Consider the following 108,388-nt stretch of genomic DNA (forward strand, 5'->3'; position numbering starts at 1 on the left):
ATCGCAGGCGTGCTCGACCGCATCATCCCCGATCCCGCCACGCGGGACGCTGCGAAGCTCGAACTGCTGCGGCTCGAACGCACCCACGAACTCGGCACCCTGCGCACGCAGATGGCGGGGGTGCTGGCGGAGGCGAACAGCCCCGACCGCTGGACCGCCCGCGCGCGTCCGTCATTCCTCTACGTCATGTATGCGCTGCTGTTGTGGAGCATCCCGATGGGGCTGATCGCCGCGATCCGGCCGGCGGCGGCGCAGGCGATCGCCCGCGGCATGACCGCTTATCTGAACGCACTGCCAGAGCCGCTCTACGCGCTCTTCGGCACCGGTTACCTCGGCTACACCGTCGCCCGCGAATGGGGGAAGCGGCCGCGGTGACGCGTCAGGGAGCGGCGGTGTTGTCCTCACCCGTCGCCCCGTCGCCCTCGTCCGAATAGGCACGTTCGAGGTAAAGTTCGGCCATCTGGTAATGCGCCTTGCACGCCGCCGGGTTCTCGGTTGCGCTCGCGGCCTCGATCTCGGCCTCCGCGCGGCGGTTGTAATATTCGCGATCGTCGTCGTCGTCGGTACGCACGCACCATCTCCTTGGAGGAGGATGTCGCATGCGCGTGTTTCCCCCGTTTTGCTACAACATAGAAAATCGTACGGTGGATTTCGCCCTCCGGCAGTCACGCCCGGTCGCGGGGTTGGCACAAGCACGCCGCGCTACCTACATGCCGCGCCATGAGCGGGAACGATCCACATTCCGTGCCGGTCTGGCATGGCACCACCATTCTCTCGGTTCGGCGCGGCGGCAAGGTCGTCGTCGCTGGCGACGGCCAGGTCTCGATGGGCCCGACCGTGATGAAGCCTAATGCGCGCAAGGTCCGCACATTAGGCAAGGACGGAAAGGTCATCGGCGGCTTCGCGGGCGCGACCGCCGATGCCTTCACGTTGTTCGAACGGCTCGAGGCCAAGCTCGAGCGCCACAACGGCCAGCTGATGCGCGCCGCGGTTGAGCTCGCCAAGGACTGGCGCACCGACAAATATCTGCGCAACCTGGAGGCGATGATGATCGTCGCCGACCGCGACGTGACGCTGATCCTGACCGGCAACGGCGACGTACTGGAGCCCGAGGCAGGCGTCGCCGCGATCGGATCGGGCGGCAATTTCGCGCTCGCCGGCGCGCGTGCGCTGGTCGACTATGAACAGGATGCGGAAACGATTGCGCGCCGTGCAATGAAGATCGCCGCCGACCTCTGCGTCTACACCAACGATCGCCTCGTCGTCGAAACGCTCGACTCGGCCAACTGAGTTTTTCCATGCAAGACAATCTGACGCCCAAGGCGATCGTCGCCGCGCTCGACGCGCACATCATCGGTCAGCGCGACGCGAAGCGCGCGGTTGCGGTGGCGCTCCGCAACCGCTGGCGCCGACAGCGGCTCGGCGCCGATCTGCGCGACGAGGTGACGCCCAAGAACATCCTGATGATCGGCCCGACCGGGTGCGGCAAGACCGAGATCAGCCGCCGTCTGGCGAAACTCGCCGACGCGCCGTTCGTGAAGGTCGAGGCGACCAAGTTCACCGAGGTTGGCTATGTCGGTCGCGACGTAGAACAGATCGCGCGCGACCTGGTCGAGGAGGCGGTGCGGCTTGAAAAGGAACGCCGGCGTCTGGCGGTTAAGGACAAGGCCGAGGAAGCGGCGATGAACCGCCTGCTCGACGCGCTCGTCGGCAAGGATTCGAGCCAGGCGACGCGCGAGAGCTTTCGCCAGCGCTTCCGCGACGGCCACCTCGACCAGACCGAGATCGAGCTCGAACTCAGCCAGACGCCGCAGATGCCGTTCGACATTCCCGGCGGCGGGTCGGTCGGCATGATCAACTTGAGCGAGATGATGGGCAAGGCGTTCGGCAACAACGCACCCAAGCAGCGCCGCAAGCTGCTCGTCCCCGCCGCGTGGGAGAAGCTGGTCGAGGAGGAAGCCGACAAGCGGCTCGACCAGGACGAGGTCAGCCGCACCGCGCTTGCCGATGCGGAGGCGAACGGCATCGTCTTCCTTGACGAGATCGACAAGATCGCAGTCAGCGATGTGCGCGGCGGGTCGGTCAGCCGCGAAGGCGTGCAGCGCGACCTGCTGCCGCTGATCGAAGGGACCACCGTCTCGACCAAGTACGGGCCGATGAAGACCGATCACATCCTCTTCATCGCATCGGGCGCGTTCCACGTCGCCAAGCCGTCCGACCTGTTGCCCGAGCTTCAGGGCCGACTGCCGATCCGCGTCGAGTTGAAGGGGCTGACCGAGGACGATTTCGTCTCGATCCTGTCCGACACCAAGGCGTCGCTGCCCGCGCAATACAGCGCGCTGATCGCCACCGAAGGCATCGAGGTCAGCTTCACCGACAACGGCATCCGCGCAATTGCGCGCATCGCGGCGGAAGTGAATGGCGAGATCGAGAACATTGGCGCCCGCCGCTTGCAGACTGTGATGGAGAAGCTGCTGGAGGAAGTCAGCTTCGACGCCGAGGATCGCAAGGGGGAGAGCCTCGTCGTCGACGCCGCTTACGTCGAGCAGCAGCTCGCCAGCGTCGCACGCAACGCCGACCTCAGTCGCTTCGTCCTGTAAGGCTGCTGATTGGGCTGGCGGCTCGTCAGCCCGACAGCCCGATGATGGCGATCTGTCGTCCGTAATCGGGCTCGCCGCGGTGTGTCGCGCGGCGATAGCTGAAGAAACGGTCCTCGTCGGCATAGGTGTCGAGCCCCATCGCCTCGATTCGCCGTACGCCCGCTGCCGCCAGTCGGTGAGCGACATAGCCTTCGAGGTCGAACTGCGCGTGGTCGGCGCGACCGTCGGCGAAGAAGCGCTCGTTCGCCGGATCAGCCTCCTCGAATCGCTGCCGAAACGCGGCATCGACCTCGTAGCTGGCGCGCGCGATGCACGGTCCGATCGCCGCGGCGATCCGCTGCCGGACTGCGCCGAGCGCTTCCATCGCGTCGAGCGTCGCATCGGTGACGCCGTCCAGTGCACCCTTCCATCCGGCATGCGCCGCACCGACCACGCCCGCCGCCACATCCGCCAGCAGCACCGGCGCGCAATCCGCGGTGACGATGCCGAGTGCGAGCGCGGGATTGTCGGTCACCAGCGCATCGGCGTGTGGGCGCACGCCGTTCGCGAACGGCACCCGTACGGTGACGCAATCGGGCGAGTGGATCTGATACGGCGTCAGCAGCGTCGCGCCCGGCCTGACCGCTGCAAGTGCCGCCATGCGGTTCTCCGCCACCGCGTCCTGATCGTCGCTCGATCCCGCACCGACGTTCAGCCCCGCGAACACGCCACCCGACGCACCGCCGCGTCGGCCGAGGAATCCGTGCGGCACACCGCCCAGCACATCGGCGCGGATGACCTCGACCGCGCTCACAGCGCCAGCCGCATAATTAGGTCGCGATCGACCTGCGTTCCGGTCTGGAACGCGTAATCGCCGACGTGGACGAAGCCGTGCTTTTCGTAGAAGCGCCGCGCCCGCGCATTTTCCTCCCAGACGGTCAGCAGCAGGCTAGACGCACCGCGCGACTGCGCGATCCGGCGAGACCAGTCGAGCAGCGCGGGCGCGACCCCTTGTCCGTGGAAGTCGCGATCGACGTAGAGCTGCCGCAGCTGGTGTGCGCCGCTCGCATCGACCTCGTCAGTGAAGATCGGCGTGCTCATCTTCGCATAGCCGATTACGTGGCTGTCGCTCAAAGCGACACGGTAGTCGAACGCCGGGTCGGGTAGGTCGCGGATCAGCGCTCCCGCCTGACCGAACGCCTCCGCCAGGTAGCGCTCGATGTCAGCCGCTGATGCGGAATGCCTGAAGGTGTCGAGCCACACCCGACGCGCCATTGCGTCGATCGCCGGACCGTCGTCGGGCAGGGCGTCGCGGTAGACGATCACGCGAGGCTTGCTCGGCGACAATGGATCACGCGAACCCCGCCGGCTCGGGCCAGTCGCGGTGCCGAACCGCCATGACGCGGAACAGCTCGCCCATCTCCTCGACCAGCCGGCGGCGATCCTCCGCCACCCGCGGCCCCAGCGCCGCGGCCCGCGCATCGATGCCAAGCGCCGACAGGAACGCGCCTTGCCCGGTCGGCCCGGAGCGCCGGCATCCGGAAGCCTCCGCCGCGAGCGCGAGCGTCGCGAAATCGACGTGCGCGGTCAGGTCCTGCTCGCCCGGCGCCTCGAACGGATTGGCATAAGCGTGGCCGCGCACCGCCTGCAGCGTGTCGCCAACCGCCGGCCCCTCGTAGCCGTAATCGATCACCAGCATCGCACCGCCCTGCGCTTCGATCAGCGCGGAAAGCCCCGCCATGATCGCGACGCTGGCGGGCGAGGTCTCGACCACCGACCCGGGTCCCGCCGCGTCGAGCGCTTCGGGCATGATCCCCGCCGGCATCGCGCCGCCCGCGATCGGCAGGAACAACGTGTCCTGGCACGCGACCAGCCGCTCGCGCCAGCCATCGGCGCCGCGTACCAACTGCCGGATCGGCAACGCATCAAAGAATTCGTTGGCGACGACGAGCAGCGGCACGTCGGCGGGCAGCGTCGACACATCGTCGTGCCACGTCGCCCCGGGCACCGCGCGCGCCTGCACCTCGCGCAGCGCCGGACTGTTCTCGACGAAATGAACCGCTGGCATCAGCCCCGCTGCCCGCATTGCGCGCAGCGCGTCGGCAGTCAGCGTGCCTCGGCCCGGACCCAGCTCGACCCAGGCAATCTCAGGACGCCCCGCCCGGTCCCATAGGTCCGCCGCCCACAACCCGATCAGCTCGCCAAACATTTGGCTGATCTCCGGCGCGGTGGTGAAGTCGCCGCCCGCCCCCAGCGGATCGCGCGTCGCGTAATAATGCGCGTTGGCAGCCGCCATGAACTGGCTGACCGGGATCGGCCCCCCCAGCGTGATCGCGCGCGCCAGCCGCTCGGCGAGCAGCGGCTCGCGCCTCGACGTGCCCGGCGGCGGCACCAGCGGGTGATCGCTGCTCAGGCGACGCTCTCCAGCCCGCCGGTCGGTTCGATCCGCTGGCGACGTCCCGGCGCCGTCGCGATCAGGAACGCGCCCGCCAGCACCATCGGGATGCACAGCACCTGACCCATGTGGATCGTGTTGGCGAAGAACGTGCCCGCGAACTGCGCGTCGGGCTCGCGGAAGAACTCGACAATGAACCGCGCCACGCCGTAGCCGAGCAGGAACAGCCCGACGAGCTTGCCCGGCTGGTACCGCGCCTTGGTCCGCCAGAAGAAGAACCACAGCAGCATGAACAGGCAGATGCCCTCCAACCCCGCCTCGTACAGCTGGCTCGGATGCCTGGCGGGCTCGACAAACCCGGTCGGCACGGTACGCTCGAACACGATCGCCCAGGGCGCGTCGCTCGGCTTTCCCCATAGCTCACCGTTCACGAAGTTCGCCAGCCGGCCGAAGAACAGCCCGAACGGCACGACGCAGGCGACATAGTCGTGGATGCGCAACCAGTTGAGCTTGTGCTTCCTCGCGAACCAGATGATGCCCAGCGACGTGCCGATCACGCCGCCGTGGAACGACATGCCGCCGTCCCACAATCGCAGGATGCGCAAGGGACTGGACAGCATTTCCGGTGCGTAGAACAGCACGTAGCCGATCCGCCCGCCCAGAATAATGCCGAGCGTCGCGTAGAAAACCAGATCGTCGGCGTGCCGCCGTGCCATTGGTGCGCCGGGCTGCGCAAGCAGTTTCAGCAGGTACCACCAGCCGACGACGATGCCCGCGATATAGGCGAGACTGTACCAGCGCAGCGTGAAGAAGCCGAGCGTGAACACGTCGGGGTGGAGGCCGAGATCGGCGAAACGGAGGTGGCCGGTGCCCGCGTAGGCGGCATCGGCGAGTATCGGCAGGATCAAGGCTTTCCCCTCAACATCGTCGCCTCCATAAGGAGCCAAGGGCACAAGACCAAGCCGTCAACGGCGGCCAAGCGGAGAGAATGATGCGAACCGAGCTCGACCAGCGGATGGATGCGGTGATGGGCGCGATGACGGGCGCGGGCGGGCAGTTGCCGCTGGGCCAAGTCGAACGCTTCGGTCGCTCGCTGCCCTACATCGCCGCCGCGCCGCCGACGCTGCCGGCCTATTTCGCGCATTTCTGCACCCAGCACGCTGAGGCCGAGTTCCTGGTCGCGGGCGACGAGCGGCTGACCTTCGGACAGGTTCACGCCGCCGCGGCGAAGGTCGCCGATGCGCTCGTCGGGCATTATGGCATCGCCAAGGGCGACCGCGTCGGCATCGCCGCACGCAACTCGCCGTCGTGGATCGTGCTCTACATGGGCATCCTGATGGCGGGCGGCACCGCGACGCTGCTCAACGGCTGGTGGCAGGCCGAGGAGTTCGAAGCCGCGATCCGTGATGTGGGTGTCGGCCTGATCTTCGCCGACCTGCCGCGCGCCAAGCGGCTGGCGGCGATCGAGAATATGTCGGTACGGGTCGAGGCGATCGACGATCTGCGCCCGCTGGACGAGGCGATCGGCGCGGTCGTCAGCCACGCGTCCGGCGCGGCGCTGCCGATGCTGACCGGCGTTGATCGCGCGACGATCCTGTTCACCTCGGGCTCGACCGGCAAGTCGAAGGGCGCGCTGTCGACGCATTTCCAGGTCATGCAGGGCATCTTCAACTATCTCGCCTCCGCGCTGATGATGCTGGGCATCGCGACGCAGGACGGCACCGCCAGCACGCTTCAGCCCGCGACCTTGCTCAACGTGCCGCTGTTCCACGTCACCGCCGAGGTGCCCGTCTTCCTGCAAAGCATGGCGATCGGGCGCAAATTGGTGCTGATGCCCAAGTGGGACGCGGAGGAGGCGATGCGGCTGATCGAACGCGAGCAGGTGACCTATTTCGTCGGCGTGCCGCTGATGAGCTTCGAGATGCTGACGCACCCCAATCGCGGCAAGTACGACCTGTCGACGCTCGCCGACATCGCCGCCGGCGGTGCGCCGCGCCCTGTCGAGCATGTCCGCCGTATCGATGCCGAGATGGAGGGCGCGCCGCTGATCGGTTACGGACTGACCGAGACCAACGGGATCGGCACCGGCAACTGGCGCGGCAATTACGTCGCCAAGCCCAATTCGGCCGGCCGCGCCTCGCCGCCGCTGGTCGACCTCGCGATCCTCGACGACGCGGGCGTGCCGGTGCCGCAGGGCGCGCGGGGTGAGGTATGCATCCGCTCGGCCGCGTGCTTCGAGGAATATTGGAACAACCCGCAGGCGACTGCCGACGCGTTCACCGCCGACGGTTATTTCCGCACCGGCGACATCGGCTACCTCGATGAGGACGATTACCTGTTCATCGTCGACCGCAAAAAGGACATCATCATCCGCGGCGGCGAGAACATCAGTTGCCAGGAGGTCGAGGCCGCCCTGTACGAACATCCGGAGGTGGCCGAGGCGGCGGTGTTCGGGCTCACAGATGAACGATACGGCGAGGTGCCCGGGGCGGTCGTCCACCTGGCGCATCCCGGCATCGTCGAGGCGGAGGATCTGGTCGCCTTCCTCACGCCGCACATCGCCGCGTTCAAGGTTCCGCAGAAGATCTGGATCGCCGACGAACCGCTGCCGCGTCTCGGCACGGAGAAGATCGACAAGGTGTCGCTCCGCGGCAAATACCGCGCGCTTGCGGTGAGCGAGAGCGTCTGACCGTTCTCGCGGCTGCTTGTTCGTTTCGGCCGGGCGGGTAAGGAGCGAGCGATGCCAACGCTTTCGCGCCGCAATGTCCTCGTCGCTGGCGGAGCGGGCGTGGGGGTGCTGGTCGCCTGGGCCGCGTGGCCCAGGCGGTACGCACCGAACCTGCCGGTCGCGGCAGACGAGACGCTGTTCGGCGGTTTCCTGAAGATCGCGCGCGATGGGCGCGTCATCGTCGCGGTGCCGCAGGTCGAGCACGGGCAGGGCGTCTACACCACGCTGCCGCAGATCGTCGCCGACGAGCTCGGCGCCGACTGGCGCACGGTCGCGGTCGAGCCCGCGCCGATCAATCCGCTCTACGCCAACCCGCTCGCCGCCGACGTGTTGTTCGCAGGCGGGTTCGATCACGTACCCGCTGGCTTGCGCGAAGAGCATCTGACGCGTGACGCGGTGATGCTGACGGCTGGCTCGACTTCGGTCCGCCGCTTCGAGCAGAGCTTGCGCGAAGCCGGTGCCGCCGCGCGCGTGCTGATGTGCAAGGCAGCGGCGGCGCGCTGGGATGCCGACTGGCAGGCGTGCGACACCGCCGACGGCTTCGTCGTGCTCGACGGGCGCAGGTTGCGCTTCGGCGAACTGGCCGAGGCCGCGGCGGGCTATGCGCTTCCCGACGAGCTGCCACTGCGCTTCGGCGATGATGGTCGGTTGAGCGGCCGGTCGCTGCCGCGGCTCGATGCGCCTGCCAAGGTCGACGGCTCGGCCAATTACGCCGGCGATGTGCGGCTGCCCGACATGGTGTTCGCCAGCATCCGCCAGGGTCCGCTTGGCGACACCCGGCTGCGCTCGTTCAACCGCAACGCGGCGGAAGGGATACAGGGCGTGGTCGGCGTGGTTGCGCGCGATACCTGGGTCGCGGTTGCGGCGAACAATTGGTGGGCAGCGAACCGCGGCCTCGACGCGCTCGATCCCCGGTTCGAGACGCGCGGGCCGCCGATCGACACGGCGTCGATCGATCGCAGGCTCGACACAGCGCTGGCGGGCGATGGCTTCCGCGTCGCCGCCGCCGGCGACCTCGCGGCGGTGTTCGGCGGCGCGCGCATCTATACCGCCGATTATCAGGTCGGCCTGTCGCTTCACCCGTCGCTTGAGACGCCGACCGCGACCGCACACTGGCGCGACGACGCGCTCGAACTCTGGATCGCGACGCAGGCGCCGACCAGCGCGCGCAACGCCGCGGCGGCTGCGCTCGACATTGCTCCTAAGCGAGTCACGGTTCACGCGATGATTGTCGGCGGTTCGTTCGGCCAGGCGCTCGAAACCGAGATCGCGGCGCAGGCCGCCACCCTCGCGCGTGAGTTGAAGCGACCGGTCCAACTCACCTGGTCGCGCGGCGAGACGGCGCTGCACGACCGCTTCCGCGCTCCCGCGCGCGCCCGGATGAGCGCGCGGCTCGGTCCCGGCGGCGCGATCCTCGGCTGGCAGGCGAAGGTCGCCGCGCCTGAGACCGGCGCGCAATTGGCGGCGCGGCTTCTGCCCGATGATCCGCTACGCCGCGCGGCGGCAGCGCTGCCGATCGGCGCGGACGACTACGCCATATCGGGCGCGATCCCGCCCTACGCCATTCCCGCACTCGCGATCGATCACCACCCGGCCGACATCGGCGTGCGCGTCGGGCACCTGCGCGGGCTGGCGGATGGCTACAACGCCTTCTTCACCGAATGCTTCATTGACGAGCTCGCGCACGCGGGCGGGAACGAGCCGATGAGCTACCGGATCGGGATGCTCGGCGGCAACGCGCGGCTGGCACGCTGCCTGACCACGGCCGCCGCGCTCGGCGGATGGCAAGGCGGCGTTGCGGGCAGCGCTCAGGGGATCGCCTGCCACGCGGTCGCGGGCAGCTTCATCGCGGTATTGGCGGAGGCGCGCGTCGACGATGCTGGGCGCGTCCGGGTCGACCGGCTGGTTGCCGCGGTCGATTGCGGCCGCGCGATCAACCCCGACGTGGTGCGTCAGCAGATCGAGGGCGGGCTGATCCTGGGCGTCGCACTGGCGACCGGCTGCGCGACAGGGATCGAGCGCAATCTGCCGACCACGCGCTTGTTCGGCGACTTCGCGATGCCGACACTCGCCACCGCGCCCGAGGTGACGGTCGAGCTGATCCCCAGCAACATCGATCCGGGCGGCGTGTCGGACCTCGGGATACCCGCGGTCGCCCCGGCCGTTGCCAATGCGCTGCGCGCCGCGACCGGTGTGCGGCTCCGTTCGCTTCCCCTGCAACCCCGCGCCTGAGGCATTCGCCCATGATCCCCGCCGGCCACCCTGCCATTCCGCGCCCGCGCATCGGCGTGCTGCTGATCAACCTCGGCACGCCCGATGGGCCAGATCCCAAGTCGGTCAAGCGCTACCTGGCGGAGTTCCTGTCCGACCGCCGCGTCGTCGAGCTTCCGCGGATCGCATGGCAGCCGATCCTGCGCGGCGTGGTGCTGACCACCCGGCCGAGGAAATCCGCGCACGCCTACAGCCAGGTCTGGCGTGACGACGGCTCCCCGCTGGCGGCGATTACGCGCGCGCAGGCGCTGGCATTGAAGGACGCGTTCGGCGACGACGTGCTGGTCGACTGGGCGATGCGCTATGGCCGCCCCGCGATCGCAGAGCGATTGCAGACGATGAAAGACGCCGGCTGCGAGCGCATTCTGCTCGCCCCGCTCTACCCGCAATATTGCGCCGCGACCACTGCGACCGCCAACGACAAGGCGTTTGCGCATCTGGCGACGATGCGCTGGCAGCCCGCGATCCGCACGCTGCCGCCTTATTACGACGACCCGGCCTATATCGACGCACTGGCGCAGAGCGTGCGTACCGGCCTCGCCGCGCTCGACTTCACCCCCGATGCGGTAATGGCAAGCTTCCACGGCATGCCGCAGCGGACGTTGGAGCTGGGCGACCCTTACCATTGTCATTGCCGCAAGACCGGGCGGCTGCTCGGTGAGGCGCTGGGGATCGATCTGACCATCACCTTCCAGTCGCGCTTCGGAAAGGCGAAGTGGCTTGAGCCCGCCACCGACACGGTCCTCGCCGAGATGCCGGAACGTGGCGTGAAGAAGGTCGCGATCGTCGCGCCCGGCTTCTCCGCCGACTGCGTCGAGACGCTGGAGGAACTGACGATCCGCGGGCGCGAGACGTTCGAGGCGGCGGGCGGCACGCACTTCGGCTACCTGCCGTGCCTCAACGACACGCCCGTCGGCATCGAAATGTTACGCACGGTCATCGCGCGCGAGCTTGAAGGCTGGACGACCCGCCTCTAGCCTTTGATGCGGACAAGGAGAGGACGCATCGATGGCACGCGTAGCAATCGTGACGGGTGGAACACGCGGCATCGGCGAGGCGATCAGCGTCGCGCTACGCGACATGGAGCTGACCGTCGCCGCCAATTACGCCGGTAACGACGAACGCGCGCGCGCCTTCACCGACCGCACCGGCATCGCGGCTTTCAAGTGGGACGTGGCCGACTATGACGCCTGTCAGGCGGGGGTCGCGCGCGTCGTCGACGAACTCGGTCCCGTCGACGTGCTGGTCAACAATGCCGGCATCACGCGCGACGGCACGATCATGAAGCTGAGCTACGAGATGTGGCGCGAGGTGATCGACACCAACCTTGGTGGTTGCTTCAACATGGCGAAGGCGGTGTTCCCCGGCATGCGCGACCGCAAATGGGGCCGCATCGTCAACATCGGCTCGATCAACGGACAGGCCGGACAATACGGCCAAGTCAACTATGCCGCGGCGAAAAGCGGCATCCACGGCTTCACCAAGGCACTGTCGCAGGAAGGCGCGCGTACCGGCATCACGGTCAACGCGATCGCGCCCGGCTATATCGACACCGACATGGTCGCAGCGGTGCCGGGCGAGGTGCTGGAGAAAATCGTCGCGAAGATCCCGGTCGGGCGGCTCGGCCAGGCGCAGGAGATCGCGCGCGGCGTCGCCTTCCTGTGTTCCGACGACGCGGGGTTCGTGACGGGATCGACGCTAAGCATTAATGGTGGGCAGCACATGTACTGACGGGCGCCGGCGCGTCGGCGAAGCGACGGCGCCGATGCGCGCAGCGCAGCGCCCGGCACGGCCGGCGGGTCGCGCCAGCGATCCCGTCCGACGTCATGGCGGCGGCTTCGCCGTCGCCCGGCCTTCTAGATCGTCGGTACAGATAAGAGTCGCCACGGCAAAGCCGCGACGAACACGTCGGATGGAATCGGCGGACGCCGACCCGCCGGCCGATTTGATCGCTGCGCTTTGCGCATCGGCTCGCGGGCGAGCCTGCGATCAAACACAACGGGCCGGCCGCCTTTCGGCAACCGGCCCGCGCCCCCGGATACGCTACGCGGGGGAACTCGATACGCTACGCGAGTAGGGAAGGACGGCGCGGGGATGATCCGCCGCGCCGGCCAAGAGGGTTAGCGGCAGTAACGCGGGTTGTTCGACTTCTCGATCGCGTTGCCCGCAACCGCGCCGCCGACGCCGCCCAGCACGGTGCCGAGCGTACGGTCGCCACGCGTGTCGATCGTGCGGCCGAGCAGGCCACCCGCGATCGCGCCCACGATCGTGCCCGTCGTCCCGCCCGAGCAGCGACGATTATAGTTGTAGCGGCGGTTGTCGTAGCGACGGTCGTAATCACGGTACCCGTCGCGATAGCTGCGCTCGTACCGGTGACCATAGCGCTGCGCATCGGCGGCGACCGGCGCCATCGCGGCAGTGCCCATCGCGAGGGCGGAGACGGCGAGGGTCAGATTCTTGAACATGGTACGAACTCCCGTTCTTCTTTGATTCTTCGCGGCGGGATCATCCCGTCGTTGAGGTGCTTATGGGTGATTCGCATTGAGCCGAGCCTGAATGCGCTCGTTATCGTTCGTTCATGCTCGCGGGCGGTTGCCGCGGGTAGGCGCGACCGGCGCACACCCTTAAGGGAAGGCAGGTGAAATGGCCGTTCTCGATCGCGCTGGTGCTCGCCCTAGTTCCCGGCTGGAGCGGAACCGACCGGTTGCCGATCATCGCCTCAGACGCGGTCGTTCATGCCGCTGCTTACGTGCCGGATGGTGGCTGGCCTCGTGGTATCGGCGCGTTGACGCCGATCGGGGCAGTGCGTCTGTGGTCGCGCGATCCGGCGTTCGGCGGCCTCTCAGCGCTATCGATAGACAGAGGCGTGGCGACGTTGCTGAGCGACGGCGGCAATTACGTACGCATCTCGATCAGGCGTAACCGGATCGTCACGCACACGGCCGGCGCAGTGCCAGATGGTCCGGGCACCGGCTGGTCGAAGGAGACCCGCGATACCGAGTCGCTCGCGATCGGTCCCGCGGGCGGACATGCCTGGGTCGGCTATGAGCGCGCGAATGCGATCTGGCGCTATTCAGCCGACCTCGGGCGAGTAGAGGCACACGCGAAGCCCGCCGCGATGCGCGAATGGCCGATGAACGGGGGTGCCGAATCGATGGTTCGTCTGAACGATGGTCGCTTCGTGGTGATCAGCGAGCAGGCGCGTGTGCACGGAAAAGGGCGATTGCGGCAGGCGCTGCTCTTCGACGGTGATCCGACCGCGAAGGCGACGCGGGTGGCGAGGTTCCGCTACAGAGCACCGGACGGCTATAATCCCAGCGATGCGACGGTGCTGCCGAACGGCGACCTTCTGGTGCTCAACCGCCGCTTCCACCGGCTGCGCTTCGATGTGGTGTTGGTGCGCATACCGCCCGCGGAAATCCGCGCCGGCGCCACCGTCCGAGGGGTCGAGATCGCGCGCTGGGGACCGCCGCTACTCGGCGAGAATCCTGAGGGGCTGGCAGTTACGCAGGAGGCCGGTCACACGATCTTGTGGATCGTCACCGACAATGATCTTGCCTGGTACCGCCCGACGTTGCTGATGAAGTTCCGCCTGAACTAGATCAGCCCAACGCGAAGCGGCCTGCTACCTTGCGGTAGCAGGCCGTTCGACACCGTCACGCTGGCGCGATTAAGCCGCGACGGGCTCCGCAGCGCGCTTCTTAACGATCTCGCGCTTCAGGCGACGCGCCTTCAGCGACAGCTTCTCGTCGTTGGTCTTGACCAGCCAATTGTCGAGCCCGCCGTTGTGCTCGACCGAGCGCAGGCCGTTGGTCGACACGCGCAGCCGCACCGAGCGGTCAAGCGAATCGGAGATCAAAGTGACGTTCTGCAGATTCGGCAGGAACGTGCGCTTGGTCTTGTTGTTGGCGTGGGAAACGTTGTTACCCACCTGCCGGCCCTTGCCGGTCAGCTCGCAAATGCGCGACATGGTTGAAATCCTGAAATACGGTTGCCCGGAAAGCCGGTGCCGATAGTGGCGATCCGGCACGAGGTCAAGGCGGCAGCGCGTTGTGCTTCCCTGATAACGCTGCAACCCGCGCCGACAAAGCGCGTTGTTGCGGTAGCGAATCGATGGGGAGAAAGAATCATGCGCGCTTTTCTGGTCATGCTGGGCATCGTCGCGCTGGCGATCCTCGCCGCGATGCTGACGGGTTTCCTGCGCTTCGATCAAACCCAGCCCGCGCAGCTGCCGCGGCTTGAAGGCGGGCAGGCGCCGAAGTTCAACGCCGACGTCGGCCGCATCTCGGTCGGCACCGAAAACAAGACGGTCGCCGTGCCCGACGTGAAGGTGCAGAAGCCGGGCGAGCCCGCAACTCAGCAGTAAGCGCCGCTTCCATCGCGCCGCCGATTGCGCCACGGCGGCGCGCATGTTCCCGCTGCTCCCTTCAATGCGCGCCGCGCTGGATGCTGCCGCAGCGGCAGCGCGGGCGGGCGAGGTACCGGTCGGAGCGGTGGTGGTCCATGCCGGTGCGATCGTGGCAGTCGCTGCCAATGCGCCGCGCGCGCTGCTCGATCCGACGGCGCACGCCGAGATCCTGGCTATTCGCCAGGCGGCGCAGCAGCTCCAGCGTGATCGCCTGGGTGACTGCGACCTGTGGGTGACGCTGGAGCCTTGCGCGATGTGCGCGGGCGCGATCGCTCACGCGCGCATCGCGCGGCTCTACTACGGTGCGGACGACGAGAAGGGCGGGGCGGTAGCGCATGGCGCACGCTTCTTCGCGCAGCCGACCTGCCATCATCGCCCGGAGGTGTTCGCCGGGATCGGTGAGCGCGAGGCGTCTGCGCTGCTGCGCGACTTCTTTGCGGCACGCCGCTGAGAGATCGTAGCTGATGAGGTGCGGGGGCGAGGTCTGAATGGCACGCCGAGACGGTTGATGGAGCCAAAATCGTGCGCCGCCGGCGCATCTGCCCGGCAAACACCGCGGCTACGCTCATGCCGGATCAGTCGCTCGACGCAGTCTGAACCAAAAAAAGGAGCGGCGTGATCGTGACCACGCCGCTCCGATGTCGTCGATCGCCAACCCGCGTCAGCGCGGCGGCAGGTCGCTCTGCGAGATCGGAACGACCTTGATCTCGACGCGGCGGTTCGCCGCGCGGCCCTGCTCGGTCTCGTTCGATTCGATCGGCTGCGTCTTGCCGAAGCCGCGGGTCGCGATGCGCGCCGACTGGACGCCGTGGCTCGACAGGTAATCGGCGACCGACACCGCGCGGCGCTCCGACAGATCCTGGTTGTAGGCGTCGCTGCCGGTCGAATCGGTGTGGCCGTACACGTCGATATAGGTCTGCGGGTAATCGGCGAGCACCGAAGATACTTTGTCGAGCGTGCCGCGGAACTGCGGCTGCACGTTGGCCGAATTGTAGGCGAAGTTGATGCCCGACGGGATGTTGAGCAGCAGGTCGTCGCCCTGGCGCACTACTTCCACGTCGGTGCCCGCAGTGCGCGCGCGCATCTCGCGCTCCTGCTTGTCCATGTACGCGCCGATGCCCGCACCCGCGATGCCGCCCAGCCCTGCGCCGATGATCTTCTCGGTTCGGTCGCGACGCCCGCCGACCAGGTCACCCAGCAGATAGCCGCCCAGTGCGCCGCCGATGCCGCCGATCGCGGTCTTGCTGATCCGGCGCTCGCCCGTATCGGGGTCGGTGGTGCAGGCAGCGGTGGTGACCAGCGACAGCGTCGCCGCGGCGGCGAGGAACTTGGACGGCAGCTTCATTCTTCTCCCTTTCATGAAGTCTGTTGAAAACAGGCCATGCGACCGAAACGGGACGATGGCGGCGATTGTTCCGCCTATGAACCGAACGGGCACGCACTGAACAGGCGCGGCTGAACGTCCGATGACGGGCGGCGTACGGCGCAACGTGGGCGCGCGTACGATAAAGCGATTGTTCGTGGCTCCATTTGCCGCCAATGGTGACCGCAGCCATGTTACCGCCGTACCCCTGGTTCGACGTCCTGATCATTCTCGCGCTGGTCGCGTTGAATGGCATCTTTGCGATGAGTGAGCTCGCGATCGTGTCCGTGCGCAAGGCGCGGCTGGAGGCGATGGCGCGGAGCGGGCGACGCGGTGCCGCCGCCGCAATCAAGCTCGCGTCCGATCCCGGCAAGTTCCTGTCGACGGTCCAGATCGGCATCACGCTGATCGGCATCCTGGCCGGCGCATACTCGGGCGCGAGCCTCGGCACGCCGACCGCGGCGCGGCTGGAGGCGCTTGGGCTGTCGCACCAGACCGCGGAAACGGTCGGCTTCGCGCTCGTCATCGGGCTGACCACCTATGCTTCGCTGATCATCGGTGAACTGGTGCCGAAACAGATCGCGCTGCGTGCTCCTGAGGCGATCGCGAGCGTGGTGGCGCTGCCGATGACCTATATCGCCACCGCCACCAAGCCGCTCGGCTGGCTGCTCGACGGCAGCAGCGCGCTGATCTTCAAGCTGCTGCGGCTCAACCGCGAGAACGAGGATCAGGTTACCGCCGAGGAACTGCACCTGATCGTCGCGGAGGCGAGCAAGTCGGGCGTGATCGAGGAGCATGAACGCTCGATCATCTCGGGCGTGGTGCGGCTCGCCGATCGTCCGGTGCGCGAGGTGATGACGCCGCGCACCGATGTCGACTGGATCGACATGACGCTGGGCGAGGCGGAGCTGCGCGCAAAACTGCTTGCATCGCCGCACAGTCGCCTGCCGGTGGGCGATGGATCGATCGACGCGGTCGTCGGCGTGGTGCAGGCGCGCGACGTGGCGGCGGCGCTGTTCCGTGGCGAGCCGCTCGATCTTGCGACCTTGGTGCGAAAGGCACCCGTTGTAGTCGACCAGATCGACGCAATGGACGCGCTCGATGCGCTGCGCCGTGCCGACGTGCCGATGGCGCTGATCCACGACGAATACGGACATTTCGAGGGTGTGGTGACGCCCGCCAACCTGCTCGCCGCGATCGCGGGCGAGTTCGCGTCCGACGCCGATCCCGACGAAGCGCCCAACGTGGTCGAGCGCGACGACGGTTCGCTGCTGGTCGCGGGCACGATGGCGGCGGATGCGCTGGCGGAGCGGCTCGGGATCGATCTGCCCGACGACCGCGACTATGCGACGGTCGCCGGCCTCGCGCTAGCCGCCTTCCGCAAGCTGCCGGACGAGGGCGAGCATTTCGAGGAACAGGGCTGGCGCTTCGAGGTCGTCGACCTCGACGGTCGTCGCATCGACAAATTGCTGGTCAGCGCGGCCTGAACGCGCGCTGCCGAGACTGAGGGAACACGCATGAAGACCCGTCCCCGTGAAGACTAGGGCAGCCGTCGCGTTCGAGGCGAAGAAGCCGCTTGAGATCGTCGAGCTCGACCTCGAAGGGCCGAAGGCCGGCGAGGTGCTGGTCGAGATCATGGCGACGGGCATCTGCCACACCGACGCCTACACGCTCGACGGGTTGGACAGCGAGGGCCTGTTTCCCAGCGTGCTGGGGCACGAGGGTGCCGGGATCGTGCGCGAGGTCGGTGCAGGCGTGACCAGCGTCGCGCCCGGCGATCACGTCATCCCGCTTTACACCCCCGAATGTCGCCAGTGTAAGTCGTGTCTGAGCCAGAAGACCAACCTGTGCACCGCGATTCGCGCCACGCAAGGCAAGGGGCTGATGCCCGACGGCACGACGCGCTTCTCGTACAAGGGGCAGCCGATCTTCCATTACATGGGTTGTTCGACGTTCTCGAACTTCACGGTGCTGCCCGAGATCGCGGTGGCGAAGATCCGCACCGATGCGCCGTTCGACACCAGCTGCTACGTCGGCTGCGGCGTGACGACGGGTGTCGGCGCGGTGGTGAACACCGCCAAGGTAGAGCCGGGCGCGACCGTGATCGTGTTCGGGCTGGGCGGCATCGGGCTGAATGTAATCCAGGGCGCGAAGCTCGCCGGCGCACTCCACATCATCGGTGTCGACATTAATCCCGACCGTGAGGAGTGGGGCCGCCGCTTCGGCATGACCGCGTTCGTCAATCCCCGCGATGTCGGCGACGTCGTCCAGCACCTGATCGCGATGACCGATGGCGGCGGCGACTATACCTTTGACTGCACCGGCAACACGGTCGTGATGCGTCAGGCGCTCGAGTGCGCGCACCGCGGCTGGGGCGAGTCGATCGTCATCGGCGTGGCGGAAGCAGGCAAGGAGATCGCGACGCGTCCGTTCCAGCTCGTCACCGGACGCGTCTGGCGCGGCACCGCGTTCGGCGGCGCGCGCGGGCGCACCGACACGCCGAAGATCGTCGACTGGTACATGAACGGTCTGATCGAGATCGATCCGATGATCACGCACCGCCTCAGCCTCGACGAGATCAACAAGGGCTTCGACCTGATGCATGCGGGCGAGTCGATCCGCAGCGTGGTGATCTACTGACGCCGCCGATGTAGCTACAAAGAAGGAGAGTGACGATGTTCAGCCACATGATGATCGGATCGAACGATCTCGATCGATCCAAGAAGTTCTACGATGCGCTGTTCGCCTCGCTCGGCGGCAAGCCCGGCTTCCAGGATCCGAAGGGCCGGCTGATCTACCGCCATGACGGCGCGACGTTCATGGTCACAAAGCCGATCGATGGCGAAGCGGCGACGCACGGCAACGGCAGCACGATCGGTTTCCAGGTCACCGGCCCCGAGCAGGCGCACGCGTGGCACGAGGCGGGTGTCGCCGCGGGGGGCACCGCGATCGAGGACGCGCCGGGCGTGCGCAGCGGCGGCGGCATGAGCCTGTATCTCGCCTATCTGCGGGATCCCGACGGCAACAAGCTGTGCGCGCTGCACCGGATGCCGGCAGAAGCGTGAGCGAGGCGGGTGCAGCTTCGATGAGCTTGGCGGCCGGGCTGGAGACCGTCTCGACTACCCGGTCGCACGGCGGGGTGCAGGGCGTGTACCGCCATGCCTCCGCCGCGACCGGCACGACGATGACCTTCTCGGTCTTCGTGCCCGACCATGCGCCGGGCGAGCGGCTGCCCGTCATCTGGTATCTGTCGGGGCTGACCTGCACCCACGCCAACGTGACCGACAAGGGCGAGTTTCGCGCCGCCTGTGCCGAGCACCGCGTCATCTTCGTCGCGCCTGACACCAGTCCGCGTGGGCAAGACGTGCCCGACGAGGATGCGTGGGATTTCGGCCAAGGCGCGGGCTTCTACGTCGATGCGACGCAGGCGCCCTGGTCGGCCAACTTCGCGATGTGGAGCTACGTGACCGAGGAACTGCCGGCACTCGTCGCGGCGTCGTTCCCGGTCGACATGGCGCGGCAGGGGATCACCGGCCATTCGATGGGCGGGCACGGCGCACTGACGATCGCGTTGACCGATCCGGCGCGCTTCCGCTCGGTGTCCGCCTTCGCGCCGATCGTCGCACCGACGCAGGTCCCGTGGGGCAGCGCGCTAGACCGCTATCTGGGCGACGACGCGCATGCCAAGCGGCGCCACGATGCGGTGGCGTTGATCGAGGACGGCGCGCGTGTCGCCGAACTGCTGGTCGATCAAGGCGAGGCGGACAATTTCCTGGCAGAGCAGCTGCGCCCCGAGTTGCTGCAGCGCGCCTGCGCCGATGCGGGCATCGCGCTCGAGCTCAGGATGCAGCCGGGCTACGATCACAGCTATCTGTTCGTGTCGACGTTCATGGCCGATCATATCGCCTGGCACGCCGCGCGATTGCGATAGCGCAGAGCGTGTCCATGCGGCCACGACGCCGCCGAACCGTACCGGCACCCGCCCGCGCGACTTGACGCGGCGGCAACGCACAGGCCACACGCACGCATGGACGGCACCTCCCACGCAGACCCCCACAATTTCAAGCGACGCGGCGTGTTGTTCGTGCTGTCGTCACCCTCGGGCGCGGGCAAGTCGACGATCGCGCGCAAATTGCTGGCGAGCGAGCCCGAACTGTCGCTGTCGGTGTCGGCCACCACGCGCGCGATCCGGCCGGGCGAAGAGGATGGGCGCGACTATCACTTCGTCTCGCTCGATCGCTTCCGCGAGATGGTGTCGGCGCACGAGTTTCTCGAATGGGCGCATGTCTTCGACCAGCGTTACGGCACGCCGCGCGGCCCGGTCGAGGACATGCTCGCCGCGGGCAAGGACGTCCTGTTCGACATCGATTGGCAGGGCGCGCAGCAGTTGCACCAGATCGCAGGCGGCGACGTGGTCCGCGTCTTCATCCTGCCGCCGTCGATGGAAGAACTGCACAAGCGGCTGCTCAACCGCAACACCGACGCGATCGAGGTGATCGATCGCCGCATGGCGCGCGCGTCGAACGAGATCAGCCACTGGGATGGTTACGACTATGTGCTGGTCAACGACGACGTCGAGCAATGTTTCGCGCACGTCCGCACCATCCTCGCGGCGGAGCGATTGAAGCGCTCGCGCCAGACCGGTCTGATCGGCTTCATCCGCAAGCTGCGCACGCCCGCCTGAACGGCGAGCGCCCGGATCACAGTAGCGAGAGGAAGCACACGGCGGCGTCGAACTCGCGTCGCTTGTGCGCGCGCGCTTGCGTGGCGAGGCTGTCCTCGCCCCACAACTCCGCCTGCCAGTCCTCGTCGACATGCGCGGCGTTCCACAGCGTGTCGGCGTCGATGGCGCCTTCCGCCAGCGCGAGCGTGCCGACCAAAGTGCCGGTGATCGTCACCATCGGCGACAGTGGCACCAGTGCGAAGGCATCGCGCGCCTTCACCGCGTCGCTTAGCCGCTGGACCGTCGCAGCGGGCTGCGCATGGTGGACGATGCCGGCGACCGGCTCGAAATGCACGTCGTAGCGGTCGCGCGCCCACTCCAGCAGCGGATCCCACTTGGCCGATTGTCGCGCCACCAACTCGGGCGGCTGATCGGCACGGTAGTAGAGCAGGTCGCTGTCGGCATAGGCGGCGAGCCCTTGTGCGAATGCCTCTATGTCGGGCGCGACGCGATCGATCGCGGCATTGGCGAGACCCGTCAGCGGCATCGCGCGTGGATCGACCATCTCACCCACGCTGCGCCATTCACCGGCGACCGCGTCGGCAAGCTCTACGCTCGGCAGCGCCAGTGCCGCGCGTCCGGGCGTGCGAACAGGGCGATCGTCGAGCCGGATGACACCGTCACCATCGATCGCGACCTCGCGCCAGAACCGCTTCACTGCGGCGACCGCCAGCGTGCGGCGAGCGCCTTGGGCACCGTCGCCAGCATCCACAATGCGGCGAGCACGATCGCGACACCCAGCACTTTTGGTCCGGTGGTCTCCGCCCGCCCGGTCAGGATCACGCCGAGCACCGCGCCGAAGCTACCGGCGATGCGCACCCCGGTGATCGCCGCCCAGCGTGGGCCTGCGGGATCGCTCATGCCGTCACCTCTGCCTTCATCGCATCGCACAGGTCGGCGTAGCGATGCACGATCGCCTCGGCCCCGGCGGCGCGCAGCAGCGCCTCGTCATGGTAGCCCCAGGTGACGCCGATCGCGCGCACGCCCGCGGCGCACGCCATCTCCATGTCATAGCTCGTATCGCCGATCATCACGGTCCGATCGGGTGTCGAGCCGACCTGTTCCATGCACGCGCGGATCATCGACGGGTGCGGCTTCGACGGGTGCCGGTCGGCCGTCTGCAACGTGACGAATCGATCGGTGAGTCCGTGATGCGCCAGAACGTGCGCCAGACCGCGGTCGGACTTGCCGGTCGCGACGCCGAGCACCCAGTCGTCCGCGGCCAGCCGGTCGAGCGCCTCGACCAGCCCGTGGTACAGCGGCTCGGCCTCCAACGCTCCGTCCGCGCGCATCCGCTGGAACGCGGCCTTGTAGTCGTCCGCCACCGCATGGTGGAATGCGGCGTCGGCACCCGGCGCAAGCACCGCGACCGCCTCGACCAGGCTCAATCCGACGATGCCCCGGATCGCCTCAGGCGAGGGTGCTGTGATACCATTTCCCGCGAACGCCTGCTCCATCGCGCGACAGATGTTGGCATGACTGTCGACAAGGGTGCCATCGCAGTCGAAGAGCGCGAGGCGGACGGGCGTATCGGGCATGGTCAGGGCTCTAGCAGCGGTCGGCGCAGCCCGCCATTGCTTCGTCGGCGCGGCACAATGCTGATGGGCAAGGAACGATCCGGCTCGATCGGCAAGGCGTTGTTCTGGCACGACGAGTGTTGCTTCACCCGCTAGGTTCGTTAACTTGGATATGTTTAACACCGGCATGACCGCGGGGAGAATAAGCGGTCGCAGCGGGTGAGATCGATGTTCGGTGCGGTTGCCTTTACCTACGGCTTGTTGTTGACCTTCGTCATGTCGGGCGCCTCGCGCAATGCGAAGCTGAGCCGTCCCAACCCGGCGATGCTCTCCGCCATCGGCTATGTGCTGGTCGGCATCACCAGCGGCGCATCGCTGCTCCTGTTCGGCTACGCTGGCTGGAGCTACCTGAGCGGCATCGCGGTATAGGCGCCAGGACGCGGGCCGCGCCGCGACGGCCGCGTCTCCCATCGTCCAGATGCGGCACCTTCGTCTCTCGTCACGCCGCGACACCTGACGTTCGTCGTCACTCGTCGCGGCTGCCGCGCCCGCGCCGCTCGCCGCGCCGCGCCTTTCGCACCCCCTTGGCATGGGCGCGCGCCTTGGCCTTTTTCTCCTCGCGCGTCGGGGGTACGAAGTCGTTGATCGGCATAGAATTGCCCGCCATCTCCTCGAATCCCAGGCTCGCCAGGCTCTCGGCGAAATGCTGCGGCAGCTCCGCGGTCACGTCGATCTCACCGCCATCGGGGTGATCGACGCGGATGCGGCGCGCGTGCAGGTGCATCTTGCGGCTGATCCCGCCGGTCAGGAACGCCGCCGGACCGCCGTACTTGCCGTCGCCGACGATCGGATGGCCGATCGCCGCCATGTGGACGCGCAACTGGTGCGTGCGCCCGGTCAGCGGTTGCAGCTCAACCCAGCAGGTGCGGTTGCCCGCACGCTCGATCACGCGGTAGCGGCTGCGCGCTGCCTGCCCCTCCGCCTCATCCACGTGCATCTTCTCGCCGCCGGTGCCGGGCTGCTTGGCGATCGGTAGCTCGACCATGCCATCGTCGATCGAAGGGACCCCGACGACCAGCGCCCAATAGACCTTCTTGGCCGTGCGGCTTGAGAAGGTCTTGGCGAAGAACGCCGCCGCACGCGACGTGCGCGCGACCAGCAACGCGCCCGACGTATCCTTGTCGAGCCGGTGGACCAGCTTGGGCCGTCCCTCCAGATCGTCCTGCAACGCGTCGAGCAACCCGTCGACATGCGCGGTCGTCTTGGTGCCGCCCTGCGTCGCCAGACCCGGCGGCTTGTTGAGCACCAGCGCCTGCGCGTCGCGGTGGATCACCATCTCGCGCGCGAACGTCTGCTCGTCGGTCGTCAGCGGCGTGCGCTCCCGCTGCGGGCGCGCGGTAGTGCGCACCGCTTCGACCGGCGGGATACGCAGCGTCTGACCCGCCTGCACGCGGTCGCCGGGGCCTACGCGTGCGCCGTCAAGGCGAAGCTGCCCCGTCCGCGCCCATTTGGCGACGGTCGTGAAGCTCGTCGCATCAAGGTGCCGCTTGAACCAGCGATCGACGCGGATGCCATCGTCATCGGGCGCGATGACGAACTGGCGGACGTTCTCGACGACCTTGTTCACGCAACACCCCGCACGATCGACACGCCCGCGAACAGCGCGACGATCGATCCGATTACCGACGCCGCGACATAGCCGAGTGCGGGCACGATCGCACCGCGCTCGATCATGTTGACCGTGTCGAGCGAGAAGGACGAAAAGGTCGTGAACCCGCCCAGCACGCCGATCGCGAGAAACAGTCGCCACCCTTCAGGCGCGGAGACGCGCGCCAGCACGCCGGTCAACAACCCCATCAGCAATCCACCGACGAGGTTGACGGTCATCGTGCCCCACGGCCAGTCGGGGCCGAGCAGCGATAGCGTGAAGCGTCCGGTCAGGTAGCGCCCGGCCGAGCCGAGCGCGCCGCCTGCCATGACGGGAAGAAGCGCATTCATCCACGCGCCCTACCGCCAAACCGCTGCGAAAGGAATGCGTGGTCGCGGGTCGACAGACCTGCGGGGGCGTCGGCGCGCGAACCGTCCGCTCAGCCGCCGTCCGCCATCAGGTCGACGTCGGTGCCGCCGTCCTGCCGCGCGCGCATCAATGCCAGGAATGAGCCCCCGCCGCGGCGGTTGCCCGCCAGCACGTGCTCGGCCCCGTCGGCCTGGTGCTGGGCCGTGTAACCCGCGTCACCCGACTTGGTGTAATACCAGTCGAGCAGTCGCTGCATCGGTGCGGCGCTGGAGAAGCTGACGACGCGAAGCGCGCAACCCTGCCCATCGGCGCCTGCGGCCTCGGTCACGCGCGCGTCGGGGTAGAGCGGTACCTCGCGCGGCAGCCGGTTGGCCCAGCCGGCGGAATAGTCGACGTTTGCGGCGCATTGCCCGGTACGGCCGCCCTGCGCCTCCGCCAGCGCGCCGAGCGTCAGCGAGCGGCGTGCGATTGCGCACTGACGGCACTCGCCGGTGGCAGCGGGAGCGCTGCGCAACGCCTCGCCCGGTGATGCGGCGAGCGCGGCTGGCTGAGCGTGCGCGGCGGCGGCGATGTCGACCGGGGGCAGTGCTCCGCTCTGCGGCTGCGTCGGCGGGCGCACCGTGTCGGCGTTGGCCTGCTGCACCAATGACGGATCGACCATGATCTGGTCGCGCAGCGCCGCGGTGAGCGCCGGATCGGCCGCGGCGGAGGAAGCCGCGGTGCTGGTTACGGCGGCTGCCGGACCGGGAGCGGCAGATTGTTCGGGCGTCTGGTCGCCGCAACCGGCAAGCGCGAGCACGAGGAGGGCGGAGAGAAGAAAGCGGGTCATCAGGTCCATCGCAGCTCGAACGATGCGCCCGCTATGCCGCCGACGCCGTTAAGGAAGCGTGTGACAAAATGTGTGTCATCCTTGCAAGACACCGAGGGTGAGGCCACATGGATGTCATGTTCAACATCCTTTCGATCCTGATCGGCCTCGTCGCGCTGGTGCTCGGCATCGTGCCGTTCCTGCCGTTCTTTGCCTGGGGTTACTGGTTCGTCATCCCGATCGCCATCGTCGGCGCCGCGATCGGCGCGCTGTCGTCGTCGAACTCGGGGCGCAACCTGAACCTCGTCCTGATCGTCATCTTTGCGGCGCGTCTGATGCTGGGCGGCGGCATCCTCTGATGTGAAAAGGGCTCGGTATCGTACCGAGCCCTTCTACCTTAGCCCTCTCGGCGGTCAGCGGCAGCGCACGTTGCCGCGATCGACCGACTGGCCGAGCAGTGCACCGCCGCCCGCGCCGATCAGCGTGCCAAGCAACCGCGAACCGCCGCCCGCGATCACATTGCCGAGCGCACCGCCCGCCAGCCCGCCGACCACAAGCCCGGTCGTCCCGTCGTTGCGGCGGCAATAATAACGATTGTCGCTGCCGCGATAGATGCGGTCGTTACGTCCGAGCGATCGCGTCTGGTAGTAGCGGCCGTCACGATAGTAACGATCGGCGTAATAACCACGCTGACCCGGCTCGAACCGGTTGTAGTCGTAGCGGTTCGACTGACGCCAGTCGCGCACGTCCTTGCGGTAATCCTTGCGCGCATCGCGGATGTCGTCGCGATATTCGCGGTGCGCATCGCGCACGTCGCGGCGATTGTCGGCATCGCGAATGTTGTCGCGGTAATCGCGCCGTGCATCACGCACGTCACGATTATAGTCGCGATTGGCCTGATAAGGGTTCTGCGCCAAGGCGGGCACCCCGCCCAGCGTCGTAGCGGCCAGCGCCGCGGCAAGAACAATACGCATCAAACAACTCCAACTTGCAGGATAAGGTGAAAACCTAGCCAAACCCGGCCGGTTGCATGAACAAGAAACTACGCGACGTTCACGCGGTCTTCAGCGTTTTCTCAAGCGTGATTTCCGCGTTCAACAATTTGGAGATCGGGCAATTCGCCTTTGCGTCGTCGGCGATCCGATCGAAGTCCGCCTGCTCGATGCCGGGTACGCTGGCGACCAGTTCAAGCGCGGACTTGCTGACCTTGAAACCTGCGCCATCCTTGTCGAGCGTGACCTTCGCCGTCGTCTCCAGCGTGCCGTCGCTGTGTCCCGCCTCGGCCAGTGCAAAGCTCAACGCCATCGTGAAGCAGCTCGCATGCGCGGCGGCGATCAGTTCCTCAGGGTTGGTGCCCGGTTCATTCTCGAACCGCGTGTTGAAGCCATAGGCATTGTCGGACAGCACGCCCGACTGCGTCGACACGTGCCCCTTGCCGTCCTTGCCCAGACCTTCGTACCGGGCGGATGCGCTTCTGACCGACATGGATGCTCCTTGATATGGAAACGGGTGTGGTTCCGCGAGGAGAACCACACCCGTACGCTTCGGTTGCATTCAGCCGTGCGTCAGCCACGCATCATCGGCACTGGCGATCCCCGTTGCGCTCGATCGCACGTCCTGCCAGCGCGCCACCGACCCCGCCCAATACGGTACCGAGTGTGCGATCACCGCGCGTATCGATCGTGCGCCCGACCAACGCACCCGCCACGCCGCCGACGACCAGCCCGGTGGTGCCGTTCGGCTTGCGGCAGCGCAGCCGCCCGTCATTGCCGCGCCACTCGCGATACGAATAACGCTTGCGCGCATCGGCATCGTGGGTCGTCGCGATCAACGTCGGCAGGACCATCGTGGTCGCGCCAAGCGCCAGCATCAGATTACGCATGAACATTCTCCCGGTTTGTTTCGCGTTGAAGATGAAACGGACGCTGGATGCCACCTGTTGCATGAACCTGAAACAACGTCGCGTTCATCGCAGACGCGAAGCGAGTGGCAGCTGGATCGGACCTGTGTCAGGCTCGCAAGATGAGCGAAATCCGCAACATCGTGATCCTCACCGGGGCTGGCATCTCCGCGGAAAGCGGGATCGCGACCTTTCGCCGGCCAGGCGGCCTGTGGGAAGGGCACCGCGTCGAGGATGTGTGCACGCCTGAAGCGCTGGCGGCCGACGCGACGCTCGTCCATCGCTTCTACGATGCGCGCCGCGCGGCGCTGAACCATGTCGCACCCAATGCGGCGCACGTCGCGCTGGCGCGTCTCGATGCGGCATGGACAGGGGAGTTGCTGATCATAACGCAGAATGTCGACGATCTGCACGAGCGCGCGGGCACGAAGCGGTTGCTCCACATGCACGGCGAACTGCGCTCGGCATTATGTGGGTTGTGCGGCATACGCACCGCTTGGGAAGGCCCGCTGCCACCCGGTGCGCCGTGCCCGGACTGCGGTGAAAATGCCTTGCGCCCAGACATCGTCTTCTTCGGAGAAATGCCGTACCAGATGGATCGGATCGAGCAGGCGCTGGAACACGCCGACCTGTTCGTCTCGATCGGCACCTCGGGCGCGGTCTACCCCGCCGCCGGCTTCGTTCGACTCGCCGCGCATGACGGCGCGGAGACGCTCGAGCTGAATCTCGAACGCTCGGCAGGCAGCGACTGGTTCAACGAAACGCGGCTTGGCCCCGCAAGCGTGCTGGTGCCGGCGTGGGTCGAGGAGGTGATCGGCGCGCAGGCACGCTGACCGCTCAATCGACCCAGTCGAGCCCCAGGTCACGGTAGACGCTGCGGTCCTCATCCCAGTCGGGCTTGACCTTGACGTGCAGGTACAGGTGCACCGGCCGATCGAGCAGTACCGCCAGCTCCGCCCGCGCGCGCGCGCCGATCTCACGAATGCGCGCACCCCCCTTGCCGAGCACGATCGCGCGCTGCGTCACGCGCTCGACGAGGATTTGCTGGTGGATTTCGGCCGAGCCGTCCGCGCGTTCCTCGAACTTCTCGGTTTCCACCACGCTCGCGTAGGGCAGCTCGGCGTGAAGCTGGAGGTAGATCTGCTCGCGTGTTACCTCGGCGGCGAGCGCGCGCTCGCTCGCGTCCGACACCTGGTCCTCGGGGTAGTGCCACGGCCCCGCGGGCATCGCGGCGGCGAACGCGTCCTTCAACTCCTTCACCCCATCGCCGGTCTGCGCGGAGATGAAGAAGGTTTCGGCGAACGGCAGCATCGCGTTCAACCGCTCGGCGTGGAGCAGCAGCTTGGGCTTGTCGGCCAAGTCGACCTTGTTGAGCACGAGGTAAATCGGCTCCGATCGGCCTTTCAGCGCTTCGGCGATTTCCGTGACCTTGGGGCCGAGCCCGCCCTTGGCATCGACCACCAGCGCGATCACGTCCGCACCCTCGGCCCCGCCCCAGGCGGCGGCGACCATCGCGCGGTCGAAGCGGCGCTTCGGCTCGAAGATGCCGGGTGTGTCGACCAGCAGCAATTGCGTCTCGTCACGGATCGCAACGCCCATCAGCTTGGTCCGCGTCGTCTGCGCCTTGGGGCTGACGATCGCGACCTTCTGCCCGACCAAAGCGTTAACGAGCGTCGATTTGCCCGCGTTGGGCGCGCCGACGATTGCGACAAGGCCGCAGTGCTGCGCGGCCGTGTTAGCTTCCGAAATCTCGCTCACTCCCCGGCGAACGCGTTCTTGAGGCGCGAGAAGAAGCCCTGACTCTGCGGGCATTCGTCACCCGTCTCGGTTTCGCGGAACAGTTCCAGCAACTCGCGCTGGCGGGTCGACAGCTTGGTCGGCGTCTCGACGTCGATCTGGATCACAAGGTCACCGTGGCCGCGGCCCTGCAGCACCGGCATGCCCGCGCCGCGCTGGCGCAATTGCTTGCCCGACTGGATGCCGGCGGGGATGCGGATCTCGTGCGCGCGGCCGTCGAGGCCGGGGATCGACATCGTGCCGCCCAGCGACGCGGTGGTGAAGCTGATCGGCGCGCGCGCGAACAGCGTCGTGCCCTCGCGCTCGAACAGGTTGTGCCGCTTTACATGCAGGAAGATGTAGAGGTCGCCGGGAGGCGCACCGCGCGCGCCAGCCTCGCCCTCGCCCGACAGGCGTACGCGCGTGCCCTCGTCGACGCCGGGCGGTACGTTGACGTTCAGCGTCTTGGTCTGCTCGACCCGGCCCTCACCGCGGCAATCGCTGCACGGCGTGTCGATCACCTCGCCCGAGCCGTGGCAGGCCGGGCAAGCGCGCTCGACCACGAAGAAGCCCTGTTGCGCGCGCACCTTGCCGTGGCCTGCGCAGGTCTTGCACTGGTGCGCGTGGGTGCCGGGCTTCGCACCCGAGCCGTGGCAGGTGTCGCACGCGACCGAGATGTCGACGGTGATGTCGCTCTGCTTGCCGTGATACGCTTCTTCGAGCGTGATCTCCATGTCGTAGCGTAGGTCGGCGCCGCGCCGCTGCTGCGCGCGTCCGCCCTGCTGGCGACCGCCCATGAACTCGCCGAACACGCTCTCGAAAATGTCGGAGAAGCCGCCGAAATCCTGCGGACCCGCACCACCGCCGCCGTTCTGAAACGCCGCGTGGCCGAAGCGATCGTAGGCCGCCCGCTTCTGCGGGTCCTTGAGGCAATCATACGCTTCGCTGACGGCCTTGAACTTGGCCTCTGAATCCTTGCAGCCGGCATTCTTGTCGGGATGGTACTTCATTGCGAGCTTGCGGTACGACGACTTGATCGTGCCGGCGTCTGCGGTGCGCTCGCATTCGAGCAGTTCGTAATAGTCGATCGTGGTGCTCATGCCGGCCTCGTTTTGCCCTCTCCACGGGAGGGAAGGGAAGTGAGCCGACGCATCGCTCTGCGAGACGCCGGCCCCTCACCCCGGCCCTCTCCCCGGCGGGGAGAGGGGGAACGCAATTTACTTGTCGTCGACTTCCGAGAATTCGGCGTCGACCACGTCGTCGCCGTCCTTCTTGGCGCCGGCGGCCGCGTCGGTATCGCCGCCCGGGCTCGCCTCGCCTTGCGCCTGCTTCTCGTAGATCGCCTGACCGAGCTTCATTGCGACCTGCGCGAGCGCCTGCGCCTTCTCGTTCATCTGGTCGGGATCGTTGCCTTCGACCGCCGTCTTCGCCTCGGCGATCGCTGCCTCGATCTCGCCCTTCAGCGACGCGTCGACCTTGTCGCCGTTGTCGGCCAGCTGGCGCTCGGTGGTGTGGATCAGGCTCTCGGCGTTGTTCTTCGCCTCGGCCGCGGCACGGCGCTTCTTGTCCTCTTCGGCGAAGCTTTCCGCGTCGCGCACCATCTGGTCGATGTCGGCGTCGGACAACCCGCCCGATGCCTGGATGCGGATCTGCTGCTCCTTGCCGGTGCCCTTGTCCTTCGCGGACACGTTGACGATGCCATTGGCGTCGATGTCGAAGGTGACCTCGATCTGCGGCACGCCGCGCGGCGCCGACGGGATGCCGACCAAGTCGAACTGACCCAGCAGCTTGTTGTCCGCCGCCATCTCGCGCTCGCCCTGGAACACGCGGATCGTCACCGCCTGCTGGTTGTCGTCCGCGGTCGAGTAGGTCTGCGACTTCTTGGTCGGGATCGTCGTGTTGCGGTCGATCATGCGCGTGAACACGCCGCCCAGCGTCTCGATGCCGAGCGACAAGGGCGTCACGTCGAGCAGCAGCACGTCCTTGACGTCACCCTGAAGCACGCCAGCCTGGATCGCGGCGCCCATCGCGACGACCTCGTCCGGGTTGACGCCGGTGTGCGGGTCCTTGCCGAAGAAGTTCTTCACCACTTCGCGCACGCGCGGCATGCGGGTCATGCCGCCGACCAGCACCACTTCGCTGATGTCGTCCGCCTTGACGCCCGCGTCCGCCAGCGCCTTCTTGCACGGCTCCAGCGTGCGCTTGATCAGATCTTCGACCAGACGCTCCAGGTCGGCGCGCGTGATCGTCTTGACCAGGTGCTTCGGGCCGTTCTGGTCGGCGGTGATGAAGGGCAGGTTGACCTCGGTCGACGCGGCCGAGCTGAGCTCGATCTTCGCCTTCTCCGCGGCTTCCTTCAGGCGCTGCAGCGCGAGCTTGTCCTTGGTGAGGTCGATGCCCTCATCCTTCTGGAACCCCTGCGCCAGATAATCGACGATCTTGTTGTCGAAATCCTCGCCGCCCAGGAAGGTGTCGCCGTTGGTCGCCTTCACCTCGAACACGCCATCGCCGATCTCGAGGATCGAGACGTCGAACGTGCCGCCACCCAGATCGTACACCGCGATCGTCTTGCCGTCCTGCTTCTCCAGCCCGTACGCCAGCGCCGCCGCGGTCGGCTCGTTGATGATGCGCAGCACCTCTAGGCCGGCGATCTGCCCGGCGTCCTTGGTCGCCTGCCGCTGCGCGTCGTTGAAGTAGGCCGGCACGGTGATGACCGCCTGGGTTACCGTTTCGCCGAGGTAGCTCTCGGCGGTTTCCTTCATCTTCTGCAGCGTAAAGGCGCTGATCTGCGAGGGGCTATAATCCTTGCCGCCTGCATTGACCCACGCGTCGCCGTTCTGGCCGCGCACGATCTTGTACGGGACCAGCTCGGTGTCCTTCTTGGTGACCGGATCGTCGAACCGGCGACCGATCAGGCGCTTCACCGCGAAGATGGTGTTGTCGCCGTTGGTGACCGCCTGACGCTTCGCCGGCTGGCCGACCAGCCGCTCGCCGTCCTTGGCGAAGGCGACGATCGACGGCGTGGTGCGCGCGCCCTCGGCGTTCTCGATCACCTTGGGCTTGCCGCCCTCCATCACCGAAACGCACGAGTTGGTCGTGCCGAGATCGATACCGATAACTTTTGCCATGAGTGCTTTGCCTAGCCCCTACAACGATGAAAAACATACGGTCACGCCCCGTTACGGCAGCGCAACCCTCCTTGTCTGGGGGGCGATATAGGTGGCGCGCTTCTTGCCGCAAGATTTTGCCGCGACTAGGCCGTCGGGGTTGTTCCATGCTGGGAGAAATATCGTGGCCAAGGGCTTGCTGGCAGTTCTGACGCTCGCGACGCTGACCGCGTCCTGCGCGAAGATCGAGGCGCCGGCGGCGAGCGACGCCTGGGTGCGGCTGGCGGCGGTGCCGGGGCGTCCGGCGGCGGGTTACTTCACGCTCCACGGCGGCAAGGCGGACATGAAGCTGGTCGGCGTCACGGTCGCCGGCGTGCCGCGTGTCGAGCTCCACCTGTCGCGCATGACCGCGGGCGACATGATGACGATGGACGCGACTCCCTCGGTCGACCTGCTCGCGCGCGCGACGCTGCCGTTCGAACCCGGCGGGCGCCACGCGATGCTGTTCGACGTGCCCGCAGGCCTCACGCCCGGCAAGACCGCAACGATGACGTTCCGCTTCTCCGATGGCGAGACCGCGGTCGCCGAGGCCAAGGTGGTAAGCGCGGGGGCGAGCGGGCCGGAGTAATGACCGTCGACGTGACCGCGCGCGGATTGACCGAGGGCGAGATCAACCTAGCGCACTCGGTCTACGGCGACGCGATCGATTACACGCAGGTGCGGGTGTCGAACCGCAAATGGGCCTTCTTCCAGCCGCGGGATACGGTGATGGCGCCCGCGGGCACGATCCACTTCCACCCCAAGGGCGACCTCTGGCGCGACGATTTCGCGCACGCCTCGCTCGGCGAACAGGGGCTGTTCGTCCACGAGCTGTGTCACATCTGGCAGCACCAGCGCGGCGTCTACCTGCCGCTCGCGCGGCATCCATTCTGCCGCTACCATTATACGGTGAAGCCCGGCTGGCCACTCGCACGCTACGGGCTGGAGCAGCAGGCGGAGATCGTACGCCACGCCTTTCTGCTGCGTCGCGGCGCGCGGGTGGCCGGCGCCCCGCCGCTGGTGCAATATGAGACGATCCTGCCGTTCGGCACCGGGGAGAAAACGCGATGATCTGGCACAACGGACTTCCCGACCTCGCGCAGCTGACCGCGCTGGGTGAGGGCAGCATGCCGGGGTTCCTCGGCATCGAATTCGTCGAGGTTGGCGACGACTGGATTCGCGCGCGGATGCCGGTGAACGAGCGGACCAAGCAGCCGTACGGGCGCCTCCACGGCGGTGCCTCGGTCGTGCTCGCCGAGACGATCGGATCGGTCGCCGGCGCGATGACGGTCGACCCGTCGCAGTTCGCGGCGGTTGGGCTGGAGATCAACGCCAACCACGTCCGGCCGGCCGGCGACGGGTTCGTCTATGCGACGGCGCGTCCCGAGGCGCGCGGGCGGACGACGCAGATCTGGTCGATCCGGATCGAGGACGAGGCGGGCAAACTGGTGTGCATCTCGCGCTTCACGTTGGCGATCATCGCGCGCGACCGGGGTGCGGTCGCGGCGTCATCGCCCCGCGATAAATGAGCGGGCAAGGCAGATCGTCCGCCCGGCCCGCTCGATCTGCGTCAGGGCATCAGCACCGTGTCGATGACATGGACGACGCCGTTCGACTGCATCACGTCCTTGGTCGTGACGAGCGAGGTGCCGCCCTTCGCGTCGGTCAGCACCAGCCGCCCGCCCGTCATCTTCGCGGTCAGCGGTTCGCCCTGCACCGTGGTCAGCGTCGCGGTGCCGCCGCCCGCCTTGATCGCCGCGGCGATGTCCTTGGCGGTCATCGTGCCCGACACGACGTGGTAGGTCAGGATGTTGGTGAGCTGCGACTTGTTCTCGGGCCGCGTCAACGTGTCGAGCGTGTCGGCGGGCAGCTTGGCGAACGCCGCGTTGGTCGGTGCGAACACCGTGAACGGACCAGGGCCGCTCAGCGTGTCGACCAGCCCGGCCGCCTTCACCGCGGTGACCAGCGTCGTCAGGTTGCTGGCGGTCGAGGCGTTCTGCACGATCGTCTTGGTCGGGTACATCGCCGCGCCGCCGACGCGCGGGTTGGTCTTGGCGATCGCGGGCGCGCCGACGATCAGGGTGGCGGCGGCCATCGCGCCGAGCATCTTGTTATGTAGCATGATCCATCTCCGGCTCAATCATCGAGCTGACCCAGATACGTTCGGAGCGGCCGGATTGATGCAGATCAACGTATCTTTTGATCCTGGCTGAGACTGTACGTTCCGCCACGCCGTCAGACGGGCGAGCTGCGCTCGACCGCTGCCCGACGCAGCGTGAGTGCGGATTGCTAACGCAATCCCGAGCCTGCCGCTACTTCATCAGCACCAGTTCCTCCGCCATCGTAGGGTGGAGCGCGACACAGGCGTCGAACTGCGCCTTGGTCAGCCCCGCCTTCACCGCCACCGCTGCCGCCTGGATGATCTCGGGGCAGTCGGGACCGATCATGTGGATACCGACCACGCGGTCGGTCTCGCCGTCGCACACCATCTTGTAGAGCGCGCGCTCGTCGCGGTTGGCGAGCACGTTCTTCATCGGGCGGAAGTCGGACGAATAGACGCGTACCGAGCCGAGCTTCTGCCGCGCTTCCGCCTCGGTCATGCCGACCGCGCCGATCGGCGGGTGGCTGAACACTGCAGAGGGTACGCAGTCGTAATCGACACGCGTCGGCTTGCCGCCGAACTGCGTATCGGCGAACGCCTGCCCCTCGCGGATCGCGATCGGGGTCAGCTGGATGCGATTGGTGACGTCGCCGACCGCGAAGATCGACGGACAGGTCGAGCGATTGTCGTCGTCCACTTTGATCGCGCCGAGCTCGTCGACCTCGACGCCGGCGCTCTCCAGCCCGAGCCCACGCGTGTTGGGCAGCCGCCCGGTCGCGAACATCACCGCGTCGACCGTGACGGGCTCGTGGTTCGACATGCTCACCGTCAGGCAGCCGTCCGCCCCGCGCTCGATCCCCTGGAACGTCGCGTCGAAGCGGAACTCGAGCCCCTTCATCATGCTGATCTGCAACAGTCGATCGCGGATCTGCAGGTCGTAGCCGCGCAGGATCTCCTTGCTGCGGTTCATCAGGATGACATGGCTGCCAAGCTGGTGGAAGATGCCCGCGAATTCGTTGGCGATATAACCCGCACCCGCGATCAGGATGCGCTTGGGCACCGCATCGAGGTGGAACGCCTCGTTTGAGGTGATGCCATATTCGTGACCCGGACATTCGGGCACCATCGGATGCGCGCCGACCGCGATCAGGATCTTGCTTGCGGTCTTCCTCGTCCCGTCGGCGAGCGTCACCTCGTTTGGACCCGAGACGGTCGCGCGCTGGTGGATGATCTCGCCGCCGCTGCTCTCGATCGTTGTCGTATAGGCGCGGTTGATCCGGTCGACCTCGGCAAAGACGTTGGTGGTCAGGCACTTCCAGTCGAATTCGGGCGCGTCGGGCACCTTCCAGCCGAACCGCTGCGCGTCCTTCAAATCCTCGGCGAAATGCGCGCCGTAGACGAGCAGCTTCTTGGGTACGCAGCCGCGGATGACGCAGGTGCCGCCGACACGGTATTCTTCCGCCACCGCGACGCGCGCGCCATGCGCCGCCGACACGCGCGCCGCGCGCGTCCCGCCCGAGCCCGCACCGATGACGAACAGGTCATAGTCGAAATCGGGCATGTCGCTGGTCCTGCTATCTGATGCGCTGAATGTGGCCGCTCGTACCGGGGCCACGCAGATCGCGCTAGCGCTGCCCTGCGCGCCGCATTGGCATCGCGTCGATCCGCCGCTGCAACGTGTCGGCCGCGACCGGCTGATTGGAGCGGAATGCAACGGTGCCATCCTTGCCGACCAGCACGACCGCGAAGTGGTCGGCGGGCAGGCGCAACCGCGCGTGCAGCGCCGCTGCAGTGTCGCGCGCACCGGTGACGCGCTCGCCGATCACCTCCACCACCTGCACGTCGCGATCCTCCGCGCCGCGACGCCAGCCCCGAAGTGCCTCACGCTGTGCGGCGAGCGCCGCGTCGCTCGCACCAGGCGCGGCTACAACGAGCACGCGGCGCTGCCACTTCATCTCGGCAAGGCTCGGCACACTCGCAGCCGCCACGGCGAGCGCGAGGATCATTCGCCGTCCGTGTCGCCGCCGAACGCGCGCGCGATCAGGTCGTCGGTTGAAGGATCGAAATCGCCGCCGCCCTTCGCCGCGACCTTCGCCATCTCCTTGCCCAACTCAACGCCGAACTGGTCGAACGAGTTGATGCCGAGCAGCACGCCGTTCACGAACACGCGGTGCTCGTAGAAGGCGATCAACGCGCCGAGCGTCCGCGCGTCCAACCGTTCGAGCAGCAGCGTCGACGACGGCCGGTCGCCCGGATAGGCGCGCGCCGGATCGTCGGGGTTTGCGCGCCCCTTCATCAGCGCCGCACCCTGAGCGAAGGCGTTCAGCAGCAGGTTCTTGTGGTGATCCTCCGACAGCGTGTCGCCGGCCTCGATCACCGCCAGGAACTCGACCGGGACGAGGTGCGTACCCTGGTGGAGCAACTGGAACACCGCATGCTGCGCGTCGGTGCCGACCCCGCCCCAGGTGATCGGCGCGGTCGGCCGCCCGACCGGCTTGCCGTCGACCGTCACGCCCTTGCCGTTCGACTCCATCTCCAGCTGTTGCAGATAGCTCGGCAGCAGTCGCAGCCGCTCGTCGTAAGCAAACGGCGCGCGCGTCTCGGCGTGGCGCACCTGCGTGTAATAGAGGTCGGCAAAGGCGGCGAGCGCGGGGGCATTCTCGTGCAGCGCCGACAGGCGGAAGTGCCGGTCCATCTCCGCCGCGCCTTCAAGCAATTCCTCGAACTGGTCCCAGCCGAGCTTGATCGCGGCCGGGAAGCCGATCGACGACCACAAGGAGTAGCGCCCGCCGACACCCTCGCTGAACGGCACCACGCGCGTCTCGTCGACGCCCCACTCGATCGCCTTGTCGGGCGAGGCGGTAACCGCGACGACGCGGCCGTAGGGATCGGACACGCCCGCGCCCTGCATCCAGTCGATGACGCTCTCCGCGTTCATCATCGTCTCGGTCGTGGTGAAGGTCTTGGACGCGACCACCAGCAACGTCGTCGCGGGATCGAAGCGGTCGAACACGTCTTCCAGCGCCATGCCGTCGACGTTGGAGACGATCGCGACATCGTAGCGGTCGCTGTCACGCCCCAGCGCATCGACCAGCAGGTGCGGGCCAAGTGCCGAGCCGCCGATGCCGACGTGCAGGATGTGATTGACCGGCCCGAACGCCTCCGCCTCGATCGCATCGATCAGCGCGCGCATCCGCGCATGGTAGGCGCCAGCGCGTGCAACCGAGTCCGGGTTGCCCTCGCCACGCTCGGCCGTGTGCTCGACCGGGCGGTCTTCGGTCACGTTGACGTGCGCGCCTGAGAACATCGCTTCGCGCTTGCCCGCCAGATCGCATTCCTTAGCCAGCTGTTCGAACGCCGCGATCATATCGGCGGTCAGGTGCGTCTTCGCCCAGTCGAAGTGGATGCCCGCAACGTCGAGCGTCAGCCGCTTCAGCCGCTCCGGATCGGCCGCGAACAGCGCCTCCAGCCGTTCGGTCGGCAGCGCCTCGATGGGTGACCAGTCAGCCATGATAATCTCGTCCTGCTAGCAAATCCGTCAGCCGCCCGAACGGGCGAGGCGCATCAAGGGTCCGATCCCTGCGAAAGCTCCGCCCGAAACCCACGCTTGACGCGCACCGCCGCTTGCGCGACCGGGCAGTCATGGCCACCAGCACCAATGCGGGCAAGACCGCCGCGTCCGAGACCAGGGAAACGCTTCGCTTCCTGCTCAAGCTCGCGTTGTTCGTCTTCATCCTGCGCAGCTTCATCTTCGCGCCGTTCTCGATCCCGTCGGAATCGATGTTGCCCCGGCTGCTGATCGGCGACTATCTGTTCGTGTCGAAGTGGAATTACGGCTATTCGCGATGGTCGCTGCCGTTCGGCGTGCCGCTGATCCCGGGGCGCATCTTCGCCTCCGATCCGACCCGCGGCGACACGGTCGTCTTCCGCAGCATGGAGCCCGACGACCACGACGTGATCAAGCGCGTGATCGGGCTTCCGGGCGACACGGTGCAGATGCGCCGCGGGCAGCTGTTCCTCAACGGCCGCGCAATCCCCAAGCAGCGCGTCGCCGACTTCATCGTGCCGATCTCGCCCAACTTCCCCGAGGACAAGTGCGGCACGCAGTTCCAGGACGTGGGCGCCGACAATCAGCCGATCTGCCGCTACCCGCAGTTCCGCGAGACGCTGCCGAACGGGCGCAGCTACATGGTGATTGACCAGGAATATATTCCGATCGCCGACGACACGCCGGTCTACCGCGTCCCCGCAGGCGACGTGTTCCTGATGGGCGACAACCGTGACGACAGCGCCGACAGCCGCTTTGCCCCGCCCGAGGGCATGGGCTATATCCCGATGGAGCGGATCGAGGGCAAGGCGATCGTCAACTTCTGGTCGACCGACGGATCGGCCTCGTGGGTGAAGCCGTGGACCTGGCTGTCGGCGGCGCGGCTGCGGCGCATCGGGGAGGGCTTTTGAGCGAGCTCGCCGACTGGATCGAGACGCGGCTCGGCTATCGACCGCTTGAGATTGCCCCGTTCGAGCGTGCGCTGACGCATTCGAGCCATACGGGCGACAGTTACGAACGACAGGAGTTCCTCGGCGACCGCGTGCTCGGGCTGATCATGGCCGAGTGGCTGTTTGAGACGTTCCCGAACGAGCCCGAGGGCAACCTTTCCAAGCGGTTCAACGCGCTGGTCACCGGCTCGGTCTGCGCCGCGGTGGTACGCGATCTGGGCGTTGCGCCGTACCTTCGCCTCGGCAAGCAGGCCCGCGACGATGGCGCTGCTGCCAGCGACAACGTGCTGGGCGATGTGATGGAGGCGTTGCTCGGCGCGCTCTACCGCGAGCGCGGGCTCGATGCGGCGCGCGACGTGGTGCGCCGGTTATGGGCCGATCGCATCCACGCCGATGGCGTCGCGCCGCAGCACCCCAAATCCGCGCTGCAGGAATGGGCCGCCGCCAACCGCCGCGCGACCCCGGCCTATGAAGTCACCGACCGCTCCGGTCCCGGCCATGCACCGCGCTTCACCGTCCGCGTCGCCGTCGGCAAGGATGAGACCAGCGCGACCGGCACCAGCAAGCAGGAAGCCGAAACCGCCGCCGCCGCCGCCCTGCTCGACATCCTGCGCCAGCAAACCCCACCACCCAAACGCCGCCGTCGCGGCTGAGCGAACCGCCACCGGACTGGCGTTGCGCCGGACAAAGCTACAGTTATGCTGATCGTATCAAGGCGTCGCGTGTAGCGGCGTTCACGAGAGGAGCGTGCGTGTGGTGACCATGACCGTCGTCTACCCCTATGACGCCGACAAGCCGTTCGATGAGGCTTATTACGCCGACCACCACATGCCGCTGGTCAAGGAGATCTGGGGCGAGGCGGTGACCGGCACCACGGTCTACCACGCGCTTGCCGGACTGTCGGGCGACCTGGCCTTCTCCACGATCGCGCAGGTCGAGTTCGTGTCGATGGAGGCGTTTCAGAAGGCGATGGCGAACCCGCGCTCCGCTGAGGTGAACGCCGACATACCGAACTTCTGCGGTGTGACGCCGACGTTCCAGCTCAGCCGGCGGGCGTGACGCACGCCTGGACCCCAGCCGCCGACAGCGCGATCACGCTGCGGCAGGTTGCCGCAAACGGACTGACGTTCGAGGTGGCGGAGGCGGGTGAGGGCGATCACCTGGCGCTGTGCCTGCATGGCTTTCCCGAGCTCAACTTCTCGTGGCGCTATCAGATACCGCTGCTGGCGGAAATGGGCTACCGCGTGTGGGCGCCCAACCAGCGCGGCTATGGCGCGTCGTCGCGGCCCGAGGGCGTCACCGCGTATAGCGCCGATCGGATCGTCGCCGATGCCGCCGCGCTGTTCGATGCCAGCGGTGCTGCCAGGCTGACGCTGGTGGCGCATGACTGGGGCGGGGCGATTGCGTGGATGTTCGCGATCAACCGCGTCCGCCCGATCGAGCGGCTGGTGGTGATGAACCTGCCGCATCCGATCTGCTTCGCCGAGACGTTGAGGCATTGGCCGCAGCGGCGGCGAAGCTGGTACATGGCGGCGTTCCAGCTGCCGTGGCTGCCCGAGAAGGCGATGATCGCGAACGATGCCGCGGCGGTGCGCCACGCCTTTCGCGGCATGGCAGTCGACAAAACGCGCTTCCCCGACGACGTGCTCGACGTCTACGCCGCAGCGGCGCAAGCGCCGAGCGCAGCGACCGCGATGATCAACTGGTACCGTGCTGCGGCACGCCACCGCGATGCGATGAAGCTGCGCAACGGCGGGCGGGTCGAGGTGCCGACGCTGATCGTCTGGGGCGAGGAGGACACAGCACTCGGGCTCGAGACGCTGGATGGCACCGAGCGGTTCGTGTCCGACCTGACGATCCGGCGGCTGCCCGGCGTGTCGCACTGGGTGCAGCAGGAAGCGCCCGAGGCGGTCAACGCGATCCTCAGCGACTGGCTGCCGCGCGCCTGACATGAGAAGGGGAGCGGAACCCTGCGGCCCCACTCCCCTCAAACTCCGCGCGCTACGCAACCGGCGCGGAATTCTTCGATCAACGGATCAGAAGTGGGTCACGATACCCAGCGTCGGGCGGAAGCTGTGCACCCAGCCGAACGACGACACTTCGCCGCGCAGACGGAAGCCCGCGTTGCCGGTCACGCCGCCCAGGCCGATGTCCTTCGGGCCGACCTCGAAGCCAACGCCGTAGGTGACATCGTCATAGTCGCGGTTGGTGTTCACGCGCTTGTCGAAGTTGACCCACTGGTAGCCGACCTTGCCGTAGAACAGGCCGCTCTCGCCGGCGCGGAAGCCAAAACGGCCCGCGGCGCCATATTCCCAGTCGATGTCGCCCGAGATGCCCTTGGCGACGTTACCCTCGGCGCCGACGAAGAACATACTGAGCGGCACGTTGAAGCCAGCGATACCCTCGACCAGCGAGCCGTTCAGCTTGTCACGACGGTTGACGGGGGGGATGCCGGCCTTGTTCGGCTCGCTGTCGAACTGCTCCCAGCCGCCGCGGATCGCGAAATACGGATCGATGCCGAACGCCTTGGTGCCGTCGGGCGCGGTCGCCGTGTCGGTGGTGGTCGTCTGACCATAAGCGGTGTCGGTGGTCGACGGATAGGACGCGTCCTGCGCGAAGGCAGGGGCGGCGGCGAGAGCGGACACGGCAACGGCCGTCGCAAGAACGAGCTTACGCATGATGAACCTCGGTATAGTTTTATCTGTTTATCGGGGGTGGCAGTGTCACACCGCGTACCCGAGGCCCACCTAACCGGCAGAAGTGGACAGGGTTGCGCAAATCGACCCGAGCACCCGCACAAAATCACAACTGTGACCGGAACGACACGCTTCCTTTCGGACGTATGAACGAACCTGCCACAAAGTTGCCGCAGCGCAACATACCGGCCACAAAGCCGCCGCACCCCGCCATGTTCGGCCTTGGTCGCACATGCGGCCTCGGACGACCGAATCGCTGACAGCGCTCAGCGCGGCCGCCTGGTCGGCGCGTGAAAGTCGGGCGGCTTGTCCGCGATCCAGCGCAGGAAACGCGCCATCACCGGCAGTTCGCGTATCGCTTCCAGAGTGCCTGCGACCGCCAGCGCGCGGTTGTCGGCGGCGGCGTGGATCGCGCGGTGGCAGATCGGATGCACCGGCTCGGTGTGCGTGCCGCCCTCGCTCTTGGGCACGACATGGTGCCACTCGACCTTCACCCCCAGCGGCCGACCGCACAGCGCGCAGACCGGCGGCGGCGCGGCACGCGCGGCGAGCGCTTCGGCTTCCGCCAGCCCCGCCTTGCGCTTCACCCGTCCGGCCACCGATCCTCCTGCGTGCGGGAGAGCAGACGCGCGGTGCCGCGCCCAGGTTGCATCGTACGGCTCGCGAAGGGGCGGGGACGCGGAAGGTCACGAAAGTCACACCCCTACGCATGTGTGCGCGCGAGGGCCCCTGGGACGTTTGGGCACGGTCGAGCCGATCGCGCGACGATCGCACCGCGCGACCTCACGTCGCGTCACGGCAATCCTTCGGTTCGTCGGGGAAGTAATCCTGCACCAGGGTCGGCACCATCTCGCACGCGTGATCGCCGAGCGTGCCGAGCGAACGCTGGAAGGTGCCGCGTGCGGCATCGGTCATCGCCTCGAACCCGTCCCAGCGATCGCCGGGCCTTCCGCGGGCAGCAGATGCTGGAGCAGGAAGACGAGCAGCCGGTCGCTCGGCTCGCGCGTCGTTTGGACGAGCGTGCCGTCCTTCCACACCTCGCGCACGGTTCCGCGGGTCGCGCGCTCGAACGCGAGCGTGGTGAGGCGCACCGTGGCGATCTTGAGCGCCTGATCCCAGGTGCGCGCGAAGCCCTCGGCATCCGGCCGCGCGCGCAGGCGATAGGCGGAGCGCGACGACACTCCCGACTCCTGACACGCCGCGCTGACCGATCCCGTCTCCGCCAAGACGGTCAGAAAGGTCCGCTGCCGCTCGGCAGTCCAGCCATCCGCGCGCACGCGCACCGGCACGGGCGGGGGCAGCGGCAGGTCGGTGACGTTGTCATGTGCGAGGTCATGCCCGGTTGATCGAGCGGCGGCGGTACGGCGAGCGGCCATGTGTGTGCTCCGTGTGAGAGGAGCAGGTGAGGTATGCGGGATCGGGGTGTGTAGGACAGGTTTGTCTAGAACGGCACTTCGTCAGAATCGATCTTTGGAGCTCCTAAAGCGTCAAGGATCGAGTCAAGGACCCGATCGGCGCCAGTAGCGTTTCGACGGGCAATTTCGTATAAATTTGACATGAGGATAAAGTAATTTGAAGCCGTCACGTGCTGCGGGGCTATCTTGCGACTGAAATACTCATCGGTAAACGTGTCAATCCTAGTGCCGTTCTTATCAAAAACGTTTATTATAAACAGGTCCTCGCCTTCATCATTCACTGATGAGGCAATCTCGATCTTTGCGTCATTGACGATCGTGATGTATGAGTTAGTCTCTGGAAAAGGGGACCATTTAAGTCTTCCTGTCGTCGATCCAATATAAAGGCCCTCGGCGAGTGAGCGGAATTTATCCTCAACGTTCGCCATTCTATTGTTCCTTATGAATGGTAAAGCGTGTCTTCATCAAGATAGTATGAAAAGACCTCGCGGTCTCAAGCTGTTTAGATATAGAGATCTCAGACGCTGAAGCTTTGTCTATTCCATTTGAGAGAAGGGCTATTCTACTAGCGCTGTCTTTCAGCGAGGCTGCAAGGTCCTGTGGCATAGAGCTGCTTTCTGAAAGAGAGAGCAGGCAAATGGCTAATCTGTCGTAATTAGCCAGTATAGAAGGTTTGTCTAGCGATTGTACGGCGTCGCGTAATGCATCAAGGTAGATTTGCGCTTGAGCGCACTCCTGTATCGCATCGAAACCTGCAAACCTCAACTTAAGGTTTGTTATGGCTTCTTCTTGAGCGTGAGAAACAGACTTGACTTGTGATAATTGGTGTAAAGTAAATCCGAACCCTGCCACTCCAAGCGCCAAGCCTAGCAGACCTACGATGAGGTTGATTGCATCCGCAGCGCTTGAAGTGGCGAAAGCTAACACGGGCTCTATTATTCAGCCGCCACACCACCGAACATATCCGCTTCCGCGACCACGTCCTCGTTCGCCGGCTTGGCTGCGTTCGCCTTCTTGCGCTTGTCGAACGCGTCCCAGACGTCGTTCCACTGGCCCTTGGTCGCGGCCTTCGAATATTCGGTCGCGCGGGTTTCGAAGAAGTTGGCGTGCTCGACGCCGTTGAGCAGCGGGGTGAGCCATGGGATCGGGTGCTCGTCGATCATATAGATCGGCTTGAGGCCCAGTTGCCCCATGCGCCAGTCGGCGATGTAGCGGATGTACTTCTTGATATCCTTGGGCTTCATCCCCTCGACCGGGCCCATCTCGAAGGCGAGGTCGATGAAATTATCCTCCAGCCGGATCGTCGTCTGGCACACGTCGGCGATGTCGTCCTTGACCGCCTTGGTCAGGCACTGCCGTTCTGCGCAGAAGGCGTGGAACATGCGTATGATGCCCTCGCAGTGTAGGCTCTCGTCGCGCACCGACCAGCTGACGATCTGCCCCATGCCCTTCATCTTGTTGAAGCGCGGGAAGTTCATCAGCATCGCGAAGCTGGCGAACAGCTGCACGCCCTCGGTGAAGCCGCCGAACATGGCGAGCGTGCGCGCGATATCCTCGTCACTGTCGACGCCGAAGTTCTGCATGTAATCATGCTTGTCCTTCATCTCGCCATATTCGAGGAAGGCGCCATATTCGCTCTCGGGCATGCCGATCGTGTCGAGCAGGTGGCTGTAGGCGGCGATGTGGACCGTTTCCATGTTGCTGAACGCGGTCAGCATCATCTTGATCTCGGTCGGCTTGAACACGCGGCCGTATTTCTCGTGGTAGCAGTCCTGCACCTCGACGTCGGCCTGGGTGAAGAAGCGGAAGATCTGGGTGAGCAAATTGCGCTCATGATCGGTCAGCTTCTGCGCCCAGTCGCGGCAATCCTCGCCCAAGGGCACTTCCTCGGGGAGCCAGTGGAGCTGCTGCTGGCGCTTCCAGAACTCGAACGCCCAGGGGTATTCGAACGGCTTGTACTGCTTCGACGCGTGGAGGAGGGACATGGGGGTTACTCCGACAGGATGGTGTTGAGGTGGTGGCCGGCGACGCCAAGCGTCAGCGCGCCGAGGAAACAATCGCGCGCGCCGATAAGCGCGGCGCGGGTGGGTGCGCGAAACGGCAGATGGCGGCGGCGCAGTTGCACGAGCCCGAGCGCGAACAGCAACGCGCCCGCGATCAGCAGCGCCGCCGTCGCGAGGAGCGCGAGCGGATGCCTCACAACACGTCGCTCTCGACGCTATGGGTTAACGTCGCGTCTTCGCTGCTCCACCGCTGCATCGCCGCCGCGCTCATCGCCAGCACCGCGCCGCCCGACAGCAGCATGATGCCGACCATGCGGAACACATAGACCTTGGCCGGCCCACTCGGCCGGGTGAGCGCGAGGAGCAACCCTGCGCCGGTCAGCGCCAGGATAGCGGCGACCGCGTACATGATGATGATCTGCCAGCTCATGCCTCGTGCGCCGATGCGTGCGCCTGAGATGCGACCAATGGCTGGGTTGTGCGTTCGGCCCCCGACCCCATCAAGCAAGGAGTGACACGATGGTCGACGCCAGCCAGATCCAGGAACATGCCGAAGTCATCGGTGCCGACGGCACGCACGTCGGCACCGTCGACCACGTCGAGGGCGACCGCATCAAGCTGACCAAGAACGACTCGCCGCAGACCGAGGACGGGCAGGGCGCCAAGCACCATTACATCTCGCTCGGCCTCGTCGCCGATGTCGAGGACGGCAAGGTGCGACTGTCGGCGAACGGCGCCGAGGCGGTGCAGTTCGAGGAATCGGAGTAACGCACGACTGCCCACACGGGCGTGTGCAGCCCCGGTTCGCGTGTCCCTAACGGGCAGGCGGGCCGGGGTTTCTGCTATGTGGCGTGCGCGTCGGCGAGACATGACCGAGCCCGCACGCGACACCGCGACGCGCGTGGATCGCGCTGCGGCGTGCATCGTGTCTCGGCTCGGTTCGATCAACATCTGCTCCCGGTGCATGGCGGCGAGACGCTTGCCGACCTGCCTGCGGATGATACGGGAAAGCGGGTCGCATCACCACCCCGCTCCGGCGATCGCCACGACGTTTTTCTGTGCACAAATCGGCTATGTAGGTGTGAATGCCGGCGCCGCCCGCTAGATATAGTGCGTATGCCGATCGCCTGCGCACGTGTCGGGCGAGGGATCGGCGCAGGGACGTACCCGCTATGTTCGCGCGTGTCATCGAGTCGGATCGACGACGCGCGCCCAATTATCGCCTTACGTGCGATACGTGCCGCAGAGCGTTGAACACGGCGGCGACGGGAAGTGCAGTTTTTTCAGTGGCACCGGACACCGGCCTCTGCGCTGGCGAGAGTCATGATGGCGCCCCAGCCGGCAAGGTCACAGTGCCCTTACCTTTGATCGCCCGACGCGGTGAATCTTGTGAGGCTCGAAGAGCGGCTCCATCGTGCGCATCGACATGGTGGCCGCTTGGATCAGCGCGCCCTGTTTCAATTCGCTAGAAGTCGCGGCACAAACACAACGTCTCGATCGCCCGGCAAGCGGCCCGCCGCGATCATGCGGCAGGTCCCGCGTATCGGATCAGCGCGCGGCGTAGGTGACCGGCACCAGCGGGTCGCCGCACTTCTTGACGTTATAATCGCTGCCCTTCCAGCACATCTTCTCGAACCGCGGCAGCGTCGCGGGAAGCGGTCGGCCGGTTCGCACGATCGCCTGGTCGCCCCACGGTGTCAGGCTGTTGCGCAGCTCACGCATGCGGTCGAGCGACAATTGCGTGAACTGCCCGCGCGAACTGAACAGCGCCTCGCGCCCGATATCACCCGCCACACGGCAGAAATTGAACTGCGAATTGACCGTCGCGAAGCTGGAATAGGTGCGGGTGCCGAACTGGTCGAGCGCCTGCTGGCCTTCCTTCTTTGTCTTGGCGACGCGCAGGAAATATTTGGTCAGCGTGTCGTACGACGTCTTCAGCTCCGCCTCATGGTCGGTCAGCAGGGCATTGTATTTGTCGACCGTCAGCAGCGTCGGTTCGAACTGGCATTGCAGCGCGGCGACGTTGAGCGCGGCGCGCATCTTCCACGCCACCCCGGCGTGCTGCTCCGCCTCGGTCGCGCCGGGCAGGACCTGTCCGACATCGGGCTCGCTGCCGGTGATGGCGGGCGCGCTCAGGTCCTTGTGCTGCAGGTAGAATTGCGCCGAAGCCGATACGCTGGACAACGCGCAGGCGGTTGCGGCGCACATGCCGACGAACCGAACCAACCCCATGTTCCGAAACTCCTCACCCGCGCGACCCCGTTTCGCGCCCTGATGGGCTCGGCTTTTACCAACGTTGGTTAACGCGCCCAAGCGAATTCTGCCACGATTTGCTTGCGTTCCGTCGCAAAACGGAGACGCGATCGAAACGATCTCGCACGTCAGGCCGATGCGCTGGACGGGTAGGACCGGTCGCTCGCGGTCGGCAGCCGGCTTTGGTCTCGCGCGCTCCCGAGTTCGAGGGCGCCAAAGAAAAAGACCGCCCGGTTTCCCGGACGGCCTTTTACGCTTCGTAAATGCCCGTGGGGCAGATTACATTGCGTTGGTGGTGGTCGTCGTGGTGCTGTTCGACATCATCATGTCGTTGCCGCCCATGCCGGCGCCCATCGTGTCGTTCGCCATCATGCCGCCGTTCATGCTGCCGTCCACGGCAGTCATGTTGTCCGACATGGTGTCCATGCCCTCGGTGGCGTTCATGTCGGTGATCATGGTGTTGTCGGTGGTGGTGTCGGTCTTCGAACCGCACGCCGAAACCGCGAGTGCGGCCGCTGCGAGTGCCGAGCCGGTCAGAACCTTGGTGATAATGGCACGCATGAAATTTGCTCCCTAGACTGTAAGATTTGGAGACCGTTGGGGTCGTGAAATTACCCAAATCAGGTTCGATGGTAATCGGTACGCGACCACCCCTCAAGCCTCGATTTCACCGTGACAAGAAAGGCTTTGGAGAAAAGGTCTGGCGGTGAACGCCAGCGCGGCGTCGAAGGTTGCATGGGAAGTCGGTTTTTCAAGTGCTTGCGCGCTCGTCACCGGGTAATCGGCGATCCCGCACGGCACGATCCCACCGAAATGCGTGAGGTCGGGCGATAAATTGACCGCAAAACCGTGCAGCGTCACCCAGCGGCGGACGCGAATGCCGATCGCGCCGATCTTCGCTTCCTGTCCCGATCGGTCGTGCGTCCAGATGCCGATACGGCCGGGCGCGCGGAAGCTCTCGATGCCGACGCGCGCCAACGCCGCGATCACCCAGCCCTCGACCGCGTGGACGAAGCAGCGCACATCGCGGCCGCGCTTGTTCAGGTCGAGCACCAGATAGCCAACCCGCTGGCCGGGACCATGATAGGTATAGCGCCCCCCACGCCCCGCCGGCACCACCGGAAAACGCGCGTCGACCAGCTCGGCCGGATCGGCGCTGGTGCCTGCGGTATAGACCGGCGGATGTTCGAGCAGCCAGATCAGCTCGCGTGCCTCGCCTGCCGCGACCGCGGCGGCACGCGCCTCCATCTCGGCCAGCGATTGGTCGTAGGGGGTCAGCCCCGGCGTCACGCGCCATTCGATGTCGTCGATCTCGTTCACGCCGTCCCAGATGCGATGCGGCAGGCGTGATGGCAACGTTGCGCCTGAAGCCAGTGCCTACTCCACGACCTACCCCGAAGCCTTGCTCCTGACTGACTGGCAAGCGCGCGGTGGATCGGCTACGCCCCGGCGGCGACAAAAGGGGGGTGACGATGGCAGGGGCACGCATGGGGATCCGCACGGGATTGGTGTGGGACCGCACCGTCGATGTGCTGCAAGGGCGCAGCGGCATCCTGGCGCGACTGGCGATCCTGTTCCTGTTCGTGCCCGGCGTGATCAGCGCAGGCGTCAGCAGCGCCGCGACGCCGGGAACACCGCTGGCGTTTGTCGCCTCGCTTGTCGCGATTGTCGCCAGCATTCTGCTGATCGCGGGCGTGCTCGCGATCACCGCGGTGGCGAGCGACCCCGACATGGATGCGAGCGGTGCCACGCGGATCGGCTTGGCGCGGCTGCTGCCGGCGCTCGGCGCGATCGCGATCATCGTCGTTGTGCTGTTCGTGGTGCTGATCCCGATCACTCTGCTGATCATGCACGCGGGCGCGACGTTCAATCCCGCCACCGGGCGCTTCGACCTGGCGCGTGCGAGCGGCAGTGCGCTTCAACTGGCGGGCGTGATCGGGTTGCTCGCGCTGATCGTCGGCCTGTGGCTGACCGCCAAGATCGCGCCGTTGTTCGCGGTGATCGTCAACGAGCGTCGCGGGCTGGGCGCGTTCGCGCGCAGTTTCCGCCTGACGCGCGGCTCGACGCTGCGGCTGATCGGCGTCATCATCCTCTACGGTATCGTCGTGATCGTCGCGGTGATGGCAGCGACGCTGGTCGCGGGGATCGCCGCGCGGCTGCTGCTCGGCCCCGACGCGCCCGGCGGCGTCACGTTCGTCACCGGCGTCGTCTCATCCGCAGTCACCGCGCTCCTGACCGTCGTGCAGACGGTGTTCTACGCGCGCTTCTACGTCGCCGCGCGTGAGCATGACGAGCCCGTGACGGACGCGCCGCTCGAGCCATGACGCTTACCTTTTCGCGGCTGCTTGCCGATGCCTGGTCGCTGTTCCGGCGGCAGGCCGACCTGATCCTGCGCATCGCGCTGCCGCTCGTGGTGTTTCCCGCCTTTGCGGTGCAATTGCTGTGCGATCCCCTGCCGCCGCTGCCGCCGCCCCCGCGCGATCAGCCGATGCTGGAGGCGTGGATCGCGCAGGTCGGCGTCTGGGGGCAGACGAACGCGATCTGGTACCTGCTCGCGGATGCGGTCAGCGTGTTCGGCCTCGCCGCGATCGCGATCCTGCTGCTCGATCCCGACCGTCCGGTGGTCGGGGGTGCGATGCGCAGCGCCGGCACGCGGCTGGTGCCGTTCGTCCTTGCCAGCCTGTTGATCGCGGTGCCGGTCGGCATGGGCATGTGGCTGTTCGTGCTGCCCGGATTGTGGGTGCAGGGACGTTTGTCGGCGGTGATCCCGCTGCTGGCGCGCGCGCCGGGTCAGCGCGTGATGCCCGCGATCCGCACCTCGTGGCGCGCGACCCGCGGGGCGGGGTTCGCGTTGGCTGGCGCAGTGGTATCGGTGTTCCTGCTGCAATGGCTCGCGATCGTGCCGCTGCTGTCCGCCGACGAATGGCTTCGCGCGCCGGGTAACGACAATCCGCTCGTGCTGAGCCTCGTCAACGCGCTGATCGCGCTGCTGGGCGGCGCGTACCACCTGGCGGTGCTGATGATCGGCGTTGCGGCCTATATCCGGCTGGCGAGAAAGGGCAGCTGAGGCGCTGCGTCCACGGGCAGCAGCCCGACCTCGCGCGGATCGGGAAAGGTCTCGATCGTGCGCCTGATCGCGACGAAGCCCTGTGCGCGGTAGAAGTTGAGCGCCGACGGATGATCGAGCGTGCAGGTATTGAGCGCGACACGCTGCACGCCCGGCACCCAGGCGCGGGCCATCGTCTCGGCCATCAACCAGCGTCCCAGCTGCTGCCCGGCGAGATCCGGCACCAGCGCGAAATAGGCGATCTCGCACGTTCCCGCGTGGCGGAAATCGAGCTCGACCATGCCGACCTCTACGCCGCGCGCGTCGACCGCGGCGAACACCTGCACCCGCGGATCATGGATGATCGCGGTGAGCGCGGCATCGTCCATCACCAGCCGCGAATACCACAGCCAGCGCTGCCCGACGCGGCGGAACAGTTCGCGGTACTTGGGCGGCGTGGGTTCCGCCCAGCGCACCAGTCGCAGCCGCGATGGCGGGGTAGGACGCAGCGGCGGTCGGCGCGTCATCTCCAGCGTGGTGACGATCGTCGCCAGATCGCCCTCTGGCACCGGGATCAGCGCCACGCCGCTCAGTCCCAGTTCGCGACCGGCGGCAGGCTCATCAGGATCGCGTCGATGTTGCCGCCGGTCTTCAACCCGAACAAGGTACCGCGATCGTAGACCAAGTTGAACTCGGCGTAGCGCCCGCGCCAGCGCCGCTGCTCGGCCACGTCATCGGCGGTGAAGGCGTCGTTCATGCGCCGCCGCACGATCCGCGGGTAAGTGTCGAGGAACGCACGACCGACGTCCTTCGTGAACGCCAGATCGCGCGTGAAGTCGTTCTCGAGGTGATCGTAGAAGATGCCGCCGACGCCGCGGTGCACCTTGCGATGGGGAATGTAGAAATACTCGTCCGCCCATTTCTTAAAGCGCGGATAATAGCCCGCGTCGTGTGCGTCGCACGCGGCCTTCAGCATCGCGTGAAAGTCGTCGTTGTCGGCGGCGACCGGCAGCGGCGGGTTCAGGTCGGCGCCGCCCCCGAACCACTGCTTCGTCGTGCGCAGGAAGCGCGTGTTCATGTGCACCGCCGGCACGTGCGGGTTCGCCATGTGCGCGACCAGGCTGATCCCGGTGGCGAAGAAACGCGGATCCTCGCCCGCGCCGTGGATCGTGCGTCCGAACTCACCCTCGAACGTACCGCCGACCGTGGAGACGTTGACGCCGACCTTCTCGAACACGCGCCCCTTCATTACGCCGCGCACGCCACCGCCGCCCGGTTCGCCCGACGGGTCGGCGCGGTCCCAGGCCAGATAGTCGAACGTCGCGTCCGACCCCGCCTCGCGCTCGATTCTCTCGAACTCGGCGCAGATCAGGTCGCGTAGATGCTCGAACCAGGTGCGGGCTTGGGTCTGTTGGTCGTCGAGTGGGAACATGGGCGAGCGCCTTAGCGGGCGAGGGGAGGCGGCGTCGAGGCGGCAGAATGTCTCATGCGGGCCATCCGTCGGTCTGCCGCATCGCCTCGCCCAGGATCATCGCGCACGACACCGCGACGTTCAGCGAGCGCATGCCGCTACGCATCGGCACCCGCACACGCAGGTCGGCGCGCGCGTGGACGTCGGCGGGCACACCCGCACTCTCCGACCCGAACAGCAGCACGTCGTCGGCGGCGTAGCGCGCCTTGGTGTACGGCATCGCGCCGCTGGTGGTCGCCAGCACCAGCCGCCCCGCGCATTGCGTGAGGAACGCGTCCCAGTCGACGTGGCGCGTCACCTGCGCGGCGGCGGCATAGTCCATTCCCGCCCGCGCCAGCGCGCGGTCGCTCCACGGGAATCCCATCGGCTCGATCAGGTCGACGCCCGTCCCCATGCAGGCGGCCAGGCGCAGGATCGTGCCCACATTGCCGGCGATATCGGGTTGAAACAGCGCGATCCGCATGACGGGATCATTACCCCGGTCTTTCCGCAACCGCAAAATGGGATTGGCAAAGCGCGGAGGGCTTGGCTATCAGGCGATGAGAGGACCGGCCAAGGGGATGGCTGGCCGTGAAGGGGGGTACGCGGGCGTCCATTGCTCGCCACGTGCCCCGCAGGGCAATGCAAGGGCTCGTGTGAATGGCGACTGTCGACGATCGGCTTCCTCCGGGTGAGGACCCCGCGCTGCTCGCGGACGATACCTTCCACGATCCCCGTCGTCGCGACTTCATCAACATCGCCGCCGTGTCGTTCGCGGGCGTCGGCGCGCTGGCGATCGTGCTGCCGCTGATCAATCAGATGAACCCCTCGGCCGACGTGCTCGCGCTGTCGACGACCGAGATCGACATCTCCAAGATCGAGCCGGGGCAGGCGATCAAGGCGTCGTTCCGCAAGCAGCCGCTGTTCGTGCGCAACCTGACGCCGAAGGAGATCGCCGAGGCCGACGCGGTGCCGGTGTCGAGCTTGCGCGATCCGCAGACGCTCGAACAGCGCACCAAGGCGGGCAAGAAGAACTGGCTGATCACGCTGGGCGTCTGCACCCACCTGGGCTGCGTGCCGCTGGGGGCGGGCGAGGGTGAGAACCGCGGACCGTTCGGCGGTTACTTCTGCCCGTGCCACGGCTCGGCCTATGATACCGCGGCGCGCATTCGTCAGGGGCCGGCGCCGAAGAACCTGGTCGTTCCCGAATATACGTTCAATTCCGACACCGTCGTGACGGTGGGTTGAGGTAGCAGCGATGAGCTTTCCCTGGGCCAAACATTATGAGCCGAAGCAGCCGCTGATGCGGTGGGTGGACGAGAAGCTGCCGCTGCCGCGCCTCGTCTACAACGCGATCGGCGCGGGTTATCCCGTGCCGCGCAACCTCAACTATTTCTGGAACTTCGGCGTGCTCGCGGGCGCGGCGCTGGTATGCCAGATCGTGACGGGCGTCGTGCTCGCGATGCATTATGCCGCCAACGGCGGGGTCGCGTTCGGCTCGGTCGAGAGCATCATGCGCGACGTCAACGCGGGCTGGTTCCTGCGCTACGCGCACGCCAATGGCGCGTCGATGTTCCTGGCGGTGGTCTACATCCACATCGGCCGCGGGCTCTACTACGGCTCGTACAAGGCACCGCGCGAAATGGTGTGGTTGCTCGGCGTCGTCATCTTCCTCCTGATGATGGCCACCGCGTTCATGGGCTACGTGCTGCCATGGGGGCAGATGAGCTTCTGGGGGGCGCAGGTCATCACCGGCTTCTTCTCGGCGATACCGCTGGTGGGCGAGACGATCCGCATCTGGTTGCTCGGCGGGTTCGCGCCCGACAATGCGGCGCTCAACCGCTTCTTCTCGCTCCACTATCTGCTGCCGTTCGTCACCGCGGGCGTCATCATCCTCCACATCTGGGCGCTGCATATTCCGGGGTCGAACAACCCGACCGGCGTCGACGTGAAGGGCGAGCAGGACACGGTGCCGTTCCACCCCTATTACACGGCGAAGGACGGCGTCGGCGTCGCGGTGTTCTTCCTGATCTTCGCCGCGCTCATCTTCTTCTCGCCCAATTTGCTCGGCCATCCGGACAATTACATCGAGGCGAACCCGCTCTCGACCCCGGCGCACATCGTGCCCGAATGGTACTTCCTGCCGTTCTACGCGATCCTGAAGAGCTTCACCGCCGACTTCATCCTGCCGGCGAAGCTGTGGGGCGTGCTCGCGATGTTCGGCTCGATCCTGCTCTTGTTCTTCCTGCCGTGGATCGACTCGTCGCCGGTACGCTCGGCCAACTACCGCCCGACCTATCGCTGGTTCCTCGTCGTGCTGCTCGTCGACATCCTGGTGCTCGGCTACGTTGGCGGTGCAGAGGCGACCGCGCGCAACGTCATCATGGGGCAGATCGCGGCGGGTTATTATTTCGCGCACTTCCTCATCATCCTGCCGCTGATCTCGGCGTCCGAGCGTCCGCGCCCGCTGCCCAATTCGATCACCGAGGCGGTGCTGGCGAAGCACGCAGGCACCTCGCCCGCCAAGACCGCGATGGCCGGCTGAGCCGAGCAGCGACGAAAAGGGATACAGAACACAATGGCTCGTCTCATCTCGATCGTGATCGGCGCGGCGTTCGTCTTCGTGCTGGCGATCGCGCTGTTCGGCACCGCGAAGACCGCGATCACCGAACCGGCGGCGGAAAGCGCGGAACACGTCTTCCACCTGCACCCCGAGAGCATCGGGTTGCCGTCGGCGGGGCTGTTCGGCAAGTTCGACCGCCAGCAGGTCCAGCGCGGCTTCGCGGTCTACAAGGAAGTGTGCGCCGCCTGCCACTCGCTCAAGTATGTGGCGTTCCGCGACCTGACCAAGATCGGCTACACCGACGCCGAGGTGAAGGCGATCGCCAACCAGTGGGTGATCGAGCAGCCGAGCGTGAACCCCGATACGGGTGAGGCGACGACGCGCAAGAACCTGCCGTCCGACCACTTCCCGTCGCCGTTCGCGAACGAGGTCGCCGCGCGCGCCGCCAACAACAACGCGCTGCCGCCCGACCTGTCGCTGATCACCAAGGCGCGTGAGGACGGCCCGAACTACGTCCACGCGCTGATCACCGGCTATCGCAACCAGCCCGCTGAGCTGCTGAAGGAGTTCCCGGGCGCCAAGACTCCGCCGGGGCTGCACTACAACCCGTATTTCGCCAACCTCAACATCGCGATGCCGCCACCGCTGACCGCGGATGGTCAGGTGACCTATTCGGACGGAACGAAGGCGACCAAGGATCAGATGGCGCGCGACGTGTCGGCATTCCTGACCTGGACCGCCGAGCCCAACCTTGAGGCGCGCCACGCTGCCGGTCTGGCCGCGGTGATCTTCCTCGTGATCTTCGTGTTCCTGACCTGGGGTGCGTACCAGAACGTGTGGCGGGGGATTGAGCACTGATCGAGCGCGGCACGCAGGCAGCATAGCTGCTGCGCGCATTTCGCGCTCGATCGGCCGGCGGCGCCAAAGCGCCGACCGACGACGCGGGCTTTGCCCGCGACGCTGCCCCGATCGGACATGACAAGACTTGGCCAAGGCAAACGCCTCGGCCGTTTTCGTTTGCCGGTACTGCAAAGCGCACCGATCTGCTCCATGAAGATAGTAACCCCACTGTCCTCTCCGTCATCCCGAACCCGATCAGGAGGTTCGCTGCTCCTGCTACGGCGCAAGGAAAGCTGGACCCCGGATCAAGTCCGGGATGACGAATGCTGGCGATCTTTGCCCGCCCGACACCCACACCCTTGCGCTCCCCCGCCGCACCGCCGACAAGCCCGCGCATGGCAAATGATGACCTCAAGGCGCTGATCCGCACCATCCCCGACTTCCCCAAGCCCGGCATCCAGTTCCGCGACATCACCACGCTGCTGCTGTCACCCACCGGCCTCGCCACCGCGGTCGAGCGGATGGTCGCCGCGGTCGACGGACCCATCGATCTGGTGGCGGGGATCGAGGCGCGCGGCTTCCTGTTCGCCGCTGCGCTCGCGGTGCCGCTGAAGGCGGGCGTGCTGCTGATCCGCAAGGACGGCAAGCTGCCCGGCGCGACGATCGCGGAGGATTACGCGCTCGAATATGGGCAGGACCGGATCGCGATCCACGCCGACGCCTGCGCGCCTTTCGCGCGCGTGCTGCTGATCGACGACCTGATCGCGACTGGCGGCACCGCGCGCGCCGCGGTGCGGCTGCTGCGTAAGGCCGGCGCCATCGTCCCACAAGCGCAGTTCCTCGTCGACCTGCCCGATCTCGGCGGCGCCGATGCGCTCCGCGCCGACGACATCCGCGTCGATGCGCTGGTTTCGTTCCCGAGGCATTGAGGAACATCGACGTACCGCCTTCGTTCTGGGATCAATGGCGGCGCGTATCGGCCGCATTCCTGTGTGCGGGAGAGTCAAGATGAACCTGAAACGGATCGGCATCGTCGCTTTCCTCGGCGGCTTGGGGCTCGGCCTTGGTGCGTGCACCGACGGCTACGGTTATAGCGGCGTCAACGTCGGCGTCGGCAGCGGCTATTACGACGATGGCGGCTATTATGGCGGCGGGTACGGCGGCGCGGGCTATTACGGCGATCCGTATTATGGCGGCGGTTACGGCTACGCGCCGAGCTATTTCGGCTGGTACAACAATTTCTATTATCCGGGCACCGGCGTCTACGTCTACGACCGCGATCGCCGGCCATATCGCTGGAATGACGGACAGCGCCGCTATTGGCAGGGCCGTCGCGGCAACGCGCAGGTGCGCCAGAACTGGGGCGATTTCGGCCGAGACGTGCGGAACGAACGCCGTGACTATCGCGGCGACATCCGGGACAACCGGCAAGCTTATCGCAACGGCCAAATCACGCGCGACCAATTTCAGCAGGGACGTCGCGACGCGCGTCGGGAATATCGCGGCGACGTGCGGCAGGACTATCGCGAGCTACGTCAGCAGAACCGCGCCGAGGGCGTGCGCACGCCGCGACCACAGGGCGCGTTTCAGCCACGTCCCGGCGGGCGCGGTGACGGCTTTCGCGGACGCGGCGGCGGTGGCTTCCGCGGCGGCCGTGGACCGAACCAGCCATGATGTAAACGCAAGCGAGGCGGTCCAGAGATCGTCTCGCTGGCCGCGTGACAGTCGGCGTCGCTTCCAACGTGATCGGTCTATCAGCTGCGGTCGGGATCGCCGGCTGATACCGTCCGCAAGGCCGCTCGCGCGTCACGTTTGACTGACGCCCAGTGACGTTCCCGCAGCGACACGGCAGCCTTGGATCGCGCTGCCTCGTTCTTACGTCCTAACGCCGCAGCACTCCGCGAAATGGCCGATCGTCGCCGTCCAACCCGACACCTGCGGGCAAGCGCAACAGGTCGCGCAGCAACGGTGCGACATCGACATTGTCGAAATCACCGATCCGCTTGCCGTGCTGAAAGGCGGGTCCGTTGGCAATGAACAATGCGCGCATGTCGGCGGCCTCATTGTCATAGCCGTGATTGCCGCCTTCGCGTGGCTTTGTCGGCGCGGTCTTTTCGATCGCCCACGCGCCGCCCGGACCATCGTTTGCAAGGCACAGGTAAGGCGGGATGCGCACGTTCGCGCCGTAATGGAAGCGGGCCGGAATATTCGCCTTGGCCCAGCACGTCATGTGCGCGTGGCGCGTAAGCAGCGCGGCGCGAACCGCCGCATCGCGGCCAGGCGCCGGATAGAAGCTCGCATACGGCCCGGTCTCGAACACGCGTGCGTCGGCGGGCGGCAGGATGCGGTCGAGCGCGATCACGCGCGTGCTGCTCGTCCCCGCCATGCCATGGTCGGCGACGATCACGAGGTTGGCGGACTGGTTCAAACCGGCGAGTCCCTGCACCAGCTCGCCGATGCGCGCGTCGACATCGGCGACCGCCTGTGTCGTGCGTGCGTCCGCCGGACCATAGCTGTGCCCCGCGCTATCGACGGTGTCGAAATACAGCGTGACGAGTTGCGGACGTGTCGCCGCCGGCCGGCGTAGCCAGTCGATCACCGCGGAAACGCGTTGATGACCGGTCACCGCCTGGTTGAATTGCTGCCAGTCGGACGGGCGCGTGCCGCCCTCGACCACGGGGTGCGCACCGCTGCCGAGCGTGCCGCCCCAGGCAACATTGGCGCCCGGCCAGAACATCGTTGCGGTGCTGATACCCGCCTTCTCCGCGGTAACCCAGATCGGCTCGGCCGCGTTCCACCAGAACGGGTCGTCGCTATCCATCGTGAAGGTCTGGTCGGGGCGGGCAGGGTCGATGAACGAATTGGCGACGATGCCGTGGCGATCGGGACGGACGCCGGTCACGAGCGTCCAATGGTTGGGAAAGGTCTTCGACGGAAAGCTCGGGCGCATGTCCGCCGACACGCCATCCGCCGCCAGCCGTGACAGATTGGGCGTCACGCCGCGTTGCAGATAGTCGGGGCGGAAGCCGTCGATCGAGACCAGAATCGTGACCGGCGCACGCGCCTCTTGCACAGCAGGGGCGCTCGCCGGGACCGTGTAGGGCGCGTTCGTCGCGGGAGGCGCCGGCTGCGTCACCGGCGACAGCGCGGGCGGGGTATAAGGATAAGCGCAGCCGCCAACGGCAGCGAGCGCGGCGAGCGGGAGGAGCGGGCGCAGCATTGCGGCGGCTAATACGCCGCGCCCGCGGCTTTGTCGCGCACGATGCTGCTGCGGCGATGGAGAATGCCGCGGGCGTGTAGATGCTCGCGGCACGTGTTCTTGCCCCCCGGAGGTGCGATCAGAGACGGCTCACAAGCCGACCGCCAGCTTCGCGAACAACGTCCAACTGACCGGCGTCTTGCCGTAAGCTGCGTCTAGCGCCGCGGGCTTGGCATAGGCTGCGACCGTGCCGCCGAGCGCGAGGCCGAGCGCGCCGGTGATCGGCAGGCGATAGGCATAACCGCCCTCCGCCTTGGTCACGCGGAAGCGTCGGTCGTGGAGCGGATCGGCATGGTCGGGGAAGAGCTCGTCATTGGCGACGTTCTCGACCCGGCCAAACACGGCGTGGCGCGGTGCGATCTCCCACGTCGCCTCCGCCAGCCATGCGTCGAGCACGTCGCCCGGTTGGCGATCCTTGCGCGACCAGGCGAAGGTGGTCGACACGCCGCCGCGCGCCCATTGCACGCTGGCGGTGGTGCGGTTCTCGTCCTCACCGGGATGCTGCACCTCGGGGTCTTTCAGGTGGCCGTGGCTGACCTGCACCGCGAGGAAGGGCGACGGCGTCCAGGTGCCGCGCAGGCTCCACGAATCGAACCGGATGGGATCCACGTCCCAGCGCCGTTCATCGGGCTCGCGCCCCTTGAACCACGACCCCTCCAGCTGGAACCGGGGTGCGGAGACGCCCGCCGTCACCACGCCATAGGTGATGTGGGTCGAATCGAACCAGTGATGCGTGATCGGCGACATCGGCTGATAGCGGGCCGAGCCGCGGTGCATGAACGCCGAGGGACCGAGCGCGGGCTCTCCGACCGGGCCGCCGTAGAGGAACAGGCTGGTGTCGCCGCCCAGCCGATAATCGACCCGAGCGGTGAGTTCCATGAACAGGTCATGCGGATGCTGGCGGTCGACCAGCGGCACGCCGTTGGCGGTCTCGCCGGTCGCGAACAGGTTGGGGTAACCGCGCCGACCCATTGCGGGCTCCAGGCTGCCCATGCCGCGCAGTTGCAGGTGGACGCGATCCGACAGGTCGCGGTCGGCCATCAGCATCGCCATCGACTCGACGAAGCCCATGTCGCCCCCTCGCGGACCGCCCTGGCCGGTCGCCACGCCCCAGGCATAGCCGTGCGCCATCACCATCCAGTCGCCCGCCGCGATCATCGCGCCGCGCATCGGCCCTTCGGCGGCGGGCAGCCGCGCGGTGCCGCTGCCGGGTGAATACCAGCCGCTAGCGGTGCCCATCGTCATCCCCGACATCGCTGCCCCGACCGGTGCATGCGCCAGCGCGGCATCGCTCGCCTGCCGCCACGCAGGCGGCGCGGTGAAGGACATGGTGTGCGACATGCCGGCATGGTCCATCACGCCGTGGTTCATGGCAGCGTGATCCATCATCATCGTGCCTGCGTCGTCACTGCCCTTGGTTGGCGCAGGAGTCTGGCTGGCTTGGTTCATTTCGTGGACGCCCATCTGCCCGGAGGTGTCCGCCTTGGTATCGGTCGAGGTCGTTCGGCTCGTGTTTGAGGATGGCGCAGCGTTCGGCAGGTCATGTTCGCGGTGAGCGTGCGGCGTGAGCTCGGAAGCGCGCGACTGGTCCGGCGCAGTGGCGTCTGGCGACGCCATCGGCATCGCATGGAGGTGCTGCGCAGCGGCGGTCGACGGCAGCAGCGCACCCGCCGCGCAGGCGGCGAGCAGGAGGTGGCGGGACATGGAAAACTCCGTGAAGAACAGGCGAGACACGGGCGCACGGGGCGCCGGCGATCACGCGTTCTTCGGCGGGGGCGGGGTCGGTCGGGTCGCCGTGCCCGGTGCGAATGCGACAACGGGCGCGGGTGTCGCCGGTCCACGCGGCAGCACGCCTCGCACCACGCGCGCGCCGACCATCATGTCGGGCGGGATGCAGCCGAGGCAGTCGTGCGCAGTCGCGTGCGCGGTGCGTGGCGCGTGGTCCGCCGTCGCGTGTGCGCTCGCATGATCCATGTGCACCGACTGCCCCTGCGGCGCGCCGCTGTCATGGCACGCCGGCCGCGCGGTCGCGGGCAGCGCCATCAGCAGCGCAAGGAGGAGCATGACGCGGCGGAGCACGCCGGCTTCATAGCGGCCACCTGCGCATCATGCCATCGGCATCGTGGACGGGGCGCGGGGAACGCGCGGCATGTCTCGCGCTTTGTAGCGCGCATGCGACTGATCCTCCTCGCGCTGCTGCTCCCGATCGCCGCCTGCGGAAAAGGCGGCGACGGCAAGTCGGGTGACGCGGGCGCGAAGGGTAGCGAAGGCGCCGCCGCTACCGCCGCACCGATGGCCACGCCGACCGGGCCGCCACCCAAGACGCCGGTGATGCAGGTCACCCTCGCACCCGGCAAGCAGCCGGGGTGGCTCCAGCCTCGCTCCGATAAGGGCGACCCGAAAAGCGCGCCTTACGGCAACCTGCTCGACCAACCGGTGGTAAACGCCTCGGCTCGCTGACGCGCGTGCGTCAACGAAATTGTTCTGGCTTGGCGTTCTCGAACCATAACAGCGGAACCGCACCAACCACGTAGCCGAGAAACGCCGCCTGGATCGGCACCGCTCCCTCGAACGCCGTCACGCCCAACATCCGCCACGCGTAGCTGTTCGCCGCGACGTCAGCGACCATCACCACAATCGCCAGCATCAATCCCGCGCGTAAGTCGCGCCGCAGGAGGAGCACGACCGTCATCGCATCCAGCAGCACCAGCGCGTTCCAGAACGCGTTCAGCATCGGCGGACCGAAGCGATATGGCCACCAGCCATAGCGCCACCAATCCGCCGCGTGGGTCAGCGTGCCCCACACGAACCCCGCGACGATCACGCCACGCGCGATGGCCGCGGCGGTGCGCGTCACACGTTGAAGCGGAACAGCATCACGTCGCCGTCGTGAACGACATACTCCTTGCCTTCCTGCCGCAGCTTGCCCGCCTCGCGCGCGCCCGCCTCTCCGCCGAGGCCGACGTAATCGTCGAACGCGGTCGTCTCGGCGCGGATGAAGCCGCGTTCGAAGTCGGAGTGGATCGCACCCGCCGCCTGCGGAGCCTTGGCACCTGCCTCGACCGTCCAGGCGCGCGCCTCCTTCGGGCCCACCGTGAAGAAGGTCAGCAGATTGAGCAGCTTGTACCCGGCGCGGATCACGCGCGCGAGGCCGCTTTCCTCCAGCCCCAATTCGGACAGGAAGTCGGCGCGATCCTCGTGCGGCATCGTCGCGATCTCGGCCTCGATCGCCGCCGAGACGACCACCGCCTGCGCGCCTTCCGCCGCGGCCTTGTCGAACACGCGCTGCGAATATTCGTTACCGTTCGCGGCATCCTCTTCGTTGACGTTGCAGACGTAGAGCACGGGCTTGGCGGTCAGCAGCTGCGCCTGTTCCAGCACACGCGCTTCCTCCGCATCCGCCACCTGCGTCAACCGCGCCGGCTGCCCGTCACGCAACAGGTCGAGCGCGCGGCCGAGCACCACGGCGGCGAGCTTCGCGTCCTTGTCGCCCTGCTGCCCCTTTTTGGCGAGGTTCGGCACGCGCTTTTCCAGGCTGTCGAGGTCGGACAGCATCAGCTCGGTCTCGACCGTCTCGGCGTCGGCGATCGGATCGACGCGGTTGTCGACGTGCTGAATGTCGTCATTCTCGAAGCAGCGCAGCACATGGACGATCGCGTCGACCTCGCGGATGTTGCCGAGGAACTGGTTGCCCAGACCCTCGCCCTTCGACGCGCCGCGGACCAGTCCGGCGATGTCGACGAAGCCCAGCTGCGTTTCGATGATCTTGGCCGATTTTGCGATGTCGGCCAGCTTGTTGAGCCTGGGATCGGGCACGCCGACGTTCCCGACGTTGGGCTCGATCGTGCAGAACGGATAGTTCGCGGCCTGCGCGGCGGCCGTCTCGGTCAGCGCGTTGAAGAGGGTGGACTTGCCGACGTTGGGCAGGCCCACAATGCCGCAGCGGAAACCCATGCGTTGTTCCTGTTCGTGGGATTAGGGATAGGAGATTGTGCGCGCACCTAGTCGCTCGGACACGTTTCCGCCAGTGGCGCGACCCTTGCCGGCGTTACCAGCGATAGTTGAAGCTGACGCTGATCCGCTCCGCCTTGGCCTGGCTCGGCATCACCTCGTGCCTGAGCCAGCTTTCCCACAGGAACAGGCTGCCCGCCTTCGGCTCGGCATAGACGAAGGTGTCAGGCCGGGTCGGCGCGGCCATCATCATGGCGAGCCGCGGGTCCTCCAGCTTCAACGCGCCCGACCCTTCGGGCACCGCGACATAGAAGGTGCCCGACACGACGCTGTGGGGGTGGAGGTGCCCCGAATGCGTACCGCCCGGCTTCATGACATTGACCCACAGGCTGTCAAGCTTGAGCCGACGTCCGGCGAGGTCGAGCCGCAGGTCACGCGCGAACGCGGCGACATGCCGGTCCAGCACGCGCTTCAGGTCGGCGAACGCCGGATCGCGCTGCGGCAAGTCGGCGAGGGAGGCGTAGCTGGTATAACCCCGATAGCCATGCGCCTTTGACCAGGCGCGCCCGGCGCGATCGTCCTGCGCCAATGCGTGCGACGAAGCGTCGAGGTCGGCGAGCAGGCCGGCATCGTCGACCGCGGCTTCGTAGAACAGGGTCGGGAACAGGGAACGGCTGGTCATGCCGGGTGCCGAAGCACGCCGCCCGCGTCCAAGTCAAACCTGCGCTACCGCAGCGGCGGACCGAACACCGACCAGCCGGTGCGCGCCGCCAGCATCTCCAGCGCGTGGACGCCCTGGATCGAGTTGCCGTTCTGGTCGAGGTTGCGCGACCAAACCGCAATGCTCGCGACCTCGGGCGCAATCGCCAGGATGCCCCCACCGACGCCGCTCTTCGCCGGCAGGCCGACACGCAGCGCGAAATCGCCCGAGGCATCATAATGCCCGCACGTCATCATCAGCGCGAGCAGGTGGCGCATCCGCGTCGCGCGCGCCTCGTCTTCGCGCTCGCGCAGCCGCGTGCGCGACAGGAACAGCCCGGCACGCGCCAGTTCGGTGCAATCAAGCGACACCGCACATTGCTCGACATAGCGGCGCAGCACCAGATCGGGGTCGCCGTTCAGGTTGCCATGATGCTTCATGAAGCTGAGCATCGCGCGGTTGAGGTCGCCGCCGCTGGTCTCGCTTTCCAGCACCTCGTCATCGAGCGGCACGCTTGCCTGTTCCAGCTGTCGCGCGATCAGGTCGACCACGGCACCATGCTCGCCCGCCGCGGCGACATGCTCGGCCACCATGTCGACCGTTACCAGCGCGCCCGCGTTGACGAACGGGTTGCGCGGAATGCCATCCTTGCGCTCCAGTTCGACGATCGAGTTGAACGGATCGCCCGACGGCTCGCGCCCGACGCGCTCGAACACCTGGTCGCCGATCGCGCATAACGCGCATTCGAGCGCGAAGACCTTTGAGATGCTCTGGATCGGAAAGCGTGACGCCGTGTCGCCGCCGCGCAGGATCTCGCCGTCCGGCAGCACTACCGCGATGCCGATCGGCCCTGGTGACGTGTCCGGTTCCTTTGCATCCGCCTCATCCTCGATCCTGGCCGCATTGGCCGCGATCTCCTCCGCTACCTCGGCGACGATGCCGGCCAGTTCCTTCACCATGCAATTTCCTCCCGCGTCGACGAGTGAACGAGGTGGGGCAGGCGCGGTGTCCGCCGCCGATACCGGAACAGTGTAAGAAAGTGTGAGCAGCCGTTAACGCCTTGTTCGCCGCCCGCGCATATAGTCCCGATCCGACCATGATCGATCTCTCCACCCTCTACGCGCTCATCATCGGCACCCTGCTGGTAAGTGCGGCGCTGACGCTGTGGGAGAGTTTTGGGCGCTGGCGGCGCGGGCCGCTGCTGATCTGGTCGACCGGGTGGGCGACGCTGGCGATCGGGTGCGGCATCGCGGCCGCGCGTACGCAGGTGCCGGGCGTGTACGGCTGGGCGGCGAGCAACCTGCTGATCGTGAGCGGCTATCTGCTGGTCCTGAACGGCGTCGCCGCGCTCGATGACCGACGCTATTGGCGCACCTCCGCGCTGCTCGTCATGGGGCTCGCGCTCGGCTGGATGGTCGAGGGTGCGACTGCCCATCTCAGCTTCTGGCAATATGGTGCCGGCTTTCCGATCCTCGTCGCGAGCGCGCTGACGGTGTTTGAGCTGATCCGCAACCGCGCGCTTCGGCGATTGCGGACGCGACCGCTCGCGATCCTGCTGCCGACGATGCATACCGCCATCTACGTCGGGCGGGTGTTCGTCCTGCCGCTGCTGGCGCACGCCGATGGCGCCGGCGTGGTCGCACTCGCGTCGAAGATCACGATGTACGAAGGCGTGCTCTATTCGGTTGCGATGCCGATGACTTTGGTCAGCCTCGTGCGCGAGGAAGCGCAGCGCCACCTGCTTGCCGCGTCACGCACCGATTACCTGACCGGGTTGACCAATCGGCAGGGATTGTTCGAGGCGGCGGCGCGGCTGATGCGCGGCGACCGCGCTGCCACGTTGCTGGCGTTCGATCTCGACCATTTCAAGGCGATCAACGACGCCCACGGCCACGCCGCCGGTGACACGGTGCTGCAATCCTTCGCGCGCGTACTGCGCGAGGCAGCGCCGGACGCCACGCTGGCGCGGCTGGGCGGTGAGGAGTTCGCGGCGCTGCTGCCGGACACCAACGTCGCCGCCGCCAGGATGCTGGGGGAGGCGATCGCGGCGCGCTTCGCCGCACTCGACGATCACGGCGCGGACGTGCTGGTGTCGGCGACGGTCAGCACCGGCCTGGCGCAGCGCGGCCCGGACGGCGACGACCTCGACGCGCTGCTGCGCGCCGCCGACCGCGCGCTCTACGTCGCCAAGTCGCTCGGGCGTAACCGGCTGGTCAGCGCGTCGCCGCTGTTCAACGGTGCGGGCGTGGCGCCTGCGCGGGCCGCACCGCGCCGGCTGGTCGCCTGACCAGCGCGGTCAATCCGCGGTCCGTAGCGCGACATCGTTCATGAACCGCACGTCGTCGCGCTTCGCCAGCCAGTCGGCCTCGCCTGCAACCCCGCCCAGCATGTCGGACAGCGCGTCGATCTCCGCCTTGGCGTAGTTACCCAGCACGTAGCCGCTGACGCGGTCCTTGTGTCCCGGATGCCCGATGCCCAGCCGCACGCGGCGGAACTCCGGCCCTAGATGCTGGTCGATCGAGCGCAGCCCGTTGTGCCCCGCCAGACCGCCGCCCGTGCGCACCTTGACCTTCATCGGTGCCAGATCGAGCTCGTCGTGGAACACGGTCAGCGCATCAACATCGAGCTTGTAGAAGCGCATCGCCTCGCCGACGCTGCGCCCGCTATCGTTCATGAAGGTCGCGGGCTTGAGCAGCAGGACCTTGTCGCCGCCGACGCGGCCCTCCTGCAACCAGCCCTGGAACTTCTTCGCCGGCGTGGCGAAGCCGTGGACTTCCGCGATCGCGTCCAATGCCATGAAGCCGACATTGTGCCGGTGCATCGCATATTGCGCGCCCGGATTGCCGAGCCCTACCCACAATTGCATCGCTGCGCCTCCTTCAACGCGAACGGGGCAGGGGAGCGTTTCCGCTCGCCTGCCCCGCCTGGATCGTCGCGCCCGTTCGTGACGGGCGTAACCGGATCAGCCCTCCGACGGCGTCTCGCCGGCAGCCTCGGCCACTTCGGCCTCGATCGCCTCGTCGGTCGTGTCCGCGCCTTCCGAACGCAGTGCCGACGGTGCGACAATCGTCGCAACCGTGAAGTCGCGGTCGTCGATCGCGCTGGTCGCGCCCTTGGGCAGCGTCACGTCGCTGATGTGGATCGTGTCGCCCACGTCCTTGCCCGCGACCGAGATCGCGATCTCGGTGGGGATGTCGGCCGCGTCGACCACCAGCTCCAGCTCGTGGCGCACGATGTTCAGCACCGCGCCCTTCTTCATGCCCGGCGACTTTTCCTCGTCGGTGAAGACGACCGGCACCGCAACCGTCACGCTGGTGTGCTCGCCGACGCGCAGGAAGTCGACGTGGACCGGACGGTCGGTGACCGGGTGGAACGCCACGTCCTTCGCCAGCGTGCGCTGGCCGTCGACCATGATCACCGAGTTCATGAAGTGACCCGTCATCAATGCCTTGACGAGCGCCTTCTCCTCCAGGTGGATCGAGGTCGGTTCGCGGTTCTGGCCGTAGATCACGGCGGGGACGCGGCCTTCGCGACGCAGCGAACGGGAGGCTCCCTTGCCAACCCGGTCACGCGTCTCGGCTGCGAGCGTAATGGTGTCGCTCATATATATGCTCCGAAATTCGTGTGTGTTTCCCGCCACGCCTCCAGGGATGACCATGGCTGGAAGCGGCCGCGCATAGCGGCGCAGGCGCGAAAAGACAAGGCGGTCAGTATTTCACCCGCACCGCGTCGAGCTTGTACGCCTTCAGCTGCTGCTGCACGCTGTTCGCGCCCGCCAGATGCCCCGCACCCACCGCGATGAAGACCGTGCCCGGCGTTCGCATCCGCTCCGCGATCCACGCCGCCCATTGCTTGTTGCGGTCGGTCAGCAGCGCCTTGGCGACCTCGGGCGAGTCCTTCAGCCCCTTGTTCATCTCCCGCGCCAGCGCATCTGGGTCGCCGCGCGACCAATCGTCGACCATCTTGTCCATCGTCGCGTTCGCGGTCGGCAGCTCGTCGATCGTGCTTTCCAGCAGCTTGACCTGCGCGGGCTTCGACAGCCGGTCGAAGATGCCGAGCTGCCCTTCGAACGTCTCCAGCCCCACGACCGGCTTGTTCGCCGCCTTCGCCGCCGCCGACAGGATTCCCTCCGGTCCGTTCGAGGCGCCATAGCCCGATTTCTGCACCGGCAGCAGCGACAGCGTGACCGCCGCGAACCACGGCCGCATCTTCTCATAGGTGGCGGGCGGCACCTTGCTCGCCGCCATCGTCGTCACCAGCGTTTTCCGGTATTTTTCCGACAACTGCGTGCTGAGCGCCGGCTGGTCGGGCGCGAACGCCTTGGCCAGCACGATCTTCTGCTCGGTCGCCTGGTCTGGCTCGACCATCTCCAGCACCAGCGTGTTCGACTTGTCGAACGCGGTCTTCACCGCCTCGTCGAACCAGCTGAGCCCCGGTTTCAGCACGTGGATCGTGCCGAACAGGTAGATCGTCGTGTCGGCGTCCTTCACCACCCAGAGTGCGGGGTCGGCGTCCTTCGTCGCGACCGCAGGCGCGGGTGCCTGTTGCGCGCAGGCGGGCAGCGCCAGCATCAGGGCGAGGGCGGACGTCACGGACTTCATCACCACGTTCATGAAACAGGGCCTTTGCCGAAGATAGAGGGCGTGTCAGCGGTATTTGCGCCAAATCCAGACAATACCAGCGGCACTTAGCGGCGCGATGAACATCGCCACTGGATCGACCGGCGGCGCCATCCCGCCGCGCCACAGGAACCACCACACCGGCGCGCCGATCGTCAGCACGTAGAAGCCCAGCAGCGCGCCGTCGCGATACGCCTCGCGCTCATGCTCGTCGACGACGCGGTGCCAGCGCCACGAGATGACCGGCAGCACCACACCCCAGGCGACCACGATCAGCAGCGCGACCCAAGCCGGCAACGGCGCGCTGAGCAGCGACGGGTGCGCATCGCCGGGCGCATGGTCGCGCAGCGCGGCCAAAGCGGTGCCCAGCCCGATCAACCCGCCCAGCGCCCCCGACCACAACAGCAGCCGGTGGTTGGCGCGCTCGCTCGGCCCCTTTGTCGGTGCCTCGTTCCTTGAGTCCGTCACCGCGCTCACCCCGTCACCCGTTGCCAGATCAGTACCGCCGCCCCCGCGGCGAGCGATCCCCACCATAATTGCTCGGTCATCGGCGCCAGATGCAGCGCGCGCTCGATCATCTGCAGGATCGTGTGCCCGACGAAGCCGACCACGCCCACTGCCGCCCAGGCATTCACCGCCTGCCGCCGCTGCACCTCGTCGCTCTCGCGCCAGCCCCAGATTGCGGCGCCGACGATCACCGCCAGCAGCGCGATCGCGATGCCGATCACCTCGCCCGCAGGCGCCCCGTCGCGCGACGGATTGCGCATGAACCCGTCAATGAACCCCGATACGAACGGTGGCAGCACCATGACCGCGGCTGCCAGCACCGCGACGATCGCCGCGCGGCGTACCCGCCGCCGCCCGCGCATACGCACCCGCGCCTCACCCCAACGCTCTTCCATCATCGCTCCCCCGCCGCTCACGGCCGTACCTCCACCACCACGCGAACCGACACGTGCGGAGAGGGCAGCGCCGCCATCATCCGCCCGGCATCGGGCCACTCGACCGACAGCCAGGCGGGCGCGTGCCACGCCGCCGCCAGCCGCTCGATCCCCGCCGCCGGCGACACGCCCAAGAGCGCCAGCCCGCACACGCATCCCAGCACCAGTTGCGCCACCCATACGGGCACCCGCCTACGCTTCGCCGTCATCGAAGATCTCCTCGATCCTGAGGTCGAACAGCCGCCCGATGCGGAAGGCGAGCGGGAGCGAGGGGTCGTATTTGCCCGTCTCAATCGCGTTCACCGCCTGTCTGGACACGTCCAGCCGGCCGGCAAGCTCGGCCTGGCTCCAGTCGCGCTCCGCACGCAGCACCTTGAGACGATTCTTCATCATGTACTCATGCATCATCAGGTGCCTCCTGTCAGCATCCCCTGACCTGATGTCAGGTGACCATGACTAAATGTCAGCGAGTCGTGGCTGTGTCAAGCAGCCCTGACAAAAAGTCGTGCAGAGATGACGACGAGGCATTGTAGAGCCTTCCGCCGCTTGTTGATTCTGCGGAACCGCTGGGCCAAGGCTCCGCGCGTCATGACCGACGCCCACACCACCAGCACCGGCGGCGCGCGCCCGCTCTCGTTCCAGTCGATGATCCTGCGGCTCCACCAATATTGGTCGGACCGCGGCTGCCTCATCCTGCAACCCTATGACATGGAGATGGGAGCGGGGACGTTTCACCCTGCGACGACGCTGCGCGCGCTCGGGCCCGAGCCGTGGAACGCGGCGTTCGTGCAACCCTGCCGCCGCCCGACCGACGGCCGCTACGGCGAGAACCCGAACCGGCTGCAGCATTATTACCAGTATCAGGTGATTCTCAAACCCAGCCCGTCCGACCTGCAGGAGCTCTACCTCGGCAGCCTGCTCGCGATCGGCGTCGATGTGACGACGCACGACATCCGCTTCGTCGAGGACGACTGGGAATCGCCCACACTCGGCGCCTGGGGGCTGGGCTGGGAGGTGTGGTGCGACGGCATGGAGGTGACGCAGTTCACCTATTTCCAGCAGATGGGCGGGTTCGACTGCAAGCCGGTGGCGGGTGAGCTGACCTACGGGCTCGAGCGCCTCGCCATGTACATCCAGGACGTCGACAACGTGTACGACCTCGCGTTCAACGACGCGGGCGTCAGCTACGGCGAGGTGTTCCTCGAGAACGAGCGCCAGATGTCGACCTGGAACTTCGAGGTCGCCGACACCGACGCCCTGTTCGACGCCTTCCGCAAGCACACCGCCGAGTGCGAGAATTCGCTCAATGCCAAGCTGCCGATCGCGGCCTACGAGCAGGCGATCAAGGCGAGCCACGTCTTCAACCTGTTGCAGGCGCGCGGTGTCATCTCGGTCGCCGAGCGGCAGGCCTACATGGGCCGCGTCCGCGACCTCGCGAAGGGCGCGTGCGCCGCGCAGATCGAGAAGATGACGCCCGCCTGGCAGGCACGTTACCCGGAGTGGAGCCTGTGAATCCCGCCGACCAGAATGCGACTGATTTCCTGCTCGAACTCCGCTCGGAGGAAATCCCGGCGCGGATGCAGGCGAAGGCACGCGAGGACCTGTCACGTCTGTTCGAGGCCGAACTCGCCCGCGCCGGGCTCGCCGCGTCCGAGATCGTCACTTACGCCACCCCGCGTCGCCTCGCGCTGATCGCGCGTGACCTGCCGCTCGCAACTGAGGCTGTCAGCGAGGAAGTGAAGGGCCCCAAGACCAGCGCTCCGCCGCAGGCGCTCGACGGCTTCCTGCGCAAAACCGGCCTGAACCGCGAGCAGTTGACCGAGCGGGACGGCGTGTTCTTTGCGGTGACCGAGAAGCCCGGCCGCGCCACCGCCGACGTGCTTGCGGACGCCATCCCCGCGATCGTCCGCGCCTTTCCCTGGCCCAAGTCGATGCGCTGGGGCGACGCCTCCGCCTCGACCGAGTCCCTGCGCTGGGTTCGCCCGCTCCACGGCGTCGTCGCGCTGCTGGGTGAGGATGTCGTGCCCGTCACCGTTGCGGGGATCGAGAGCGGCGCGGTCACTTACGGCCACCGCTTCCATCATCCAGGCCCCATCACGATCGGCTCGGCCGCCGACTATGCCGACAAGCTGCGCTTGTGCCACGTCATCGTCGATCAGGACGAGCGCGCCGCGATCATCCGCGACCGCGCCGGCGCACTGGCAGCCGAGGCCGGTCTCGAACTCGTCCCCGACGAGGGGCTGGTCGCGGAGAACGCTGGCCTCACTGAATGGCCGGTGCCGCTGCTCGGCCGCTTCGACGCCGCCTTCCTCGACGTGCCGCCGGAGGTGATCCAGCTCACCGCGCGCGTGAACCAGAAGTATTTTGTCTGCCGCTCGGGCGACGGAAAACTGGCGAACGCCTTCGTCTGCACCGCCAACATCAATGCCGCCGACGGCGGCGCGAAGATCGTCGAGGGCAACCGCAAGGTCCTAGCCGCCCGCCTCTCCGACGCGCGCTTCTTCTACGACAAAGACCTGAAGGTGCCGCTTGAGGAACAGGCCAAGAAGCTCGAGAAGATCGTGTTCCACGAGAAGCTCGGCACCGTCGCCGACAAGGTCGACCGCGTCGCCAAGCTCGCGCGCTGGCTGGCAAAGGAAGGCATCGTGCCCGCGTGTGACCCCGCGCTCGCCGAACGTGCGGCGCGGCTCGCCAAGGCCGACCTCGTCACCGGCATGGTCGGCGAGTTCCCCGAGCTACAGGGCCTGATGGGCGGCTATTACGCCGCCGCGCAAGGCGAGGACCCCCAGGTCGCCGAAGCGATCCGCGACCATTACAAGCCGGTCGGGCAGGGCGATGAGGTCCCGACCGCGCCAGTCACGGTGGCGGTGAGCCTGGCCGACAAGCTGGACACGATCGCCAGCTTCTTCGCGATCAACGAAAAGCCGACCGGATCGAAGGACCCGTTCGCGTTGCGTCGCGCGGCACTTGGCGTCAGCGCGACGCTGATCGCGGGCAAGGTCCGGCTGCCGCTCGCGCGCGCGCTGGAGCAGCAGGGCGCCGCGGTGGCACGCACGCTGGCAGGACAGGCGATCGCCAAATATCCCGATGCGTTTCGCCAGTGGGAGGCGCGCTTTTGGGAAGCTCGTGATGCGGGCACGCCGTTCGTACGCAACGCCGACATGAGCTACGCGTCGTCCAAGCACGACGTGCAGTTTTCAGGCGGCATTTCTGCGGTGATCGACGAATATGTCGCGGTGTTGGACGGGCCTCGGCTCGACCGCAGCGCGGTGCTCGACTTCTTCGCCGACCGCCTCAAGGTCCAGCAACGCGAAGCCGGCGTCCGCCACGACCTGATCGACGCGGTTTTCGCATTAGGTGGCGAGGACGACCTCGTCCGCCTGCTTGCCCGCGTCCGCGCGCTGCAATCGTTCGTCACGACCGACGACGGCGCCAATCTGCTTGCCGGCTACAAGCGCGCCGCCAACATCTTGAAAAAGGAAGGCGTCGACGCGTCCGCACCGGTTGCTCACGAATCGCTGTCCTACACGCCCGAAAAGGACGAGGCCGCGCTGATCGCCGCGCTCGACGCCGCCGAACCCGCCGCCGCCCGCGCGGTCGAGGCGGAGGATTTCGAGGCGGCGATGGCGGCGCTCGCAACGCTTCGTGCACCGATCGACGCGTTCTTTGACACCGTCACCGTCAACGACCCCGATCCGGCGAAGCGCGCCGCGCGGCTGGCCCTCCTCGCCCGCGTCCGCGCCTCCGTCCACACCGTCGCCGACTTCTCGAAGATCGAAGGGTAGCCGCAATGCCCCTCTCCACATGGGGAGAGGGACGGTGAGGGGCTGAGGCAGCCGCACGTACCCGCGCGTGACTGTCAACTTTCTCAACTTCGCAACAATCTTGCGCGAGTTTTCCGGTCCCTTCGACACCCGCCACCCACTGGCCATCGCACCTTTCCGCGACTATGCCGCGTTGCAACAACAAAGCAGCAGGAGACGAGCAGGGTGGCAAGCGTAGCGGGCGATCAGGTGCAATACGTCTACCGCTTCGGCGGCGGCACGGCGGAAGGAAAAGTCGACCAGAAGAACCTGCTCGGCGGCAAGGGCGCGAACCTTGCCGAGATGGCCTCGATCGGTCTGCCCGTCCCCCCCGGTTTCACCATCTCGACCGAAATGTGCACGCGCTACTACGAGGAGGGTGAGCGCTTCCCGCAGTCGCTGCGTGACGAGGTCGCCGCCGGCATCGCGCATATCGAGCAGGTGACGGGCAAGAAGTTCGGGGACGCTGCCGATCCGCTGCTCGTCTCGGTCCGCTCGGGCGCGCGCGTCTCGATGCCCGGGATGATGGACACCGTCCTCAACCTCGGCCTCAATGACCGGACCGTCGAGGGACTGGCTGCTGCGTCGGGCGACGCCCGCTTTGCCTGGGACAGCTACCGCCGCTTCATCCAGATGTACGCCGACGTGGTGCTCGAACTCGACCACGGGGCCTTCGAGGAAGCGCTGGAGATCGCCAAGGAAGATCGCGGCTACACACTCGACACCGAACTCTCCGCCGACGACCTGCGGGCGCTGGTCGACGAGTATAAGGGCCTCGTTGAGCAGCAATGGGGCAAGCCTTTCCCGCAAGACGAGCACGATCAGCTCTGGGGTGCGGTTGGTGCGGTGTTCGGCTCGTGGCAGTCGGACCGTGCCAAGGTCTATCGCCGGCTGAACGACATCCCCGCAAACTGGGGCACCGCGGTCAACGTTCAGGCGATGGTGTTCGGCAACATGGGCGACACGTCGGCGACCGGCGTCGCCTTCACCCGCGATCCGTCGAAGGGCGACCGGGCTTATTACGGCGAATTCCTGATCAATGCGCAGGGCGAGGACGTCGTTGCCGGCATCCGCACCCCGCAATACCTCACCAAGGCCGCACGCGAGGAAGCCGGCGCGAAACCCGCCTCGATGGAAGAGGCGCTGCCGGAGGTTTATACCGAACTCGCCGCCGTGTTCGACCGGCTTGAGACGCATTACCGCGACATGCAGGACATCGAGTTCACCGTGCAGCAGGGCAAGCTCTGGATGCTCCAGACCCGCTCGGGCAAGCGCACCGCCAAGGCTGCACTCAAGATCGCGGTCGACATGGCGAACGAGGGTTTGATCACCCGCGACGAGGCGGTCGCCCGCGTCGACCCGCAGGCGCTCGACCAGTTGCTCCACCCGACGCTCGACCCCGAGGCCAAGCGCGACGTGCTGACCAAGGGTCTGCCCGCCTCGCCGGGCGCCGCGAGCGGAGAGGCCGTGTTCGACGCCGACACCGCCGAGCGTCACGCGGGCGAGGGCAAGTCGGTGATCCTGATCCGCACTGAAACCAGCCCCGAGGACATTCACGGCATGCACGCGGCCAAGGGCATCCTGACCGCACGTGGCGGGATGACCAGCCACGCCGCGGTGGTCGCGCGCGGCATGGGGCGCCCGTGCGTCTCGGGCGCGGGCTCGATCGCGATCGACGCAAAGGCCAAGGTGATGCGCGTGGCCGGGCGCGAGGTGCGCGAGGGTGACACGGTCACGATCGACGGTTCGACCGGCGAGGTGATGGCGGGCGCGGTCGCGACGATCCAGCCCGAGCTCGCCGGCGATTTCGGCACGCTGATGGACTGGGCCGACGAAGTACGCCGTTTGAAGGTGCGTGCCAATGCCGAGACGCCCGCCGACTGCCAGGTCGCACGCGACTTCGGTGCCGAAGGGGTGGGCCTGTGCCGCACCGAGCACATGTTCTTCGAGGCCACGCGCATCACCGCAGTGCGCCAGATGATCCTCGCCGAGGACGAGGCCGGCCGCCGCGCCGCGCTAGACCGGCTGCTGCCGGAACAGCGCAGCGATTTTGCCGCGATCTTCGAGGTGATGGCGGGGTTACCCGTCACCGTCCGGCTGCTCGACCCGCCGCTCCACGAGTTCCTGCCGCACGAGGAGGCCGAGTTCGCCGAGGTCGCGTCGGCAGCGGGCATCGCGGTCGACCAGCTCAAGCGCCGCGCGGCCGAGCTGCACGAGTTCAACCCGATGCTTGGCCATCGCGGCTGTCGGTTGGGCGTGACCTATCCTGAAATTTACGAGATGCAGGCACGTGCGATCTTCGAGGCTGCGATCGACGTGGCCGAGAAATCAGGCGAGGCGCCGATCCCCGAAGTGATGATTCCGCTCGTCGCGACCAAGCGCGAGCTCGATCTGATGAAGGCGGTGGTCGATCAGGCAGCCAAGGTGGTCTTCGCCGAGCGCGGGCGCGAGATCGATTATCTCGTCGGCACGATGATCGAGCTGCCGCGCGCGGCGCTCAAGGCCGGCGAGATCGCCGAGACGGGCGAGTTCTTCTCGTTCGGCACCAACGACCTGACGCAGACGACGCTGGGCGTCAGCCGCGACGACGCGGCACGTTTCCTGGACGCCTATGTCGAGAAGGGCATCTACGCCAAGGATCCGTTCGTCAGCCTCGATGTCGAGGGCGTGGGCGAACTCGTGCGGCTGGCGGCGGAGCGGGGGCGCGCGACGCGACCCGCGATCAAGCTCGGCATCTGCGGCGAGCATGGCGGCGATCCGGCGTCGATCGCTTTCTGCGAAGAGGTCGGACTCGATTACGTCAGCGCCTCGCCGTACCGCGTGCCGATCGCGCGACTGGCGGCGGCGCAGGCGGCGCTCAAGTCGCGCTAATACAAAAGGCCGCCGGAGCATGGTGCTCCGGCGGCCTCTTGATTGACTTGTATACCGGCACGATCAGAGCGGACGGCGATCCTCGTCCCGGATCACGCTGCCATCGCGGACCACCGTCTCGTCGCGGTAAGCGGGCTCGGCGCGTGAGGCGGCGTGCGGCGCGATCGTCGCGGCGGTCACCGGCGCGGCATTGGCGAGACGGCTGTTCTCACGCTCCAGCTCGTTGATGCGCGCTTCCTGCGCCTTGCGCGTTTCTGCATGGCTGTTGCGCTCGTCGGCGTAACGCTGCTTCCACTTCTTGCCGCCGGGATGGCTCGCAAGCCCGAATAGCCATCCAGCAATCAAAGCGACGGCCAGCGCGATATATTGCGTAGTGGTGGTGAACAGCATCTCATGCCTCCTGTTACGCAAGCATAACGAGGACGGTCTGTCGCTGTTCCCGCCGGTGTGTCAGCCGGTCGGCCGGTTCACGAACGAGTCGGTGATCGAGCAGGCGGCAGGTCCGAGGATGACGATGAACAGGACGGGCAGGATGAAGAGGATCAGCGGGATCGTCATGATGGCGGGCAGACGCGCAGCCTTTTCCTCGGCGCGCATCATGCGTTCGTTACGGAATTCCGCCGACAGGACGCGTAGCGCGCTGGCCAGCGGCGTGCCGTATTTCTCGGTCTGGATCATGGTGGTGACCACGCCCTTGACCGCATCGAGCGCAACCCGTTTTGACAGATTGTCGAACGCCTGACGCCGGTCGGTGAGGAAGCCGAGCTCGATCGCGGTCAGCGCATATTCCTCGCCGAGTTCCGGATACGCCTTGCCGAGTTCCTTCGCCACGCGGTGAAACGCAGCGTCAACCGTCAGACCTGCCTCGGCGCAGATCACGAGCAGATCGAGCGCGTCGGGCAATCCCTTGCGGATCGCGTGGGAGCGTTTGGTGATCAGGTTCTTGAGGTAGATGTCGGGCGCCTTGTAGCTGAGTACCAGCGTCCCTGCGACCAAGGCATAGCGCTTGAGCGGACCCCATGTGGGCAACGCATCAAGGCCGTAGACCCACAGCGCCATCAACCCGCCCACGACGATCGGTAGCGCGACGCGCCCGAAGATCACAATGAACGCCAGATCCTTTTTGCGGATACCGGCCTGGAGCAGCTTCTGTTGCGCGGCGCGCACCTGCTCGTCCTGCAACATCTTGAAGCTCGACAGCAGGTCGCGCAGCCTGTCGGCGGTTTCGTTCTTCTGCACCAGCTTTGCGCGACGCTTGGACGTGCTGGCGGTGATGCCGGCCTTCAATTGCTCGCGGCGTTCGTTGAGCGCCTTGACGCGTTTCGCCATCGGATCGCGGACGCTAATCGCGGCGTAGATCGCGAACACGACCGCGGCGGCGGCGACGCCCGACAGGAGTGTCGCCACCCACAGGACGTCGATGCCGAACAAAGTGGGGCCGGATGCGGGTGCCATCAGATTTCGAAGCTCACCATCTTGGACATCATGAAGGCACCGAGGCCGAGCCAGATCAATCCGCCGCCACCGATGACCATCAGCCGGGTGTCGGCGAAGAACCCGCTCATATATTCCTTGTTGATCATGTAGATCAGGATGAAGACGATGAACGGAAGCGAGCCGACGATATAGGCCGATGCTTTCGATTCCGACGACATCGCGCGAATCTTGAGCTTCATCTGCGAGCGCGAGCGCAGCACCGAGGCCAGGTTCTGCAGCGTCTCGGCGAGATTGCCGCCGGTCTCGCGCTGGATGGCAATCGTAATGACGAAGAACTGGAACTCGGGAGTCCCGAGCCGGTCGGCCGTTTCCTGCAGCGCGACCTCCATCGAGCGACCGATCTTCATCTTGTCGCTAACCGAGCGGAACTCCTCGCCGACCGGACCCTCAATTTCGGCGCCGACGACGGACATCGTCTCGGTGATTGGCAGGCCGGAGCGGAGACCACGCACGAGCAACTCGATCGCGTCCGGGAACTTCGCGGTGAACTTGGCGACGCGCTTCTTGATCGTCTTGCCCACGATCATGTGCGGGATGCCCGCGCCGACCGCGAGCCCGACGAACAGGGCGAGCAGCAGCGGAAGCCCACGCAGCGCGAGCAGCAGCGTCAGGCCGATCGCGAGTCCGGCGGTCACCATGCCGTACTGGCCGACCGTCCACGACTTGCCTGTCATGCTCAGGCGCTTCTGCAGCTGGGCCACGTTGGGCAGCAGCCGCATCGCAGCCTTATCAGCCTTGGTCTGGTTGCGCCCGGTGATGCGGCGCATCTGCGCCTCCATCGCCCGCTCGGTCGAGGTCGAGTGACGCTCGCGCAGCGCAGTCAGGCGGCGGTTGCTTGCCTTTTGCGCCGATGGACCCGCGAACGCGAACAGGATCATGCCGAGCGTGACGAGTCCGCCGATCGCGATCATCATCACTGGCAGCATGGTTCAACCTCTACCAACACCCGCGCATCCATCCGGTCACCGCGCCGCCGGCTTGGACGCGGTCGACTTTTTCGTCCCGGGCTGCGCCGACTTTTTGCTCACGTCCTTCTTGGCGACGAGGCCCTTCAGATTGGTGAACTTGCCCAGCAGCGACCCGCCCTTCGCCTTCGCGTCGACCGAGGCGCCTTCATCATCGGCGACGGCGAGCAGCGCGGCGAGCTCGATCAACGGCTGGACGGTCTTCGAGGCCTTACCCGCTTCGGCGAGCGGCTTGCCGAGCTTGGCCGCCTGCGCGGCGAGTTTCTGGTCAAAGGGCACGATCACGTCGATCTTACGTTCGATCGAGCCCTCGAAATCCTTGCGCGTGATCTCGAGCGCGGTGCCCGGATGGACGCGGTTGCCCACCACGGTGATCTGCATCTGCGGCGCGTTGCTGCGCAGCCACGACAGCAGCCGGATCGTGTCGCGCGCGGCGGCAAGTGTCAGCTCGGTCACGAGCACCGCGCTGTTGACGTCGGCGACGAGATGCGGGTGCTGCACCAGCATCATGCGCGGCAGGTCGACCACGGTGCACTCGAACGCGCCACGCATCTCCTCCTGCAACTGGTAGAAGGCGGCGCCGTCGGTCATCACTGGCTGGCTGATCGGCGCCTCGGCCGAGAGGACGGACAGGTTTTCCGACGCCTTCACCATCGCGCGCTCGATGAACAGCCCGTCGATGCGGCTGGGGTTCTCGATCGCATCGGTCAGGCCGCGACCGGGTTCGAGGTCGAGCGCCAGCGCGCCAGTGCCGAAATGCACATCGAGGTCAAGCAGCGCGGTGGAGCGATGCTCCTTGTCGCTCAACAGCCAGGCGAGCGAGGTCGCGATCGTCGACGCGCCTGCGCCGCCGCGCGTGCCGATCACTGCGATCGCGCAATGCGGACGCGCGCTGCCGGCCTCGGACACCTTGGGCGCATTGATGATCGCCTGCGCCTGCGCGAACGAATCGCGCAGCATATCGGCCGAAAACGGCTTCAGCAGGTAATCGTGGATTCCGGAGGCGAGCAGGTCGCGGTACAGACGCACGTCGTTCACCTGTCCCGCCGCGATCACGACGGTGCCGGGCTCGCACACCTCCGCCAGGCCGTTGATGTCGCTCAATGGATCGCCCGAGCCGGTCAGGTCGACGAACAGGACGTGCGGGCTGTTCGATACCGACAGGGTCTGCACCGCGTTACGCAGGCCGCCCTGGTGGACGTTATCCGACGACCAGCCCATTTCCGACGCGATCGGGCGAAGCGCGTCGGCCGACGCTTCGTCGCTGGCAAAGGCGAGGAAGGGCAGTCGATTGGCGACGCCGCCCGGTTTCCAGGGTGCGTTCACTTCTTGCCTCCCACGCTCTCGCCCTTGACCCATGTGCCACCTTCGCCGGTCGGCTTCGCATCGCGCAGCGAGTTGATCGCGCGCGTGCCGGTCGCGGCATCATAGTCGCCGTTGCCAGGTGCGCCGCGGACGAGGTCGGTCGGGTTCGCCACCATCGCCGCCAGGTTGGTGTTGGTCGCGCAACCGTAGTTCGAGCCGGTGTGCGCGTTGTAATTGGGGCTGTTCATCCGCGACCAGTCGGCGCAGCCGGGCACCGCGGCGCGCGAGCGGCTGACGACGATGCGGACGGTGCCGGGCGTCACCGGCGATCCGTTGATCGGTGCTTCGTCGGACAGGAGCAGGCCGTAGCGCGCCGCGATCTGCGCCACGTCGCCGCGTGTCGCACGCGTGGCGCCGTAGGGATCGTCGAGCGCGATCGTGTCGCCGTAGCCGATCCGCAGCGTATCCATCCAGCCGACGACACGGCGTGCCTCGTCAGCGCCGATCCCGTCGGGTCCGCTTTGAACGTCGAGCGCGTAATCGGCGCGGCTGACGACCGGCTGGTGAACCGATTCGAGGCCGCGATTGGCGGTGCCGCAGCCTGCGAGCATCGTTGCGGCGGCCACGGCGGCGAGAAGAAGAGGGCGCTTGGTCATGGGCATGATCCCTGTGCGTTACGGTGGCGCGCGTCAGTTGATGGAGAAGCCGGGCGCGGGCGCGGGGCCCTTCTTCGCGGCGGGTCTGGCGGCCTTGCGGTCGGCCGCATCGCGCGCCGGAGCGGCGGCGAGCGGCTGCTGCACCGGGTGTCCGGTACGCGGCGCAGCGGCGGCACCGATCGCCGGCGCGGCGGGTGGAGCGACCTGCATGGTGGGCTTGGGCCGGCTCGCACCGCTCTGCCCATCGGTCAGCTGACCCATCAGCACGCGTTGCAGGTCGGTCGGCGCCTTGTAGCCATCGGTCGGCAGCGCGATGTCGTTGCCGTTGACCGGCTTGACCAGATACGGCGTGATGATGATGACCAGCTCGGTCTCGTTGCGCTGAAACGCGTTGGAGCGGAACAGCGCACCCAGCACCGGCACGTCACCGATACCCGGCGTCTTGTCGAACGAGTTCGCGTGAGTGTTGGACATCAGCCCGGCGATCATGAAGCTCTGGCCTGAGCCGAGCTCCACCGTCGTCTCGGCGCGCCGCGTGGTGAGCGCGGGAACGCGCGAGCCGCCGATCGGGATCGCATTGGCATAATCGAGGTTCGACACCTCGGGCCGGACCCGCAGCGAGATGCGGCCGTCCGACAGCACGGTCGGCGTATAGGCGAGGCTGACGCCGAACTCCTTGTACTCGATCGAGACCGCTCCCAGCCCCTGCGAGATCGGGATCGGGATCTCGCCGCCCGCCAGGAAGGTGCCGGTCTCGCCCGACAAGGCAGTCAGGTTCGGATTGGCCAGCGACGTGACCTGCCCGTTCTGCTCGCCCAGATCGATCGCGGAAAGCAGGTTCAGGCCGAACAGCTTGGTAAGTCCGCCCACCGTGGAATAGATGTTGTTGTTGGTGGTGACGCTCGTTCCCGGGGTTGCAACGATGGCGCCAGTGGTTGGGTCTATCGCATAGCCGGTGACGTTGCCGGCGTTCACGCCGAACGGCAGTCCCCGTGTCGGGTTGATCGTTGTTGCGGGATTGCGCCCAGCGCCGATGCCGAAGCGGAAACCGCCCGTGCCGTCGATGGTCGAAATGTTGCTGTTAATGTTCTTCAGAAAGTTGCGGTTCACTTCGGCGAACTTGACCTGCAGGTTGACCTGCAACGGCGTCGCGGTGCGCAGCCGGCTGAGCACCTTGGTGTTTTCACCCACGAACGCCGCGACCAGCTTCTCCGCCTCGGCGCCGTCCTCCGGACCGCGCACTGTCCCGGTCAGCAGCACGATACCATTCATCGGCGTCGCGGTGATCTGCGCGTCGGGCATGGCGAGATTGAGCATCGACTGGATCGAGTCGAAATTGTTGCCGACGCGGATCGTCGCGGCATAAACGACCGCGCCGCCCTTCGCGGTCGCCGAAACGGTCGTCTCGCCCGGCTTCTTGCCGAAGACGTAGAGCTGGGTGGGCGAGCGGACCTGCACATCGGCGATGTCGGACGAGGCGACGAACAGGTCACTCATCGGACGCGACAGCGTTATCAGCCGGCCGCGACCGGTGGACAGTTGCACGGTCCCGCCGTTGGTGGTCGCGTTGCCCGATTGCGCCGGCGCGGCGGCAGGGGTGGCGGCGATGGCCGCACTCGCCAGGGCGAGCGCCAGCGGCCAGCCGAGCGGCATGGACGAGTAACGCATGATCACTTTCCCCCGACCGGAACTTCGGTCACGTTGTTGCCGCGGGCGATCCGGACGACCGGCCCGCTGGGTGCTGCGGGTGCGCCCGATGGCCCCGCCATTGCAGCCGGCGATGCGGGCGCTGCGCCTCCCTGGTACGGGGGCACCGCCATCGACGGGGCTCCACCGGCGCCGTTGCCGGTCTTGCCGGGCACGGTGCGGCGCTGGAACCGCGAGATGTCTGCGCCCGTCATGAAGCTGCCCGCACCCGATTGCGGCATGCTGGCCGCCTGCGCCAGGATCGCCTTTTCGTTCTTGCCGTCGCCGACGCTGATCTGGCCGGAGGCGATCGCCTCTTCGAGCTGGCCCGCATTGTCGGCGATCGAGCGCAAGGACAGCGACAGGTTGCCGAGTGTCTGCGCCAGTTCGATCTGCTCGGCGATCTTGGGCGTCGCCTCGACCGTGACGGTCGAGAAGGTCTTCACGATCGTGTTGCCCTGATCGTCCTTGTCGTCGCTGGTGCGCTGGTCGGTGGCGAGCACGCGCAGGTTGCGGATCACCGTCTCGCTGGTTTTCAGCGGCGGACCATCGCCGCCGCCCTCGACCGACTGTGTCAGGATCAGGTCGATGTGATCGCCCGGGAAGACGAACCCCGCGACCGAGGTCTGCGCCGACACCGGCACCGTCACCGCCCGCATCCCGGCGCCGAGTGCGGCGGCGAGGAAGCCACGGTCGCCTGGCTTGACCAGCGCGCCCTGCGTCACCGGCTGGCCTGCCGTGATCGGCAGGCGGACCACCGTCCCGAGCAGCTTGGTCATGTCGGTATCCGCTTTCTTGTAGTAAGCGTTCTCGACCAGTTCTTTGGGCCACGGCTGGAACTTCAGCGCAGTCGCATCAAGGATGGTGCCGACCGGCAGCGCGCGGGTCGCGACCAGGACCTCGGGCCCGTCAACGACGACAGGCGCGGGCATCGCGACCGCAGCGGCAGTCGGCGCTGCACTTCCCGCCATCAACGTCCGCGCCATAAAGGCGGTGATCGCCGCCACGAACAGCGCGCCGACCAGCAAAACCACCTTGCGACTATCCATCTTGCCTCTTGCCCCCTGTTCCTGGCGTGATGCCGGAACGGCCGATTCGATCGGCCTGCATGATTACGTAAATTGGTTAACGAGCGGTTCGCGCAGTGCGAGCAGCCCGGCGAGCGCGATCGCGACGCCGTACGGGATCTCGATCGCGCCCTCGCGACGCCGCAGTTTGTGGTCGACCAGGAATGCGACAGTCAGCGCGCCGCCTGTGATCGACATGACGATTAACATGTTCATGACGTTCATCGGCGTCAGCCACAGCGCGAGCGCGCCGATCAGCTTCACGTCGCCGCCACCCATCTGCCCGAGCGCGAACGCACCGCAAAACAGCGCGAACGCGATCAACGCAACGCCGAGCTGGATCGCCATCATCGGCCACGGATCTAGCCCGATCGCGAACCACCAGACCGGCGCCAGAAGCGCGATCGTCGCGTTCTTCCAATTGGCGATCTCGCGGGTGCGCGCATCCTCGATGCCGGCCGAAACCAGCAGGATGCCCAGACACGCGGGCAACGCCCAGGAAAGAAAGCCCAACCCCATGCAATCGGTGGCTAGACGATATGCCTTAGGAAACCGTAACCACGCGGGCAGATGAGCCGCCATGCCGCCTTTCGCCGCGCCATCCCCGCCGACGCGTGTGTGTCGACATGGTACGCGGCCGACCGTTGGCCGATCCGCCGCTTCGAGTGGCCGGCCGCCAAGCCGCGAGGGGCGATCCTGTTCCAGACCGGTCGCGGTGACGTGTTCGAGAAATACCTGGAGGCGTTCGCGCACTGGCACGACGCGGGCTGGTCGGTCAGTGCGTTCGACTGGCGCGGTCAGGGCGGATCGGGGCGGCTAAGCGCGAACCGCAACGTCGGACACGCCGACGATTTCGCAGCCTGGACCGCTGACCTGTCCGACTTCTGGCGCAGCTGGGTCGCGGAGCAGCACGGCCCGCACGTCGTCATCGGCCACTCGATGGGCGGATACCTAGTGCTGCGCGCGCTGGTCGATCGCGTGATCGACGCGGATGCAGCAGTGCTGGTCGCTCCGATGCTCGGCTTGCGCTCACCGGTGGGCGCGCGGGCTGGCGGATGGCTCGCCTCCTTGATGCGGCGTGCCGGCGATCCCGCGCGTGCGGCGTGGAAGGGGGGTGAGAAGCCGGGCGCCAGGGTCGACCGGCAATCGATCCTGACGGCGGATGCCGAGCGCTATTCCGACGAGGATTGGTGGTACGCGCAGTCACCCGAGCTCCGGCTCGGACCGCCGTCATGGGCGTGGCTGGCGGAAGCGTTTGCGGGCACGCAGGCGCTGCAACGCGATCTGGCGTTGGCGCGCATGACGACGCCGACGCTGATGCTGCTCGCCGAACGCGACGCACTGGTCGACCCGCGCGCGGCGGCGGCGATCGGCGGGCGATTGCCCGACGCGGAGGTGATCCGCTTCGGTGCGGAGGCGGCGCACGAGTTGCTGCGTGAAGCCGATCCGGTGCGCGACCGTGCGCTCGCCGCCATCGACACGTTCCTTGCGCAGCGGGCTCACGCGTGAACTACGACATCGCGATCGTCGGCGCGGGGATTGCGGGCGCGAGCCTTGCCGCCGCGATCGGCGCGCGCGCGCGCGTGCTGTTGCTGGAGGCGGAGGACCAGCCGGGCTACCACGCGACCGGGCGATCGGCGGCATTCTGGTCCGAGACCTACGGTGGACCGGCGATCCAGCCACTGACCACCGCATCGGGTCCGGCATTGCGCGATGGCGGGTTCCTGGACCCACTCGGATCGCTTCACATCGGGCGGACCGGCGACGCAGCGGCGCTTGACGCGTTCCTGGCCGAGTTCGCCGACACGCCCGTCGCGCTCGACCGCGTCGATCCGGCAACGCTGGTGCCGGGGCTCAGGCGCGAGTGGCGGCACGGCGTGATGGAAGCGTCATGTGCCTATATCGATGTCGCGGCCTACTACGCCGATCGGTTGCGCGCTGCGCGATGCGGCGGGGCGGTAGTGGAAACAGGCGCGGCGCTGGCAGCGGCCGAGCGGCAGAACGAACGCTGGCGGATGGTGACCCATGACGGGCGGGTCTTCTTTGCCGAGGTGTTGGTGAACGCAAGCGGCGCCTGGGCCGATGCCGTGGCGAGCGCCGCCAGCGTGCGGCCGATCGGCGTGCAAGCTTATCGCCGAACGATGGTGCAATTGCTGACCGACACCGCGCCGCCATCGACCTTGCCGCACGTCGCCGACATCTCGGGCGGCTTCTACTTCAAGCCGGAGGCGGGTGGCCGTCTGTGGCTCAGCCCGCACGACGAGACGCCGGTCAACGCGCACGATGTCCAGCCGGAGGAGATCGACGTTGCCACGGCGATTGACCGGTTTGAGCAGGTGGTCGACTGGCGCGTCGCCAAGGTGGAGCGCAGCTGGGCGGGATTGCGATCGTTCGCGCCCGATCGTGCGCCAGTCTACGGCTTCGACGCGCATGTCCCCGGCTTCTTCTGGTTCGCAGGCCAGGGCGGGTTCGGCATCCAGACCGCGCCCGCCGCAGCGCAGATCGGCGCGGCGCTGCTGGTCGGTGGTGAGATGCCGACGGGCGTCGACGTCGATCGTTATGCCGCGACGCGTTTCGCGCGGCCCTAGGCCTGCTCGCGTTCGGCGAGCAACGCCGTCTTCGGTCGCGCGCGCATCGCGACCACCAGCACGCCGAGAAGCGCGAGCGTCGCGCCTGCGATCATGCGCCGGTCAAGATGGTCGCCGGTCAGCGCGACACCGAACGCGATCGTCGCAAGCGGCGTCATCAGCGTCAGCGGGGCGAGCAGGTTCGCCTCGTAGCGGCGGATCAGCGCGTAATAACTCGTGTGCGCCATTACCGAGACGACCAGCGCCGCGAACAGCACCGCCGCGACGAACGGCCAACCGGCGGCGAGGGCGCTCGCCCACTGTCCGCGCTCGAACAGCGCCGAGCCGAGCGCCAGCGGCAGGCACGAGACGAGGCCGACCCACGCCTGAAAGCGCAAGGGCGCGACATCCTCGACCTGCTTCATCATCACCGCGCCGAGCGAGCCCGCGAACGCTGCGCCGACGATGAACCACAGCCCCGCCGAGAGCGCGACCCCGTCCGGGTTCCACACTACCAGCACCACACCCACGAGCGTCAGCGCGATGCCGATCCCGCGGCGCAAATGGATGCGCTCGCCCAGCATCACTATCGACAGCAGCGTCGTGAACGGCACGCCGACCTGAATCACGATCGCGGCGGACGACGGCGAAGCAGTCTGCAAGCCGATGAACAGCAGCGCGAAATTGCCCGCTCCCATCAGCAGGCCGATCATGGCGACGCGTAGCCGCGGGCGCGGCATCGGCAACAGCCACGGCAGCGTCGCGAACACGACCACGGCAAAGCGCACCGCGGCGAAGAACAGCGGCGGGACATGCCATGCGCCGACCACGATCTTGCTAAGCACATTGCTGTAGCCCCAGGCGAGGCAGATCAGCAGCAATATCAGGAAGTCGCGTGCGCGCACGGCGAGTGATCGGTCAGGCGGCGCCGCCGGGGCGCTTGCCCGCGGCGATCGCGGCGTCGCTGGCGAGCTTGTCGACGCGTTCGTTGTCGGGGTGGCCGGCGTGGCCCTTGACCCATTTCCAGTCGATTCGGTGCGGCTTGGCGGCGGCGAGCAGTGCCTGCCACAATTCGGCGTTCTTGACCGGTTTCTTGTCGGCGGTACGCCAGCCGTTCTTCTGCCAGCCATGGATCCATTTGGTGAGGCCGTCCATCACGTAGCGGCTGTCGGTCGACAGCGTGACGCGGCACGGCCGCTTGAGCGCCTCAAGCCCTTGGATCGCCGCGGTGAGCTCCATGCGGTTGTTGGTGGTCGGGTTCTCGCCGCCCGACAGCTCCTTTTCCGTCTCGCCCATGCGCAGCAGCGCGCCCCAGCCGCCGGGGCCGGGATTGCCCTTGCACGCGCCGTCGGTGGCGATCTCGACGAGTTGAAGTTCGGTGGTCATGCGTGGTGCTTTATCGTGTCCGGCAGGAGGTCAGGGGCGTAATGCGCGAGGCGGCGCAGATAGGCGAGCGGGTCCTTGCGCGTCACCAGCGCATCGGCGGGCGTGTTGAGCCAGTCCCATGCGCGGCTGAGTGCAAAGCGGAGGCATGCCCCAGCGGCGAGCGTCGGAAAGGCGTCATGTTCGGCCGCGGACAGCGGATAATGGCGCTCGTATCCCGCGAACAAGGCATTGCCGATCGCGGCGTCGTAGCGCGTGCCGGTCGCGTCGAAACTCCACGCGCTATGCGTGATCGCGAGATCAAGGACGCGGATGTCGGTGCAGGCAAAATAGAAGTCGATCAGCCCAGACACGTGATCGCCGCGCATCAGCACGTTGTCGGGGAACAGGTCGGCGTGGATCGCGCAGGTGGCGAGCGTGTCGCGCGGCCAGTGCGCCACGACATGGTCGAGCGCGCGGTCGAGCGCGTCATGCAGGCCGGGCGCGATCTGGTCGAGGCTGCGGCCGCAGCGATCGAATAGGGGACGCCATGTGTCTATCCCCATCGTGTTGGGGCGGGTGAGCGCGAAGTCTGCGACGGCGTGGTGCATCTGCCCGAGTGCGTCGCCCGCGGCGAGCGCCTGTTCGGGCGTCGGGTGCGACAGCGACACGCCGGGCAGGAAGCGGATCAGGCAGGCGGGACGCCCTTCCAATTGCTGAATCGCGCTGCCCTCGCGATCGGCAATCGCGGGCGGGACTGGCAGGCTCTTGGTCGCGAGATGGTCGAGCAGCGCCATGAAAAAGGGCAGGTCGTCGGCGGCGACACGCTTCTCGTAGAGCGTCAGGATGAAGCGGTCGCGCGTCGTGTCGACGAGGTAGTTGGAATTCTCCACCCCTTCCGCGATCCCCTTCGCGGAGACGAGTTCACCGACGTCGTAGCGTGAAAGGAAAGCCGACAGCGCCTCGGCGGAGACGTGCGTGTAGACGGCCATGCTCAATCTCCCGCGCGGAAGGTCACAGAAGTCACAACCCGACGCAGGTGCGCGCGCTTGCCCGCGCTCCCGCGATCACGAAGCCGCCGTTGCACGGATTGGGCGTGTAGGACAGTTCGGGGGGCAACAATCTACGCGGCGGCGTCGAGCCCGCGCGGCAGCTTGAACGCGATCGACTCGCGCGTCGTCTCGACCTCGCGCTCGATCACGTCGAAGCGCGTGGCGAGGCGATCGACCAGTTCGCGTACCAGCAGTTCGGGCGCCGACGCCCCCGCGGTGATGCCCAATGTGCCGACACCGTCGAGGAACGTCCAGTCGAGTTCCGCCGCGCGCTGGATCAGCGCGGCGCGCACGCCCTGCCGTTCGGCGACCTCGACCAGCCGGACCGAGTTGGACGAATTGGGCGCGCCGATTACCAGCACCGCGTCGCACGAATCGGCGATTGCCTTGACCGCCGCCTGCCGGTTGGATGTCGCGTAGCAGATGTCCTCGCCACGCGGCGCGTCGATGCTGGGAAAGCGCGCGTGGAGCGCCGAGACGATCGCGGCGGTGTCGTCGACCGACAGCGTGGTCTGCGTGAGAAACGCGACGTTGTCAGGGTCGGGCAGATCGAGGGCGGCGACATCCTCGACCGTCTCGACCAATGTCATCGCGCCGGCGGGCACCTGTCCGAAGGTGCCGATCACTTCGGGGTGGCCGGCGTGACCGACGAAGACGATATGTCGGCCGGCAGCAACCAGACGCTCAGCCTGACGATGCACCTTGGACACCAACGGGCAGGTCGCGTCGAGGTAGCTCAAACCCCGGTCCTGCGCCTCAGCCGGCACGGATTTCGGCACACCGTGCGCGGAAAAGACGACGTTGGCGTCATCGGGCACCTCGTCCAGTTCCTCGACGAAGATCGCGCCCTTCGCCTTGAGCGCGTCGACCACGAACTTGTTGTGGACGATTTCATGCCGGACATAGACGGGCGCGCCGTGCTTCTCGAGTGCCAGCTCGACGATGCGTATCGCGCGGTCGACACCGGCGCAGAAGCCGCGCGGCGCGGCGATCATCAGCTCCAATGGGCGGCGCGTCGAGGCGGTGTGGACGGGCAGGTCGGCGAGGTCGGACATGCAGGCGCATGTACGCCAATGCTTGCTCCGGCGGAAGGCGGTTCCTATGGTGCCGCGCGAACGGGGCCGGCTTCCTGCGCGACCAGCGCGACAAGAAGCCGGCCCGTCGCGTATCCGCTTCTTGTACCAGGAATGCCGCTTGTGTCGCACCGCTCGAACCTCCTGCCGCTCGCCATGGTCCTTGTTGCAGGCGGAGCATTGGCCGGCTGCGCCAAGTCGGGCGAGATCGATGTTACGGGTGGAGCCGCGGGGATCACCTCGGTCCGCTCGGCCTGCCCGATCGTCGGCGTGCCCGCGGGCACCGGCGACGTGACCGTCTTCAACCCCGCGAACAGCACCGACGCGAGCGCGATCGATGTGACGGCGACAATCAGCAACGTGCGCTCGACCTGCAACGACGCGGGCGACGATATTCAGACGACGGTGACGTTCGACGTGCGCGCCCGGCGGACGCAGACGGGCGCGGCGCGCGACGTGACGCTGCCCTATTTCATCGCCATCACCCGCGGTGGCACGTCGGTGGTGTCGAAGCGCGTCGGCGGCGTCGCGCTCCACTGGGACGCGGGGCAGGGTGTCGCGACCGCGAACGAGCAGGCGACCACCGTCGTCTCGCGCGCGCTAGCGACCGTGCCGCAAGAAATCCGCGACAAGCTGACGCGCAAGCGCAAGGCAGGCGACGAGGATGCAGCGGTCGATCCGCTGTCGCAGCCCGAGGTGCGCAGCGCGGTGCTGTCGGCCACGTTCGAGGCGCTGGTCGGGTTCCAGCTGACGCAGGACCAGCTCCGCTACAACGCGACGCGCTGAAGCGGTCTGCGCGAGAGCGATTGACAGGGTTCAAGGGCGCGGGCAGAGCGACGCGCGTCGACGTGGAGCATCTGCTGTACGTGGGCGGCGCGGGAGAGTGCGGCGGGCCTTTCAGGCAAGCGCCGCCGCCGAAGGAGCAACCACCCCGGAATCTCTCAGGCAGCAGGGACCGCGCAGCCTTATCGACACTCTGGAAAGCGGTTGCGCCGGTCACCCGGCGCGATCCACCGAAGGGGTAATCCCGTTCGCGGGAGAAAGCTCTCAGGTTCCGTGACAGAGGGGGACATGACCGAAGCGCGACCCCGCGCTGCCATGCCTTTTCGTCAGGAAGCCGTGATGAGCGACACGATCCAACCCACCGACGGTGCTTCCGACCCTCAAGAAGATGGGGACGAGGTCGTCATCGAGACGCTGACGCTTCCGCTCGACGCGTGGCACCGCGCGCGTGGCGGCCGGATGGTCGAGTTCGCCGGCTATCACATGCCCGTCCAGTATGAAGGCATCATGGCCGAGCATCTGTGGACGCGCGCGAACGCTGGGCTGTTTGACGTCAGCCACATGGGCCAGCTGTCGATTACGGGCGAGGGCGTGGTCCAGGCGCTCGAGGCATTGCTGCCGGCGGAAATCCAAAAGCTGCCGTTCAACAAGGCACGCTACTCGCTGTTGCTCAATGACGAGGGCGGCGTGCTCGACGACCTGATGCTGACGCGCCAAGATGACGAGAAGGTCTACATGGTCGTCAACGGCGCGACCAAGTATGATGACGTGTCGCACATGATCGAGCATTTGCCCGACGACGTGACGATCAACCTGATGGAGGATCACGCGCTGCTCGCGGTGCAGGGGCCGAAGGCGGTCGATGCGGTGTCGCGGCTGATCCCGGGTGTCGAGCAGCTCGTTTTCATGCAGGCGGGCGCGTTCCAGTGGAAGGGCCACGACCTGTGGCTCAGCCGTTCGGGCTATACCGGCGAGGACGGTTACGAAATCTCGCTGCCCGCCGAGGCCGCCGAGGCGTTCGCCGATGCGCTGCTCCAGCAGCCCGAGGTCAAGCCGATCGGGCTGGGTGCGCGCGATTCGCTGCGGCTTGAGGCCGGGCTGCCGCTCTACGGCCATGATCTCGACCCTGAGACGACGCCGGTGATGGCCGACCTGGGCTTCGCATTGTGGAAGCGCCGGCGCGAGGCGGCGGACTTCCCGGGTGCGCAGCGCATCCTCGCCGAGCGCGAGCACGGTCCCGCGGTAAAGCGTGTCGGCCTGCTGGTCGAAGGCCGTCAGCCGGTACGCGAGGGCGCGAGCGTCGTCGGCGACGACGGCGCGGTGATCGGGCGCGTGACCAGCGGCGGCTTCGCGCCCTCGGTCGGCGCGCCGATCGCGATGGCCTATGTCCCGACCGAGCTTGCGACACCCGGAAGCGTCGTCAGCCTCGTCCAGCGCGGCAAGGTGCACTCGGCGACTGTTGCCGCGATGCCGTTCGTTCCCCATCGTTACTACCGAGGAGCCTGATCCCATGAGCCGTTATTTCACGCAGGACCATGAGTGGATCGACGTCGACGGCGAAACCGGCACCGTCGGCATCTCCGATTACGCGCAGAGCCAGCTCGGCGACATCGTGTTCGTCGAGGTGCCCGAGGAGGGCAAGTCGCTGTCCAAGGGCGACGACGCAGCGGTCGTGGAGAGCGTCAAGGCCGCGTCCGACGTCTACGCGCCAGTGTCGGGCACCGTGATCGAAGGCAATGCCGCACTCGCCGACGATTCGTCGCTGGTGAACTCGGACCCCGAAGGGGAGGGCTGGTTCTTCAAGATCACGCTCTCCGACGTGGCCGAGCTCGACCAGCTGATGGACGAGCAGGCCTACGCGGCGTTCGTCGAGAAGCTCTGACCGACTGCGCTGCTCCGCGCTGACGGAGCGGCTTCAAGGAACTGCCATGCGCTACCTGCCACTCACCGATCACGACCGCCAGGACATGCTGTCCGTCATTGGCGCGTCGTCGATCGACGACCTGTTCGTTGACGTGCCCGAGGCCGCGCGGCTGGACGGACCGGTCCACGGCCTGCCGAACCACGCCAGCGAGCTGAGCGTCGAGCGGCACATGACTGCGCTCGCGCGCAAGAACACGGTGGCGGGCGAGGTGCCGTTCTTCCTCGGCGCGGGGGCGTATCGCCACCACGTGCCCGCGAGCGTCGATCACCTGATCCAGCGTGGCGAGTTCCTGACCGCCTACACGCCGTACCAGCCCGAGATCGCGCAGGGCACGTTGCAGATGCTGTTCGAGTTCCAGACGCAGGTCGCACGTCTGCTCGGCACCGATGTCGCGAACGCCAGCATGTACGACGGTTCGACCGCCTGCTGGGAAGCGATCGGCATGGCCAGGCGGATCACCAAACGCGGCAAGGCGATCCTGTCGGCGGGGCTCCACCCGCACTACGTCTCGGTCGCGAAGACGATGGCAAAGTACACCGGCGACGTGCTTGACACGGCCTCGCCGTGGCTGGTGCCCGACATGGACGTGGACCGGCTGATCGAGAAGATCGACGGCGATACCTCGTGCGTGGTGGTTCAATATCCCGACATCCTCGGCCACATCGCCGACCTGCGCCCGCTCGCCGATGCGTGCCACGCCAACAAGGCGCTGCTGATCGCGGTGGTGACCGAGCCGGTGGCGCTGGGCGCAATCCGCAGCCCCGGCGAGATGGACGCCGATATCGTCGTCGGCGAGGGCCAGTCGCTCGGCGTCGGGCTGCAGTTCGGCGGACCCTACGTTGGTCTGTTCGGGTGCAAGGAGAAGTACGTCCGTCAGATGCCGGGCCGCTTGTGCGGCGAGACCGTTGACGCCGATGGCCGCCGCGGCTTCGTGCTGACGCTGTCGACGCGCGAGCAGCATATCCGGCGCGAGAAAGCGACCAGCAACATCTGCACCAACTCCGGGCTGTGTGCGCTGGCGTTCTCGATCCACATGACAATGCTGGGTGAGGCAGGACTGCGGCAGCTCGCGGCGACCAACCACGCGAACGCGGTCGCTGCGGCGGAGCGTCTGGCGAAGGTGCCGGGGGTTAGCCTCGTCAACGACGCCTTCTTCAACGAGTTCACGCTCGATCTGGGGCAGGAAGCGCGGCCGATCGTGCGTGCGCTCGCCGATAAGGGCGTGCTCGCGGGCGTGTCGCTCGGCCGGCTGTATCCGGGTGAGGCGGATCTCGCCAACGGGCTGGTCGTCGCGGTGACCGAGACGGTGACGCAAGAGGATGTCGAGGCGCTGGCGAGCGCGCTCGAGGAGGTGTTGGCATGAGCATCAACCAGAGTGGCTGGCGGCCCGAAATGACCGTCAAGGGCACCGATGAGGCAGCCCCGACCTTCACCGGCAACAAGGCGCTGATGCTGGAAGAAGCGCTGATCTTCGAGATCGGCTCGACCGAGACGACCGGGATCGAGGTGGCGGAGCCCGTCACGTCAACGTCGCGGCTCGGCAAGCTCGCGCGCACCGCACCAATCGGGTTGCCGGGCCTTTCGGAGCCCGAGACGGTGCGGCACTACACCCGGCTCAGCCGACAGAATTACGCCATCGACCTCGGGCTGTTTCCGCTCGGCTCGTGCACGATGAAGCACAACCCGCGCCTGAACGAGAAGATGGCGCGTCTGCCCGGCTTTGCCGACGTCCACCCGCTGCAACCGATCGACACGGTGCAGGGAGCGCTGGGCGTCATCAACGAGCTGGCAGTGTGGCTGATTGAACTGACCGGCATGCACGGCGTCGCGATGAGCCCCAAGGCGGGCGCGCACGGCGAGCTGTGCGGCATCCTGTGCATCAAGGCCGCGCTGGAGAAGCGCGGCGAGGGCCACCGCAAGATCGTGCTGGTGCCAGAGAGTGCACACGGCACCAACCCGGCGACCGCCGCCTTCGCAGGCTTCCAAGTCGAGGACATTCCCGCGACCGCCGACGGCCGCGTGGATACGGCGGCGCTCAAGGCGCGGCTCGGCCCCGACATCGCGGCGGTGATGATCACCAATCCGAACACCTGCGGGCTGTTCGAGCGCGATCTCAAGGAAATTTCCGACGCGGTCCATGCGGCGGGCGGCTACGTCTACTGCGATGGCGCGAACTTCAACGCGATCGTCGGGCGGGTGCGTCCGGGTGATCTCGGCGTCGACGCGATGCACATCAACCTGCACAAGACCTTTTCGACCCCGCACGGCGGCGGCGGCCCTGGGTCGGGGCCGGTGGTGTTGTCGGGAGCACTGGCGCCGTTCGGCCCGCTGCCGTTCACCGAGCGTCACGGCGACGGCCACATCACGTTGGTCGAGGAGGAGACGGTCGAGGATCGCCATCCCGACAGCTTCGGGCGCATGACCGCATTCCACGGTCAGATGGGCATGTTCACGCGTGCGCTGACCTACATTCTCTCGCACGGCGCGGATGGTCTGCGTCAGGTCGCGGAGGATGCCGTGCTGAACGCGAATTACGTGCTGCGCAGCCTGGAGGACGTGCTCGACGCACCGTTCGCGAAGGCGGGACCGTGCATGCACGAGGCGCTGTTCTCCGATGCGAACCTCGCGGATGGTTTCTCGACGCTGGATGTCGCCAAGGGGCTGATCGACGAGGGCTTCCATCCGATGACGGTCTACTTCCCGCTCGTCGTCCACGGCGCGATGCTGGTGGAGCCGACCGAGACCGAGTCGAAGGCGGCGCTCGACCAGTTCATCGGCGCGCTGCGCAGCGTGGCCGAGCGCGCCAAGGCGGGCGACGCCGCGCTCAAGAGCGCGCCGCACTTCGCCCCGCGCGCACGGCTCGACGAGACGTTGGCGGCGCGCAAGCCCAAGCTGGTGTGGAAGGAGCCCGCGCCCGTCGCGCAAGCGGCGGAGTGACGAACGGATGCGCCGCGGTCATACGGCTTGCCGCGGCGCTCGTGCTTGTTGGCATCAGTGTCGGCGTTCAGGACGACACTGGCGGGGTCGCAGTCTACGGCAGTGAAGGCGGTTTGTCGCAGGTGCGGCCGCGGATCGAGGGCGGTTGGCCGGCACCGTTCCTCGCCGACGATCCTGCCACCTCCGTCCCGCACAAGCTCGGCGCGGAAGACGTGTTCCGGCCTGGGGCGTTCTTAGCCGACCTCGCTTTCTGGTACCTGTTGGTCGGCGCGTTCCTGTGGCTGCTGCGCCGACGCTGAACGCTTACAGCGCGGTCGCGAAGGAGATCGCGCCGAGCAGCACGCCGGGCGCATTGGCGAGCACGATCGGCCAGTCGCGCCGTGGTCGGCGCAGGAAGCCGTAGGCGACCCACAGGCTGCAATTGACCATCGTTGCCAGCGGCTGGATCAGCGATCCCTTCTCGCCGGCCAGGTTGAGTTTGATCTGATCGAGATAGGACAGGTACATCGCGACCGCCGTCGCCGTCGCGATCCAGCCGAGCAGGCGCAGGTGCTTGTCTTGCATCGCCGACAAGCGCGCGAGCCGTCGCTTTCGTTTCGCGTCCGGTCGGGTTAGCCTCTCACGATGAGCACCAACTCGGGCAATTGGATCAGCTACGCCATCACGTTCGCGATCCTCGCGCTGCTGCTGGCGTTCCGGTGGAAGCGGATGCGCCGGGCGCGGCCGCTGAAGCTCGAGCGATTGTGGGTCCTGCCCGCGCTCTACGTCGCCTTGTGCGTCATGTTGTACGCGCAGCATCCGCCGCAAGGAGCAGGCTGGCTGTTCTGCCTAGGCGCTTTGTTGCTGGGCGCGCTGCTCGGGTGGCAGCGCGGCAAGATGATGCGGATCGCGGTCGACCCCGACACCCACGCGCTCAACCAGACCGGCTCGCCCGCTGCGCTGCTGTTCATCGTTGCGCTGGTCGTGGCGCGTAGCGGCGCGCGCGTCGCGGTCGAGCGGGGCGGGTGGGGCATCGATCCCTTCGTGTTCACCGACGTGCTGATGGCACTGGCGCTCGGGCTGTTCACGGCGATGCGGGTGGAGATGTTCCTGCGCGGGCGGCGTCTGCTCGCCGGGGGCTAGGCGATGCCCTGCGCGATCGCCTGCCGTGTTTCTTCGCGGCGGCGGACATGCTCCCGCCAGACGATGTAGAGGCCGGAGCAGACGATCACCGGAGCGCCCGCCCAGGTCGCAGGGGCGGGCAGGCGATCAAACACCAGCGCGCCGAGCACCGTCGCCCATAGCAGCGCGGTGTAATCCATCGGCACCACCGTCGACACGGGCCCGAGCGTCAGCGAACGTGTCATCGCGATCTGCGCCGCGCCGCCGATCACGCCTATCCCGAGCAGGATCGCCCACACCGCCGGCTCGTGAGGCTTCGCCGCGAACAGATAGGCAGCGCCCAGCGGCAGCAGCGACAGCGAGGAGAACCAGAACACCGTGGTGAGCGGCGCCTCCGTCCGCCCGATCGTGCGCAGCAGGATCGAGACGGTCGCCGTGCCCGCCGCGGCGGCGAGGCCGATCAGTGCGCCGACCAGCGGGAAGTCGTCGCCGCCCGGCTGCGCGACGATCATCACGCCGATGAAGCCTGCGAACACCGCCGCCCAGCGCCGCGCACCCGTAGGCTCGTGCAGCACCAATGCCCCCAGCACGGTTGCGAAGATGGGCATGGAGAAGCCGATCGTCGTGGCCTCCGCGAGCGGCAGCATGGTGAGGGTCTGAAAGGTCAGCGCCATTGCACCCAGTCCCAACAGCGTCCGCAACACGTGTGCGCCGAACCGCCGGGTCTTGAGGCTCGCGATGCCAGGTCCCGTCGCGACCAGGCCACCGACCAGCAGCGTCGCGCCGAATTGTCGCCAGAACATGATCTCCGGCAGCGCCGCACCGCGCGCCTCGGCAAGCTTGATCCCAAGGTTCATCAGCGCGAACAGGCCGACCGACAGCAGTCGCAACCCGATCGCGAGCAGTACATGGTCGGATGTCGGAAGCGGGGGCGCGCGCACGCCGCGCTGCTTTGTGGAAAGCGGCGGCGTGTGCAACCGCTTTCCCGGCGATCACCCGAGCCCGGCCGATTCCAGACCTATCTGGCGCAGGTGCTCGCCGCACTCAAATCGAGATCGAGGCAGCGGCCGTCGAGCCCCGACACGGGCAGGTCGATCGTCGCCGCGAGCGTGGGGACGATGTCGACCGTCTCGACCGACAGCGGCTGCTCGAACCCGGCCATTCCCTTGCGCCAGAACAGGATCGGCACGCGCCGATCATAATCCCAGGGCGAGCCGTGCGTCTCGACGTAGCCCGGCCCGGGCTTCGCAATCGTCGTCACGCGCGGGCGCAAGAGGACGAGGAAGTCACCAGAGCGAGCCGGGTCGAACGAGGCACGCGCGCGCTCAAGCAGTGTCCACGTTTCGGGCGGGGTGGTCGGCATCGGCGTCGCCATAATCTGCTGGCGCGTGAGCGCGGCGGCGACCTGCGGCTGCGCGGAGAAGCGCTTCACGGCTTCCGCGATCACTGCGGCGCGACGCGCGGCGGGCACGTCGTCGGCGACGTAGACGTCGCCTTCGCTGGCGAGCAGCACCGGTCCGGCGATCCCCATATCGCGCCCAATCGCGGCGCCGATCGCCTTCGCGGTCACGTCGGCGTTGACACGCGCTTCCATCGGCATCGCGCGCTGCTGCTGCCGCTCGGTCATGTCGTGCGCGCCGTGGTCGGCGGTCAACACGACCTCATAGTCGAGCCCCCAGCGATCGAGCTGCGCGAAGAACCCGCCGAGCGAATGGTCGAGCTCGTTCATCTGAATGCACATCTCCGACCCCTGCGTGCCGAAGGTGTGACCGATATAGTCGGTCGCCGACGCGCCGACCGAGATGATGTCGGTCTGCGGTCCGCGGCCGAGCTTCATGTCGCCGATCAGTGCGGCGGCGAGCGCGAACACCGCGCCGTCGCTCGCCGGCGAGGCGCGGAACGCCTTGGCGTCACCCGCCTGACGCTCGAAGCGCCCGGTGCCGAGCGTCTGGTCGCCGACCTGCGCCGGTCGCGCGATCGACTGGCAATAGGCCGGCAGCTCCAGCCCGGCCTGCGGGCGCGCGATCAGCGCCGTCACTGCGGCATTCGCGCGCTCGGCCGCCGGCGGCATCTTGCGCCCGGCGTAGGACATGAAGTCCTTGCCGCCCCAGAACCACAGCTCGTCGACCTTGTGGCCGCCCATCATGATCGCGGCGCGGTCCTTGCCCGCGACCGAGACGACGCGGGTGCGCGGGTCGCGCGCCTTCATCATCTCGCCCAGGGTCGGCACCTTCAGGTGCACGTCGCTCGGCACGTATTTCTCGTGATCGCTGCCCGCGGCGCGCTCGTCCTCGGCGCAATAGACCTGCTTGTCCTCGCGCCCCGCCTTTTGGTCGACCCAGGTGTTGGCGATGATCCCGGTGTGTGCGGGGCGCATGCCGGTCAGGATCGTCGAGTGGCCCGGGCACGTCTCGGTCGCGGCGTGGCTCTGGTAGCCCGAGGGGAAGACCGCGCCGGTCAAAAGGCGCGCGAAGCCGTCGGTGAAATGGTTGCGATACTGCGCGAACAGGTCGGCGGAGAATTGATCGACCGAGATCGCGACGATCAGCTTGGGCGGTGTGCGCGGTGCGGCGGGTGCGGCAGCCTCGCTCTTCGGCGCGACCGGCGGCGCGGCGGGCGTGGCCTCGCGTGCCTCGCGTGAGTTTTGCGCGGTGGCCGGCAGGGTGAGCGCGGAGGAGAGGAGCAGCGCGGCGGTGAGGGCTTTCATGCGGGTACCTTGATGGAGGCGGGGGTGCAAAACGGGGGTCGCCCGGCTATGAGCCGGGGTCGATGGTCAGGCAAGCTGTGCGCGCGGCGCTTTTCATTCTGATGACGGTTGCCGGTCTGCTCGTGCCGACAGCGTGGGCGCAGGCGCCGGGCAACAAGCATATTCGGCTAACGCTGGTGGCCGAGAGCGACCATCCGCGTGCCGGCTCGACCGTCCGGCTCGCGTTCGAGGCGGTGCCGGAGGCGGGCTGGCACGGTTACTGGAAGAATCCGGGCGATGCGGGCGTCGAGACGCAGGTCGCGTGGACGCTGCCCGCGGGCGCGAGCGCTGGCCCGTTGCGCTATCCCGTGCCCGGCCGGCTGCTGATCGCTGGGCTGATGAACTACGTCTACGAGCGGCCGTTCGCGCTGCTCGCCGACGTGACGCTGCCCAAGGCGCTGCCGGCAGGTACCCGCGTGCCGATCGCGGCGAAGCTGACTTATCTCGTCTGCACCGAGCAGATCTGCGTGCCCGAGCAGCAGGAGGTGGCGACTGTGGTGACGATCGGCGACGGCATGGTCTCGCCCGCGCGCCGCGCCGCGTTCGACGCCTATGCGCGCGCGATCCCACGCGCGCTCGGCTCGCCCGCGACCTATCAGGTCGAGCAAGGGCGCTTGCGCCTCGCGGTCCCCTTTCCCGCGGGTGCGGCACTCGGGCAGGCGTGGTTCTATCCCGCCGCGGCAGGCGTCATCGACATGGCCGCACCGCAGACGGTGACGCGCGACGGTGACCGGGTGATGATCGAGACCAGGCCGGCGGTGACGCCACCGACCGGCAGGATCGAGGGCGTGCTGAGCACGGCCGACGGACAGGGTTTCGCGTTGTCGGTGATTCCGGGGACGGTTGCCGCAGCGCAGGGCGGTGGCGGTGTGTGGGCGGCGGCGCTGCTCGCGTTCGGTGGCGCGCTGCTGGGCGGGTTGTTGCTCAACATCATGCCGTGCGTGTTCCCGATCCTGAGCCTCAAGGCGCTGAGCCTCGCCAAATCGGGCGAGAGCGAGGCGCACGCGCGGCGCGAGGCGCTGGCCTATACCGCGGGCGTGGTGCTCGTCTGCCTGGCGCTCGGCGGCGTGCTGCTAGCACTACGCGCAGGCGGGGCGAGCGCGGGCTGGGCGTTCCAGTTGCAGGACCCGCGCATCGTCGGCGTGCTGCTGATCCTGGTCGCGGTGATCGCGCTCAATCTGGCGGGATTGTTCGAGCTGCCGACGCCGCGCTTTGCGAGTGCGAGCGGGGTCGGCGGCGCGTTCATGACCGGCGCGCTCGCCGCGTTCGTCGCGACGCCGTGCACGGGGCCGTTCATGGGTGCCGCGCTGGGTGCGGCGCTGGTGCTGCCGGCCGTCGCGGCAATGGCGGTGTTCGCGGGGCTGGGGATCGGCATCGCACTGCCGTTCCTGCTGATCGGCTTCGTGCCCGCGCTCAGGCGGCGATTGCCGCGGCCGGGAGCGTGGATGCAGCGGCTGCGCCACATCCTGTCGGTGCCGATGTTCCTGACCGCGCTCGCGCTCGCCTGGGTGCTCGGGCGGCAGGCCGGGGTCGACGGCATGACGCTGGGACTCGCGGCGGTGCTGCTGGCGAGCCTGGGGCTGTGGTGGACCGGGCGGCGTCAGCACGCCGGGAACGAGCGCGCCGGATTGCCGGCCGCGATCGCGCTCGCACTCGCGTGTGCAGGCGTGGTCCTCGTTCGCGCGGCGCCCGGTGGGGCCGCCAGCGCGCTGCCGGGTGCCGAGCCGTTCAGCGAGGCACGGCTCGCCGCGTTGCAGGCCGAGGGTCGGCCGGTGTTCGCCTATTTCACCGCCGACTGGTGCCTGACTTGCAAGGTCAACGAGAAGGCAGCGATCGAGACGCAGGCGGTTGCCGACGCGTTCAGGCGCGGCAAGGTGGCGGTGCTGGTCGGCGACTGGACCGACGGCGATCCGACGCTCGGCCGCTTTATCGAGCGGCACAACCGCGCCGGGGTGCCCTTGTACCTGTGGTACGCCAAGGGCGCGCAGCGCCCGAGCGTGTTGCCGCAGATCCTCACCAAAGCGACGCTGACCGACCTGTCGACCTGAGCCTAATATGGTGCACGATGCTTGTGCCGAGCAGCTTTGTTCCCCAGCATGCGGCCAAATCGCTGCGGGAGCGTTACGACCTCATGGGGACACCGGCATTCGACGAGATCATGGGACCACCCGAGCACGAGGGAGCTCGCACCGAACTGGTCGACCTGTGCCATTGGCTCCAAGCCACTCCCGCCAATGAATTGCGCCGCCGCCAGGAAGCGGCCGAGACGACGTTCCGGCAACTGGGCATCACCTTCGCCGTCTATGGCGACAGCGACGCGTCCGAACGAATCATCCCATTCGACATTGTGCCGCGCATCTTTCTCGCGCGCGAATGGGCGCGGCTGTCGGAAGGACTGATCCAGCGCGTCGAGGCGATCAACGCGTTCCTGCACGACATCTACGGTGAGCGCCGCATCCTCAAGGAGGGCGTGCTGCCCGAGGACCTGATCCTCGGAAACGCGCAGTTCCGTCCCGAGATCGCGGGCATCCGCCCGCCGTATGACGTATGGGCGCACATTTGCGGCATCGATCTGGTCAGGACCGGGCCCGACGACTTCTTCGTGCTGGAGGATAACGCCCGCACGCCCTCGGGGGTCAGCTACATGCTAGAGAACCGCGAGGCGATGGTGCGGTTGTGCCCCGAATTGTTCTCACAGTTCCGCGTCGCGGCGGTCGACAGCTACCCCGATATGCTGCTGGAGACGATGCGGTCGGTGTCCCCGCGCGGCTGCGGCCAGAATCCGACCTGCGTCGTGCTGACGCCAGGCCACTATAATTCCGCCTATTACGAGCACAGTTTTCTCGCCGACTCGATGGGGATCGAGCTGGTCGAGGCGGCCGACCTCGTCGTCGATGACGATGTCGTCTACATGCGGACGATAGCCGGACGGGTGAAGGTCGACGTGATCTATCGCCGCGTCGACGACGATTTCCTCGATCCACTCGTCTTCCGCCCCGATTCGATGCTGGGCGTGCCCGGGCTGATCGCCGCCTATGCCGCCGGCAATGTCGCGATCATCAACGCACCGGGCAACGGTATTGCCGACGACAAGGCGATCTACAGCTACATGCCCGAGATCGTCCGCTTCTATTCGGGCGGCGAGGCGAAGCTGCCCAATGTCGAAACATGGCGCTGCCGCGAGCCGCAGGCGCTCAAATACGTGCTCGACCATCTGGACGAGTTGGTCGTGAAGCTGGTCGACGGCTCGGGCGGCTACGGCATGCTGGTCGGGCCGACCGCCTCGCGCGACGAAATCGAGCGGTTCCGCGCCGCGCTCGTCGCCGAGCCGCACCGCTATATCGCGCAGCCGACGCTGGCGCTGTCCACCGTCCCGACGCTCGCCGACGCCGGCCTCGCGCCACGCCACGTCGACTTCCGCCCGTTCGTGCTGACGGGATCGAAGGGGGTGAAGGTCGTGCCCGGCGGCCTCACCCGCGTGGCGCTCAAGGAAGGCTCGCTGGTCGTCAATTCGAGCCAGGGCGGCGGCACCAAGGACTCGTTCGTATTGATGGACGATGCCAAGGCGATGACGCAAACGATGGGCGGCATGACGCAGTCGATCGGACCGGACGGGATGGTCCAGACGCTTGGCGGCGCCGACCTGACGCGGGAGGTGCGCTGATGCTCAGCCGGACCGCCGCGTCGCTCTACTGGCTCGGGCGCTATCTGGAGCGTGCCGATTTCATCGCGCGACTGGTCGAGGCCACGGTGCGCCTCGACGTGCTGTCGTCGCGGCCCGCGGGGGAGGCGGCGTGGCGCTCCGCGCTCGCGGTGACCGATACCGAGGCGGCGTTCGAGGCGAGCGGCGCGCCGCTGACGCGCGAGGCGGTGGTCGGCTTCCTCATCACCGACGCGACGCATCCGGGATCGATCCTCCGCTGTCTCGCCGCCGCGCGCGACAATGCGCGCGCGGTCCGCACCGCACTCAGCCGCGAGGCGTGGAGCGCGATCAACAGCGCATGGCTGATCTTCGACCGCCGCATGTCGCCGCTCGACTCGGTCGCGACATTGGGACTGGTCGACAAGGTCAAGGCGGAGACACGCGGGTTCGAGGGCGCGGTGCACCGCATGCTGCGCAACCAGACGACGTTGTTCATCCGCCTGGGTCAGGTAATCGAGCGCGCCGACGACACCGCGCGGCTGCTCGACGTCAAATACCATCTGCTGCTGCCCGCCGGCGAGCCGGTCGGCGGTACGGTCGACCGCGACCAGTGGACCACGATCCTGCAGACCGTGTCCGCCGTCACCGCCTACCGCTGGCTCTACAATGACGGGTTGCAGCCCGCGAACGTCATCGACCTGCTGCTCAGCCGCACCGAGCTGCCGCGCAGCCTGGCGGGATCGATCGACGAAACGGTGTCGATCCTGAACGCGCTCGCCAAGTCGCTCGGCGGGCAGGGCGAGGCCGACCGCATGGCGCGCGGGCGGCACCAGCGTACGCTTCACACGCGCACCGGCGACGTCATCGCCTCGGGGCTACACCAGCATCTGGAGGCGCTCATTACCGAGAACGATCAGTTGCACGCGGCGATCGGCCGCCAGTTCAAGTTCAACTGAGATGCGGCTGTCGATCGATCATCGCACGACGTATCGCTTCAGCGAGCCGCAAGCGCGCGTGGTGCAGCTGCTGCGCATGACCCCGCGGAACACGCACGATCAGATCGTCGCCGACTGGCACATCGCGCTCGACTGCGACGCGCGGATCACCGAAGGGCAGGACGGCCTCGGTAACGCGACCACGATGCTCTACATCGACGGCCCGGTCGAGCGGATCGACTTGTCGGTGACGGGCGAGGTGGTGACGAGCCATTCGGACGGTGTTCTGCATGGTACGTTCGAGCCGCTACCTGCGCGGTTGTTCCTGCGCGACACGCCGATGACCCGAGCGGACGCCGCGATCACCGACTTCGCACGAGATGTGCTGGGCGACCAGACGGGGTCGGTGGCGGCGCTCCACCGCCTCAATCGTGCGGTCGGCGAGCGCTCTACGCCGGCGCGCGGAAGGCCCGAGGCGGGCCTGACCGCCGCAGACGCGTTTAAGCGCGAGGCGGCGACCGCGCGCGACCTGGCGCATGTCTTTATTGCCGCGGCCCGCGCGTGCGGCGTGCCCGCGCGCTACGTCTCGGGCTATTGCGACCGCCACGACGGCGACCGGCCTGCGCCGCACGGCTGGGCCGATGCGTGGATCGACGGGCTGGGCTGGGTCGGGTTCGATCCGATGTTGCGCCTGTCGCCGGAGGAGCATCACGTTCGCGTCGCGGTCGGCTTCGACTCAGTCGGCGCGTCGCCGGTCGCGGGCACGCGGATGGGCGAGGGGGACGAGCGGCTTAACGTTGCGGTATCCGTCAGCCGCGAGGATTGAGGCTTAGGCCGGCTGCTCGACTCGTGCCAGCGATGGCGAAACCTCTTCTTCCAGCAGCGACCAGCCGCGCGGACCCAGCACCTCGATCGGCCGATAGCGCGTCTTGTACGCCATCCGCGCCGAACCCTTCACCCAATAACCGAGATAGACATAGTCGAGCCCGGCCTCGCGCGCGCGCTGGATGTGATCGAGGATGATCATGTTGCCCAAGCCCGGCCATGTCGTGTCGTCGGGATCGAAGAAGCTGTAGATCATCGACAGCCCGTCCGCCTGTTGATCAGTCAGGCACGCGCCGATCAACTGTCCCGGCGTGTCGCCGTCGGCGGGCGTGCGATATTCGACGATGACCGAGTTGACGGGCGACTGCTCGACCATGTCGGCATAGTCCATCTCGTCCATGCCGACCATGCCGCCGGTCGGGTGACGCGCGGCGAGGTAGCGGCGCAGCAGCTGATACTGCTCGTCGGTCGCCCAGGGACGGCAGGCGCTGATCTCGACCTGACCATGGCGGCGCATCAGCTTGCGCTGCGTCGCATTGGCGCGGAACTCGCGTGCCAGGACGCGTACCGACACGCACGCCGCGCATCCCGCGCACGACGGACGATAGGCGACCGACTGGCTGCGCCGGAAACCGATCCGCCCTAGCGCGTCATTAAGCTCGGCCGCGTGCGGGCCGGACAGTTCGGTAAACACCTTCCGCTCCTGCCGACCGGGCAGATACGGACACGGCTGCGGGCTCGTTACGAAGAAGCGTGGAAAGCGAAAGGGCGCAGTCACCGCCGACGATTCTCCATTGAAGCGTGGTCTTGATTGCTCGTGTCACGCATATGAATCGCGGGCGCTGCGGTGAAAAGCCAATTTACCACGAATATGGGTTAACGCGCGCCTGCTGGTGCGTCAGGCGAGCTCCACTGTGCTCACCTCATAGCCTGCGTCGCGCAGCGCGGCGACCAACGTGTCGAGGTGCGCGCGGTCGCGAGCTTCGCACTCGATGTCGGTGATCAGCCCCTTCGCCGGTAGCGTGGTGAACACGCGCTGGTGGTAGACCTCGATGATGTTGATGCGTTCCTGGTCGAAGATCCGCGCGACGTTGAACAGTGCGCCCGGCTGATCCTGCAACCGGATGCGCAGCCGTGCGAGCCGGCCCGACCGCGCTAGATCGCGCAGCAGCACGTTGGCGAGCAGCCGCGTGTCGATGTTGCCGCCGCACAGCACGACGCCAACGGTGCGTCCCTTGAACCGATCGGGATGCTGGAGCAGCGCGGCAAGGCCGGCGGCGCCCGCACCTTCGACCACCGTCTTCTCGATCTGGAGCAGCAGGCTCACCGCTTCCTCCAGACTCCGTTCGGACACCAGCACGATATCGTCGACCAGCTCGCGCACCATCATCGACGTGATGCCACCCGGCTCCTTGACCGCGATCCCTTCCGCCAGCGTATCGCCCGCGCACGGCATCGTCGTGCCGTTCACGCGATTGTACATCGACGGGTAGAGCTCGGCCTCGACGCCGACAACCTCGATGTCGCGATCGGCGCCGCGCGCGACCGTCGCCATGCCCGAGATCAGCCCGCCGCCGCCGATCGGCACTACCAGCGTGTCGATCTCGGGCACGTCCGCCAGCATCTCGACAGCGACCGTGCCGGTGCCGGCGATGATGCGCGGATCGTCGAACGGATGGACGAAGGTGTAGCCGTGCTCCGCCTCCAGCACGCGTGCGTGCGCGTAGGCGGCGTCGAACGTCTCGCCCTCCAGGATCACGGTCGCGCCGTGGCCCTTGGTCTGCGTCACTTTCACAATGGGCGTGTTGCGCGGCATCACGATCGTCGCCGGCACGCCCAACCGGTTGGCGTGATAGGCAAGCCCCTGCGCGTGGTTGCCCGCCGACGCCGCGATCACGCCCTTGGCGCGCGCTTCATCGGAGAGTTGCAGCAGCGTGTTCAGCGCGCCGCGCTCCTTGTAGGCGGCGGTGAACTGCAGGTTCTCGAACTTCAGGTACACGGTCGCGCCGGTCAGCTGGCTGAGCGTGCGGCTGATCAGCGTCGGCGTGCGCACCACCTGATCCTCGATCCGCCGGTGCGCGGCCGCGACATCGGCGCAGGTGACGGGAAGCGGGGTGCCCGAAGCCGGGGCGGGGGTAGCGAGCTGGGTGGCCATCGCAGCGCCGTAGCGGAATGCGCGGGCGAGAGAAACACCCGCGCACGCTGGCCCGAGCGCGCCGGGCAGGGTAGGGGAAGCGCCATGAAGATCGCATTCATCGGAACGGGCGTCATGGGCGCCCCCATGGCGCGCCACCTAGCCGACGCCGGCCACGCCGTGACCGTGTTCAACCGCTCGCGCGCCAAGGCGGAGGCGACCGAGCTCGCCGTAGCTGAGACGCCGGCGGCGGCGGCGAAAGACGCGGATGCGGTGGTTACTTGCGTCGGCAACGATGACGATCTCCATGTGGTGACGCTGGGGACCGATGGCGCATTCGCGGTGATGCGCGACGATGCGGTGTTCATCGATCACACCACCGTTTCCGCCGCGATTGCGCAACGGCTCGCCGGCGCACGCGCGCTCGTCGTCGACGCGCCGGTCTCGGGCGGGCAGGCGGGTGCGGAGGCGGGCAAGCTGTCGATCATGTGCGGCGGGACCGCCGAGGCGATGGCAAAGGCCGAACCGGTTATGCAGGCTTATGCCGCGCGGATCGTCCATGTCGGCGCGGCGGGTGCGGGGCAGCAGACCAAGATGGTCAACCAGATCTGCATCGCGGGGGTGTTACAAGGCGTGAGCGAGGGACTGCGATTCGCGCAGAAGAGCGACCTTGATCTGACCAAGGTGCTCGAAGCGATCTCGGGGGGCGCGGCGCAGAGCTGGCAGATGGTCAACCGCTGGCAATCGATGAGCGAGGAGCGCTTCGACTTCGGCTTCGCAATCGACTGGATGCGCAAGGATCTGGGGCTCGCGCTCGACGAGGCGAAGCGGATCGGCGCGACGTTGCCGGTCGCCGCGCTGGTGGATCAATTCTACGCCGAGGTGCAGGCCCTGGGCGGCGCACGGCAGGACACCAGCGCGCTGGTCAGGCGTTTGCCGAAGTAACAGCCTCCATGTCCGGCAACGCCTACCGCGCCGCAAACGCTGCACGATAGGCGGGCCTCACCGCCGAAAGGATCGCGGGCGTGACCGGTAGCGTCACCTCGTACGCACCTTCGGCATAGGAGCCGGCGACATAGGGGTCGGCGATCAGCCCGATGCGATCGATCCTCTGGCGGTTGCTCGAGCCGAGCAGCAGCGTCAGCTCTTTCAACGTCGGGCATTGGCTGAATGTGTCGCTGGTGTCCTTGTAGGGTGCGAGGCGGCGGGACCGCTCCGCTTTCAGCCGCGCGCAATAAGTTGGAGCGATCACGCGCTGCAACGCAGCCGTGGAGGTGAACACCTGCGTTGGATCGATCCCGACGCCCCGCGCCTTGTCCCACACCAGCGCGCCCGAAGACGGGTTGCCGTGCGCGCCGCCGGTGTACTCATAGGCATCCGACGACAGGCTGAGGAAGCGCGGCGTGCTTGTGACGACCTTCCATGTCTTCTGCGTTTCGTAGGCGCGGAACGGGAAGCTGCCGTTCTTCGACTCGCGGCGGGCGGCGGCAGCGTCGCGCGCTGTTTTCCCTTTCAGCGCCTTGTCCTCGGCATTCAGTCGCGCCCGCAGTTGCGGGATCGCCGCCGCTTCAGCCGGGTAGCTGTAGATGAAGCTGTAGTCGCCGGTCTTGACCGACTCTGCTTTCGCGACGCTCGTTGCCATGACCATCGCCGCTGCCGTCATCAGAACCCGCATTGCCTGCTCTCGCCAAACTTGCCTGCGCATCATACAGCGAGACGCATGTACGCCAACCGTCGTTCCCGCCTTCCGCTCCTCGCCTGCGCCGCGGCGTTGATCGCGTCCCCTGCCTTCGCCGACGGGCTGGTCGACAATGTGCAGGGCGTGACGCTTGATAAGCAGGGCCGGACGATCCGCTTCAAGGCGATGGTGATCGACAAGGCCGGCCGCGTCGTCCGGCTGGTCGCACCCGACGAGCAACCGCCCAAGCGGACCAGGAAGAACCCGGGACCGGTGTACGACTGGCGCGCCGACATGAAAGGGCGCGTGCTCGTCCCCGGCATGATCGACGCGCACGGCCACGTCATTGAACTCGGGCTACAGGCGCTGACGCTCGACTTGTCGGACACGACCTCGCTCGAGATGGCGAAGGCGAAGATCGCGGCATACGCAAAGGGCAACCCTGAGCGGCAGTGGATCATCGGCGCAGGGTGGAACCAGGAGAAATGGGGGCTGGGTCGCTTTCCGACCGCGGCCGACCTTGACGGCGTCGTGTCGGACCGCCCGGTCTACCTGACGCGCGCCGACGGCCACGCCGCTTGGGCGAACAGCGCCGCGATCCGCGCCGCGAAGATCACCGCTGCGACGGCTGCCCCTACCGGCGGTCGGATCGAGAAGGGTGCGGGTGGCGCTCCCGCGGGCGTGTTCGTCGACGCGGCGACGCAATTGTTCGATCGCGCAGTGCCGCCGGTATCGGCGAAGGACCGCACCGCCGCGTTCCTCAAGGCGCAGCAGATCCTGCTCGGCTACGGCGTCACCGCGGTCGCCGACATGGGAACGACGATCGACGACTGGATGACCTATCGCCGGATGGGTGACATCGGCGCGTTGCGCGTGCGGATCATGTCCTACGGCCACGGCATCGATACCACGGTGATGATCGGCGGCACGGGCCCGACGCCGTGGCTGTACGATGACCGGCTGCGGCTGGAAGGGGTCAAGATCTACGCCGACGGCGCGCTCGGGTCGCGCGGGGCGTGGTTGAAGGCGCCCTACGCCGATGCGCCGGGTAACCGCGGGCTCGGCTTCCTGACCGACGACCAGTTGCAGAACACGATGAGCCGTGCGGCGATGGACAATTACCAGGTCGCCGTCCACGCGATCGGTGATCGCGCCAACCAGCAGGTCTTGGATGCGATCGGCGAATTGTCGCAGACCTACAAGGGCGATCGGCGCTGGCGGATCGAGCACGCGCAGGTGGTCGACCCCGCCGACCTGCCGCGTTTCGGCAAGAACGGCATCATCGCCTCGATGCAGCCGACCCACGCGACCGGCGACCGCGTGATGGCGGAGGCACGGCTAGGCGAGGCACGGCTGGCGGGCGCCTATGCGTGGCGCACGATGCTGGCGAACGGTGCCGGGCTCGCGTTCGGGTCAGACTTCCCGGTCGAGCGGCCCGATCCCTGGGCGGGCTGGGCGGCCGCCTTCACGCGCACCGACGCGAGCGGTCAGCCCATCGGTGGCTGGCGCGCGCAGGAGGCGGTGACGCGCGAGCAGGCATGGTGGGCGTTCACCGGTGGTGCTGCCTACGCCGGCTTTGCGGAGGCCAAGTTCGGTAATCTCGCGCCCGGGCAGAAGGCCGACTTCGTGATCGTCGATCGCGATCCGACGACCGCCGCCCCGGCCGAACTGCGCGGTACGCAGGTGCTCCAGACATGGATCGGCGGCGAGAAGGCGTGGGAGCGCAAATAGCGCCTCCGCTCACGAAATAACACAAAAGGAGAAGACGGATGTCGGACACGTTCACGGGCCTCGAACTGCGCTCGACCGCCAA

General features: G+C 67.2%; 124 protein-coding genes and 1 riboswitch (2 of these 125 running past the window's edge). Of the genes, 53 read left to right on the forward strand and 71 right to left on the reverse strand.

All coding sequences use genetic code 11. The annotated features are described in order from the left end of the window. Positions 1-375, forward strand: the 3' portion of a protein-coding gene (locus SMN802W_RS0104800; protein WP_019515756.1) for a 3TM-type holin. 33 nt of this gene lie to the left of the window's left edge; only the last 375 of its 408 coding nucleotides appear in the window; its start codon lies beyond the left edge, outside the window; its stop codon occupies positions 373-375. Between the two features lie 4 nt (positions 376-379). On the opposite strand, the gene SMN802W_RS0104805 is transcribed toward SMN802W_RS0104800, so the two are convergent. Further along, on the reverse strand, positions 380-571 hold the full coding sequence (locus tag SMN802W_RS0104805) for a hypothetical protein (RefSeq protein ID WP_019515757.1): 192 nt from the start codon (positions 569-571) through the stop codon (positions 380-382). A gap of 149 nt (positions 572-720) precedes the next feature. Between SMN802W_RS0104805 and hslV the strand changes: the two genes are divergently transcribed. Continuing rightward, a complete protein-coding gene (gene hslV, locus SMN802W_RS0104810; protein WP_019515758.1) occupies positions 721-1,290 on the forward strand; it encodes an ATP-dependent protease subunit HslV in 570 nt (189 codons plus the stop codon). Positions 1,291-1,298: 8 nt separating this feature from the next. Then, positions 1,299-2,600 (forward strand): ATP-dependent protease ATPase subunit HslU, encoded by a 1,302-nt coding sequence (gene hslU, locus SMN802W_RS0104815; protein WP_019515759.1) that lies wholly within the window; start codon positions 1,299-1,301, stop codon positions 2,598-2,600. Positions 2,601-2,625: 25 nt separating this feature from the next. Here hslU and pgeF read toward each other — a convergent pair whose 3' ends face one another. The 4 genes from pgeF to lgt are packed head-to-tail and all read right to left on the reverse strand — an operon-like array spanning position 2,626 to position 5,882. Beyond that, the gene (pgeF, locus tag SMN802W_RS0104820; protein WP_019515760.1) at positions 2,626-3,393 is read right to left on the reverse strand and encodes a peptidoglycan editing factor PgeF; all 768 of its coding nucleotides are present in this window, start codon (positions 3,391-3,393) and stop codon (positions 2,626-2,628) included. Then, positions 3,390-3,905 (reverse strand): GNAT family N-acetyltransferase, encoded by a 516-nt coding sequence (locus tag SMN802W_RS0104825; RefSeq protein WP_019515761.1) that lies wholly within the window; start codon positions 3,903-3,905, stop codon positions 3,390-3,392. Before SMN802W_RS0104825 ends, pgeF begins: the two co-directional genes overlap by 4 nt. A gap of 25 nt (positions 3,906-3,930) precedes the next feature. Continuing rightward, positions 3,931-4,971 (reverse strand): SAM-dependent methyltransferase, encoded by a 1,041-nt coding sequence (locus SMN802W_RS0104830; RefSeq protein ID WP_019515762.1) that lies wholly within the window; start codon positions 4,969-4,971, stop codon positions 3,931-3,933. 17 nt (positions 4,972-4,988) lie between these two features. Further along, positions 4,989-5,882 carry a prolipoprotein diacylglyceryl transferase gene (gene lgt / locus SMN802W_RS0104835; protein ID WP_019515763.1) on the reverse strand — a complete coding sequence of 298 codons (894 nt, stop codon included), beginning with the start codon at positions 5,880-5,882 and terminating at the stop codon, positions 4,989-4,991. A gap of 83 nt (positions 5,883-5,965) precedes the next feature. Between lgt and SMN802W_RS0104840 the strand changes: the two genes are divergently transcribed. Genes SMN802W_RS0104840 through phbB form a run of 4 tightly spaced genes read left to right on the forward strand, consistent with a single transcriptional unit; the run spans position 5,966 to position 11,704 of the window. Next, positions 5,966-7,663 carry a class I adenylate-forming enzyme family protein gene (locus tag SMN802W_RS0104840; protein ID WP_026325761.1) on the forward strand — a complete coding sequence of 566 codons (1,698 nt, stop codon included), beginning with the start codon at positions 5,966-5,968 and terminating at the stop codon, positions 7,661-7,663. A 51-nt stretch (positions 7,664-7,714) separates the two neighbouring features. After that, a complete protein-coding gene (locus SMN802W_RS0104845) occupies positions 7,715-9,934 on the forward strand; it encodes a xanthine dehydrogenase family protein molybdopterin-binding subunit (protein ID WP_019515765.1) in 2,220 nt (739 codons plus the stop codon). Between the two features lie 11 nt (positions 9,935-9,945). Beyond that, on the forward strand, positions 9,946-10,950 hold the full coding sequence (hemH, locus tag SMN802W_RS0104850) for a ferrochelatase (RefSeq protein ID WP_019515766.1): 1,005 nt from the start codon (positions 9,946-9,948) through the stop codon (positions 10,948-10,950). A 31-nt stretch (positions 10,951-10,981) separates the two neighbouring features. Next, positions 10,982-11,704, forward strand: coding sequence for an acetoacetyl-CoA reductase (gene phbB, locus SMN802W_RS0104855; RefSeq protein WP_019515767.1), 723 nt, complete (start codon positions 10,982-10,984; stop codon positions 11,702-11,704). Positions 11,705-12,093: 389 nt separating this feature from the next. On the opposite strand, the gene SMN802W_RS0104860 is transcribed toward phbB, so the two are convergent. After that, complete coding sequence (locus SMN802W_RS0104860) at positions 12,094-12,438, reverse strand: glycine zipper 2TM domain-containing protein (protein WP_019515768.1); 345 nt, start codon at positions 12,436-12,438, stop codon at positions 12,094-12,096. A gap of 173 nt (positions 12,439-12,611) precedes the next feature. Between SMN802W_RS0104860 and SMN802W_RS0104865 the strand changes: the two genes are divergently transcribed. Next, positions 12,612-13,574: an esterase-like activity of phytase family protein gene (locus SMN802W_RS0104865; protein ID WP_019515769.1), complete on the forward strand. Its 963-nt coding sequence runs from the start codon at positions 12,612-12,614 to the stop codon at positions 13,572-13,574. Positions 13,575-13,643: 69 nt separating this feature from the next. On the opposite strand, the gene rpmB is transcribed toward SMN802W_RS0104865, so the two are convergent. Then, positions 13,644-13,943, reverse strand: a complete 300-nt coding sequence (rpmB, locus tag SMN802W_RS0104870) for a 50S ribosomal protein L28 (protein ID WP_019515770.1) — start codon at positions 13,941-13,943, stop codon at positions 13,644-13,646. A gap of 460 nt (positions 13,944-14,403) precedes the next feature. Here rpmB and SMN802W_RS0104880 point away from each other — a divergent pair, with 460 nt between their 5' ends. Then, entirely contained in the window at positions 14,404-14,832 is a 429-nt protein-coding gene (locus tag SMN802W_RS0104880) for a nucleoside deaminase (RefSeq protein WP_026325762.1), read from the forward strand. A gap of 210 nt (positions 14,833-15,042) precedes the next feature. On the opposite strand, the gene SMN802W_RS0104885 is transcribed toward SMN802W_RS0104880, so the two are convergent. Continuing rightward, on the reverse strand, positions 15,043-15,726 hold the full coding sequence (locus SMN802W_RS0104885) for an OmpA family protein (RefSeq protein ID WP_019515773.1): 684 nt from the start codon (positions 15,724-15,726) through the stop codon (positions 15,043-15,045). Positions 15,727-15,935: 209 nt separating this feature from the next. Here SMN802W_RS0104885 and SMN802W_RS0104890 point away from each other — a divergent pair, with 209 nt between their 5' ends. The 5 genes from SMN802W_RS0104890 (at position 15,936) to gmk (ending at position 20,428) form a co-directional block, all read left to right on the forward strand. After that, positions 15,936-17,231, forward strand: a complete 1,296-nt coding sequence (locus SMN802W_RS0104890; protein WP_026325763.1) for a hemolysin family protein — start codon at positions 15,936-15,938, stop codon at positions 17,229-17,231. 46 nt (positions 17,232-17,277) lie between these two features. Continuing rightward, positions 17,278-18,384, forward strand: a complete 1,107-nt coding sequence (locus SMN802W_RS0104895) for an S-(hydroxymethyl)glutathione dehydrogenase/class III alcohol dehydrogenase (protein WP_019515775.1) — start codon at positions 17,278-17,280, stop codon at positions 18,382-18,384. Positions 18,385-18,419: 35 nt separating this feature from the next. Further along, positions 18,420-18,809 carry a VOC family protein gene (locus tag SMN802W_RS0104900; RefSeq protein WP_026325764.1) on the forward strand — a complete coding sequence of 130 codons (390 nt, stop codon included), beginning with the start codon at positions 18,420-18,422 and terminating at the stop codon, positions 18,807-18,809. Between the two features lie 20 nt (positions 18,810-18,829). Beyond that, positions 18,830-19,675 carry an S-formylglutathione hydrolase gene (gene fghA, locus SMN802W_RS0104905; protein WP_026325765.1) on the forward strand — a complete coding sequence of 282 codons (846 nt, stop codon included), beginning with the start codon at positions 18,830-18,832 and terminating at the stop codon, positions 19,673-19,675. Between the two features lie 96 nt (positions 19,676-19,771). Beyond that, positions 19,772-20,428 carry a guanylate kinase gene (gene gmk / locus SMN802W_RS0104910; RefSeq protein WP_019515778.1) on the forward strand — a complete coding sequence of 219 codons (657 nt, stop codon included), beginning with the start codon at positions 19,772-19,774 and terminating at the stop codon, positions 20,426-20,428. 16 nt (positions 20,429-20,444) lie between these two features. Here the strand turns inward: gmk and SMN802W_RS0104915 are convergent, their stop codons facing one another. From SMN802W_RS0104915 to SMN802W_RS0104925, 3 genes are read right to left on the reverse strand one after another with little or no spacing between them, the layout of a single operon-like run. Next, complete coding sequence (locus SMN802W_RS0104915) at positions 20,445-21,125, reverse strand: ATP12 family chaperone protein (RefSeq protein ID WP_019515779.1); 681 nt, start codon at positions 21,123-21,125, stop codon at positions 20,445-20,447. Further along, a complete protein-coding gene (locus SMN802W_RS0104920) occupies positions 21,122-21,328 on the reverse strand; it encodes a hypothetical protein (RefSeq protein ID WP_019515780.1) in 207 nt (68 codons plus the stop codon). The genes SMN802W_RS0104915 and SMN802W_RS0104920 overlap by 4 nt, the downstream gene beginning before the upstream one ends. Then, on the reverse strand, positions 21,325-22,005 hold the full coding sequence (locus SMN802W_RS0104925) for an HAD-IA family hydrolase (protein ID WP_037523158.1): 681 nt from the start codon (positions 22,003-22,005) through the stop codon (positions 21,325-21,327). The genes SMN802W_RS0104920 and SMN802W_RS0104925 overlap by 4 nt, the downstream gene beginning before the upstream one ends. 207 nt (positions 22,006-22,212) lie before the next feature. Here SMN802W_RS0104925 and SMN802W_RS0104930 point away from each other — a divergent pair, with 207 nt between their 5' ends. Then, a complete protein-coding gene (locus SMN802W_RS0104930) occupies positions 22,213-22,413 on the forward strand; it encodes a hypothetical protein (RefSeq protein ID WP_019515783.1) in 201 nt (66 codons plus the stop codon). A gap of 97 nt (positions 22,414-22,510) precedes the next feature. Here the strand turns inward: SMN802W_RS0104930 and SMN802W_RS0104935 are convergent, their stop codons facing one another. From SMN802W_RS0104935 to SMN802W_RS0104945, 3 genes are all read right to left on the reverse strand, one after another. Further along, on the reverse strand, positions 22,511-23,611 hold the full coding sequence (locus SMN802W_RS0104935; protein WP_019515784.1) for an RluA family pseudouridine synthase: 1,101 nt from the start codon (positions 23,609-23,611) through the stop codon (positions 22,511-22,513). Next, complete coding sequence (gene crcB / locus SMN802W_RS0104940; protein WP_019515785.1) at positions 23,608-23,982, reverse strand: fluoride efflux transporter CrcB; 375 nt, start codon at positions 23,980-23,982, stop codon at positions 23,608-23,610. Before crcB ends, SMN802W_RS0104935 begins: the two co-directional genes overlap by 4 nt. A gap of 89 nt (positions 23,983-24,071) precedes the next feature. Next, complete coding sequence (locus tag SMN802W_RS0104945; RefSeq protein ID WP_019515786.1) at positions 24,072-24,839, reverse strand: hypothetical protein; 768 nt, start codon at positions 24,837-24,839, stop codon at positions 24,072-24,074. 98 nt (positions 24,840-24,937) lie between these two features. Between SMN802W_RS0104945 and SMN802W_RS0104950 the strand changes: the two genes are divergently transcribed. Beyond that, positions 24,938-25,168, forward strand: a complete 231-nt coding sequence (locus SMN802W_RS0104950; RefSeq protein WP_019515787.1) for a hypothetical protein — start codon at positions 24,938-24,940, stop codon at positions 25,166-25,168. Between the two features lie 54 nt (positions 25,169-25,222). On the opposite strand, the gene SMN802W_RS0104955 is transcribed toward SMN802W_RS0104950, so the two are convergent. The 3 genes from SMN802W_RS0104955 to SMN802W_RS0104965 all read right to left on the reverse strand — a co-directional run bounded on the left by SMN802W_RS0104955 (position 25,223) and on the right by SMN802W_RS0104965 (position 26,691). Further along, positions 25,223-25,783: a glycine zipper 2TM domain-containing protein gene (locus tag SMN802W_RS0104955; RefSeq protein WP_019515788.1), complete on the reverse strand. Its 561-nt coding sequence runs from the start codon at positions 25,781-25,783 to the stop codon at positions 25,223-25,225. A gap of 79 nt (positions 25,784-25,862) precedes the next feature. Next, on the reverse strand, positions 25,863-26,294 hold the full coding sequence (locus tag SMN802W_RS0104960; protein ID WP_019515789.1) for an OsmC family protein: 432 nt from the start codon (positions 26,292-26,294) through the stop codon (positions 25,863-25,865). Positions 26,295-26,385: 91 nt separating this feature from the next. After that, positions 26,386-26,691 (reverse strand): glycine zipper 2TM domain-containing protein, encoded by a 306-nt coding sequence (locus tag SMN802W_RS0104965; protein WP_026325768.1) that lies wholly within the window; start codon positions 26,689-26,691, stop codon positions 26,386-26,388. A 140-nt stretch (positions 26,692-26,831) separates the two neighbouring features. Between SMN802W_RS0104965 and SMN802W_RS0104970 the strand changes: the two genes are divergently transcribed. Continuing rightward, entirely contained in the window at positions 26,832-27,542 is a 711-nt protein-coding gene (locus SMN802W_RS0104970) for an NAD-dependent deacylase (RefSeq protein WP_019515791.1), read from the forward strand. Between the two features lie 4 nt (positions 27,543-27,546). On the opposite strand, the gene era is transcribed toward SMN802W_RS0104970, so the two are convergent. The 3 genes from era to dnaK all read right to left on the reverse strand — a co-directional run bounded on the left by era (position 27,547) and on the right by dnaK (position 31,613). After that, complete coding sequence (gene era, locus SMN802W_RS0104975; RefSeq protein ID WP_019515792.1) at positions 27,547-28,467, reverse strand: GTPase Era; 921 nt, start codon at positions 28,465-28,467, stop codon at positions 27,547-27,549. Next, positions 28,464-29,585 carry a molecular chaperone DnaJ gene (dnaJ, locus tag SMN802W_RS0104980; RefSeq protein WP_019515793.1) on the reverse strand — a complete coding sequence of 374 codons (1,122 nt, stop codon included), beginning with the start codon at positions 29,583-29,585 and terminating at the stop codon, positions 28,464-28,466. The genes era and dnaJ overlap by 4 nt, the downstream gene beginning before the upstream one ends. A gap of 117 nt (positions 29,586-29,702) precedes the next feature. Then, positions 29,703-31,613 carry a molecular chaperone DnaK gene (dnaK, locus tag SMN802W_RS0104985; protein ID WP_019515794.1) on the reverse strand — a complete coding sequence of 637 codons (1,911 nt, stop codon included), beginning with the start codon at positions 31,611-31,613 and terminating at the stop codon, positions 29,703-29,705. Positions 31,614-31,776: 163 nt separating this feature from the next. Between dnaK and SMN802W_RS0104990 the strand changes: the two genes are divergently transcribed. Genes SMN802W_RS0104990 through SMN802W_RS16450 form a run of 3 tightly spaced genes read left to right on the forward strand, consistent with a single transcriptional unit; the run spans position 31,777 to position 33,160 of the window. After that, positions 31,777-32,220, forward strand: coding sequence for a copper chaperone PCu(A)C (locus tag SMN802W_RS0104990; RefSeq protein ID WP_019515795.1), 444 nt, complete (start codon positions 31,777-31,779; stop codon positions 32,218-32,220). Continuing rightward, on the forward strand, positions 32,220-32,702 hold the full coding sequence (locus SMN802W_RS0104995; RefSeq protein ID WP_019515796.1) for a hypothetical protein: 483 nt from the start codon (positions 32,220-32,222) through the stop codon (positions 32,700-32,702). The genes SMN802W_RS0104990 and SMN802W_RS0104995 overlap by 1 nt, the downstream gene beginning before the upstream one ends. After that, positions 32,699-33,160 carry a hotdog fold thioesterase gene (locus SMN802W_RS16450; RefSeq protein ID WP_019515797.1) on the forward strand — a complete coding sequence of 154 codons (462 nt, stop codon included), beginning with the start codon at positions 32,699-32,701 and terminating at the stop codon, positions 33,158-33,160. Before SMN802W_RS0104995 ends, SMN802W_RS16450 begins: the two co-directional genes overlap by 4 nt. A gap of 41 nt (positions 33,161-33,201) precedes the next feature. On the opposite strand, the gene SMN802W_RS0105005 is transcribed toward SMN802W_RS16450, so the two are convergent. From SMN802W_RS0105005 to pgi, 4 genes are all read right to left on the reverse strand, one after another. Next, positions 33,202-33,753 (reverse strand): fasciclin domain-containing protein, encoded by a 552-nt coding sequence (locus tag SMN802W_RS0105005; protein ID WP_019515798.1) that lies wholly within the window; start codon positions 33,751-33,753, stop codon positions 33,202-33,204. Between the two features lie 190 nt (positions 33,754-33,943). After that, positions 33,944-35,293 (reverse strand): glutathione-disulfide reductase, encoded by a 1,350-nt coding sequence (gene gor / locus SMN802W_RS0105010; protein WP_019515799.1) that lies wholly within the window; start codon positions 35,291-35,293, stop codon positions 33,944-33,946. Between the two features lie 64 nt (positions 35,294-35,357). Continuing rightward, positions 35,358-35,738 carry a DUF4174 domain-containing protein gene (locus SMN802W_RS0105015; RefSeq protein ID WP_019515800.1) on the reverse strand — a complete coding sequence of 127 codons (381 nt, stop codon included), beginning with the start codon at positions 35,736-35,738 and terminating at the stop codon, positions 35,358-35,360. After that, a complete protein-coding gene (pgi, locus tag SMN802W_RS0105020) occupies positions 35,735-37,243 on the reverse strand; it encodes a glucose-6-phosphate isomerase (RefSeq protein ID WP_019515801.1) in 1,509 nt (502 codons plus the stop codon). The genes SMN802W_RS0105015 and pgi overlap by 4 nt, the downstream gene beginning before the upstream one ends. Positions 37,244-37,374: 131 nt before the next feature. On the opposite strand from pgi, the gene lepB reads away from it, so the two are divergent. From lepB to SMN802W_RS0105040, 4 genes are all read left to right on the forward strand, one after another. Next, entirely contained in the window at positions 37,375-38,190 is an 816-nt protein-coding gene (gene lepB, locus SMN802W_RS0105025) for a signal peptidase I (protein ID WP_019515802.1), read from the forward strand. Next, positions 38,187-38,882, forward strand: coding sequence for a ribonuclease III (rnc, locus tag SMN802W_RS0105030; RefSeq protein ID WP_051083508.1), 696 nt, complete (start codon positions 38,187-38,189; stop codon positions 38,880-38,882). Before lepB ends, rnc begins: the two co-directional genes overlap by 4 nt. A 109-nt stretch (positions 38,883-38,991) precedes the next feature. After that, a complete protein-coding gene (locus SMN802W_RS0105035) occupies positions 38,992-39,288 on the forward strand; it encodes an EthD family reductase (RefSeq protein WP_238560123.1) in 297 nt (98 codons plus the stop codon). Beyond that, positions 39,285-40,178: an alpha/beta fold hydrolase gene (locus SMN802W_RS0105040; protein WP_019515805.1), complete on the forward strand. Its 894-nt coding sequence runs from the start codon at positions 39,285-39,287 to the stop codon at positions 40,176-40,178. Before SMN802W_RS0105035 ends, SMN802W_RS0105040 begins: the two co-directional genes overlap by 4 nt. 87 nt (positions 40,179-40,265) lie before the next feature. On the opposite strand, the gene SMN802W_RS0105045 is transcribed toward SMN802W_RS0105040, so the two are convergent. The 9 genes from SMN802W_RS0105045 to SMN802W_RS16460 all read right to left on the reverse strand — a co-directional run bounded on the left by SMN802W_RS0105045 (position 40,266) and on the right by SMN802W_RS16460 (position 44,773). Next, complete coding sequence (locus SMN802W_RS0105045; protein WP_019515806.1) at positions 40,266-40,907, reverse strand: hypothetical protein; 642 nt, start codon at positions 40,905-40,907, stop codon at positions 40,266-40,268. Between the two features lie 284 nt (positions 40,908-41,191). Further along, a complete protein-coding gene (locus SMN802W_RS0105050; RefSeq protein WP_019515807.1) occupies positions 41,192-41,512 on the reverse strand; it encodes an HNH endonuclease signature motif containing protein in 321 nt (106 codons plus the stop codon). A gap of 196 nt (positions 41,513-41,708) precedes the next feature. After that, positions 41,709-41,840, reverse strand: coding sequence for a hypothetical protein (locus SMN802W_RS18810; protein ID WP_019515808.1), 132 nt, complete (start codon positions 41,838-41,840; stop codon positions 41,709-41,711). After that, on the reverse strand, positions 41,837-42,301 hold the full coding sequence (locus SMN802W_RS16455) for a hypothetical protein (protein ID WP_019515809.1): 465 nt from the start codon (positions 42,299-42,301) through the stop codon (positions 41,837-41,839). The genes SMN802W_RS18810 and SMN802W_RS16455 overlap by 4 nt, the downstream gene beginning before the upstream one ends. Before the next feature lie 65 nt (positions 42,302-42,366). Beyond that, positions 42,367-42,768 carry a hypothetical protein gene (locus SMN802W_RS18150; RefSeq protein WP_156818729.1) on the reverse strand — a complete coding sequence of 134 codons (402 nt, stop codon included), beginning with the start codon at positions 42,766-42,768 and terminating at the stop codon, positions 42,367-42,369. Between the two features lies 1 nt (position 42,769). Beyond that, a complete protein-coding gene (locus tag SMN802W_RS18155; RefSeq protein ID WP_156818730.1) occupies positions 42,770-43,267 on the reverse strand; it encodes a hypothetical protein in 498 nt (165 codons plus the stop codon). Positions 43,268-43,275: 8 nt separating this feature from the next. Then, positions 43,276-44,325 (reverse strand): ribonucleotide-diphosphate reductase subunit beta, encoded by a 1,050-nt coding sequence (locus tag SMN802W_RS0105070; protein WP_019515811.1) that lies wholly within the window; start codon positions 44,323-44,325, stop codon positions 43,276-43,278. A gap of 5 nt (positions 44,326-44,330) precedes the next feature. Further along, positions 44,331-44,540: a hypothetical protein gene (locus SMN802W_RS0105075; RefSeq protein ID WP_019515812.1), complete on the reverse strand. Its 210-nt coding sequence runs from the start codon at positions 44,538-44,540 to the stop codon at positions 44,331-44,333. Further along, positions 44,537-44,773 carry a hypothetical protein gene (locus tag SMN802W_RS16460; protein ID WP_019515813.1) on the reverse strand — a complete coding sequence of 79 codons (237 nt, stop codon included), beginning with the start codon at positions 44,771-44,773 and terminating at the stop codon, positions 44,537-44,539. Before SMN802W_RS16460 ends, SMN802W_RS0105075 begins: the two co-directional genes overlap by 4 nt. A gap of 89 nt (positions 44,774-44,862) precedes the next feature. On the opposite strand from SMN802W_RS16460, the gene SMN802W_RS0105085 reads away from it, so the two are divergent. Continuing rightward, positions 44,863-45,111, forward strand: coding sequence for a DUF2171 domain-containing protein (locus SMN802W_RS0105085; RefSeq protein ID WP_019515814.1), 249 nt, complete (start codon positions 44,863-44,865; stop codon positions 45,109-45,111). 780 nt (positions 45,112-45,891) lie between these two features. Here the strand turns inward: SMN802W_RS0105085 and SMN802W_RS0105095 are convergent. The 3 genes from SMN802W_RS0105095 to lipB all read right to left on the reverse strand — a co-directional run bounded on the left by SMN802W_RS0105095 (position 45,892) and on the right by lipB (position 47,952). Then, a complete protein-coding gene (locus tag SMN802W_RS0105095) occupies positions 45,892-46,575 on the reverse strand; it encodes a hypothetical protein (protein ID WP_019515816.1) in 684 nt (227 codons plus the stop codon). A gap of 300 nt (positions 46,576-46,875) precedes the next feature. Beyond that, positions 46,876-47,157 (reverse strand): hypothetical protein, encoded by a 282-nt coding sequence (locus SMN802W_RS0105100; protein WP_019515817.1) that lies wholly within the window; start codon positions 47,155-47,157, stop codon positions 46,876-46,878. 93 nt (positions 47,158-47,250) lie between these two features. Continuing rightward, positions 47,251-47,952 (reverse strand): lipoyl(octanoyl) transferase LipB, encoded by a 702-nt coding sequence (lipB, locus tag SMN802W_RS0105105; RefSeq protein WP_443208578.1) that lies wholly within the window; start codon positions 47,950-47,952, stop codon positions 47,251-47,253. Between the two features lie 116 nt (positions 47,953-48,068). Between lipB and SMN802W_RS16465 the strand changes: the two genes are divergently transcribed. Both SMN802W_RS16465 and SMN802W_RS0105115 read left to right on the forward strand, forming a co-directional pair. After that, positions 48,069-48,920, forward strand: a complete 852-nt coding sequence (locus SMN802W_RS16465; RefSeq protein WP_156818731.1) for a hypothetical protein — start codon at positions 48,069-48,071, stop codon at positions 48,918-48,920. Then, positions 48,917-49,663 carry a hypothetical protein gene (locus SMN802W_RS0105115; protein WP_019515820.1) on the forward strand — a complete coding sequence of 249 codons (747 nt, stop codon included), beginning with the start codon at positions 48,917-48,919 and terminating at the stop codon, positions 49,661-49,663. Before SMN802W_RS16465 ends, SMN802W_RS0105115 begins: the two co-directional genes overlap by 4 nt. Here the strand turns inward: SMN802W_RS0105115 and SMN802W_RS0105120 are convergent. Genes SMN802W_RS0105120 through SMN802W_RS0105130 form a run of 3 tightly spaced genes read right to left on the reverse strand, consistent with a single transcriptional unit; the run spans position 49,633 to position 51,576 of the window. Then, entirely contained in the window at positions 49,633-50,226 is a 594-nt protein-coding gene (locus tag SMN802W_RS0105120) for a GNAT family N-acetyltransferase (RefSeq protein WP_019515821.1), read from the reverse strand. The genes SMN802W_RS0105115 and SMN802W_RS0105120 overlap by 31 nt on opposite strands. Positions 50,227-50,231: 5 nt before the next feature. After that, entirely contained in the window at positions 50,232-51,074 is an 843-nt protein-coding gene (hemF, locus tag SMN802W_RS0105125; RefSeq protein WP_019515822.1) for an oxygen-dependent coproporphyrinogen oxidase, read from the reverse strand. Between the two features lie 52 nt (positions 51,075-51,126). Continuing rightward, positions 51,127-51,576, reverse strand: coding sequence for a tRNA (cytidine(34)-2'-O)-methyltransferase (locus SMN802W_RS0105130; protein WP_019515823.1), 450 nt, complete (start codon positions 51,574-51,576; stop codon positions 51,127-51,129). Positions 51,577-51,752: 176 nt separating this feature from the next. On the opposite strand from SMN802W_RS0105130, the gene petA reads away from it, so the two are divergent. From petA to SMN802W_RS18565, 5 genes are all read left to right on the forward strand, one after another. Beyond that, positions 51,753-52,340, forward strand: coding sequence for a ubiquinol-cytochrome c reductase iron-sulfur subunit (petA, locus tag SMN802W_RS0105135; RefSeq protein WP_019515824.1), 588 nt, complete (start codon positions 51,753-51,755; stop codon positions 52,338-52,340). A 10-nt stretch (positions 52,341-52,350) separates the two neighbouring features. Next, a complete protein-coding gene (locus SMN802W_RS0105140) occupies positions 52,351-53,637 on the forward strand; it encodes a cytochrome b (RefSeq protein ID WP_019515825.1) in 1,287 nt (428 codons plus the stop codon). 33 nt (positions 53,638-53,670) lie between these two features. Further along, entirely contained in the window at positions 53,671-54,513 is an 843-nt protein-coding gene (locus tag SMN802W_RS0105145; RefSeq protein ID WP_019515826.1) for a cytochrome c1, read from the forward strand. Positions 54,514-54,890: 377 nt separating this feature from the next. Then, the gene (locus tag SMN802W_RS0105150; protein WP_019515827.1) at positions 54,891-55,424 is read left to right on the forward strand and encodes an adenine phosphoribosyltransferase; all 534 of its coding nucleotides are present in this window, start codon (positions 54,891-54,893) and stop codon (positions 55,422-55,424) included. Between the two features lie 79 nt (positions 55,425-55,503). After that, positions 55,504-56,169 (forward strand): hypothetical protein, encoded by a 666-nt coding sequence (locus tag SMN802W_RS18565; protein ID WP_019515828.1) that lies wholly within the window; start codon positions 55,504-55,506, stop codon positions 56,167-56,169. 208 nt (positions 56,170-56,377) lie between these two features. Here SMN802W_RS18565 and SMN802W_RS0105160 read toward each other — a convergent pair whose 3' ends face one another. From SMN802W_RS0105160 to SMN802W_RS0105170, 3 genes are all read right to left on the reverse strand, one after another. Next, positions 56,378-57,715, reverse strand: coding sequence for an alkaline phosphatase family protein (locus tag SMN802W_RS0105160; RefSeq protein ID WP_019515829.1), 1,338 nt, complete (start codon positions 57,713-57,715; stop codon positions 56,378-56,380). Positions 57,716-57,844: 129 nt separating this feature from the next. Continuing rightward, positions 57,845-59,458, reverse strand: coding sequence for a hypothetical protein (locus tag SMN802W_RS0105165; protein ID WP_019515830.1), 1,614 nt, complete (start codon positions 59,456-59,458; stop codon positions 57,845-57,847). A 51-nt stretch (positions 59,459-59,509) separates the two neighbouring features. Continuing rightward, positions 59,510-59,833 carry a hypothetical protein gene (locus tag SMN802W_RS0105170; protein ID WP_019515831.1) on the reverse strand — a complete coding sequence of 108 codons (324 nt, stop codon included), beginning with the start codon at positions 59,831-59,833 and terminating at the stop codon, positions 59,510-59,512. Between the two features lie 93 nt (positions 59,834-59,926). Between SMN802W_RS0105170 and SMN802W_RS0105175 the strand changes: the two genes are divergently transcribed. Beyond that, positions 59,927-60,214 carry a hypothetical protein gene (locus tag SMN802W_RS0105175; protein WP_019515832.1) on the forward strand — a complete coding sequence of 96 codons (288 nt, stop codon included), beginning with the start codon at positions 59,927-59,929 and terminating at the stop codon, positions 60,212-60,214. Positions 60,215-60,224: 10 nt separating this feature from the next. Here the strand turns inward: SMN802W_RS0105175 and SMN802W_RS0105180 are convergent, their stop codons facing one another. The 4 genes from SMN802W_RS0105180 to glsA all read right to left on the reverse strand — a co-directional run bounded on the left by SMN802W_RS0105180 (position 60,225) and on the right by glsA (position 63,364). After that, positions 60,225-60,611 carry a hypothetical protein gene (locus SMN802W_RS0105180; RefSeq protein WP_019515833.1) on the reverse strand — a complete coding sequence of 129 codons (387 nt, stop codon included), beginning with the start codon at positions 60,609-60,611 and terminating at the stop codon, positions 60,225-60,227. Continuing rightward, positions 60,608-61,708 carry a redox-regulated ATPase YchF gene (ychF, locus tag SMN802W_RS0105185; protein WP_019515834.1) on the reverse strand — a complete coding sequence of 367 codons (1,101 nt, stop codon included), beginning with the start codon at positions 61,706-61,708 and terminating at the stop codon, positions 60,608-60,610. Before ychF ends, SMN802W_RS0105180 begins: the two co-directional genes overlap by 4 nt. 94 nt (positions 61,709-61,802) lie before the next feature. Next, a complete protein-coding gene (locus tag SMN802W_RS0105190; protein WP_019515835.1) occupies positions 61,803-62,387 on the reverse strand; it encodes a TIGR02466 family protein in 585 nt (194 codons plus the stop codon). A 44-nt stretch (positions 62,388-62,431) separates the two neighbouring features. After that, positions 62,432-63,364: a glutaminase A gene (gene glsA / locus SMN802W_RS0105195; RefSeq protein ID WP_019515836.1), complete on the reverse strand. Its 933-nt coding sequence runs from the start codon at positions 63,362-63,364 to the stop codon at positions 62,432-62,434. 137 nt (positions 63,365-63,501) lie between these two features. Here glsA and SMN802W_RS16475 point away from each other — a divergent pair, with 137 nt between their 5' ends. Then, positions 63,502-64,692, forward strand: a complete 1,191-nt coding sequence (locus tag SMN802W_RS16475; protein WP_019515837.1) for a GGDEF domain-containing protein — start codon at positions 63,502-63,504, stop codon at positions 64,690-64,692. 9 nt (positions 64,693-64,701) lie between these two features. On the opposite strand, the gene pth is transcribed toward SMN802W_RS16475, so the two are convergent. The 7 genes from pth to SMN802W_RS0105235 form a co-directional block, all read right to left on the reverse strand. Beyond that, positions 64,702-65,271, reverse strand: a complete 570-nt coding sequence (gene pth, locus SMN802W_RS0105205; RefSeq protein WP_019515838.1) for an aminoacyl-tRNA hydrolase — start codon at positions 65,269-65,271, stop codon at positions 64,702-64,704. A gap of 96 nt (positions 65,272-65,367) precedes the next feature. Further along, the gene (locus SMN802W_RS0105210) at positions 65,368-66,009 is read right to left on the reverse strand and encodes a 50S ribosomal protein L25/general stress protein Ctc (RefSeq protein ID WP_019515839.1); all 642 of its coding nucleotides are present in this window, start codon (positions 66,007-66,009) and stop codon (positions 65,368-65,370) included. 103 nt (positions 66,010-66,112) lie between these two features. Next, a complete protein-coding gene (locus tag SMN802W_RS0105215) occupies positions 66,113-67,006 on the reverse strand; it encodes a TraB/GumN family protein (protein WP_238560109.1) in 894 nt (297 codons plus the stop codon). A gap of 45 nt (positions 67,007-67,051) precedes the next feature. Then, entirely contained in the window at positions 67,052-67,501 is a 450-nt protein-coding gene (locus SMN802W_RS17525) for a hypothetical protein (protein WP_019515841.1), read from the reverse strand. Beyond that, the gene (locus SMN802W_RS0105225; RefSeq protein ID WP_156818732.1) at positions 67,498-67,947 is read right to left on the reverse strand and encodes a hypothetical protein; all 450 of its coding nucleotides are present in this window, start codon (positions 67,945-67,947) and stop codon (positions 67,498-67,500) included. The genes SMN802W_RS17525 and SMN802W_RS0105225 overlap by 4 nt, the downstream gene beginning before the upstream one ends. Next, positions 67,944-68,174 carry a hypothetical protein gene (locus tag SMN802W_RS0105230; RefSeq protein WP_156818733.1) on the reverse strand — a complete coding sequence of 77 codons (231 nt, stop codon included), beginning with the start codon at positions 68,172-68,174 and terminating at the stop codon, positions 67,944-67,946. Before SMN802W_RS0105230 ends, SMN802W_RS0105225 begins: the two co-directional genes overlap by 4 nt. Next, positions 68,158-68,355: a helix-turn-helix transcriptional regulator gene (locus SMN802W_RS0105235; RefSeq protein WP_026325773.1), complete on the reverse strand. Its 198-nt coding sequence runs from the start codon at positions 68,353-68,355 to the stop codon at positions 68,158-68,160. The genes SMN802W_RS0105230 and SMN802W_RS0105235 overlap by 17 nt, the downstream gene beginning before the upstream one ends. A 198-nt stretch (positions 68,356-68,553) precedes the next feature. Here SMN802W_RS0105235 and SMN802W_RS0105240 point away from each other — a divergent pair, with 198 nt between their 5' ends. The 3 genes from SMN802W_RS0105240 to ppdK all read left to right on the forward strand — a co-directional run bounded on the left by SMN802W_RS0105240 (position 68,554) and on the right by ppdK (position 74,639). Beyond that, positions 68,554-69,477, forward strand: coding sequence for a glycine--tRNA ligase subunit alpha (locus SMN802W_RS0105240; protein WP_019515845.1), 924 nt, complete (start codon positions 68,554-68,556; stop codon positions 69,475-69,477). 65 nt (positions 69,478-69,542) lie between these two features. Further along, on the forward strand, positions 69,543-71,750 hold the full coding sequence (glyS, locus tag SMN802W_RS0105245; RefSeq protein WP_051083512.1) for a glycine--tRNA ligase subunit beta: 2,208 nt from the start codon (positions 69,543-69,545) through the stop codon (positions 71,748-71,750). A 204-nt stretch (positions 71,751-71,954) separates the two neighbouring features. Then, positions 71,955-74,639: a pyruvate, phosphate dikinase gene (ppdK, locus tag SMN802W_RS0105250; protein WP_019515847.1), complete on the forward strand. Its 2,685-nt coding sequence runs from the start codon at positions 71,955-71,957 to the stop codon at positions 74,637-74,639. Positions 74,640-74,702: 63 nt separating this feature from the next. Here the strand turns inward: ppdK and SMN802W_RS0105255 are convergent, their stop codons facing one another. The 8 genes from SMN802W_RS0105255 to SMN802W_RS0105290 all read right to left on the reverse strand — a co-directional run bounded on the left by SMN802W_RS0105255 (position 74,703) and on the right by SMN802W_RS0105290 (position 82,334). Further along, positions 74,703-75,029 (reverse strand): hypothetical protein, encoded by a 327-nt coding sequence (locus SMN802W_RS0105255; protein ID WP_019515848.1) that lies wholly within the window; start codon positions 75,027-75,029, stop codon positions 74,703-74,705. Positions 75,030-75,089: 60 nt separating this feature from the next. Next, positions 75,090-76,094 carry a type II secretion system F family protein gene (locus SMN802W_RS0105260; protein ID WP_019515849.1) on the reverse strand — a complete coding sequence of 335 codons (1,005 nt, stop codon included), beginning with the start codon at positions 76,092-76,094 and terminating at the stop codon, positions 75,090-75,092. After that, on the reverse strand, positions 76,094-77,062 hold the full coding sequence (locus SMN802W_RS0105265) for a type II secretion system F family protein (RefSeq protein ID WP_019515850.1): 969 nt from the start codon (positions 77,060-77,062) through the stop codon (positions 76,094-76,096). The genes SMN802W_RS0105260 and SMN802W_RS0105265 overlap by 1 nt, the downstream gene beginning before the upstream one ends. 36 nt (positions 77,063-77,098) lie before the next feature. Next, entirely contained in the window at positions 77,099-78,427 is a 1,329-nt protein-coding gene (locus tag SMN802W_RS0105270) for a hypothetical protein (protein WP_019515851.1), read from the reverse strand. Beyond that, complete coding sequence (locus tag SMN802W_RS0105275; protein ID WP_156818734.1) at positions 78,424-79,062, reverse strand: CpaD family pilus assembly protein; 639 nt, start codon at positions 79,060-79,062, stop codon at positions 78,424-78,426. Before SMN802W_RS0105275 ends, SMN802W_RS0105270 begins: the two co-directional genes overlap by 4 nt. A gap of 33 nt (positions 79,063-79,095) precedes the next feature. Beyond that, positions 79,096-80,730: a type II and III secretion system protein family protein gene (locus tag SMN802W_RS0105280; RefSeq protein WP_026325775.1), complete on the reverse strand. Its 1,635-nt coding sequence runs from the start codon at positions 80,728-80,730 to the stop codon at positions 79,096-79,098. Positions 80,731-80,732: 2 nt separating this feature from the next. Continuing rightward, positions 80,733-81,797 (reverse strand): Flp pilus assembly protein CpaB, encoded by a 1,065-nt coding sequence (gene cpaB, locus SMN802W_RS0105285; RefSeq protein ID WP_019515854.1) that lies wholly within the window; start codon positions 81,795-81,797, stop codon positions 80,733-80,735. A gap of 63 nt (positions 81,798-81,860) precedes the next feature. Beyond that, positions 81,861-82,334 carry an A24 family peptidase gene (locus SMN802W_RS0105290; RefSeq protein WP_019515855.1) on the reverse strand — a complete coding sequence of 158 codons (474 nt, stop codon included), beginning with the start codon at positions 82,332-82,334 and terminating at the stop codon, positions 81,861-81,863. Positions 82,335-82,385: 51 nt separating this feature from the next. Between SMN802W_RS0105290 and SMN802W_RS0105295 the strand changes: the two genes are divergently transcribed. Further along, the gene (locus SMN802W_RS0105295; protein ID WP_019515856.1) at positions 82,386-83,324 is read left to right on the forward strand and encodes an alpha/beta fold hydrolase; all 939 of its coding nucleotides are present in this window, start codon (positions 82,386-82,388) and stop codon (positions 83,322-83,324) included. Beyond that, positions 83,321-84,403 carry an NAD(P)/FAD-dependent oxidoreductase gene (locus SMN802W_RS0105300; protein ID WP_019515857.1) on the forward strand — a complete coding sequence of 361 codons (1,083 nt, stop codon included), beginning with the start codon at positions 83,321-83,323 and terminating at the stop codon, positions 84,401-84,403. Before SMN802W_RS0105295 ends, SMN802W_RS0105300 begins: the two co-directional genes overlap by 4 nt. Here SMN802W_RS0105300 and SMN802W_RS0105305 read toward each other — a convergent pair. The 4 genes from SMN802W_RS0105305 to ispH all read right to left on the reverse strand — a co-directional run bounded on the left by SMN802W_RS0105305 (position 84,400) and on the right by ispH (position 87,851). Then, positions 84,400-85,287 carry a DMT family transporter gene (locus SMN802W_RS0105305; RefSeq protein ID WP_019515858.1) on the reverse strand — a complete coding sequence of 296 codons (888 nt, stop codon included), beginning with the start codon at positions 85,285-85,287 and terminating at the stop codon, positions 84,400-84,402. The two genes, SMN802W_RS0105300 and SMN802W_RS0105305, sit on opposite strands and share 4 nt — an antisense overlap. Positions 85,288-85,300: 13 nt before the next feature. Beyond that, positions 85,301-85,768: a ribonuclease HI gene (gene rnhA, locus SMN802W_RS0105310; RefSeq protein ID WP_019515859.1), complete on the reverse strand. Its 468-nt coding sequence runs from the start codon at positions 85,766-85,768 to the stop codon at positions 85,301-85,303. Then, positions 85,765-86,736, reverse strand: a complete 972-nt coding sequence (gene thrB / locus SMN802W_RS0105315) for a homoserine kinase (protein WP_019515860.1) — start codon at positions 86,734-86,736, stop codon at positions 85,765-85,767. The genes rnhA and thrB overlap by 4 nt, the downstream gene beginning before the upstream one ends. 131 nt (positions 86,737-86,867) lie before the next feature. After that, complete coding sequence (gene ispH / locus SMN802W_RS0105320; protein WP_019515861.1) at positions 86,868-87,851, reverse strand: 4-hydroxy-3-methylbut-2-enyl diphosphate reductase; 984 nt, start codon at positions 87,849-87,851, stop codon at positions 86,868-86,870. Between the two features lie 132 nt (positions 87,852-87,983). Between ispH and SMN802W_RS0105325 the strand changes: the two genes are divergently transcribed. The 6 genes from SMN802W_RS0105325 (at position 87,984) to SMN802W_RS0105350 (ending at position 93,812) form a co-directional block, all read left to right on the forward strand. Further along, positions 87,984-88,655: a hypothetical protein gene (locus tag SMN802W_RS0105325; protein ID WP_019515862.1), complete on the forward strand. Its 672-nt coding sequence runs from the start codon at positions 87,984-87,986 to the stop codon at positions 88,653-88,655. Between the two features lie 80 nt (positions 88,656-88,735). After that, positions 88,736-88,837: riboswitch (glycine riboswitch) on the forward strand. A gap of 154 nt (positions 88,838-88,991) precedes the next feature. Further along, positions 88,992-90,158, forward strand: coding sequence for a glycine cleavage system aminomethyltransferase GcvT (gcvT, locus tag SMN802W_RS0105330; RefSeq protein ID WP_019515863.1), 1,167 nt, complete (start codon positions 88,992-88,994; stop codon positions 90,156-90,158). Between the two features lie 4 nt (positions 90,159-90,162). Beyond that, the gene (gene gcvH, locus SMN802W_RS0105335; protein ID WP_019515864.1) at positions 90,163-90,534 is read left to right on the forward strand and encodes a glycine cleavage system protein GcvH; all 372 of its coding nucleotides are present in this window, start codon (positions 90,163-90,165) and stop codon (positions 90,532-90,534) included. 46 nt (positions 90,535-90,580) lie between these two features. After that, positions 90,581-91,939, forward strand: coding sequence for an aminomethyl-transferring glycine dehydrogenase subunit GcvPA (gcvPA, locus tag SMN802W_RS0105340; protein ID WP_019515865.1), 1,359 nt, complete (start codon positions 90,581-90,583; stop codon positions 91,937-91,939). After that, the gene (gene gcvPB, locus SMN802W_RS0105345) at positions 91,936-93,513 is read left to right on the forward strand and encodes an aminomethyl-transferring glycine dehydrogenase subunit GcvPB (protein ID WP_019515866.1); all 1,578 of its coding nucleotides are present in this window, start codon (positions 91,936-91,938) and stop codon (positions 93,511-93,513) included. The genes gcvPA and gcvPB overlap by 4 nt, the downstream gene beginning before the upstream one ends. Then, positions 93,510-93,812, forward strand: coding sequence for a hypothetical protein (locus SMN802W_RS0105350; RefSeq protein WP_026325779.1), 303 nt, complete (start codon positions 93,510-93,512; stop codon positions 93,810-93,812). The genes gcvPB and SMN802W_RS0105350 overlap by 4 nt, the downstream gene beginning before the upstream one ends. Before the next feature lie 4 nt (positions 93,813-93,816). Here the strand turns inward: SMN802W_RS0105350 and SMN802W_RS0105355 are convergent, their stop codons facing one another. Beyond that, on the reverse strand, positions 93,817-94,077 hold the full coding sequence (locus SMN802W_RS0105355) for a SemiSWEET family transporter (protein WP_019515868.1): 261 nt from the start codon (positions 94,075-94,077) through the stop codon (positions 93,817-93,819). A 60-nt stretch (positions 94,078-94,137) separates the two neighbouring features. Between SMN802W_RS0105355 and SMN802W_RS0105360 the strand changes: the two genes are divergently transcribed. Beyond that, entirely contained in the window at positions 94,138-94,635 is a 498-nt protein-coding gene (locus SMN802W_RS0105360; protein WP_019515869.1) for a CcdC protein domain-containing protein, read from the forward strand. Here SMN802W_RS0105360 and SMN802W_RS0105365 read toward each other — a convergent pair. Together SMN802W_RS0105365 and SMN802W_RS0105370 are read right to left on the reverse strand one after the other, a co-directional pair. Next, on the reverse strand, positions 94,632-95,555 hold the full coding sequence (locus tag SMN802W_RS0105365; protein WP_051083516.1) for a DMT family transporter: 924 nt from the start codon (positions 95,553-95,555) through the stop codon (positions 94,632-94,634). The two genes, SMN802W_RS0105360 and SMN802W_RS0105365, sit on opposite strands and share 4 nt — an antisense overlap. Before the next feature lie 77 nt (positions 95,556-95,632). Next, a complete protein-coding gene (locus SMN802W_RS0105370) occupies positions 95,633-97,321 on the reverse strand; it encodes an alkaline phosphatase family protein (protein ID WP_019515871.1) in 1,689 nt (562 codons plus the stop codon). 62 nt (positions 97,322-97,383) lie between these two features. On the opposite strand from SMN802W_RS0105370, the gene SMN802W_RS0105375 reads away from it, so the two are divergent. The 4 genes from SMN802W_RS0105375 to SMN802W_RS0105390 all read left to right on the forward strand — a co-directional run bounded on the left by SMN802W_RS0105375 (position 97,384) and on the right by SMN802W_RS0105390 (position 102,764). Continuing rightward, positions 97,384-99,408 carry a protein-disulfide reductase DsbD family protein gene (locus SMN802W_RS0105375; RefSeq protein ID WP_037523169.1) on the forward strand — a complete coding sequence of 675 codons (2,025 nt, stop codon included), beginning with the start codon at positions 97,384-97,386 and terminating at the stop codon, positions 99,406-99,408. 83 nt (positions 99,409-99,491) lie between these two features. Then, on the forward strand, positions 99,492-101,024 hold the full coding sequence (locus tag SMN802W_RS16485) for a circularly permuted type 2 ATP-grasp protein (protein WP_019515873.1): 1,533 nt from the start codon (positions 99,492-99,494) through the stop codon (positions 101,022-101,024). Then, entirely contained in the window at positions 101,024-101,959 is a 936-nt protein-coding gene (locus SMN802W_RS0105385; protein ID WP_019515874.1) for an alpha-E domain-containing protein, read from the forward strand. The genes SMN802W_RS16485 and SMN802W_RS0105385 overlap by 1 nt, the downstream gene beginning before the upstream one ends. A 1-nt stretch (position 101,960) precedes the next feature. Continuing rightward, positions 101,961-102,764: a transglutaminase family protein gene (locus SMN802W_RS0105390; protein ID WP_019515875.1), complete on the forward strand. Its 804-nt coding sequence runs from the start codon at positions 101,961-101,963 to the stop codon at positions 102,762-102,764. A 3-nt stretch (positions 102,765-102,767) separates the two neighbouring features. On the opposite strand, the gene SMN802W_RS0105395 is transcribed toward SMN802W_RS0105390, so the two are convergent. Next, entirely contained in the window at positions 102,768-103,541 is a 774-nt protein-coding gene (locus SMN802W_RS0105395; RefSeq protein WP_026325781.1) for an arginyltransferase, read from the reverse strand. Positions 103,542-103,661: 120 nt separating this feature from the next. After that, entirely contained in the window at positions 103,662-104,918 is a 1,257-nt protein-coding gene (locus tag SMN802W_RS0105400) for a threonine ammonia-lyase (protein WP_019515877.1), read from the reverse strand. Here SMN802W_RS0105400 and SMN802W_RS0105405 point away from each other — a divergent pair. Continuing rightward, positions 104,838-105,842, forward strand: coding sequence for an NAD(P)-dependent oxidoreductase (locus tag SMN802W_RS0105405; RefSeq protein WP_338010596.1), 1,005 nt, complete (start codon positions 104,838-104,840; stop codon positions 105,840-105,842). The two genes, SMN802W_RS0105400 and SMN802W_RS0105405, sit on opposite strands and share 81 nt — an antisense overlap. Positions 105,843-105,864: 22 nt before the next feature. On the opposite strand, the gene SMN802W_RS0105410 is transcribed toward SMN802W_RS0105405, so the two are convergent. Beyond that, complete coding sequence (locus tag SMN802W_RS0105410; protein ID WP_162139995.1) at positions 105,865-106,560, reverse strand: DUF4163 domain-containing protein; 696 nt, start codon at positions 106,558-106,560, stop codon at positions 105,865-105,867. A 57-nt stretch (positions 106,561-106,617) separates the two neighbouring features. On the opposite strand from SMN802W_RS0105410, the gene SMN802W_RS0105415 reads away from it, so the two are divergent. Further along, positions 106,618-108,306 (forward strand): amidohydrolase, encoded by a 1,689-nt coding sequence (locus SMN802W_RS0105415; protein WP_019515880.1) that lies wholly within the window; start codon positions 106,618-106,620, stop codon positions 108,304-108,306. 38 nt (positions 108,307-108,344) lie between these two features. Next, positions 108,345-108,388, forward strand: partial view of a zinc-binding dehydrogenase gene (locus SMN802W_RS0105420; RefSeq protein ID WP_019515881.1) — the start only. 1,087 nt of this gene lie beyond the right edge of the window; only the first 44 of its 1,131 coding nucleotides appear in the window; it begins with the start codon at positions 108,345-108,347; its stop codon lies beyond the right edge, outside the window.

It is taken from the genome of Sphingomonas sp. Mn802worker (genome assembly GCF_000382485.1).
Taxonomy (GTDB): domain Bacteria; phylum Pseudomonadota; class Alphaproteobacteria; order Sphingomonadales; family Sphingomonadaceae; genus Sphingomonas.

Coding starts and splice junctions, on each gene's coding strand:
- hslV (WP_019515758.1), top strand. CDS start 721: ATGAGCGGGAACGATCCACATTCCGTGCCGGTCTGGCATGGCACCACC.
- hslU (WP_019515759.1), top strand. CDS start 1,299: ATGCAAGACAATCTGACGCCCAAGGCGATCGTCGCCGCGCTCGACGCG.
- SMN802W_RS0104840 (WP_026325761.1), top strand. CDS start 5,966: ATGCGAACCGAGCTCGACCAGCGGATGGATGCGGTGATGGGCGCGATG.
- SMN802W_RS0104845 (WP_019515765.1), top strand. CDS start 7,715: ATGCCAACGCTTTCGCGCCGCAATGTCCTCGTCGCTGGCGGAGCGGGC.
- hemH (WP_019515766.1), top strand. CDS start 9,946: ATGATCCCCGCCGGCCACCCTGCCATTCCGCGCCCGCGCATCGGCGTG.
- phbB (WP_019515767.1), top strand. CDS start 10,982: ATGGCACGCGTAGCAATCGTGACGGGTGGAACACGCGGCATCGGCGAG.
- SMN802W_RS0104860 (WP_019515768.1), bottom strand. CDS start 12,438: ATGTTCAAGAATCTGACCCTCGCCGTCTCCGCCCTCGCGATGGGCACT.
- rpmB (WP_019515770.1), bottom strand. CDS start 13,943: ATGTCGCGCATTTGCGAGCTGACCGGCAAGGGCCGGCAGGTGGGTAAC.
- SMN802W_RS0104880 (WP_026325762.1), top strand. CDS start 14,404: ATGCGCGCCGCGCTGGATGCTGCCGCAGCGGCAGCGCGGGCGGGCGAG.
- SMN802W_RS0104885 (WP_019515773.1), bottom strand. CDS start 15,726: ATGAAGCTGCCGTCCAAGTTCCTCGCCGCCGCGGCGACGCTGTCGCTG.
- SMN802W_RS0104890 (WP_026325763.1), top strand. CDS start 15,936: ATGTTACCGCCGTACCCCTGGTTCGACGTCCTGATCATTCTCGCGCTG.
- SMN802W_RS0104900 (WP_026325764.1), top strand. CDS start 18,420: ATGTTCAGCCACATGATGATCGGATCGAACGATCTCGATCGATCCAAG.
- fghA (WP_026325765.1), top strand. CDS start 18,830: ATGAGCTTGGCGGCCGGGCTGGAGACCGTCTCGACTACCCGGTCGCAC.
- gmk (WP_019515778.1), top strand. CDS start 19,772: ATGGACGGCACCTCCCACGCAGACCCCCACAATTTCAAGCGACGCGGC.
- SMN802W_RS0104920 (WP_019515780.1), bottom strand. CDS start 21,328: ATGAGCGATCCCGCAGGCCCACGCTGGGCGGCGATCACCGGGGTGCGC.
- SMN802W_RS0104925 (WP_037523158.1), bottom strand. CDS start 22,005: ATGCCCGATACGCCCGTCCGCCTCGCGCTCTTCGACTGCGATGGCACC.
- SMN802W_RS0104930 (WP_019515783.1), top strand. CDS start 22,213: ATGTTCGGTGCGGTTGCCTTTACCTACGGCTTGTTGTTGACCTTCGTC.
- crcB (WP_019515785.1), bottom strand. CDS start 23,982: ATGAATGCGCTTCTTCCCGTCATGGCAGGCGGCGCGCTCGGCTCGGCC.
- SMN802W_RS0104945 (WP_019515786.1), bottom strand. CDS start 24,839: ATGGACCTGATGACCCGCTTTCTTCTCTCCGCCCTCCTCGTGCTCGCG.
- SMN802W_RS0104950 (WP_019515787.1), top strand. CDS start 24,938: ATGGATGTCATGTTCAACATCCTTTCGATCCTGATCGGCCTCGTCGCG.
- SMN802W_RS0104955 (WP_019515788.1), bottom strand. CDS start 25,783: ATGCGTATTGTTCTTGCCGCGGCGCTGGCCGCTACGACGCTGGGCGGG.
- SMN802W_RS0104960 (WP_019515789.1), bottom strand. CDS start 26,294: ATGTCGGTCAGAAGCGCATCCGCCCGGTACGAAGGTCTGGGCAAGGAC.
- SMN802W_RS0104965 (WP_026325768.1), bottom strand. CDS start 26,691: ATGCGTAATCTGATGCTGGCGCTTGGCGCGACCACGATGGTCCTGCCG.
- SMN802W_RS0104970 (WP_019515791.1), top strand. CDS start 26,832: ATGAGCGAAATCCGCAACATCGTGATCCTCACCGGGGCTGGCATCTCC.
- dnaJ (WP_019515793.1), bottom strand. CDS start 29,585: ATGAGCACCACGATCGACTATTACGAACTGCTCGAATGCGAGCGCACC.
- dnaK (WP_019515794.1), bottom strand. CDS start 31,613: ATGGCAAAAGTTATCGGTATCGATCTCGGCACGACCAACTCGTGCGTT.
- SMN802W_RS0104995 (WP_019515796.1), top strand. CDS start 32,220: ATGACCGTCGACGTGACCGCGCGCGGATTGACCGAGGGCGAGATCAAC.
- SMN802W_RS16450 (WP_019515797.1), top strand. CDS start 32,699: ATGATCTGGCACAACGGACTTCCCGACCTCGCGCAGCTGACCGCGCTG.
- SMN802W_RS0105005 (WP_019515798.1), bottom strand. CDS start 33,753: ATGCTACATAACAAGATGCTCGGCGCGATGGCCGCCGCCACCCTGATC.
- gor (WP_019515799.1), bottom strand. CDS start 35,293: ATGCCCGATTTCGACTATGACCTGTTCGTCATCGGTGCGGGCTCGGGC.
- SMN802W_RS0105015 (WP_019515800.1), bottom strand. CDS start 35,738: ATGATCCTCGCGCTCGCCGTGGCGGCTGCGAGTGTGCCGAGCCTTGCC.
- pgi (WP_019515801.1), bottom strand. CDS start 37,243: ATGGCTGACTGGTCACCCATCGAGGCGCTGCCGACCGAACGGCTGGAG.
- lepB (WP_019515802.1), top strand. CDS start 37,375: ATGGCCACCAGCACCAATGCGGGCAAGACCGCCGCGTCCGAGACCAGG.
- SMN802W_RS0105035 (WP_238560123.1), top strand. CDS start 38,992: ATGACCGTCGTCTACCCCTATGACGCCGACAAGCCGTTCGATGAGGCT.
- SMN802W_RS0105045 (WP_019515806.1), bottom strand. CDS start 40,907: ATGCGTAAGCTCGTTCTTGCGACGGCCGTTGCCGTGTCCGCTCTCGCC.
- SMN802W_RS18810 (WP_019515808.1), bottom strand. CDS start 41,840: ATGACCGATGCCGCACGCGGCACCTTCCAGCGTTCGCTCGGCACGCTC.
- SMN802W_RS16455 (WP_019515809.1), bottom strand. CDS start 42,301: ATGGCCGCTCGCCGTACCGCCGCCGCTCGATCAACCGGGCATGACCTC.
- SMN802W_RS18150 (WP_156818729.1), bottom strand. CDS start 42,768: ATGGCGAACGTTGAGGATAAATTCCGCTCACTCGCCGAGGGCCTTTAT.
- SMN802W_RS0105070 (WP_019515811.1), bottom strand. CDS start 44,325: ATGTCCCTCCTCCACGCGTCGAAGCAGTACAAGCCGTTCGAATACCCC.
- SMN802W_RS16460 (WP_019515813.1), bottom strand. CDS start 44,773: ATGAGCTGGCAGATCATCATCATGTACGCGGTCGCCGCTATCCTGGCG.
- SMN802W_RS0105085 (WP_019515814.1), top strand. CDS start 44,863: ATGGTCGACGCCAGCCAGATCCAGGAACATGCCGAAGTCATCGGTGCC.
- SMN802W_RS0105095 (WP_019515816.1), bottom strand. CDS start 46,575: ATGGGGTTGGTTCGGTTCGTCGGCATGTGCGCCGCAACCGCCTGCGCG.
- SMN802W_RS0105100 (WP_019515817.1), bottom strand. CDS start 47,157: ATGCGTGCCATTATCACCAAGGTTCTGACCGGCTCGGCACTCGCAGCG.
- SMN802W_RS16465 (WP_156818731.1), top strand. CDS start 48,069: ATGGCAGGGGCACGCATGGGGATCCGCACGGGATTGGTGTGGGACCGC.
- SMN802W_RS0105115 (WP_019515820.1), top strand. CDS start 48,917: ATGACGCTTACCTTTTCGCGGCTGCTTGCCGATGCCTGGTCGCTGTTC.
- hemF (WP_019515822.1), bottom strand. CDS start 51,074: ATGTTCCCACTCGACGACCAACAGACCCAAGCCCGCACCTGGTTCGAG.
- SMN802W_RS0105130 (WP_019515823.1), bottom strand. CDS start 51,576: ATGCGGATCGCGCTGTTTCAACCCGATATCGCCGGCAATGTGGGCACG.
- petA (WP_019515824.1), top strand. CDS start 51,753: ATGGCGACTGTCGACGATCGGCTTCCTCCGGGTGAGGACCCCGCGCTG.
- SMN802W_RS0105140 (WP_019515825.1), top strand. CDS start 52,351: ATGAGCTTTCCCTGGGCCAAACATTATGAGCCGAAGCAGCCGCTGATG.
- SMN802W_RS0105145 (WP_019515826.1), top strand. CDS start 53,671: ATGGCTCGTCTCATCTCGATCGTGATCGGCGCGGCGTTCGTCTTCGTG.
- SMN802W_RS0105150 (WP_019515827.1), top strand. CDS start 54,891: ATGGCAAATGATGACCTCAAGGCGCTGATCCGCACCATCCCCGACTTC.
- SMN802W_RS18565 (WP_019515828.1), top strand. CDS start 55,504: ATGAACCTGAAACGGATCGGCATCGTCGCTTTCCTCGGCGGCTTGGGG.
- SMN802W_RS0105160 (WP_019515829.1), bottom strand. CDS start 57,715: ATGCTGCGCCCGCTCCTCCCGCTCGCCGCGCTCGCTGCCGTTGGCGGC.
- SMN802W_RS0105165 (WP_019515830.1), bottom strand. CDS start 59,458: ATGTCCCGCCACCTCCTGCTCGCCGCCTGCGCGGCGGGTGCGCTGCTG.
- SMN802W_RS0105175 (WP_019515832.1), top strand. CDS start 59,927: ATGCGACTGATCCTCCTCGCGCTGCTGCTCCCGATCGCCGCCTGCGGA.
- ychF (WP_019515834.1), bottom strand. CDS start 61,708: ATGGGTTTCCGCTGCGGCATTGTGGGCCTGCCCAACGTCGGCAAGTCC.
- SMN802W_RS0105190 (WP_019515835.1), bottom strand. CDS start 62,387: ATGACCAGCCGTTCCCTGTTCCCGACCCTGTTCTACGAAGCCGCGGTC.
- glsA (WP_019515836.1), bottom strand. CDS start 63,364: ATGGTGAAGGAACTGGCCGGCATCGTCGCCGAGGTAGCGGAGGAGATC.
- SMN802W_RS16475 (WP_019515837.1), top strand. CDS start 63,502: ATGATCGATCTCTCCACCCTCTACGCGCTCATCATCGGCACCCTGCTG.
- pth (WP_019515838.1), bottom strand. CDS start 65,271: ATGCAATTGTGGGTAGGGCTCGGCAATCCGGGCGCGCAATATGCGATG.
- SMN802W_RS0105210 (WP_019515839.1), bottom strand. CDS start 66,009: ATGAGCGACACCATTACGCTCGCAGCCGAGACGCGTGACCGGGTTGGC.
- SMN802W_RS0105215 (WP_238560109.1), bottom strand. CDS start 67,006: ATGAAGTCCGTGACGTCCGCCCTCGCCCTGATGCTGGCGCTGCCCGCC.
- SMN802W_RS0105230 (WP_156818733.1), bottom strand. CDS start 68,174: ATGACGGCGAAGCGTAGGCGGGTGCCCGTATGGGTGGCGCAACTGGTG.
- SMN802W_RS0105235 (WP_026325773.1), bottom strand. CDS start 68,355: ATGAAGAATCGTCTCAAGGTGCTGCGTGCGGAGCGCGACTGGAGCCAG.
- SMN802W_RS0105240 (WP_019515845.1), top strand. CDS start 68,554: ATGACCGACGCCCACACCACCAGCACCGGCGGCGCGCGCCCGCTCTCG.
- glyS (WP_051083512.1), top strand. CDS start 69,543: ATGCAGGCGAAGGCACGCGAGGACCTGTCACGTCTGTTCGAGGCCGAA.
- SMN802W_RS0105255 (WP_019515848.1), bottom strand. CDS start 75,029: ATGCTGTTCACCACCACTACGCAATATATCGCGCTGGCCGTCGCTTTG.
- SMN802W_RS0105260 (WP_019515849.1), bottom strand. CDS start 76,094: ATGGCACCCGCATCCGGCCCCACTTTGTTCGGCATCGACGTCCTGTGG.
- SMN802W_RS0105265 (WP_019515850.1), bottom strand. CDS start 77,062: ATGCTGCCAGTGATGATGATCGCGATCGGCGGACTCGTCACGCTCGGC.
- SMN802W_RS0105275 (WP_156818734.1), bottom strand. CDS start 79,062: ATGACCAAGCGCCCTCTTCTTCTCGCCGCCGTGGCCGCCGCAACGATG.
- SMN802W_RS0105280 (WP_026325775.1), bottom strand. CDS start 80,730: ATGCGTTACTCGTCCATGCCGCTCGGCTGGCCGCTGGCGCTCGCCCTG.
- cpaB (WP_019515854.1), bottom strand. CDS start 81,797: ATGGATAGTCGCAAGGTGGTTTTGCTGGTCGGCGCGCTGTTCGTGGCG.
- SMN802W_RS0105290 (WP_019515855.1), bottom strand. CDS start 82,334: ATGGGGTTGGGCTTTCTTTCCTGGGCGTTGCCCGCGTGTCTGGGCATC.
- SMN802W_RS0105295 (WP_019515856.1), top strand. CDS start 82,386: ATGAGCCGCCATGCCGCCTTTCGCCGCGCCATCCCCGCCGACGCGTGT.
- rnhA (WP_019515859.1), bottom strand. CDS start 85,768: ATGACCACCGAACTTCAACTCGTCGAGATCGCCACCGACGGCGCGTGC.
- thrB (WP_019515860.1), bottom strand. CDS start 86,736: ATGGCCGTCTACACGCACGTCTCCGCCGAGGCGCTGTCGGCTTTCCTT.
- ispH (WP_019515861.1), bottom strand. CDS start 87,851: ATGTCCGACCTCGCCGACCTGCCCGTCCACACCGCCTCGACGCGCCGC.
- SMN802W_RS0105325 (WP_019515862.1), top strand. CDS start 87,984: ATGCCGCTTGTGTCGCACCGCTCGAACCTCCTGCCGCTCGCCATGGTC.
- gcvT (WP_019515863.1), top strand. CDS start 88,992: ATGAGCGACACGATCCAACCCACCGACGGTGCTTCCGACCCTCAAGAA.
- gcvH (WP_019515864.1), top strand. CDS start 90,163: ATGAGCCGTTATTTCACGCAGGACCATGAGTGGATCGACGTCGACGGC.
- gcvPA (WP_019515865.1), top strand. CDS start 90,581: ATGCGCTACCTGCCACTCACCGATCACGACCGCCAGGACATGCTGTCC.
- gcvPB (WP_019515866.1), top strand. CDS start 91,936: ATGAGCATCAACCAGAGTGGCTGGCGGCCCGAAATGACCGTCAAGGGC.
- SMN802W_RS0105355 (WP_019515868.1), bottom strand. CDS start 94,077: ATGCAAGACAAGCACCTGCGCCTGCTCGGCTGGATCGCGACGGCGACG.
- SMN802W_RS0105360 (WP_019515869.1), top strand. CDS start 94,138: ATGAGCACCAACTCGGGCAATTGGATCAGCTACGCCATCACGTTCGCG.
- SMN802W_RS0105370 (WP_019515871.1), bottom strand. CDS start 97,321: ATGAAAGCCCTCACCGCCGCGCTGCTCCTCTCCTCCGCGCTCACCCTG.
- SMN802W_RS0105375 (WP_037523169.1), top strand. CDS start 97,384: ATGGTCAGGCAAGCTGTGCGCGCGGCGCTTTTCATTCTGATGACGGTT.
- SMN802W_RS16485 (WP_019515873.1), top strand. CDS start 99,492: ATGGGGACACCGGCATTCGACGAGATCATGGGACCACCCGAGCACGAG.
- SMN802W_RS0105385 (WP_019515874.1), top strand. CDS start 101,024: ATGCTCAGCCGGACCGCCGCGTCGCTCTACTGGCTCGGGCGCTATCTG.
- SMN802W_RS0105390 (WP_019515875.1), top strand. CDS start 101,961: ATGCGGCTGTCGATCGATCATCGCACGACGTATCGCTTCAGCGAGCCG.
- SMN802W_RS0105400 (WP_019515877.1), bottom strand. CDS start 104,918: ATGGCCACCCAGCTCGCTACCCCCGCCCCGGCTTCGGGCACCCCGCTT.
- SMN802W_RS0105410 (WP_162139995.1), bottom strand. CDS start 106,560: ATGACGGCAGCGGCGATGGTCATGGCAACGAGCGTCGCGAAAGCAGAG.
- SMN802W_RS0105415 (WP_019515880.1), top strand. CDS start 106,618: ATGTACGCCAACCGTCGTTCCCGCCTTCCGCTCCTCGCCTGCGCCGCG.